This is a genomic window from Rheinheimera lutimaris, assembly GCF_013283795.1.
In the GTDB taxonomy this organism is placed as follows: domain Bacteria; phylum Pseudomonadota; class Gammaproteobacteria; order Enterobacterales; family Alteromonadaceae; genus Alishewanella; species Alishewanella lutimaris.
This window is the reverse complement of the sequence record NZ_JABSOD010000003.1, coordinates 57,672-173,014: the sequence shown is the minus strand read 5'-3', so window position 1 is coordinate 173,014 and position 115,343 is coordinate 57,672. Positions and strand designations below refer to the sequence as shown.

General features: G+C 50.6%; 100 protein-coding genes, 1 tRNA gene and 1 pseudogene (1 of these 102 only partly in view). 55 read left to right on the top strand and 47 right to left on the bottom strand.

All coding sequences use genetic code 11. The annotated features are described in order from the left end of the window. The first annotated feature begins 188 nt into the window (after positions 1–188). From HRH59_RS03970 to HRH59_RS03955, 4 genes and pseudogenes are all read left to right on the top strand, one after another. A complete protein-coding gene (locus HRH59_RS03970; RefSeq protein WP_218573454.1) occupies positions 189–3,017 on the top strand; it encodes a TonB-dependent receptor in 2,829 nt (942 codons plus the stop codon). Positions 3,018–3,079: 62 nt separating this feature from the next. Continuing rightward, positions 3,080–4,582 (top strand): tryptophan halogenase family protein, encoded by a 1,503-nt coding sequence (locus HRH59_RS03965; protein WP_173499976.1) that lies wholly within the window; start codon positions 3,080–3,082, stop codon positions 4,580–4,582. Then, positions 4,554–6,056 (top strand): tryptophan halogenase family protein, encoded by a 1,503-nt coding sequence (locus tag HRH59_RS03960; RefSeq protein ID WP_173499975.1) that lies wholly within the window; start codon positions 4,554–4,556, stop codon positions 6,054–6,056. The genes HRH59_RS03965 and HRH59_RS03960 overlap by 29 nt, the downstream gene beginning before the upstream one ends. Before the next feature lie 91 nt (positions 6,057–6,147). Then, positions 6,148–6,414: pseudogene (locus HRH59_RS03955) on the top strand (tryptophan 7-halogenase); the annotation flags it as partial. A gap of 19 nt (positions 6,415–6,433) precedes the next feature. Here the strand turns inward: HRH59_RS03955 and HRH59_RS03950 are convergent. Further along, positions 6,434–7,753 (bottom strand): hypothetical protein, encoded by a 1,320-nt coding sequence (locus HRH59_RS03950; protein ID WP_173499973.1) that lies wholly within the window; start codon positions 7,751–7,753, stop codon positions 6,434–6,436. Positions 7,754–8,056: 303 nt separating this feature from the next. Here HRH59_RS03950 and HRH59_RS03945 point away from each other — a divergent pair, with 303 nt between their 5' ends. The 6 genes from HRH59_RS03945 (at position 8,057) to HRH59_RS03920 (ending at position 20,559) form a co-directional block, all read left to right on the top strand. Then, positions 8,057–10,945: a TonB-dependent receptor gene (locus HRH59_RS03945; protein ID WP_173499972.1), complete on the top strand. Its 2,889-nt coding sequence runs from the start codon at positions 8,057–8,059 to the stop codon at positions 10,943–10,945. Between the two features lie 23 nt (positions 10,946–10,968). Next, positions 10,969–14,949, top strand: a complete 3,981-nt coding sequence (locus HRH59_RS03940; RefSeq protein ID WP_173499971.1) for an alpha-1,6-glucosidase domain-containing protein — start codon at positions 10,969–10,971, stop codon at positions 14,947–14,949. Between the two features lie 177 nt (positions 14,950–15,126). After that, on the top strand, positions 15,127–16,386 hold the full coding sequence (locus tag HRH59_RS03935) for a DEAD/DEAH box helicase (protein ID WP_173499970.1): 1,260 nt from the start codon (positions 15,127–15,129) through the stop codon (positions 16,384–16,386). Between the two features lie 159 nt (positions 16,387–16,545). Further along, positions 16,546–16,950: a substrate-binding domain-containing protein gene (locus tag HRH59_RS03930; protein ID WP_173499969.1), complete on the top strand. Its 405-nt coding sequence runs from the start codon at positions 16,546–16,548 to the stop codon at positions 16,948–16,950. Continuing rightward, positions 16,943–18,124 (top strand): hypothetical protein, encoded by a 1,182-nt coding sequence (locus HRH59_RS03925; protein WP_173499968.1) that lies wholly within the window; start codon positions 16,943–16,945, stop codon positions 18,122–18,124. The genes HRH59_RS03930 and HRH59_RS03925 overlap by 8 nt, the downstream gene beginning before the upstream one ends. Before the next feature lie 2 nt (positions 18,125–18,126). Continuing rightward, positions 18,127–20,559 (top strand): putative bifunctional diguanylate cyclase/phosphodiesterase, encoded by a 2,433-nt coding sequence (locus HRH59_RS03920; RefSeq protein WP_173499967.1) that lies wholly within the window; start codon positions 18,127–18,129, stop codon positions 20,557–20,559. Between the two features lie 18 nt (positions 20,560–20,577). On the opposite strand, the gene HRH59_RS03915 is transcribed toward HRH59_RS03920, so the two are convergent. After that, a complete protein-coding gene (locus HRH59_RS03915; RefSeq protein ID WP_173499966.1) occupies positions 20,578–22,587 on the bottom strand; it encodes a PhoX family protein in 2,010 nt (669 codons plus the stop codon). A 193-nt stretch (positions 22,588–22,780) separates the two neighbouring features. Between HRH59_RS03915 and HRH59_RS03910 the strand changes: the two genes are divergently transcribed. Further along, a complete protein-coding gene (locus HRH59_RS03910; RefSeq protein ID WP_173499965.1) occupies positions 22,781–23,236 on the top strand; it encodes a GNAT family N-acetyltransferase in 456 nt (151 codons plus the stop codon). Between the two features lie 48 nt (positions 23,237–23,284). Here HRH59_RS03910 and HRH59_RS03905 read toward each other — a convergent pair whose 3' ends face one another. Further along, positions 23,285–25,705, bottom strand: a complete 2,421-nt coding sequence (locus HRH59_RS03905; RefSeq protein ID WP_173499964.1) for a TonB-dependent receptor domain-containing protein — start codon at positions 25,703–25,705, stop codon at positions 23,285–23,287. Between the two features lie 308 nt (positions 25,706–26,013). Here HRH59_RS03905 and HRH59_RS03900 point away from each other — a divergent pair, with 308 nt between their 5' ends. After that, positions 26,014–28,134 carry a TonB-dependent receptor family protein gene (locus HRH59_RS03900; RefSeq protein ID WP_173499963.1) on the top strand — a complete coding sequence of 707 codons (2,121 nt, stop codon included), beginning with the start codon at positions 26,014–26,016 and terminating at the stop codon, positions 28,132–28,134. 39 nt (positions 28,135–28,173) lie between these two features. On the opposite strand, the gene HRH59_RS03895 is transcribed toward HRH59_RS03900, so the two are convergent. Next, positions 28,174–28,878 (bottom strand): 2OG-Fe(II) oxygenase, encoded by a 705-nt coding sequence (locus HRH59_RS03895; RefSeq protein WP_173499962.1) that lies wholly within the window; start codon positions 28,876–28,878, stop codon positions 28,174–28,176. Positions 28,879–28,892: 14 nt separating this feature from the next. On the opposite strand from HRH59_RS03895, the gene HRH59_RS03890 reads away from it, so the two are divergent. Then, on the top strand, positions 28,893–29,288 hold the full coding sequence (locus tag HRH59_RS03890) for an acyl-CoA thioesterase (RefSeq protein WP_173499961.1): 396 nt from the start codon (positions 28,893–28,895) through the stop codon (positions 29,286–29,288). Between the two features lie 92 nt (positions 29,289–29,380). Further along, complete coding sequence (gene ggt, locus HRH59_RS03885; RefSeq protein WP_173499960.1) at positions 29,381–31,105, top strand: gamma-glutamyltransferase; 1,725 nt, start codon at positions 29,381–29,383, stop codon at positions 31,103–31,105. On the opposite strand, the gene HRH59_RS03880 is transcribed toward ggt, so the two are convergent. The 8 genes from HRH59_RS03880 to HRH59_RS03845 form a co-directional block, all read right to left on the bottom strand. After that, entirely contained in the window at positions 31,102–31,653 is a 552-nt protein-coding gene (locus HRH59_RS03880; RefSeq protein ID WP_173499959.1) for an acyl-CoA thioesterase, read from the bottom strand. The two genes, ggt and HRH59_RS03880, sit on opposite strands and share 4 nt — an antisense overlap. A gap of 49 nt (positions 31,654–31,702) precedes the next feature. Continuing rightward, the gene (locus tag HRH59_RS03875) at positions 31,703–32,059 is read right to left on the bottom strand and encodes a DUF2288 domain-containing protein (protein ID WP_173499958.1); all 357 of its coding nucleotides are present in this window, start codon (positions 32,057–32,059) and stop codon (positions 31,703–31,705) included. Between the two features lie 6 nt (positions 32,060–32,065). Then, the gene (locus HRH59_RS03870; RefSeq protein WP_173499957.1) at positions 32,066–33,415 is read right to left on the bottom strand and encodes a sigma 54-interacting transcriptional regulator; all 1,350 of its coding nucleotides are present in this window, start codon (positions 33,413–33,415) and stop codon (positions 32,066–32,068) included. Beyond that, entirely contained in the window at positions 33,402–34,016 is a 615-nt protein-coding gene (locus HRH59_RS03865) for a hypothetical protein (RefSeq protein ID WP_173499956.1), read from the bottom strand. Before HRH59_RS03865 ends, HRH59_RS03870 begins: the two co-directional genes overlap by 14 nt. After that, complete coding sequence (locus HRH59_RS03860; RefSeq protein WP_173499955.1) at positions 34,013–35,431, bottom strand: sensor histidine kinase; 1,419 nt, start codon at positions 35,429–35,431, stop codon at positions 34,013–34,015. The genes HRH59_RS03865 and HRH59_RS03860 overlap by 4 nt, the downstream gene beginning before the upstream one ends. 133 nt (positions 35,432–35,564) lie before the next feature. Beyond that, the gene (locus HRH59_RS03855) at positions 35,565–35,765 is read right to left on the bottom strand and encodes a hypothetical protein (protein WP_173499954.1); all 201 of its coding nucleotides are present in this window, start codon (positions 35,763–35,765) and stop codon (positions 35,565–35,567) included. A gap of 344 nt (positions 35,766–36,109) precedes the next feature. Continuing rightward, entirely contained in the window at positions 36,110–37,336 is a 1,227-nt protein-coding gene (locus HRH59_RS03850) for an adenosine deaminase family protein (RefSeq protein WP_173499953.1), read from the bottom strand. Positions 37,337–37,404: 68 nt separating this feature from the next. Beyond that, a complete protein-coding gene (locus HRH59_RS03845) occupies positions 37,405–38,367 on the bottom strand; it encodes a LysR family transcriptional regulator (protein ID WP_218573453.1) in 963 nt (320 codons plus the stop codon). Between the two features lie 80 nt (positions 38,368–38,447). Here HRH59_RS03845 and HRH59_RS03840 point away from each other — a divergent pair, with 80 nt between their 5' ends. Together HRH59_RS03840 and HRH59_RS03835 are read left to right on the top strand one after the other, a co-directional pair. Beyond that, positions 38,448–39,290, top strand: a complete 843-nt coding sequence (locus HRH59_RS03840) for a type 1 glutamine amidotransferase domain-containing protein (RefSeq protein WP_173499952.1) — start codon at positions 38,448–38,450, stop codon at positions 39,288–39,290. A 27-nt stretch (positions 39,291–39,317) separates the two neighbouring features. After that, complete coding sequence (locus HRH59_RS03835; protein WP_173499951.1) at positions 39,318–40,472, top strand: iron-containing alcohol dehydrogenase; 1,155 nt, start codon at positions 39,318–39,320, stop codon at positions 40,470–40,472. 92 nt (positions 40,473–40,564) lie between these two features. On the opposite strand, the gene HRH59_RS03830 is transcribed toward HRH59_RS03835, so the two are convergent. Both HRH59_RS03830 and HRH59_RS03825 read right to left on the bottom strand, forming a co-directional pair. After that, the gene (locus HRH59_RS03830) at positions 40,565–41,296 is read right to left on the bottom strand and encodes an SDR family oxidoreductase (RefSeq protein ID WP_173499950.1); all 732 of its coding nucleotides are present in this window, start codon (positions 41,294–41,296) and stop codon (positions 40,565–40,567) included. Positions 41,297–41,549: 253 nt separating this feature from the next. Further along, a tRNA-Leu gene (locus HRH59_RS03825) sits at positions 41,550–41,636 on the bottom strand. A 377-nt stretch (positions 41,637–42,013) separates the two neighbouring features. Here HRH59_RS03825 and leuA point away from each other — a divergent pair. The 4 genes from leuA to leuD are packed head-to-tail and all read left to right on the top strand — an operon-like array spanning position 42,014 to position 46,717. Continuing rightward, positions 42,014–43,591 (top strand): 2-isopropylmalate synthase, encoded by a 1,578-nt coding sequence (gene leuA / locus HRH59_RS03820; protein ID WP_173499949.1) that lies wholly within the window; start codon positions 42,014–42,016, stop codon positions 43,589–43,591. A gap of 2 nt (positions 43,592–43,593) precedes the next feature. Next, positions 43,594–44,682, top strand: coding sequence for a 3-isopropylmalate dehydrogenase (leuB, locus tag HRH59_RS03815; protein ID WP_173499948.1), 1,089 nt, complete (start codon positions 43,594–43,596; stop codon positions 44,680–44,682). Beyond that, positions 44,682–46,118 carry a 3-isopropylmalate dehydratase large subunit gene (leuC, locus tag HRH59_RS03810; protein ID WP_173499947.1) on the top strand — a complete coding sequence of 479 codons (1,437 nt, stop codon included), beginning with the start codon at positions 44,682–44,684 and terminating at the stop codon, positions 46,116–46,118. The genes leuB and leuC overlap by 1 nt, the downstream gene beginning before the upstream one ends. Next, positions 46,115–46,717 carry a 3-isopropylmalate dehydratase small subunit gene (leuD, locus tag HRH59_RS03805; protein ID WP_173499946.1) on the top strand — a complete coding sequence of 201 codons (603 nt, stop codon included), beginning with the start codon at positions 46,115–46,117 and terminating at the stop codon, positions 46,715–46,717. The genes leuC and leuD overlap by 4 nt, the downstream gene beginning before the upstream one ends. 62 nt (positions 46,718–46,779) lie before the next feature. Here leuD and HRH59_RS03800 read toward each other — a convergent pair whose 3' ends face one another. Both HRH59_RS03800 and HRH59_RS03795 read right to left on the bottom strand, forming a co-directional pair. After that, on the bottom strand, positions 46,780–47,058 hold the full coding sequence (locus HRH59_RS03800; RefSeq protein WP_173499945.1) for a type II toxin-antitoxin system RelE/ParE family toxin: 279 nt from the start codon (positions 47,056–47,058) through the stop codon (positions 46,780–46,782). Further along, positions 47,055–47,339: a type II toxin-antitoxin system RelB/DinJ family antitoxin gene (locus tag HRH59_RS03795; RefSeq protein ID WP_173499944.1), complete on the bottom strand. Its 285-nt coding sequence runs from the start codon at positions 47,337–47,339 to the stop codon at positions 47,055–47,057. Before HRH59_RS03795 ends, HRH59_RS03800 begins: the two co-directional genes overlap by 4 nt. A 329-nt stretch (positions 47,340–47,668) precedes the next feature. Between HRH59_RS03795 and HRH59_RS03790 the strand changes: the two genes are divergently transcribed. From HRH59_RS03790 to HRH59_RS03750, 9 genes are all read left to right on the top strand, one after another. After that, positions 47,669–47,959, top strand: a complete 291-nt coding sequence (locus HRH59_RS03790; protein ID WP_173499943.1) for a hypothetical protein — start codon at positions 47,669–47,671, stop codon at positions 47,957–47,959. 96 nt (positions 47,960–48,055) lie between these two features. Beyond that, a complete protein-coding gene (locus HRH59_RS03785; protein ID WP_173499942.1) occupies positions 48,056–48,430 on the top strand; it encodes a transposase in 375 nt (124 codons plus the stop codon). Beyond that, positions 48,382–49,269, top strand: a complete 888-nt coding sequence (locus HRH59_RS03780) for an IS3 family transposase (protein ID WP_173499941.1) — start codon at positions 48,382–48,384, stop codon at positions 49,267–49,269. The genes HRH59_RS03785 and HRH59_RS03780 overlap by 49 nt, the downstream gene beginning before the upstream one ends. Positions 49,270–49,372: 103 nt before the next feature. Next, positions 49,373–49,696 (top strand): hypothetical protein, encoded by a 324-nt coding sequence (locus HRH59_RS03775; protein WP_173499940.1) that lies wholly within the window; start codon positions 49,373–49,375, stop codon positions 49,694–49,696. A 91-nt stretch (positions 49,697–49,787) separates the two neighbouring features. Next, entirely contained in the window at positions 49,788–50,258 is a 471-nt protein-coding gene (locus tag HRH59_RS03770; protein ID WP_173499939.1) for a hypothetical protein, read from the top strand. Between the two features lie 122 nt (positions 50,259–50,380). Then, the gene (locus tag HRH59_RS03765; RefSeq protein WP_173499938.1) at positions 50,381–50,968 is read left to right on the top strand and encodes a hypothetical protein; all 588 of its coding nucleotides are present in this window, start codon (positions 50,381–50,383) and stop codon (positions 50,966–50,968) included. Between the two features lie 107 nt (positions 50,969–51,075). Beyond that, entirely contained in the window at positions 51,076–51,477 is a 402-nt protein-coding gene (locus tag HRH59_RS03760; protein WP_173499937.1) for a GFA family protein, read from the top strand. A gap of 143 nt (positions 51,478–51,620) precedes the next feature. Next, positions 51,621–52,760: an alpha/beta hydrolase gene (locus HRH59_RS03755; protein ID WP_173499936.1), complete on the top strand. Its 1,140-nt coding sequence runs from the start codon at positions 51,621–51,623 to the stop codon at positions 52,758–52,760. Positions 52,761–52,796: 36 nt separating this feature from the next. Further along, positions 52,797–53,132, top strand: a complete 336-nt coding sequence (locus HRH59_RS03750) for a gamma-glutamylcyclotransferase family protein (protein ID WP_173499935.1) — start codon at positions 52,797–52,799, stop codon at positions 53,130–53,132. 59 nt (positions 53,133–53,191) lie between these two features. Here the strand turns inward: HRH59_RS03750 and HRH59_RS03745 are convergent, their stop codons facing one another. Next, positions 53,192–54,142: a hypothetical protein gene (locus HRH59_RS03745; RefSeq protein WP_173499934.1), complete on the bottom strand. Its 951-nt coding sequence runs from the start codon at positions 54,140–54,142 to the stop codon at positions 53,192–53,194. Positions 54,143–54,304: 162 nt separating this feature from the next. Between HRH59_RS03745 and HRH59_RS03740 the strand changes: the two genes are divergently transcribed. From HRH59_RS03740 to HRH59_RS03720, 5 genes are all read left to right on the top strand, one after another. After that, positions 54,305–54,937, top strand: coding sequence for a trimeric intracellular cation channel family protein (locus tag HRH59_RS03740; RefSeq protein WP_173499933.1), 633 nt, complete (start codon positions 54,305–54,307; stop codon positions 54,935–54,937). Between the two features lie 149 nt (positions 54,938–55,086). Further along, positions 55,087–58,752, top strand: a complete 3,666-nt coding sequence (locus tag HRH59_RS03735; protein ID WP_173499932.1) for an ATP-binding protein — start codon at positions 55,087–55,089, stop codon at positions 58,750–58,752. Then, positions 58,752–59,372 (top strand): condensin complex protein MksE, encoded by a 621-nt coding sequence (locus HRH59_RS03730; protein ID WP_173499931.1) that lies wholly within the window; start codon positions 58,752–58,754, stop codon positions 59,370–59,372. Before HRH59_RS03735 ends, HRH59_RS03730 begins: the two co-directional genes overlap by 1 nt. Further along, the gene (locus tag HRH59_RS03725; protein WP_173499930.1) at positions 59,372–60,613 is read left to right on the top strand and encodes a hypothetical protein; all 1,242 of its coding nucleotides are present in this window, start codon (positions 59,372–59,374) and stop codon (positions 60,611–60,613) included. Before HRH59_RS03730 ends, HRH59_RS03725 begins: the two co-directional genes overlap by 1 nt. After that, positions 60,613–61,476 carry a DUF7281 domain-containing protein gene (locus HRH59_RS03720; RefSeq protein ID WP_173499929.1) on the top strand — a complete coding sequence of 288 codons (864 nt, stop codon included), beginning with the start codon at positions 60,613–60,615 and terminating at the stop codon, positions 61,474–61,476. Before HRH59_RS03725 ends, HRH59_RS03720 begins: the two co-directional genes overlap by 1 nt. Here the strand turns inward: HRH59_RS03720 and HRH59_RS03715 are convergent. The 4 genes from HRH59_RS03715 to HRH59_RS03700 form a co-directional block, all read right to left on the bottom strand. Further along, complete coding sequence (locus HRH59_RS03715; protein WP_173499928.1) at positions 61,471–61,809, bottom strand: nucleotidyltransferase family protein; 339 nt, start codon at positions 61,807–61,809, stop codon at positions 61,471–61,473. The two genes, HRH59_RS03720 and HRH59_RS03715, sit on opposite strands and share 6 nt — an antisense overlap. Further along, positions 61,802–62,212 carry a nucleotidyltransferase substrate binding protein gene (locus tag HRH59_RS03710; protein WP_173499927.1) on the bottom strand — a complete coding sequence of 137 codons (411 nt, stop codon included), beginning with the start codon at positions 62,210–62,212 and terminating at the stop codon, positions 61,802–61,804. Before HRH59_RS03710 ends, HRH59_RS03715 begins: the two co-directional genes overlap by 8 nt. 92 nt (positions 62,213–62,304) lie before the next feature. After that, positions 62,305–62,856 carry a histidine phosphatase family protein gene (locus tag HRH59_RS03705; RefSeq protein ID WP_173499926.1) on the bottom strand — a complete coding sequence of 184 codons (552 nt, stop codon included), beginning with the start codon at positions 62,854–62,856 and terminating at the stop codon, positions 62,305–62,307. 68 nt (positions 62,857–62,924) lie between these two features. After that, a complete protein-coding gene (locus HRH59_RS03700) occupies positions 62,925–64,142 on the bottom strand; it encodes an acyltransferase family protein (RefSeq protein ID WP_173499925.1) in 1,218 nt (405 codons plus the stop codon). A 117-nt stretch (positions 64,143–64,259) separates the two neighbouring features. Between HRH59_RS03700 and HRH59_RS03695 the strand changes: the two genes are divergently transcribed. Next, positions 64,260–65,141 carry a LytR/AlgR family response regulator transcription factor gene (locus HRH59_RS03695; protein WP_331460148.1) on the top strand — a complete coding sequence of 294 codons (882 nt, stop codon included), beginning with the start codon at positions 64,260–64,262 and terminating at the stop codon, positions 65,139–65,141. Between the two features lie 23 nt (positions 65,142–65,164). On the opposite strand, the gene HRH59_RS03690 is transcribed toward HRH59_RS03695, so the two are convergent. Further along, positions 65,165–68,380: a M1 family aminopeptidase gene (locus HRH59_RS03690; protein ID WP_173499923.1), complete on the bottom strand. Its 3,216-nt coding sequence runs from the start codon at positions 68,378–68,380 to the stop codon at positions 65,165–65,167. Next, positions 68,367–69,236: an ABC transporter ATP-binding protein gene (locus HRH59_RS03685; RefSeq protein WP_173499922.1), complete on the bottom strand. Its 870-nt coding sequence runs from the start codon at positions 69,234–69,236 to the stop codon at positions 68,367–68,369. The genes HRH59_RS03690 and HRH59_RS03685 overlap by 14 nt, the downstream gene beginning before the upstream one ends. A 219-nt stretch (positions 69,237–69,455) precedes the next feature. Between HRH59_RS03685 and HRH59_RS03680 the strand changes: the two genes are divergently transcribed. The 5 genes from HRH59_RS03680 to HRH59_RS03660 all read left to right on the top strand — a co-directional run bounded on the left by HRH59_RS03680 (position 69,456) and on the right by HRH59_RS03660 (position 72,648). Then, entirely contained in the window at positions 69,456–70,967 is a 1,512-nt protein-coding gene (locus HRH59_RS03680) for a sensor histidine kinase (protein WP_173499921.1), read from the top strand. Next, positions 70,961–71,656 carry a LytR/AlgR family response regulator transcription factor gene (locus tag HRH59_RS03675; RefSeq protein ID WP_173499920.1) on the top strand — a complete coding sequence of 232 codons (696 nt, stop codon included), beginning with the start codon at positions 70,961–70,963 and terminating at the stop codon, positions 71,654–71,656. Before HRH59_RS03680 ends, HRH59_RS03675 begins: the two co-directional genes overlap by 7 nt. A 153-nt stretch (positions 71,657–71,809) precedes the next feature. Further along, entirely contained in the window at positions 71,810–72,028 is a 219-nt protein-coding gene (locus HRH59_RS03670; RefSeq protein ID WP_173499919.1) for a DUF4177 domain-containing protein, read from the top strand. Position 72,029: 1 nt separating this feature from the next. Then, positions 72,030–72,284: a membrane protein insertion efficiency factor YidD gene (gene yidD / locus HRH59_RS03665; RefSeq protein ID WP_173499918.1), complete on the top strand. Its 255-nt coding sequence runs from the start codon at positions 72,030–72,032 to the stop codon at positions 72,282–72,284. Further along, a complete protein-coding gene (locus HRH59_RS03660) occupies positions 72,262–72,648 on the top strand; it encodes a TM2 domain-containing protein (RefSeq protein ID WP_173499917.1) in 387 nt (128 codons plus the stop codon). The genes yidD and HRH59_RS03660 overlap by 23 nt, the downstream gene beginning before the upstream one ends. 21 nt (positions 72,649–72,669) lie before the next feature. Here the strand turns inward: HRH59_RS03660 and HRH59_RS03655 are convergent, their stop codons facing one another. From HRH59_RS03655 to HRH59_RS03640, 4 genes are all read right to left on the bottom strand, one after another. Further along, positions 72,670–73,338, bottom strand: coding sequence for a DUF4097 family beta strand repeat-containing protein (locus HRH59_RS03655; RefSeq protein WP_173499916.1), 669 nt, complete (start codon positions 73,336–73,338; stop codon positions 72,670–72,672). Positions 73,339–73,476: 138 nt separating this feature from the next. Continuing rightward, positions 73,477–74,283 carry a hypothetical protein gene (locus HRH59_RS03650; protein ID WP_173499915.1) on the bottom strand — a complete coding sequence of 269 codons (807 nt, stop codon included), beginning with the start codon at positions 74,281–74,283 and terminating at the stop codon, positions 73,477–73,479. A gap of 91 nt (positions 74,284–74,374) precedes the next feature. Then, positions 74,375–75,226: a PA4780 family RIO1-like protein kinase gene (locus tag HRH59_RS03645; protein ID WP_173499914.1), complete on the bottom strand. Its 852-nt coding sequence runs from the start codon at positions 75,224–75,226 to the stop codon at positions 74,375–74,377. 74 nt (positions 75,227–75,300) lie between these two features. Then, positions 75,301–75,699 carry an MAPEG family protein gene (locus HRH59_RS03640; RefSeq protein WP_173499913.1) on the bottom strand — a complete coding sequence of 133 codons (399 nt, stop codon included), beginning with the start codon at positions 75,697–75,699 and terminating at the stop codon, positions 75,301–75,303. A gap of 180 nt (positions 75,700–75,879) precedes the next feature. On the opposite strand from HRH59_RS03640, the gene HRH59_RS03635 reads away from it, so the two are divergent. After that, positions 75,880–76,680, top strand: coding sequence for a polysaccharide deacetylase family protein (locus tag HRH59_RS03635; protein ID WP_173499912.1), 801 nt, complete (start codon positions 75,880–75,882; stop codon positions 76,678–76,680). 139 nt (positions 76,681–76,819) lie between these two features. Beyond that, complete coding sequence (locus HRH59_RS03630) at positions 76,820–78,712, top strand: methyl-accepting chemotaxis protein (protein ID WP_173499911.1); 1,893 nt, start codon at positions 76,820–76,822, stop codon at positions 78,710–78,712. A gap of 102 nt (positions 78,713–78,814) precedes the next feature. Here the strand turns inward: HRH59_RS03630 and HRH59_RS03625 are convergent, their stop codons facing one another. Continuing rightward, positions 78,815–79,267 (bottom strand): GNAT family N-acetyltransferase, encoded by a 453-nt coding sequence (locus HRH59_RS03625; RefSeq protein WP_178089467.1) that lies wholly within the window; start codon positions 79,265–79,267, stop codon positions 78,815–78,817. Between the two features lie 3 nt (positions 79,268–79,270). Next, the gene (locus HRH59_RS03620) at positions 79,271–79,507 is read right to left on the bottom strand and encodes a hypothetical protein (protein ID WP_173499910.1); all 237 of its coding nucleotides are present in this window, start codon (positions 79,505–79,507) and stop codon (positions 79,271–79,273) included. A gap of 165 nt (positions 79,508–79,672) precedes the next feature. Between HRH59_RS03620 and HRH59_RS03615 the strand changes: the two genes are divergently transcribed. Then, the gene (locus HRH59_RS03615) at positions 79,673–80,191 is read left to right on the top strand and encodes a hypothetical protein (RefSeq protein WP_173499909.1); all 519 of its coding nucleotides are present in this window, start codon (positions 79,673–79,675) and stop codon (positions 80,189–80,191) included. 58 nt (positions 80,192–80,249) lie between these two features. On the opposite strand, the gene HRH59_RS03610 is transcribed toward HRH59_RS03615, so the two are convergent. From HRH59_RS03610 to HRH59_RS03590, 5 genes are all read right to left on the bottom strand, one after another. After that, positions 80,250–80,819 carry a DUF3885 domain-containing protein gene (locus HRH59_RS03610; protein ID WP_173499908.1) on the bottom strand — a complete coding sequence of 190 codons (570 nt, stop codon included), beginning with the start codon at positions 80,817–80,819 and terminating at the stop codon, positions 80,250–80,252. An 88-nt stretch (positions 80,820–80,907) separates the two neighbouring features. Continuing rightward, complete coding sequence (locus HRH59_RS03605) at positions 80,908–82,497, bottom strand: LA2681 family HEPN domain-containing protein (RefSeq protein WP_173499907.1); 1,590 nt, start codon at positions 82,495–82,497, stop codon at positions 80,908–80,910. Between the two features lie 84 nt (positions 82,498–82,581). Then, on the bottom strand, positions 82,582–83,283 hold the full coding sequence (locus HRH59_RS03600; RefSeq protein ID WP_173499906.1) for a hypothetical protein: 702 nt from the start codon (positions 83,281–83,283) through the stop codon (positions 82,582–82,584). 245 nt (positions 83,284–83,528) lie between these two features. Then, a complete protein-coding gene (locus tag HRH59_RS03595; RefSeq protein WP_173499905.1) occupies positions 83,529–84,269 on the bottom strand; it encodes an endonuclease in 741 nt (246 codons plus the stop codon). Positions 84,270–84,364: 95 nt separating this feature from the next. Continuing rightward, the gene (locus tag HRH59_RS03590) at positions 84,365–84,865 is read right to left on the bottom strand and encodes an Mpo1 family 2-hydroxy fatty acid dioxygenase (protein WP_173499904.1); all 501 of its coding nucleotides are present in this window, start codon (positions 84,863–84,865) and stop codon (positions 84,365–84,367) included. Between the two features lie 265 nt (positions 84,866–85,130). Between HRH59_RS03590 and HRH59_RS03585 the strand changes: the two genes are divergently transcribed. Then, complete coding sequence (locus HRH59_RS03585; RefSeq protein ID WP_173499903.1) at positions 85,131–86,555, top strand: alpha-amylase family glycosyl hydrolase; 1,425 nt, start codon at positions 85,131–85,133, stop codon at positions 86,553–86,555. Between the two features lie 23 nt (positions 86,556–86,578). On the opposite strand, the gene HRH59_RS03580 is transcribed toward HRH59_RS03585, so the two are convergent. Both HRH59_RS03580 and HRH59_RS03575 read right to left on the bottom strand, forming a co-directional pair. Continuing rightward, complete coding sequence (locus HRH59_RS03580) at positions 86,579–89,782, bottom strand: DEAD/DEAH box helicase (RefSeq protein ID WP_173499902.1); 3,204 nt, start codon at positions 89,780–89,782, stop codon at positions 86,579–86,581. Between the two features lie 100 nt (positions 89,783–89,882). Beyond that, positions 89,883–90,635, bottom strand: coding sequence for a DUF4097 family beta strand repeat-containing protein (locus tag HRH59_RS03575; RefSeq protein ID WP_173499901.1), 753 nt, complete (start codon positions 90,633–90,635; stop codon positions 89,883–89,885). Between the two features lie 347 nt (positions 90,636–90,982). On the opposite strand from HRH59_RS03575, the gene HRH59_RS03570 reads away from it, so the two are divergent. After that, positions 90,983–91,525 (top strand): SRPBCC family protein, encoded by a 543-nt coding sequence (locus HRH59_RS03570; RefSeq protein ID WP_173499900.1) that lies wholly within the window; start codon positions 90,983–90,985, stop codon positions 91,523–91,525. A 26-nt stretch (positions 91,526–91,551) separates the two neighbouring features. On the opposite strand, the gene HRH59_RS03565 is transcribed toward HRH59_RS03570, so the two are convergent. The 3 genes from HRH59_RS03565 to HRH59_RS03555 are packed head-to-tail and all read right to left on the bottom strand — an operon-like array spanning position 91,552 to position 95,844. Then, entirely contained in the window at positions 91,552–92,772 is a 1,221-nt protein-coding gene (locus tag HRH59_RS03565) for a hypothetical protein (protein WP_173499899.1), read from the bottom strand. Then, positions 92,769–93,557 (bottom strand): outer membrane lipoprotein-sorting protein, encoded by a 789-nt coding sequence (locus tag HRH59_RS03560; RefSeq protein ID WP_173499898.1) that lies wholly within the window; start codon positions 93,555–93,557, stop codon positions 92,769–92,771. Before HRH59_RS03560 ends, HRH59_RS03565 begins: the two co-directional genes overlap by 4 nt. Then, positions 93,550–95,844, bottom strand: coding sequence for an efflux RND transporter permease subunit (locus HRH59_RS03555; RefSeq protein WP_173499897.1), 2,295 nt, complete (start codon positions 95,842–95,844; stop codon positions 93,550–93,552). Before HRH59_RS03555 ends, HRH59_RS03560 begins: the two co-directional genes overlap by 8 nt. A gap of 209 nt (positions 95,845–96,053) precedes the next feature. Between HRH59_RS03555 and HRH59_RS03550 the strand changes: the two genes are divergently transcribed. Together HRH59_RS03550 and HRH59_RS03545 are read left to right on the top strand one after the other, a co-directional pair. Beyond that, the gene (locus HRH59_RS03550) at positions 96,054–97,556 is read left to right on the top strand and encodes a YifB family Mg chelatase-like AAA ATPase (protein ID WP_173499896.1); all 1,503 of its coding nucleotides are present in this window, start codon (positions 96,054–96,056) and stop codon (positions 97,554–97,556) included. A gap of 142 nt (positions 97,557–97,698) precedes the next feature. Continuing rightward, entirely contained in the window at positions 97,699–97,893 is a 195-nt protein-coding gene (locus HRH59_RS03545) for a hypothetical protein (RefSeq protein ID WP_173499895.1), read from the top strand. A gap of 23 nt (positions 97,894–97,916) precedes the next feature. Here the strand turns inward: HRH59_RS03545 and pyrC are convergent, their stop codons facing one another. Beyond that, positions 97,917–98,948 (bottom strand): dihydroorotase, encoded by a 1,032-nt coding sequence (gene pyrC / locus HRH59_RS03540; RefSeq protein WP_173499894.1) that lies wholly within the window; start codon positions 98,946–98,948, stop codon positions 97,917–97,919. Between the two features lie 199 nt (positions 98,949–99,147). On the opposite strand from pyrC, the gene HRH59_RS03535 reads away from it, so the two are divergent. Further along, entirely contained in the window at positions 99,148–99,300 is a 153-nt protein-coding gene (locus HRH59_RS03535) for a hypothetical protein (RefSeq protein WP_173499893.1), read from the top strand. On the opposite strand, the gene HRH59_RS03530 is transcribed toward HRH59_RS03535, so the two are convergent. Then, complete coding sequence (locus tag HRH59_RS03530; RefSeq protein WP_173499892.1) at positions 99,297–100,487, bottom strand: Bcr/CflA family efflux MFS transporter; 1,191 nt, start codon at positions 100,485–100,487, stop codon at positions 99,297–99,299. The two genes, HRH59_RS03535 and HRH59_RS03530, sit on opposite strands and share 4 nt — an antisense overlap. A 194-nt stretch (positions 100,488–100,681) precedes the next feature. Between HRH59_RS03530 and HRH59_RS03525 the strand changes: the two genes are divergently transcribed. After that, positions 100,682–101,395 carry a substrate-binding periplasmic protein gene (locus HRH59_RS03525; protein WP_173499891.1) on the top strand — a complete coding sequence of 238 codons (714 nt, stop codon included), beginning with the start codon at positions 100,682–100,684 and terminating at the stop codon, positions 101,393–101,395. Positions 101,396–101,451: 56 nt separating this feature from the next. Continuing rightward, entirely contained in the window at positions 101,452–102,126 is a 675-nt protein-coding gene (locus HRH59_RS03520; protein WP_173499890.1) for a DUF3334 family protein, read from the top strand. On the opposite strand, the gene HRH59_RS03515 is transcribed toward HRH59_RS03520, so the two are convergent. Genes HRH59_RS03515 through HRH59_RS03500 form a run of 4 tightly spaced genes read right to left on the bottom strand, consistent with a single transcriptional unit; the run spans position 102,121 to position 105,290 of the window. Further along, positions 102,121–103,350: an ATP-binding protein gene (locus HRH59_RS03515; protein WP_173499889.1), complete on the bottom strand. Its 1,230-nt coding sequence runs from the start codon at positions 103,348–103,350 to the stop codon at positions 102,121–102,123. The genes HRH59_RS03520 and HRH59_RS03515 overlap by 6 nt on opposite strands. A gap of 19 nt (positions 103,351–103,369) precedes the next feature. Further along, on the bottom strand, positions 103,370–104,062 hold the full coding sequence (locus HRH59_RS03510; protein ID WP_173499888.1) for a response regulator transcription factor: 693 nt from the start codon (positions 104,060–104,062) through the stop codon (positions 103,370–103,372). Beyond that, entirely contained in the window at positions 104,062–104,439 is a 378-nt protein-coding gene (locus tag HRH59_RS03505) for a DUF3019 domain-containing protein (protein WP_173499887.1), read from the bottom strand. The genes HRH59_RS03510 and HRH59_RS03505 overlap by 1 nt, the downstream gene beginning before the upstream one ends. Further along, complete coding sequence (locus tag HRH59_RS03500; protein WP_173499886.1) at positions 104,439–105,290, bottom strand: MipA/OmpV family protein; 852 nt, start codon at positions 105,288–105,290, stop codon at positions 104,439–104,441. Before HRH59_RS03500 ends, HRH59_RS03505 begins: the two co-directional genes overlap by 1 nt. A gap of 157 nt (positions 105,291–105,447) precedes the next feature. Between HRH59_RS03500 and HRH59_RS03495 the strand changes: the two genes are divergently transcribed. The 5 genes from HRH59_RS03495 (at position 105,448) to HRH59_RS03475 (ending at position 113,037) form a co-directional block, all read left to right on the top strand. Beyond that, the gene (locus HRH59_RS03495; RefSeq protein ID WP_173499885.1) at positions 105,448–105,906 is read left to right on the top strand and encodes a hypothetical protein; all 459 of its coding nucleotides are present in this window, start codon (positions 105,448–105,450) and stop codon (positions 105,904–105,906) included. Positions 105,907–106,090: 184 nt separating this feature from the next. Further along, positions 106,091–107,122, top strand: coding sequence for a LacI family DNA-binding transcriptional regulator (locus HRH59_RS03490; protein ID WP_173499884.1), 1,032 nt, complete (start codon positions 106,091–106,093; stop codon positions 107,120–107,122). 114 nt (positions 107,123–107,236) lie between these two features. Next, positions 107,237–109,540, top strand: a complete 2,304-nt coding sequence (locus tag HRH59_RS03485) for a toxin-antitoxin system YwqK family antitoxin (RefSeq protein WP_173499883.1) — start codon at positions 107,237–107,239, stop codon at positions 109,538–109,540. Positions 109,541–109,673: 133 nt separating this feature from the next. Further along, positions 109,674–111,818, top strand: a complete 2,145-nt coding sequence (locus HRH59_RS03480) for a TonB-dependent siderophore receptor (RefSeq protein WP_173499882.1) — start codon at positions 109,674–109,676, stop codon at positions 111,816–111,818. A gap of 1 nt (position 111,819) precedes the next feature. Then, on the top strand, positions 111,820–113,037 hold the full coding sequence (locus HRH59_RS03475; RefSeq protein ID WP_173499881.1) for a PepSY-associated TM helix domain-containing protein: 1,218 nt from the start codon (positions 111,820–111,822) through the stop codon (positions 113,035–113,037). Here the strand turns inward: HRH59_RS03475 and dauA are convergent. Next, positions 113,025–114,773 carry a C4-dicarboxylic acid transporter DauA gene (gene dauA / locus HRH59_RS03470; protein WP_173499880.1) on the bottom strand — a complete coding sequence of 583 codons (1,749 nt, stop codon included), beginning with the start codon at positions 114,771–114,773 and terminating at the stop codon, positions 113,025–113,027. The genes HRH59_RS03475 and dauA overlap by 13 nt on opposite strands. A 140-nt stretch (positions 114,774–114,913) precedes the next feature. After that, positions 114,914–115,343, bottom strand: partial view of an alpha-amylase family glycosyl hydrolase gene (locus tag HRH59_RS03465; protein WP_173499879.1) — the 3' portion only. 1,277 nt of this gene lie beyond the right edge of the window; the window shows 430 of its 1,707 coding nt (coding positions 1,278–1,707); the start codon falls outside the window, past its right edge; its stop codon occupies positions 114,914–114,916.

The following is a 115,343-nucleotide window of genomic DNA, read 5'->3' as shown; positions in this document are numbered from 1 at the left end:
CTGCGTTAGTGCATTAAATTGAAACAATGCGCTGCTTTTGTGCGATTTAGCAATTATGAATACGTATTCATATTGAGCTGTTGACCTAATAAGTTTAATAAATAGCCTTAGACAAAAGTCTGGTTGTACTGCAACAGTTGCGCTTACAGCTGGCAGACGACACAAATAACACACCGGGGATGAAGGACATGACTAAATTTAAACTCAGTATGCTGACGGTTGCTTTAGCAACGGTCGGGTTGAGCAGCTACAGCATTGCGGCCCAAGAAACATCGGCTGACACAGAACAACGCGAGTCGCCAGCAGAAGCCAGAGAGAAAGCAAAGGCTGCCGCAAGCGTAGAAGTTATTGAAATAAAAGGCTTTAGGCGCTCTGTAGCCGAGTCAATTAACACCAAGCAATACTCTAACAGCATTGTAGATTCTGTTTCTGCTGAAGATATTGGCAAGCTGCCCGATTCCAGTATTGCTGAATCTATAGCACGCTTACCGGGCTTGTCAGCACAGCGTTTGGATGGCCGTGCCAGCCTGGTTTCAGTTCGTGGTATGGGCGGTGATTTTAATACCACTACATTTAACGGCCGCGAGCAGGTTTCTATCGGTGATAACCGTGGGGTTGAATTTGATTTGTACCCATCAGAGGTTATCAGTGAAGTTGTGGTATACAAAACGCCGGATGCATCACTTATCACTCAGGGGATTGGCGGTACTGTTGATTTACGCTCAGTACGTCCGTTAGACAAAAGCGAACGCATCATTAATGCGAACGTGCGTTTTGAGAAAAATGGTTTAGAAGCGGTTAATCCAGATATGGATGATCAGGGTAAACGTGGCTCTATCGGTTATATCGACCAGTTTAATGACGGCAAAGTGGGTGTGGCGTTGGCCTACGCACATATGCAGTCACCCAACCAGGAAGAGCGCTGGCACGCCTGGAACTACGATCGCAACGAAGATGGTATTCGCAGGCTGGGCGGTGCTAAGCCATATGTTCGCTCTTCTGAACTGACCCGGGATTCGGTGCTTGGTGTACTGGAATTTGCGCCAAATAAAGATTTACATCTGACATTTGATGCCATGTACGTGGATTTTGAAGACAAACAAATCTTACGTGGTGTTGAGTTACCAATTGGTTATGGTCGTGACGATGGTTCGTCCACTATTGAAGTGCTGGAAGAGCGTAATGGTGTGGCAACACGTTTCCGTGCTAACGATGTTAAAGGCATAGTACGTAACGACGTAAACTTCCGTCAGGCAGAACTGACGTCTTTCGGTGCAAATGTTGAATATCAGTTGGCTGACTGGACTCTTGAAGCCGATTTAAGCTATTCAAAAGCCGACCGTAAGCTGTGGGTTATGGAAAGTTATGCCACAACCGGTCGTGGTGGCAATGCAGGCCAGGGCGTGGGTGACGATATTATCGTTGAAATGAACGACAGCCTTACCGGTGCAACTTTTACCCCTTCTCTGGATTACTCAGACCGTGCATTATTTGAGTTAGGTGCAGCAAGAAACTGGGGTGTAGGTGAAGTGGGCGTTGATGGTCAGGACGGTAACTTACTGACGCCTGAAACTAAAGACGAAATGACCACCTTCAAGCTTGCGGCAAACCGGTTGCTGGAAAATGACTTCTTCAGTTCTGTAGAGGTAGGTGTTAACTACAGCAAACGTGAAAAGTCGAAAGTAGACTACGGTGAATACTTACGCGTACCTAATTATGTGGCCGGCGACGTAAATTCGACCTTACCTATTGACGACAAATATTACCTGGGCAATGTGTCACTGGGATACCTCGGTATGGGTAATATGATTGCCTATGACTCACTGGCAATGTATCGCGATGGTGTATATGACTCTGTAGTGCAGGGCGACACAGTGCCTGATAAATGGCGTGGTACCTGGACAGTATTTGAAGATATTTATACTACTTACGTAAAAGCAGATATCAGCAGCTATGTGTTTGATCTACCGTTATACGGTAACATCGGCGTACAATATGTATACACAGACCAAAGCTCGGATGGTTTTCAGGTCAGTTCACGCCCTGAAGGTGGGTTAAATATTGATCCAACAACGCAGGGTGACAGCTACAGCAATGTATTACCAAGTTTAAACCTGGTATTAAAAGTAACTGATGAGCAGCAATTGCGTTTTGGCGCAGCACGCACTGTGGCACGCCCACGTATGGATCAAATGAACTCAAGCTTTAGCTATGGTTTTGATCGCGGACGCAACAACCCTGGCGTGTTTAACCCTGACGATCTAACCACGTCACCATGGAGTTCTGGTAGCGGCAATCCGTCACTAAAACCTATCGTTGCCGATCAGTTTGATCTGTCTTACGAATACTACTATACCAGTGAAGGCTATGTGGCTGCGGCTGTGTTCCATAAAGACATAAAAGACTGGGTTGCCAATAACGATACGATTTTTGACTTCTCAGACTTTAACACGCCTAACCCGGAAGATGTGCCAATTACCAACCTGGGTGTTAATACCATACCGGACAACGTTGGTGATGCCAAAGTGAGTGGTGCTGAGTTAACAGCAGTGGTGCCATTTAATGTTCTGACTGAAGCATTGGATGGTTTTGGTGCGGTGTTAAGTGCTACTTTCCTGGATTCAGAAGTAGATGTAAAAGGTATGCAGCAGGAGATCCCTGGCTTATCTGACAAAGTATACAATTTCACTGTGTACTATGAAAAAGCAGGTTTTCAATTCCGTACCAGCATGAACTACCGTTCAGAGTACCAGGGCGCAGTGCGTAATCAGACTGCTAATTTGGATACCAGAACAGCAGCGTCTGAAACCTTGTGGGACGCACAGCTGGGCTATGATTTTTCAGAATCGTCTATCGATGCTCTGAAAGGACTGAGCGTGACATTCCAGGTACAGAATATTACCGACGAACCTTTTGTTACCAACTTTGTTGATGGTGAAACCGGCCAAGTTATTGGCGCGCAAGACTATCAAAGATATGGCCGTAACTTTATGCTTGGCTTTGGTTATAAGTTCTAACCTTAATATTGTCTGACATTACAAAGCCCCTGTTGTCAGGGGCTTTTTTATAGGGACAAAATATGCACCAGAATGGTATTCGTCATATAGTAATCGCAGGCGGCGGCAGTGCTGGCTGGATGGTGGCATCAGCTCTTGCCAAAGTGTTTAAAGACAAGATCAGGTTAACTCTGGTTGAGTCTACTGATATTGGCACTGTCGGTGTAGGCGAAGCCACTATTCCGCCCATTCAGAGTTTTAACCAGTTGCTGGGTATAGATGAGCGGTATTTTATTCAGCAGACGGATGCCACGATTAAGCTGGGTATTGAGTTTGCAGGCTGGGGGCAGACGTCCAGCCAGTATATGCATGCTTTTGGTGATGTTGGCAGTAATGTAGGCTTAACCCATTTTATTAATTATTGGCTCAGGCAATCACCGCAAAACGCCTCAGACTATTGGCGCTATTCGTTAAATTTTCTGGCGGCAAAAGCGAATAAGTTTTCGCCTGCTAAAACATTGCCCGGAACCACTATTCCGGGACTAAGTTATGCCTATCACTTTGACGCCTCTGCTTATGCCCGCTTACTGCGTGATTACGCGGTCAAGTTAGGCGTACACAGCATTGATGCGAAAATTTCACGGGTTAATATCTGCCCGTCAAGCGGCAACATCCGCGATCTGATACTTGATGATAATCAGGTTGTGGCAGCCGACTTTTTTATTGATTGTAGCGGCTTTCGCGGCTTATTGATTGAAGAGGCGCTTAATACAGGATACGAGAGCTGGCAGCACTGGCTACCGGCTGACAGTGCCATTGCAATACAAACCAGACAGGGTAATACCACACAACCTTACACGCGCTCGATAGCGCATGCTACGGGCTGGCAGTGGCATATACCGCTGCAAAGCCGCACAGGCAATGGCATGGTGTACAGTAGCGCCTTTATGCAGCAGGAGCAGGCACTTGACACCTTGCTGCAACATTTGCCTGAAGGCGAAAGGTCTGACCCCAAATTTTTGCGGTTTACCACAGGCCGACGTAAAAAACAGTGGCATAAAAACTGTCTGGCGTTGGGGTTGGCCAGCGGGTTTTTAGAGCCGCTGGAGTCTACCAGTTTACATTTGATCCAATCGGGTATAGGGCGTTTTCTTAAATTATTTCCTCAAAACCCGGCAGATAGCTGCCTGGCTGATGAATTTAACCGCCAGGCCGATTTAGAAATAGAAGCTATCCGCGACTTTATTATTCTGCACTATCATCTTAACCAGCGCAGCGAGCCATTCTGGAAAAGGTGTCGGGAGATGGCAGTGCCGGACTCACTGACCGAACGGATTGCGCTTTTTGCTGACTCCGGCCGGGTTTTTCGCCGCAGTGATGAGCTGTTCTCAGAAATGGGCTGGTATCAGGTGTTATTGGGGCAGGGTATTATGCCGCACAGTTACAGCCCGTTAGCCAATACGTTGCCTGAAGCAGAATGCAGTGATTTTATGAGTAATATCAGTGCTGTATTCTCAGGTTATGTTAGTCAATTACCGACACAGGAAAGTTATCTGCATGGTATCAGCGCCAAAAAAAATCAATAAAGTCGTGATTGTAGGCGGCGGCTCAGCCGGTTGGATAACGGCTTGTTTGTTAAGAAAGCACCTGGCAGCTGATATCACCATAGAGCTTGTCGGCGCACCTGAAATAGCTACTATTGGTGTGGGTGAGGGCTCAACGCCACAACTGCGTGGGTTATTTGATACCTTAGGTATCCCTGAAGCTGAGTGGATGAGTGCCTGCAATGCCACTTACAAACTGGGTATTGAGTTTAATGGCTGGACAGACGTACCGGGATACAGCCGTTATTTTCATCCCTTTGTCGCCCAGACAGATTTACACACCCAGGATGTGTTTATTCATAGTTGTTATTACCGTCGTCTGGGGCTGGATGTCAATGCAAACCCAGATCACTATTTCCTTAATGCTGCCCTGGCACAGCAAGGCCGCCAGCCTTTAGCTGATGAGTCTTTCCCGTTTAGTGTGGAGTATGGCTACCATTTCGACTCCACGTTATTAGGCCGGTTTCTAGCAACTTATGCTAAAAGCCTGGGGGTAACTTACCGCGAGTTCAGTGTCAGTGACGTTGTTATAGCTGAAGATGGCAGTATCAGTGCCCTGGTGTCGGCGCAACATGGTGTGCTTGAAGCAGACTTTTTTGTTGACTGTACAGGCTTTTCTGCCCGCTTAATCAGCCAGGCACTGGGGGTTAAGTTTATCAGTTACAGCGCAAACTTGTTTAATGATGCTGCCGTGGTTATGCAAACGCCTTGTCTGCCTGATGAAAAACTGATGACGCAATCCACCGCTCTGAGTAATGGCTGGGCATGGCGTATTCCACTGACCAGCCGTGTGGGTAATGGCTATGTATACAGCTCGAAATACTGTAGTGCTGAACAGGCAGAACAGGAGCTCAGAGCTCACCTTGGCGTTGATGACAGTGTTGTGGCAAGACATCTGAAAATGAAAGTTGGCAGGCTGGAGCAGCACTGGTACAAAAACTGCCTTGCTGTGGGGTTGTCGCAGGGCTTTATTGAGCCGCTGGAGGCAACGGCTTTGCATCTGGTACAAACCACCGTAGAGATGTTTGCGGATTGTTTGGTCAAAGGCAATTACAGTGACGCCCTGCAGCCAGAGTTTAATCAGCGCATTAACACCCGCTTTGAGGGCATACGCGATTATATTGTCGGGCATTATCGTTTAAATAACAGAACTGATAGCCAATACTGGCGTGATAATGCTGCCAATGAAGACTTACCGCTGCACCTAAAAGGCTTAACCCAGGCCTGGCTAAGCAGAGAGGATATTGGCCCTTACCTGACAGCCAATAAGCTGGACAGTTACTACAGTATCAACTCATGGCACTGTTTATTTTCTGGCTACGGTATTTATCCGTCTCAATTAGTGCCGGCAGATAGCACGAAACCGGAGGTTCAGTCCTTTTTACGCCGTATTGATGACGTTGGCCACTTTAACCGCATGTGCAGCCAGCATTATCCGTTAAATAAACCGCGCTAAAACAGATAGCTGTGTTAGCAAAAGTACCAACAGCCGCTACCTTGCCGGTTATGCCCTACACCCGTGCTATTGCCCATAGTGGCAGCATTGCCGCACCATGGCGTTGCCGGACTCACTGGCACAACGCATTGAATTGTTTCGCCAGTCAGGGGCGGTATTTCGTCAGCAAGATGAGCTGTTTACTGAAGTGGCCTGGCAGCAGGTTATGTTGGGGCAGCATTTACGACCACAACATTATCACCCTCTGGCCGATAGCTTAACTGACAGCCAGCTAAACGGTTTTCTGGCTGATTTAAAAGCGATAATAAGCAGCACAGCGGCTCAGTTGCCGTTATATCAGCAGTTTTTGCAACGGTAATATGTAACGTAAAGTACGTTCAATTCTGCCGCTGTGGTGCGTTATTCCACAGGTTTTGGTGTTCACTCTGGCTGAAAAATTGCTCCGGGTGCCAGCAGCGCGGAATAAAACGCCGCAGTTGGCCGGGCTCAAAATCGGCGCTCAACCCGGCCAGAATCTCCTGTAAACGTTGTGGAGGCATAATGGCCAAGCGGTCACGCGCCGGCTTAAAATACAGATTATTTGCTACGCTGATACAGCTGTTATGGCCACCGCGGCGGTACTGCAAATTACGGCTGACTACCCGGCATAACGGCTCTTCTGCTTTAGCCGGATATAACTGATTTACAATAGCTAATTCGTATTTTTCCTGTACGCTCAGATCAGTTTGCGCCGGGATAAATGCCACGCCAAAACCTTGCGGAAACACGCCGGTAATTTTCAGCAAATGGCCGGTATACAGTGCATTTAACTCGCCGCGTTTTACCGCGTCTTTTAGCAACAAAGTGGCTTTGGGTAGGGCTTCATAGGCGAAGCGCTGGCGGCCAGGCAACACAATTGAGCTGTATACCTGTGGTACTTTTAACAGGCTGCCCACCGCACTGTTAGGATCTCCAGCTGCCGCCAGCAGGCGTTCGGTAAAGTCTAACCGTTGTTGCTGCTGCGCCATATCCAGTTGTTGTTCCTGCTTATTGTTACTGCGAAAACGTACTACGGCCAGCGCCAGTGAGAAAAAGTGCTGCCGCGCCGTGGTGCTCAGTTGCAGTAACTGGTGTCGCTCTTCTGATTGCAGTGCGCGCTGCGGGTCCAGGGTGCCGTTATTGCCGGCTAACACGGCAAGCGCTTTGGGGTGCAGCATTCCCACATCCAGCAATAACACCGCCATTACCAGAGGTAACTGCACATTTAACCGAAACGGGCACTGCGGGTCTTTTGCATCGCGCTGTGCATAGTGTTGCTCTATCCAGGGATCGTTCAGCAATTGCTGCGTCAGCATATGCTGCAACAAACGCAGCGACAGCGCAGCGCGATACAGGGCTTTGTAGCCGAATTGTACCTCGCGCCAGCGCCGCTTGGACTTGGGCACGGTTAATTGCAAAATGCCGAGTAACCGCGCCGAGCGGGTCAGGGTTTCGGCGTTATTTTGCCCTTCGGTTAACTGCAATATCTTTTCTGCCAGAAAGCTCAGTTCAGCCATGGCTGTCGGCGGGGTTACGCTACTGTGTGTGGCGCGGAAAAAGTCGGCGGCGATACTTACCAGTGATAACGCCGATGCCGGCGTGCTCAGGCTGTTAAGGACACGTTTTAATTCGCGCATAAATACGCTGTCGGCGGGGCTGTTACTGGCCTGGTTACGCAATGCTGATCCCTTCGTGCAAATATGGCGCTGAGTGTTGGATGTTAGTTGTGGTTTAAAGTGCGCCGCTGTTGCCGCTTACAATAGCGTAATGCGTTAGCCGGATAAAGCGCGTTAGTTGTATTGCACTGTTATGGTGCCGCTTTGTCAGCTTTGCGCCGCTTTGGCGCAGCTGAATACGTATTCATATTGCACCCCGTTCCATTTAGGTTAATAAATGAACTGCTTAAAAAGCAGGCTGCAACTCTCATGCTGCTGCATGGAATGCGCAACCACTAAAATAAAAACATACGGGGAAACAGGGGCATGAATAAGTTTAAGCTTAGTCTGCTTACGCTTGCTATGGCAGGCGTAAGTAGTCTGGTATGCTCTGCTGTTGCACAAACAGCAGAGCAAACGCCACAACCAGCAAATCAACAAATCTCAACCGACAGCACAGTAGCTGATGCGGCACTGGACAGTGTCGAGGTTATTCAGGTGCGCGGCTTTGCCAGCAGCCTGTTCCGTTCACTGGATGCCAAGCGCTTTGGTGATACGGTATCAGAAACCATCTCAGCCGATGATTTAGGCGCGCTGCCGGATGTATCAATGGCCGATGCATTAACCCGCTTGCCGGGTATTTCAGCAGTACGTACCGGTGGTCAGGCGGCGGAGATTAACATCCGCGGTATGTCCGGCGGTTTTGTATTTTCTACGCTTAACGGCCGTGAGCAGGTGTCCACCAGCGGCAAGCGTAATATTGAATTTGACCAGTATCCATCTGAGTTAATTAATTCTGCGGCAGTATATAAATCGCCCAAGGCGTCGCTGATTGAAGGCGGTGTAGCCGGTACGGTAGAGCTGCAAACCGCCAGCCCGCTGCGCAACGAAAAACAACATACTTTTACCGTTAATGCCCGTCGCATGTATAACGACCGTGCTGACGAAGTGCCGGATGGTACCAGTGCCGGTCATCGTTTCAGCTTGTCATATCAGGGCAAGTTTCTTAACGATACCCTCGGCTTTGCTGCCGGCTACGCCCGCTTATTTCAGCCCAGTGTTGCCACCCAGTTTGTCGGTTTGGCTTACAACGGCGAAAAAGACACTAACGATGACGGTATCAATGAATACATCAGTGAAGGTTTTGAACTGCAGCATAAAGGCGGTGAAGAGACCCGTGACGGCTATATGGCCGCGCTGGAATGGACACCACACGATGCGTTTACTTTAAAAGCCGATGCCTTTTTGTCTAAATTTGACAAAGAAGCCTTTGCCCGCGGTTATCGGGTTAAATTTGGTGGCCCCACTGCGGCACTGGGTAACCCGGTATTAAACGGCAGTTCGGTAATTGGCGGCACCTTTAACCGCACCACGACCAGCTTTACCCGGGTAGAGATTGTTAACGATGACAACCGCGACTACGACGAAGTGCGCAGTTACGGCATTAATGCCGATTGGGATGTCAGCGACACGGTAAATTTATCCTTTGATGTATCGCATTCCAGCGCCAAAAGTAATTTCCGTAACGGCCTGCTGTGGGCATTGGTCGCGCAAGACGCCACGGCAGAAACACCGCTGCTGGATACCAATGTGTCCATAACCTATCAGCTGAATAATCTGAACCTGCCCGGCGTTGGTTTTAACCAGGCGGCCGCATTTTCAGATGTCGACAAGGTGATGGTCAGTAAGTATGGCATTTACCCCTATGTTAACGAGGACGAAGTAAACGCTGTGCGTTTCGATGCCAATTGGCTGCTGGATATGCCGGTAGTGGCCTCACTTGAAGCAGGTGTGCGCTACTCTGAGCGCACTTATAAAAATGATCGCTCTGTTTTTGAATACGGCAGCGACGGTGCTTTTCTTACCACCCAGCCACCACTGCGTCTTACCGCTGATATGACAGAGGTTGTCGATTTTAAAGGCGATTTTGCTGCCTATCCGTCGTATTTGTCGGTTGACCTGGATAAAGCCCTGGCTGCCTGGTTTCCGCAAGGTATACCACAACCGGTGCAAACCTGGGGCGCCGGTAACCCTGATTTAGTGGAAGAGCAGTTGGCTGACAGCGGCCCCAACACCAGCTGGACCCTACTGGAAAGCGGCGAAGTGTATGAAGATGTGCTGGCCGGTTATGTAATGGCTAACCTGGATGCGGAGTTATTTGGCATAGCCTTAACCGGTAATATTGGTGTACGCGTAGTGCAAACCGACCAAAGTGCCACCAACCTTGCCGATGTCAACAGCGACCCGCTGCGCGGTGCGCAAAATATTACCGATGACGCCGGCCTGGTAAACACCCGCTATGCACCCGGTGTTTTGGGGGAAAAATACACCGACGTACTGCCACAGCTGAACCTTAATTTTGGCCTGACCGATAACACACAAATCCGCTTTGCTGCTGCCAAGGTGATGTCGCGGCCACCCATTAACCGGCTGGCATCTAATACGTCAATTACCATCAGTGATGACGGCGAAATCAGCGGTAACAGCTCAAACAGCCCGTTTTTACGGCCGTTTGAGGCGGTACAGTATGATTTATCCTACGAGTATTATCTGCCCTCCGGCGCCATAGCCTTTGCGTTGTTTTATAAAGATATTAAGTCTTTTGTAAACGATTTTACCATTCAACAGTTTGATTTTGCCGCCGCCGGCTACGATGTACCGCTTGAAGTAATAGATGAAGACGGCATTCCGCGCGCCACCTTTAACGGTGCCTTCTCTACTGCGGTAAATAACGGCGAGGGCGGTTATATCCGTGGCGCTGAGCTGGCCTTTACCAAAGTATTCGATACCTTGCCTGAGATCTGGTCCGGGCTTGGCGTGCAGGGCAGTTATTCCTATACCGAAAGTGAAGTGAGCCTGGTTAACAACCTCGGCGGTGCCAGCATTGAAACCAGTTTTGAAGGGTTGTCGCAAGACGTATTTACCGGCACGGTATTTTGGAACTATCGCGGCTTTGACACCCGGGTCAGCGCGCGCTACCGCTCACCGTTTGTGTCGTCGCAGGTAGGTATTGATGAGCAAATCACTAATTTCGACAGCGAAACCGTGGTGGATATGCAAGCCTCGTATGACCTGAACGACCATTTCAAGCTGCTGTTTCAGGTGAATAACCTGACAGATGAACCCACTAAGAGTTACTTCGGTGACAAGGCGCAAACCGGCACCATACAGTTCTTTGGCCGCCAGCTCTACCTTGGCGCGGTGTATACCTTTTAACCGGATTTTGGAGCAAAAAAGCAATGTCTACTACTAAAAAAATGCTGCAGCTCGGTTCGTTATTGCTGGCCGCCCAGCTGCTGAGTGCCTGTGGTGGTGCTGACAGCACTGCACCTGGCGAAGTACTGTTAAGCTGTGATGTGCCGCTGATCCCCGATGCAGCCGGTATCGAATGTATCGATCCGCCGCCGATATTCTGCCCGGCGCCGCAGGTGCCTACCGCTAACAATGAAAGCTGTGAAATAGGTGAAAATCCGAAAGCGCCGGCGCCGGTGGTGATGGCTGGCGCTAACGAAGCAGTGCTGTTTTATAAACGGCCGCAGGATGGGGTGTATGACGGTTACCGCTTACATACCTGGAACAATGAAACCTGTGATGCGTATGCCCCGTCATCAGTTGCGCCGGGCTGGGAAACCGGTTTGGTGCATAACGGTATTGACCCAAACTACGGTGCTTACTGGATTTTACAGTTAAAACCGGGTTATGCCGGAACGCCGGGCGCCTGCGGCAACTTTATTGTGCACATTGGTACTGATGATGCCGGTAAAGATCCCGGCACTGATATGCAAATGCCGCTATCACAGGATCATCCAAAATTTGCGCGGATGAACTGGATTTTTTCCGGTGTTACCGGCGTGTTTGAATTTCCTATCGAGTCACTGGGAGTAAGTATTCAGGGCGCTGCCGCGCATTGGCTTGACCAGAATACCTTTGTCTGGAACAGTGGCATTGCTGCTACCAGCCCGGTAAAACTGTACTTTGATGCAGATGCCGGATTAGCAATTGGCCGCGATGGCAACCTCAGCGGCGACAGCATGGAGCTGGCGCCGGTTGAGCTGACAGAGCAGCAAAAAGCGTTAGTACCGCATTTGGCCGATGCCCCGGCGTTCAGCGCCAACTTCAGCGCAGATGAAGCCAAAGCCATGGTTAAAAACCAACTGGCGTTAGCAGCGTTTGATGCCGACAACAAACTACTTAGCGCTACCTGGGTACAAGCGGCCAAAGTGCTGGATGATTTGTACACCAAGGGTGATGCAGACGCCGACGAAGCGATCTTAGGCATTCAGTATCAGGATGGTGGCATTACGGCTAATGTTTGGGCACCAACCGCGCGTGATGTGCAGTTAAAAGTGTACGACAGCGGCCGTAACCTTACCGCTACCCATGCGATGATCCTTGACCCGGCAACCGGCATTTGGCAATACAGCGGCAGTGATGCGCTTGACCGCCAGTTCTATCGATATGAAGTCACCGTATATCACCCTCTGACGCGTAAAGTTGAAACTATTGAAGCGACAGATCCCTATTCGGTAAGCGTGGCTATTAACGGCCGATACAGTCAGTTTGTTAACTTAAATGACGATGATTTAAAACCCGCCGGTTGGGACGAACGCACTGTGCCTGCGGTAGCTAAGCCGGAAGATATCGTGATTTACGAAGGTCATGTGCGTGACTTCAGCATCCGCGACCAAAGCGTTAGTGCAGCTAACCGCGGTAAGTATCTGGCGTTTACCGAGACAGAGTCATTACCGGTTAAACACCTGATATCACTGGCACAGCACGGTTTAACGCATTTTCACTTATTGCCGCTTAACGATCAGGCCAATATCAAAGAAAACGCCGCCAGCCGGATTGATCTTAGCGACACGGTTGGCAAATTATGTGGTTTAAAAGCTGATGCCCCGGTATGCGGCAATACCGATGCTAATGCCACCTTACTGTCGGTGCTGAAAGGCTATTCCGCTTTTGGCGAAAAAGCACAGGAGTTGGTAGAGGCGCTGCGCAGCATTGATGGTTTTAACTGGGGTTACGACCCGCAGCACTTTATTGCCCCTGAAGGCAGCTATGCGTCCAACCCGGACGGCGTGGCACGCATTACCGAAGTGCGGGCGATGAACAAAGCGCTGAACGATCTTGGCCTGCGTACCGTGCTGGACGTGGTATATAACCATACCAGTGCATCCGGACTTAGCACCACCTCAGTGTTCGATAAAATTGTGCCCGGCTACTACCACCGTTATAACGAAACTACCGGTGCCATTGAGCGCTCCACTTGCTGTGAAAACACCGCTACTGAGCATCGCATGTTCGAAAAATTTATGCAGGATTCGATGGTGATTCTGGCGCGTGATTTTGGCTTTAACGACTTCCGCTTCGATGTGATGGGCCACCATCCGAAAGACAGTATTTTGGCTACCCGTGATGTAGTGCGCAGTGTAGCTCCTGATGTTTACTTTTATGGTGAAGGCTGGAACTTTGAAGAAGTAGCCGACAACCGCTTATTTGTACAAGCTAAACAACAGGACATGGCAGGCACGGGTGTCGGCACCTTTAATGACAGACTGCGTGATGAAGTGCGGGGAGCTACGCTGTTTAGCGGTAAAGCAACAGAAGATAACCTGCATAAACAGGATATTATCCGCATTGGCCTTGCCGGTACTTTAAAAGATTATGTGCTGGAAAGTTATCAGGGTATTGCCGGCCCGGCATCCAGTTATACCTGGAACGGTCAGGCGGCAGGTTATGCCGAAAAACCAGCTGATATTATTAACTATGTATCCAAGCACGATAACGAAACGCTGTGGGATAAACTGCAATACGGTTTAGCAACCAGCCTGACCGCTGCTGAGCGGGTGCGGGCACAAAATATTGCCATTGCTATTCCACTGATGAGCCAGGGTATACCATTTTTACAAATGGGTGGCGATTTCCTGCGCTCTAAATCAATGGACCGCGACAGCTACGACGCTGGTGACTGGTTTAACTTTGTTGATTTCACGATGCAAAGTAATAACTTCGGTGTTGGTTTGCCTTTGGCAGAGAAGAATAAAGACAGTTGGGAGGGCATAGCGAAAATTTTGCTGGACCCCAATGCCAAACCGGAGCCGCAGCAGATTAGTTTTGCCAGTGAGGTGTTTAAAGAGTTTTTAAGCATCCGTGCCGGCAGCCCGTTGTTCCGTTTAGCCACGGCGCAAGAGGTTATCGACCGCGTTGGTTTTCATAATACCGGTAAAAACCAAACGCAGGGTTTAATCGTAATGAGCATTGACGACGGAACGGGTTTAACTGATCTTGACCCGTCGTTTGACGCCTTAGTGGTGGTGATTAACGGCAGTGCGCAGGAGCATACCCATACTATTCCTACCGCAGCCGGTTTCGATTTACACCCGATTCAACAGGCGTCGGTAGATAGCAATGTCAGTACCGCGGCTTTTGTTGCCGGTGTTGATGAGGGCAGCTTTACCGTGCCGGCGTACAGCATGGCTGTGTTTGTTAAAGTCCAGGGTGCCACGCAGGGAGCGGGCCTGGCAGCAGACGCCACCAGCGGCGCTCCGGATATCCCACCTTATGAAGCCAGCACTATTTATGTAAAAGGCGACATGAATGGCTGGGGGGCGGTAGATGCTATGACCTATGACGGCGAAGGCGTGTACTCACTGGCACTGGATTTAGCTGCCGGCAGTTATAACTTTAAAGTAGCCGACGCCGACTGGAATCCGTTGGTATTTGGCGCAGGTGGTGACGGCAACAGCGTGGCCCTTGGTGCGGCGAAAACGCTGACTAATCCCGGCGACAACCTTAATGTCGTGATCCCGAACACCGCCACCTATGTGTTTACGCTCGATGCCAATAATAAAGCGGCACCGGTGCTCACCGTGCAGGAATTACCGCCTTACGGCGTTGGCGTTACGGTATATCTGAAAGGTGATATGAACGCTAATCCCTGGTCAAATGACGACCCTATGACCTACATCGGCGGTAATGTGTATCAAATAGATACATTGCTGGACGAAGTGAAACAGTATGGCTTTAAGTTCGCTGATGCCAACTGGGGCACTGTTAACTATGGCGCAGAAGTCGGTGCTATGACATTGGATACGCCAAAAGCCCTGGAAGATGAAGGGGGTAACTTATCGTTTAATGTCACCGAAGTGGCCACTTACCGCTTTAGTGTAGATGCTACAGTTCCTGCAGCACCGGTGATGACAATCACTAAACTGTAAGCTGTTCTACCTCCGGCTGCGGCCGGAGCTTCCTGGTGTTTAGCCGCAGCTTGCTGCGGCTTTTTTCATCTTTATTGGTGCTAAGACCGGTTTTGCTGTAACATGCGCGCCCCTCTGTTTGAGAGGCCACTGCAGCTGCGGCAGTTTTGTTTCGCAGCATTACCTGCGGGATATCGCATGCAATTTACTGATTTAAACCTGTCGGCAGCGCTGCTTAAAGCTATTGCCGACAAAGGCTACACCACTCCTTCTCCTATCCAGTTACAGGCTATTCCTGCGGTGCTGGGCGGCCGTGATTTAATGGCTGCAGCCCAAACCGGTACCGGCAAAACCGCCGGCTTTACCTTGCCGTTGCTGCAGTTATTGACTGACGGCGCTAAAGTACAGCCAAACCAGGTGCGGGCGCTGATATTAACGCCGACGCGCGAGCTGGCGGCTCAGGTAGCTGAGAGCGTAGCGGTGTACGGTAAGTACCTGCCGCTGAAAAGTGCGGTGGTATTTGGTGGCGTAAAAATTAACCCGCAGATGATGGCGCTGCGTCGTGGTGTGGATATTTTAGTAGCGACGCCGGGCCGTCTGCTGGATTTATACCAGCAAAACGCGGTGCGTTTTACCCAGCTTGAAGTGCTGGTGCTGGATGAAGCCGACCGTATGCTGGATATGGGTTTTATCAACGACATTAAAAAAGTACTGGCGTTGTTGCCGAAAAAACGCCAGAACCTGTTGTTTTCTGCAACCTTCTCTGACGATATCCGTAAACTTGCCAAAGGCCTGGTAAATGATCCACTGGAAGTGTCGGTCAGCCCGGCAAACACCACCGCCGAGCGGGTAGAACAGGTGATATATCCGGTTGATAAAAACCGCAAAGCCGCGCTGGTAACCAAGCTGATTAACGACAATAAATGGCAGCAGGTGCTTATTTTTACCAAAACCAAACATATGGCGAATAAGCTTAGTCTGCATTTGGAAAATGCCGGCATAAAAGCAGCGCCTATTCACGGCAATAAAAGCCAGAATGCCCGCACTAAAGCCCTTGCTGATTTTAAAGCCGGCGCTGTGCGTGCGTTAGTGGCAACAGACATTGCTGCCCGTGGCCTGGACATTGATCAGCTGCCGCAGGTAGTCAATTTTGAGTTACCAAACGTTGCAGAAGATTATGTACACCGTATCGGCCGTACCGGTCGTGCCGGTGCTGCCGGCCATGCAGTATCGCTGGTATGCGCAGATGAAACTAAAGAGTTGGCCGGCATTGAGCGCTTAATTAAACAAACGCTTACGCGTCAGGTGCTGGCAGGCTTTGAGCCGGTAAATGTGTTACCGGAGTCTAAATTAAATACCAAGCCTTATAAACCAAAGAAACCTAAAATGGCGCGGCCGGAACATCGTGATGGCCAGCGCCCGTCGCAGCAGCGTTCAGCGGCTAAACCCAGCCGCTAAGTTGCTGCCGCTGTAGGTAACAAGGCAGGATCTAAGTAGCTCTGCTAGAATGATATTTCCAAATGACGCCGGCTGTTTTGCCGGCGTTAAGCCGGAGATAAACAGAACAGTGAACAAAATACAAATAATGCCTGTAATTGCATCCGGTGTTTGCCTGTGATGAAAGCTCTGCTTTGGCTTGGCCTGCTGTTGCTGTTTCCGCTTAATGCGGCGACAGTGGTAGTGCATGGCTCAGTGCCGCTGGAGACACTGAGTCAAAGCCAGCTGCGTAATATTTTTACCCTACGCCAGACGCAGTGGCCTGACGGCACGCCGGTTAAAGTTATCGTATTGGCAGACAGCTCCCCGTTACATCAGCGCTTTTGTCGCGAACAACTCAGACTCTTTCCTTATCAGTTAACCGGCATTTGGGATAAACGCAGTTTTTCCGGAACCGGCCGGCGGCCACAACAGGTAGACAGTATGGCAGCGATGTTGGAACTGGTGCGCACAGAAGCCGGTGCTATCGGTTATGTTGAGGCACACTATGTCGGCTCTGCGGTAAAGGAGGTGCGCATTGAATAAAGCATTGCTTCGCACTGTGTTGTTAACTGTGTTTATGTTATTCAGCAGCGTTACAGTAGCTGAAGATTTTTCCTGGCAAGGCTTTGTTGCTCAAGGGTTGATCCGCGCTGATGACAGCAATTATATTAATAACAGCGGTAAAACATCAGCGGCATTAACAGAGCTTGGCGTAAACGGCCGCTACAGTCTGGCGGCAGATTGGCACCTGGCCGGTCAGGTAGTTTATCTCGACGGTGGCAATCGTTATCCGCAGGGTACACGGCTGGATTATTTATTTTTGGATTGGGCGTTTTACAATACCGAGGCGTGGCAGGCCAATATGTATTTTGGCCGCTTTAAAAATCAGCATTGGTTATACTCCGGTACCCGTGACGTGCCCTTTACCCGGCCATCTATTATTTTACCGCAGTCAGTATACTTTGACGGTTTTCGCGATATTGCTGTTGGCACGGATGGTTTAGCGTTGCAGGCGCGTAATTCCGGTGACTACGGCGACCTGACGCTGAACTGGAGTTTCGGTACCATTCCTATATCACAACAGCAAAGCCGCCAGCTGTTGGGTTACGACACTCAGGGTAAGACCTCACTGCAGCGGGATCACAAGCTCAGTGTCTACTGGCAGCCTGCTTTCAGCCGTTTTAGTTATGGCGCCATCTTGCTCGACTCTGCGTTTAAATACCGGCCCGGAGAGGGCGAACTTATCAGTGCAGCAGATTTTACTGTACAGCGGGTAATGCTGAATTTGCGTTATCAGGCCGAGAACTGGGAGTTTGCCACTGAGTTGCTGCAGGAGCGGATTAAAACCAACGGTTTTTTTGCGCCGCAGTTTGAACGTCAGCAATTAGGCCAGGGTGGCTATATGTTGGCACAGTACCACTATTCACCCCAGTTGCGCTTTTACACCATGCTGGACTATATGGTGTTGGATAAAGATGACCGCCAGGGCCGTATGCTGGAGCGCCAAACCGGTGGTGTGGTGCCGCGCTGGTTTGGCTATCAACATGCTGTTGCTGTCGGTGTCAGTGTTGATATTAGCCGGCAATGGCGGCTGCATGGCGAAACGCACTGGAATAAAGGCACCGGCCGGCTGGCGCCGGTATTGCAACCGGATGTGCTGACCAATAAAAGCCAATACTGGCAGGTGTTGGCAGTACAACTGATGTACCGGTTCTGACAATGCCGCGCTATTTGAGTTTGTCGTGGAAAATTCTGCTGCTGATGCTCAGTATGCTGTTGATCCTGTTGCTGTGGTTTACCGGTTTATCCTTATTGCATATGAACGAACAATTCAGCCGGCAGCAAGCTCAGCGCAAAGCTCAGGGCCAGCAGTATTTTCAGTTTTACAGTCAGTCTTCAGCACAGCAATTACTTACCTGGTTACAAACCCAGGCCGAATTACAACAGTTGCATTTGGCAGATAACTTCGACCAGTTCGCTGCCGGTTTAGCTTTTCAACTGGAACCCCTGCAGCAGAACTTTGCTGTGCGCCAACTGAGTTTATTTGGCCCGCAGCAGCAATTGTTGTATCGCAGCAGTGCTGCGGTGCCGTCTGTCAGCAATGAATTGGTGGCGCGCACCCTGGCGGAACAAAGCCCGCAAGCTTTGGTCAGCTGCGATGTACACTGCGACAAAATACTTACGCTGCCGCTGCTAAACCGTCATGGCGAAGTGGCGGTGCTGCTGGTTAGTACTGATCTGACTGAAGTGCTGTATAACCTGCATCAGGCATTGGGCGTTGAAGTTGCCATATTGCACGATAGTACCGACAATAGCGGCAGTCAGCGTTTTACCCTGTTGCAGGCATCGGACCATCAGCTGTTGCAGCAACTGTATCAGGTATTGCCGGCGCAGTTTGACATGGCGCAGGCGCGTCGCGATGGCCTGGTGCTTACGCTGCAGCAACACAGTTACTATTTGCACTTTATTGCGCTGGACCCAACCGGAACAGATGCACATTTATTGCTGATGCTGGAAGATGTCAGCGCCGCAGTAACCGAGAATAAACACTACAGGCAGCGTATTATCGCCGTGGCGGTGGGCTGCTTTGTGGCCTTGTTGCTGCTTATTATGTTAGTTACCAGGCGCATCAGCCGGCGTATTCTGCAGTTGGCCAATGCCTTACCTTTACTGGCCAAACGGCGTTATGCTGATTTTCGGCAACAGAGCACATTGCCAGCCGGTTTATTACAGGATGAACTGACAACCTTCACCACGTCTGTAATGACGCTAAGCCACGAATTGGAAAATCTCGACCGGCAATTGGCCGAAAACACGGCCAGTTTGCAAAATATGGCCATGTTTGACCAGCTAACCGGACTGGCCAACCGCAATATGTTGCAATATCAATTGAGTTTGGCGCTGGCGGCGTTGCAACAGCAGCCGGGCTATGTCGGTTTATTGTTTCTGGATGTAGACAACTTTAAAAATATTAACAATAGCCGTAGCCATGCTGTCGGCGATAAGTTGTTAATTGAAACTGCCAAACGCCTGCAAAGCCTGGTGCGGCCTGCGGATATCGTGTGCCGCTTTGGCGGCGACGAGTTTGCTATCGTACTTCCCCATATAACGGCACCGGAGCACGCAGAGCAACTGGCAGCAAAGGCATTAGCGGTATTTGATGAGCAGTTTGCGCTTGAGCAGGGCGCTGTGTCACTGAGCGTCAGTATTGGCGTGGCTTGTAGTGCCGATGCCGGCTTTGCTGCAGAGGAGTTGATTCGCCGTGCTGATTTAGCTATGTATCAGGCTAAGAGTAACGGCCGCAACTGCAGCTTTGTTTTCGCGGAGCAGATGTCGTCTGATCTGGCAAATCGTATGCAGTTAGAGGCGGAGTTACGTCAGGCCATAGAGCAACAGCAGTTCAGTTTAAGCCTGCAGCCACAGGTTGATTTAATCAGCGGCCGGCTTTGTGGTTTTGAAGCTTTATTGCGCTGGCAGCATCCGCAGCGCGGTATGGTACCGCCGGATGAATTTATCAGTGTGCTGGAACAGGCACAGTTAATGACCGGTGTTGGTTACTGGGTATTTGAACGCAGTTGTCAGCACTGTGTAACCCTGATACAGCAAGGGCTGTCGCAGGTCGTGATTGCAGTTAACTTATCAGCGGACCAATTTCTCGACCGTAACCTGCCGGAAAACTTTGCCGCTATACTGCAAAAGTATGCGCTCAATGCTGCACATTTTGAGCTGGAGCTGACCGAAAGTACTCTGGTGAGTAATATCAATGAAACCCTGGATGTCATGCATCGCTTAAAAGCACTGGGGTTTGCCTTTGCTATTGATGATTTTGGTACCGGCTATTCGTCGCTGAACTATCTGAAACGCATGCCGGTAAGTACCATCAAGATAGACCGTAGTTTTGTTATGGGTATGCTGGATAATCCGGCAGATGAGCAGATAGTGGCTTCTACTATTGCTATGGTGCATAAACTGGGGCTAAAGGTGGTGGCCGAAGGCGTGGAATCGCTGGCGCATTTGCAGCTATTGCAGCGCTACAACTGTGACTTTGCGCAGGGCTATTATTTGTCGCGACCGTTACCTGAAACACAATTGGTTGATTTTGTTACCAACCAGGTATTGCAGCAAAAGTGGCCGGCGTCGCTGTTGCCATAACGCCGGCCTCATTAATCGTTAGCTACCGATAATACCGCCATCATCTTTGGTAATAACCACCGTTGCCGAGCGTGGCCGGTTGCTGCCGCCATCCGGCCAGTGGCTGGTAAAGTCGCCAGGGGCAGAGCGGTCGCCAGGGTGCTGAATATTCACAAACAATGTTTTCATATCCGGTGTGGCGCTGATACCGGTAACTTCGCAATCTGTCGGGCCAACCAAAAAGCGTTTTATTTGCCGTGTTACCGGGTCGGCTACCAGCATCTGGTTGTTACCAAAAGGCCCTTCACCTTGTTGTGAGCCACTCATATCGGTTTGGATCCACAGCAGACCATTTTTATCAAACCAAAGCCCGTCCGGGCTGGCTAAATGGTTGTCTTCAGTTAAGGTCAGCTCAGTATCCGGCGTTGCGGTGCCGACATCACCGGCCAGCAGAAAAATGTCCCAATCAAAGGCCATGGCAGCCTGAGTTTCACGTTCATGCCAGCGGATAATATGTCCGGTAACATTCGCTGCACGCGGGTTGGCGGCATCTGTCTGCTCGTCGGTGCGGCGGCTGTTATTAGTTAGGGTGAAGTAGACCTCGCCGGTATCCGGGTGTACTGCACCCCATTCCGGCCGGTCCATTTTGGTCGCGCCTGCCACATCGGCAGCTAAACGGGTATTGAGTAGTACATCGGCCTGATCGCTGAAAGTGACATTGGCAGCCGCAGCTTTCGCGGCAAAATCAGTGTTGTTAATGTCCAGCGCCAACCAATCACCGCTGCCGTCGTCATTAAAGCGGGCTACGTATAGGGTGCCGTCATTTAACAAATGACCGCCGGCGGTATTTTTATAGTAGGGCGCGGCAGAGACAAACTTGTAGATATATTCAAAGGTCGAATCATCACCGGAATACAGCACGACCGGCTTGCCTTCTTCCAATTTGCCAAAAATAATGCCTTCATGGCCGAAGCGACCCAGAGCCGTGCGCTTTTGCGGCACGCTGTCGGGATTAAACGGGTCAATTTCTACTATCCAGCCAAAAGTATTCGGTTCATTGCGGTAATCTTCTGTAGCGTCGGCGGCGACACTGCCGGCGTTAAAGCGCTGATACACATCAGCTGTTGGCGTGGCGGTTTCCCAGAAATAACGGCCGTTGGACGACGGCACGCCATAACGGCTGTGCTCGCGAGGCTGCTCTGCGTCGGCATTAACAAAGTAACCGGCCCAATTTTCTTCACAGGTTAAATAAGTGCCCCAAGGCGTAAAACCATTACCGCAGTTATTTAATGTACCGCGGGTGCGGCTACCGTCAGGGCTGTATTTGGTGATCACTTTGCTGCTGCCGCGCACCGGGCCACTGAGTTCCATCGGGGTAGCGCCGGTAATGCGGCGGTTAAACGGGCTGTTATTCACCAATTGCCAGTTGCCGTCGCTGTTTTGCTGGATATGCGCCACAGTAACGCCATGGGCAGCGATTTCTTTGCGCACCTGCTCGGCAGGGCGTGGCATGCTATCGATACCATTAGGATGGATCAGGTTGTGGTCGATATACTCGTGGTTAAACACCAACAAACCTTCAGTGGAGCTGGTACCGGCATTACGCGTATCAATAGGGAAGAAATGCATACCGTCATGGTGCATGCCAACTTGCTGCTCCTGCTCGGCCCCGGTGTTTGTCGCATCGGCTAAAAATGGCGGATAAGTGCCGGATAAAGGGGTACCCCAGGGTAAAAAAGCGCTGGCACTGTAACCTTGCGGTACTACTATAGCGTCGGCTCTGCCGGCTGCCACGGCAGTAAAGCCCAACAGCGGTGTGGTTGCTACCGGCGGTACGACCGGAGTTGGCTCGCCATCGTCACTGCTGCTGCACGCGGCCAGCGAGCCACCGAGCATTGCAGCGACAGCCGCGCCGACACTGCCTTTAAGGAAATTGCGCCGCGCCATCCGGCTGTCGACAATGGCGGCAAACGTAGGGTTTAGTGAAAAATTGGTTTGCGGGTCAACACCCGAGTTGTCGATACTGAGATTAGTTTTACTGTCTGACATTATTATTGCTCCGGGCGAAAACGGATTATTAGGCCGCTATATTTAACCGGTACTAAATGTCAAATTGGTTACAGAAAAATAGCAATTTTATGATGCTGTTACGCGCCCTACGTATTGCAGTGTTATTTCACGGGAGCGCGGGGCTTTTTCCTCTGGTATAGTAAGTGTTTTGTGCAGCGAGGGAACCGAATAAATGCAGTGGCAGGTACTAACTTTCGATGAATTAGACACTTATACGCTGTATAGCTTGTTGCAGCTGCGGGTGGACGTATTTGTGGTAGAACAAAATTGCCCTTATCCGGAGCTGGATGACAAAGACTTACATGCACAAACCCGTCACGTTATTCTGAAAAAGGGCGACAAGGTTATTGCGTACTCGCGTGTTTTGGCGCCGGGAGTCAGCTTTGACGGCTTTCCGGGGATAGGCCGCGTGTGCGTGTCACAAACGGCGAGGCGTTTGGGTCTTGGTCAGGTGCTGGTAGAAAAAACCCTTAGTGTTGCCGCAGAATTATGGCCGGATACCGATATTCATATTTCAGCGCAGTGTTATCTACAGCAGTTTTACCAGGATTTAGGCTTTAAGCCCGCCAGTGAGCCGTATCTGGAGGATGATATTCCGCATCTGAAAATGATTAAGCCGGTACACTGAACAATAAAAAGCCGCAACGGATGCGGCTTTTTCAATTACTGCAGCAGATTAGAAGCGTACGTTTACACCCACCCAGAAGTTACGCGCTTTATCTTTGTTATTGTAGTCATCAACAAAGCTTGCACTGTAACCATTTTCACCGTTGCTATCGTACACGCAGCTCGAAGCTGTCTCGTCACATTCGGTAAAGGCGATACTGTAAGTTGTGAAGTCACGATCCAGCAGGTTGTTAATCCGCGCATTAAAGGTTACTGACTCACTGGCCTGGTAAGAAGCACCCAGATGGAACACGTTATAGGCCTTGTAATGTAAGGCTTTATCGTTGTCGACATCCCATGAGCGGAAACGTTTGGTGCGGTACTCTGAGGTCAGAAATACATTCAGCTCGTCAGTCGCATCCCAGCTTAGCGTCAGGTTAGCCATATGCTTGGCGCTGTTGCCCAGCGGTTGGCCTTTGTTGGCGCCGCTTTTCTGCTCACTGTCGGTATAGGTGTAGTTAGCACGCAATGCTACGCTGTCGGTGGCTTGCCAACGGCCGGCCAGCTCAGCGCCCTGAATGGTAACTTTATCAATGTTGACGGTTTTGCTGCTGGTGGCATAGCCAAGATCGGCATATTCACCGGTTGGTGCACATTCAATATTGGTACCGGTACCGCATGGTTGTGAAGCGATTTTATCGTCAAAATCGTTCTTAAAGATGGTGGCGTTAAAGTTATGGCCGTTATGGTGTTGCCAGTAAGCTGCAATCTCGGTTGATACGCTGGTTTCTGCTTCCAGATCCGGGTTGCCGAATTGTGGTGAGGTGCCCTGACCACCAAAACCAATTACGCCATTGTACAGTTGGGTAGTTTTTGGTGTTTTGTAGCCGGTGCTGACACCACCTTTAATGGTCCAGCTTTCATTTAGCGTGTATACACCATATAAACGCGGACTCAACTGGCTGCCGAATACTTCATGGTCGTCACGGCGCAAGCCGGCAGTAATCGAGAAGGCTTGGGTTGCATCCCAGGTATCTTCAGCAAATACCGACCACATATTGTGTTCTTGCACAGCACCGGGTGTGCCGCTTTCCATACCAAATACGCCGTCTTCCAGCTCACCGCGGATCACCTGAGCACCTACTACTGCAATATGCTGGCCGGCTAGATCAAACGGCATATCCAGTTTGGCATCCAGCGTGTACTGATTGCTGGCCATAACCCGTTTTGCCCGCGGCAGGAAGGTAGCTTCAGCCAGGTCTTTGCGATCGTCTTCGCTGATACCGGCATAAATGCCTGTGCCGTCAAACATAGCAAGCAGCAGTTCACGCTCGCTGGTGGTAAACGGCAGGGTGCGGCCATGGTTTTGCGTATCAACATAAGATAACGACACAAAGCTGTTACCAAAATCCCATTTACCTTCGTGCGTTATTGACCAGGTATCTCGACTGAATTCCTGAGTCGGGCTATAACCGATACGTGGGTTGGCACGACGTGCCCATACACCGCCGCTGGCTTCACAAGCAGCCTGACGACTACCGCTACCGCCACGGCAAAAATTACCCGCAGCCCAAACACTGTCAATATTATCCACAGTGCCTACCGGATACTCTCTGGAGCCGTCATCGTTAATCAACGGTGTGTTGTCGTATTGTTGCTTAGATGTTTCAATATCAAGCCAAATGCTTTGGTTGCTGGCCGGAGTCCAGCTTAAGCGGCCGCCGAACACTTCGTTATCATTGTCGACCGTTTTACCGCCGCTACCGAAACCCAGCGAGCGGTTACGCACTTCGCCGTTAGGGTAAGCAACCGGGGCATATTGCGGTGTGGATGCCATGCGGTTGTAAAAACTGCCGCGCAGTGACATACCCAGTACACCCGGGATCAGCGGGCCCATTACGTTAAAGTCGGTGGTGATATCTTCGCCAAAGGCGTCATCAGTTTGCACGGTGCGGCTGTGGCTAACCGAGCCTACCCATTTATCGGTAACTTTTTTGGTAATAATATTGATAACGCCGCCCAAAGCATCTGCGCCGTATAAAGTAGATGCCGGGCCACGGATAACTTCAATGCGATCTACCGCATCCAGTGGCGGGATATGACCGAACTGGTTGCCGCCAAAGTTATTCGGATAAATGTCGCCGTGGTTATTCTGCCGTTTACCGTCAACCAGTATCAGGGTGTAGTCTGACCCCATGCCGCGCATGCTGATACTACCCTGGCCGGTTTTATCGCGGGTTTCGCCGATATCTACCCCTTCTAAATCGCGTACCGCATCCAGCAGAGTGGTATAAGGCCGTTTAGCCAATTCTTCCTGAGTGATCACGGAAATACTGGCCGGCGCGTCTACCAGTTTTTGCTCGAAGCCCGAGGCGGTAACCACGATAACTTCCATATTGTAATCCGGTGCGGCGGCAAGCTCTGCCTGAGCTGACGGTAGCGCAAAAACAGCGGCCATGGCGCACGCCAGAGTGGTAGGGCGAAACAACATTTTTAACTCCTTTAACAGTGTTCTTCAGGCAGGGATGCCGGGCTGGAACGTAAAGTTTCGTAAATAGTTTAACGAATGATAATTATTATCATTGCTAAGATCAATCAATATAATTTTACCTCTAGCCAGACTGGTTGATGGAAATGTATTCTTATGCATTTAATTATCAAAAAATTAACATGGATATTTGTAGTGGGAACGGCTCGTTTCTCACAATAGAAACAAGGCTATGAATGCGATTGATTCGCATTTTTTACTGTGTTCTAATTGCGTGCATTAAAGCCGAATTGTTAATAAACGGAGTTTTTATGGGTAAATTATCTTTGAGCCTGCTTTCTGTGGCGCTGATGTCTGCGTATGCGACAGCTGCAGAGACTGAGCTGAACGCTATTGAGCGGGTGAGTATTATCGGCTCGTCACAGGCAGTTAACGATATTCCCGGCTCTGCCGGTTACATTTCACAGCAAGATTTAGATACATTCAGTTATACCGATATATCCCGGGTGCTGGCCACTACACCCGGCGTTTATGTGCAGGAAGAAGATGGTTATGGTTTGCGGCCAAATATCGGTATGCGAGGCACCGGTACCGGGCGCAACGACAAAATTACGGTAATGGAGGACGGAGTATTAATTGCACCGGCGCCTTATGTTGCACCTGCCGCGTATTACTTTCCAACTACCGGCCGGCTGGAAGCGGTAGAGATTATTAAAGGCTCGTCGTCGGTGAAGTATGGCCCGCGTACGACCGGAGGTGTGTTGAATCTGGTATCACGCAGTATTCCGCAAGCCGCACTGGCCGGCCGCCTTGACGCCGCGCTGGGGCAAGATGGCTTTCGTAAGCTGCATGGCTTTGTTGGTGGCGAGCGCGATAACTTAGGTGCGGTAATAGAAGGTTATCACTATGGTGCCGATGGCTTTAAAGACTTACCCGACGGCGCTGGCACCGGCTTTGAAAAAACCGACTTGCTGGCTAAGTTTGCCGGCCGCTTTGGCCGCAATGACGCGCACAAACTGCAGTTAAAGTTAAGCTACGCTGATGAAACTTCAGACGAAACCTACGCCGGTTTAACCGATGCCGACTATCAGGCAACGCCTTATCGCCGTTATGCCGCGTCGCAAAACGATGTAATGAATACCGAGCATAAAGGTTACCAGCTAAATTATCAGTACGACCTGGCAAACGGTGCGCAATTCAGCACTACTGCTTATTTAAATGATTTCAGCCGTAACTGGTATAAAGCGAATCAGGTTGGCCTGGCTAATTTACAGGCATACTCTGCATTTGAAGCGGCTCCTACGGTTGAAGGTATTAATGTCAGCATTCGTGCCAACAATCGTGGTTACGAGTCAAAAGGTATCCAGTCAGAATTCACCCTGCCATTGGCAGCGCACCAACTGACTTTTGGTGGCCGTTTACACCAGGACGAAGAAGATCGCTTTCAGTGGGATGATATTTACCTGCTGGGGCAGGATCTGGGCATGACGCTGACCAGTGCCGGTGTGCCGGGCACTCAGGATAATCGCACTGCATCTGCCGATGCGTTAGCCTTATATGTGCATGATGAATGGACCATTGATAATCTGGTAGTCAGTGGTGGTCTGCGCTATGAAGATATCGACACTGAAACACAAAATTGGAACCGTGCGCCAGACCGCAGCGGTGTCTCTACCGTGCGTAAGGCAGGTAGTTCAATTGTGCTGCCGTCAATTGGCGCTACTTATCGCCTGAACGACCAGATCGTATTATTGGCCGGCGTGCAAAAAGGTTTCGCCCCGGCAGCACCGGCGAATGCTGAACAAAAAGAAGAAGAGAGCATCAATGCCGAACTGGGGCTGCGCTATCAGCGTGGCGAGCGTCAGGCAGAGGTGCTGCTGTTTAGCTCGAAATACGACAATATGCATGGCAACTGTACAGCCAGCGTAGGTTGTAATCCGGATAATATCGGTGATCAGTTTAACTTTGGTGAAGTGGTGGTTAATGGGGTGGAATTCAGCAGCCGGCATGAATATCAGCACCAACATTACCGCATCCCGGTAAAGTTGAGCTACACCTTTACCCACAGTGAATTTCAATCTGATTTTGACAGCGGCATTTTCGGTACTGTTAAAAACGGTGATGAAATGCCTTACGTGCCGCAGCATCAGGCCAGCCTGGAATCCGGCATAGAGGCAGAACGTTATACAGTGTTGGCACGGTTGCGTTATGTGTCTTCGGCACACGCCAGTCTGGATGAGGCTGGTTTAGATGCCATTAACAGCCGTACTGTACTGGATTTGTCGGCTAAATATAATGTAACGCCCAACCAGCAGTTGTACTTTAACGTAGACAACCTGCTGGATAGAACCTACATTGCTAACCGTGCTAATGGTGGTATCCAGCCGGGTAAGCCCCGTACCTTATCAGTAGGTTACCGGCTGGATTTCTAGCCGGGTTTCATTAAAAAGCCCGCAAGGGCTTTTTAATACTCAGCGCTGTGGCGGGCCGTAAATTTGCTCGGCGGTATTAAACAGGATCCAACTGGTTAAAATGTATTTATCGTTTGATACCGGCACACAACCGCGATGGGTGTGGGTAAAGTAGGCCGGTGCTATCACCATGCTACCGGCCTTGGGTTTAATACTTTTGTTTTGGTAATAGAACTCGGTTTGGCCGCCTTCAGCTACATCATTTAAGTAAAACATAAACAGCAAGGTGCGGTGTAATGGCTCTGTGCTGCCTTGTTGCGGGTACACTTCGCTGTGCCAGTAGCCGTAGTTGCCTTTTCCTGCTTCGTACTTCTGCGCCTGGATATTGCCCAGGCGAAACAAGGCACGGATAAAGTCCATGGTTTTCGGCTCGCCCAGCTCAGCAAAGTTGTCGTGAGTAATGGCGGTAGGCTGGCCGGTTTGCGGGTGGGCGATAGTTAAGCCCAGGGGGCCAATGAGCGCGAAGTGGTACTTTTTAAAATACTCGCAGGCATAGCGCGTGGTTGCTTCCCAAATCACCTTCATAAATGGCTGGTACTCCGCGTGCTGGTATAAGTACAAGTCGGTACTGATTTTTTTACTGGTATCGACGCCTGAACCAGTGCGGCCGGCAGTTGTGTGCGGGCTGGCATCAAAGGCGTTAATCAGCTGTTGGCAAAATTCGCTGCTTAACGCATTATCGTACACCTCAATAAAATCAGTCATCAGGTAACCTTGTTATGTGGCAAGACAATTTCTCTCCGCGTTTCTCTGACACGGATGCACTCGGACATATCAACAATACCGTGTTTGCGGTGTGGTTTGAAGGTGCCAGACAAGGCGTTTTTGAAATTTTTACTCCACAGCTTAATTTGAAGCAATGGCCGCTGATTGTGGCCAGCGTAAAACTGGAGTACCACGCCCAAACACATTACGGCAAAGCGGTAGAAATACGCACTTATATCAGCCGTATCGGTGGCAGCTCGTTCGATGTGTATCAGGAAGCCTGGCAGGCAGGGGTAAAGACGGTGTCGGGAACTGCGGTAATGGTGCAATTCGATTATGCCGGCAACAAAGCAGTCGCTATTACGCCGCAGCAAAAACAACAGCTTAATTTACACCTGCACAGCGCGTAAACATCGCAGGCAGCGTTTCACTGGTCGTAAAGCTCTGGTATGGTAAGCCGTGGCTGAGTAAGGTCAAGATAACAAAAATAACGGAGTCTGCTATGAAAAGCCTGTTTACCGGTGTTGTTACCGGCTTAAGTTTAGTACTGGCCACCGCGGCACACGGCTATGACCGTATTACCGGCGCCGAATTTGCCAGTCGCTCTGAAGTTATTGCCCCCAATGTTATGGCCGCAACCAGTCAGCCTTTAGCCACTCAAATTGCACTGGATATTATGCGCCGTGGCGGTAATGCCATTGACGCCGCCATTGCCGCGAATGCAGCCCTGGGGTTGATGGAGCCTACCGGTAATGGTATCGGTGGCGATCTGTACGCCATAGTCTGGGATGCCAAGACACAAAAATTGCACGGTTTAAATGCCTCGGGCCGCTCTCCACTGAGTTTAAGTTACGATATGTTGGCGCATGAGCTGCAAAAGCTTGGCCGCACCGATTTGCCGCCACACGGCATGTTGCCTATCAGTGTACCAGGCGCAGTAGACGGCTGGTTTGAGCTGCACCAAAAGTTTGGCAGTATGCCGATGGCAGATGTTCTGCAACCGGCCATTGGCTATGCTGAACAGGGTTTTCCGGTCAGTGAATTAATTGCGTATTACTGGGATCGCAGTGTGCCGGTGTTAAGCCCGCAACCGGGCGATTTTGTCGGTACCTTTACTATCAACGGTAAAGCGCCGGTGAAGGGCGAAATGTTTAAAAACCCGGCATTGGCCAATACGCTGAAGCAGCTTGCTGTTAAAGGCCGCGATGCCTTTTATAAAGGCGATATCGCAGTAGAAATTGACCGCTTTATGCGTGCCAACGGCGGCTATTTGCGCTTTGCTGATTTTGCTAACCACCGCTCAAGTTGGGTAGAGCCGGTAGGAGTAGACTACAAAGGCTACACCCTGTGGGAGTTGCCACCGAATGGTCAGGGCATAGCCGCGCTGCAAATGCTGCAAATTCTGAAGAACTTTGATTTAAAAGCCAGTGGTTTTAACACGCCGCAAAGCCTGCATCTGCTGGTTGAAGCAAAAAAACTGGCGTTTGAAGACCGCGCCAAATTTTATGCCGACCAGGACTTTAACCAGGCGCCGGTAGCAGGGTTGATTTCGGCAGAATACGGCCGCGAGCGGGCGAAGTTAATTGGTGATAAAGCGGCAAAACGGGTTGATGCCGGTAATCCGAATTTGTATCAGGGCGACACTATTTATATGACCACCGCCGATAAACACGGCAATATGGTGTCGTTAATTCAAAGCAATTACCGTGGTATGGGCTCTGGCGTGGTAGTGCCCGGCCTTGGCTTTGTGTTTCAGGACCGCGGCCAGCTGTTTTCTATGGATAAGCAACACGCCAATGTGTATGAGCCGGGTAAACGACCGTTTAATACTATTATTCCGGCTTTTATTACTAAAGACGACAAACCGTTGGTGAGTTTTGGCGTAATGGGTGGTGCGATGCAGCCACAGGGCCATGTGCAAATTCTGATTAATATGGCCGATTACGGCATGAACCTGCAGGAAGCCGGCGATGCCGCACGCTGGCAGCATTTGGGTAGCACCGAGCCAACCGACAGCAGTGAGATGTACCTGCAAAACGGTGGCTATATTGAAGTAGAGCGTGGCATACCTTATGAAACCGTACGCGAGCTGATGAAAAAAGGCCACGATGTACGCTATGGCTTAGGTGGCTATGGCGGTTACCAGGCCATTATGCGCGATCATGCTAATGGCGTATGGATTGGCGCGTCAGAATCACGCAAAGACGGCCAGGCGGCAGGCTACTAACCCAACTGCACCTGTACCTGATAATTGGCGGTGATCTGCGTTATAGCCTGTTGCATATCACCGTCAAAGTCGGCGCACAGTTCAGCATAGCTGTGGCGTAGCTTTAACCGCTGTGTGGTTTTAACAAAGCGCAGCACTTCTTCTTTGCTGGTTAAAATCAGCCGCGGCACCCGCACGTTATTACCCTGTTCATCTTTGGCAATCATGCTGAAATAAGATGAATTACAGTGCTTTATTTTGCCGGTTTGGATGTTTTGCGCTTCCACGCGAATACCCACCACCATAGAGCTGTTGCCAACGAAAATCACCGAGGCTTTTAACGTTACCAGCTCGCCGACTTCAATCGGGTTTAAAAAGTCTACCCGGTCGACCGAGGCGGTGACGCAGTATTTACCACTGAACTTAGAACCACAGGCAAAGGCAATTTGATCCATCAAGGACAACAAATAGCCACCATGAATTTTACCGCTGAAATTAGAGTGTGATGGCAGCATCAGCTGCGACAATGTAACGCGGGAGCTGCTGCTTTTTTTATACAGATCAGTCATTGTCTGTTTGCCTTTAAGTACAATAGGTTAGCTTCAGTGTAGCAGAGCTTTAGTTCAGCTCGTTAGCCAGCGGTTTATGTTGCACCAACACCCAGGGGGAAATCACCACTGCCCACAATTCGGTTTTATTATTAAACCATAGCTGCGCCTGCTGCTCTGTAGTGCGGCCCAGCAGACCACCGGCCAGCCAATCAGCCACCAGTGCCTTATCATCGCAGCTAAAGGCAAAAGCAGCTTCAACCAGATCCAGTGTAGGCTCTACGCTGATCACTGAACCTGCGGCATAGAACTTTTGTAGCTCCAGCCAGTTAATTCGTGCGGTTTCGCTGATAATTTTGGCTTTTATCAGTTCAGGGTTATGTTCATCATCAATAAGATGCGCATCTGGTGGTGTGATTGCAGTCATAAAAGTTTACTCGATTTCATCGCCTTGTTCAGCTACCTGCGCGGCGCTGAGTTCGTGCTTTTTCAATAATTTATAAAAGTCGGTGCGGTTGCGCCCGGCCAGCTCGGCGGCCCGCGTAACGTTACCTTCAGTCATTTGCAGCACCCGGATTAGGTATTGTCGCTCAAACTGATCGCGTGCTTCGGTCAGGCTGGGCCAGTAGCTGCTGTCTTGTGACAATGCTTGCTCTACCTGGGCCGCACCGATTACCGGGCTGTGGGTTAAGGCAACACATTGTTCTACTACGTTAACCAGTTGGCGCACATTACCCGGCCATTTGGCGGTCGCCAGCAACTGCATGGCATCATCAGAAAAACGGGTGACATCTACCTGATGACGTTCAACGCTGAGTTGCAACACATGGCGGGCCAACAGCGGGATATCTTCCGGCCGTTGTTCCAGGGTGGGCAATTGCAGGTTAACTACGTTCAGCCGGTAGTATAAATCTTCACGAAAGCTGCCATCGGCCATCGCCTGCTGTAAGTCGCGGTGTGTGGCCGACAGCACCCGCACATTAATGGGGATAGTTTTAGCGCTGCCCACCGGGCGGATCTGCCGTTCCTGTAAAGCCCGTAACAATTTAACCTGCAGCGACACCGGCATATCACCAATTTCATCTAAAAACAGCGTGCCACCATCGGCCTCACGAAACAAACCGCCGTGCTCTGTTACTGCCCCGGTAAAAGCCCCTTTGGTATGGCCAAACAGTTCAGATTCCAGCAAATGTTCCGGCAGGGCACCACAGTTTATTGCTACAAAGGGTTTGCCGGCGCGCGGGCTGGCGTTGTGAATGGCTTTAGCCAACAGTTCTTTACCGGTGCCGCTGGCGCCGGTGATCAACACACTGACATCGCGCTGCGCCACACGGTAGCTTTGCTCCAGCACATCTTCCATTAACTTGCTGCGGGTAATAATGTCGGCGCGCCAGCCGGCTTGTTCCGGCACCGATTGGTGCACCGCATTTTGCAGAATATCGCGCAGCTCATTGGTGTTAAGTGGCTTGGTTAAAAAGCCGAACACACCACGCTGAGTGGCGGCAACGGCCTCCGGAATAGAACCGTGTGCGGTCATAAGTACCACCGGCAAACCGGGATAGCGTTTAGCTATTTCGTCAAACAGGCTCATGCCATCCAGTCCCGGCATACGCAGATCGCTTAGCACAACATCAACGCTGTTTTTGCCCAGTAACGGTAAGGCGGCCTCGGCTGAGTCGGCACTGATCACCTGATAACCTTCACCTTCGAGGCGCAGCGTGAGCAGGCGCAGTAAGCTGGGGTCGTCGTCTACCAGCAGCAAGCGTGGTTTAGGGCTGGCCATTATTGTCCTCCGGTTGGGGAACCTGTACCGGCTGATTTAGCTGCGCTTCTATTTGCGTCAGCGCATCTATCTTCTTTTGTAACTCTTTGTTGGTCTTTTGCAGTCGTTCCAGGTTGTCATGCTGCTGGGCATTAAGCCTTGTTAATGCGCTTACCGCCGACTCGGCTTCCAGCAGCTTTTGATTAAATGCCAGATCCCAGCTGAGCAAGGCGGCTAACGGCGCCGGCAGCTGCGCTAATTGCTCAGCCGACTGCATTTGCACCCGCAACCGGGTTAAATAGGGTGTGTCCGGGTGAAGTTGTAAAATAGTGCGTTTCAGCGCCCATATTTCATCCTGGCTGGTGTCTGCCAGCAGGTTATCGCGCTCTTCATTCATCCGGCCTAACATCGCTGCGCGGTAGTTTACCCAGGCTTGCAGTGTAGCGGCATCATCGGCTATGGCCAGTGGTGTTGCCACCGGCTCCGGTTCCGGCAAGGTGGGCGTTGACGGTTCCGGTTGTACCACCGGCTCTGCCGGTGTGGTATCCGGTGGCGGTGGTGGTACAAGCAACTGGCAGCCGTTTAATAACAGCAGCAGGCTAATAATAAATCCGCTTTTCATGCGTTTTTTTCCTCTAACAAGGGGAGCCGCACCCGAATACAGACGTCGGCATAAATTACATCAACAATGTCGGCGTGGCCACCTAACAGGCGCGCACAATCTGCCACTATCGACAAGCCTAAACCGGAGCCTTGCACTGCGTCAAAACGCGCAGTAGTGCCACGCTGAAACGGCTCAAACAGTTTCTCCCGCAATGCGGTGGGTATCGGGTTGCCGTTATTGGCAACATCTAACACCAGTTGGTGCTCTTGTTGGTACAGTTTTACCCATACCGGGCTGTCCTGGCCGCCATAGGCCTGAGCATTATTAATCAGGTTGTCCAGTATACGCCGGAACAGGGTGGCGTCGGTATAAATTGCACTTAACTGACAGCTTAGCTCGATACTTTGGCCGCGTTGTTGTAATGACAAGGCATGGTCGTTAAAGCAGTCGGTAAACAATTGCTGCGGCGAATGCCAGTCTGGCTCTGGTTTAGCCTGTTGCAATAAGCGGTTGTAGTCCAGTAATTGCTCGGTTAATACACTCAGCCGGTCGGCGCTGCCATTAAGCAAGCCTACCACTTCCAGTTGCTGTTTATTTAATGGCCCTACCAACTGTTCGCTTAACAAGGCGCAGCCTTCGCGAATACTGGACAGCGGTGTTTTTAGCTCATGCGAGGCATGGCGCAGTAAAATCAGCCGCAGTGCCTCTAATTGTTGTAAACGTGAGCTGAGCCAGCGCAGCTGTTCACCTAATTCGGTCAGCTCACGCGGGCCGGTAAGTTTTTCATCCGGGAACTGATGTTGCTGACCGATAGCGCGGATCATCTTATCCAGCTTGCGCACCGGCGCGGTAATACGCCCCGACGCCCATAGCACCAGCAGCAGTGTTAATAACACCAGTGCTACCGTTTGCCAGGCCAGCTGTTGTTGGCTTTCTACTACAAAGCGTTGCTGTTGCTGCAGATTTTGCTCCAGCAGCAGCCAAATTTGTTGCGTGAGTTGCTGCTGTTGTTGGCGAAACTGTTGTACCACCGGTTCCAGCTGCGGCCCGGTCAGGCTGGCAAAGTTATCCAGCAACAGTGTCAGTTGATACTGTTGTTGCCGGCACAGTTGTGGTTGGCCAATATTGTCACACACTTGCTGTAACAGGGTACCGTAGCTGTCGAGGTGGCTGCGGGCAACCCGGGCCAGTGCATCGGTTTTTACCACCGCATGCTGGCGCACCGCCCGCTCAATATCCACCACCAGGTTTTGCATGTTTTCAGCACGGCGCACACTGGCGACAGAGGATTCTGCTTCCGTTACCGCATTGCGGCTTACACCACTTAAGGCTTTGTGGCTTTGCCACATCAATACTGCCACCGGAATTAAGGCGAGAAAGAAACTCAGCAATACCAGTTGGCGTAACGAAGCCGTTTGAATTGAAAAGCGCATAATGTTCTGTCTTAGCCGCAAGGGCGCTAAGCATACCCTATTTTAGCGGCAAAAAAAAAAGGCCGGTGGGGTTCCGGCCTTGCAAAAATTCAGCGAAAGCCGCTGAACTCATGGGATCGTCAGCTAAAACGGCTTAAGCCGCTTTAGCCATATACTCCGGTTGATACTGTATAACCGGGCGTGGTTGAGCAAATACCGGTTGGGTTGCCGTTGTTTGCGCCTGTTCCCAAGCCAGTACACTGTCATTGTTCAGATTAACGCGGCGCAGCATAGTGACTACTATCGCTACATTCGCCAGTAAAAATAACACTGTACCCAGTAAGAAAAAGTCCATAACAACCTCCGTAAGGTGCAGCCTTTACTTCGTTTGGCTGCGTTAAGACGGTTAAAAGGAGAATGTGGCAAAGGCAGTTTCTGCTGTATCTGATTGCGCTTGCGACATTCTCCTGTAGCGTCGCTTACAATAGGTAATGCAGGGGCTGTGCCAACTTTGAATTATGATTAATTGTCATTATTAATCAGGTGTTTAGAATTGTTTTGTGCGGTGTTGGTGCGCGGCGGGAAAATTAACTGTCGCTGTTTGGCAACAGTTAATTTGCCTAAAAAATAAAGTTGTTATTTATCAATTGGTTACACTGTATGTTTTTGGCGACACAACTCTTATATTATTGATTTTATTCAGATAAATCCATAACGTTTCGCTACGCGGTCAAAATATTCCAGGCAGTGCTTGGCATATTCACGTTTTTCCACATAGGTCCCCGGAAAAAAGCTCTTTTTAAAACCGTAAGCCACCATGTCTTTTAAGCGCTTAAGCGGAATATCAAAGTTATCCAGTGCCAGTTGGTATTCTTTGCTCACTGTGGTGTTAGACACCAGCCGGTTGTCGGTGCAAATAACGGTAGCAATGCGGTTATCCAGCATATCTTTAAATTTATGCTGCTTAATATCGCTGATAGCGGGGTTAGTTTGCAGGTTACTGGTTAAGCACACTTCTATCGCGATGCGCTTATCGGCAATATAAGAGGCCAGGTTGCGGATATAAGCGGCTTTATCACTGATGTCGGGGTGCGAAATCATTTCCGGGATAAACATTGAATAACCATGGCCGATACGGTCGGCATAGCATTCGGTAATGGCTTCAAATACGCTTTCAGCGCCATAGGCTTCACCGGCGTGCAGGGTTTTCAGTAAAAAGTGCTGATGGGCGTATTCATACACTTCTTTAAACTTACCGGCCGGATAGCCACTTTCCTGGCCGGCTAAATCCAGCCCGACGATAGGAACACCCGCTTCGTCGCGCAGCCGCACACTGGCGCGCACCAGCTCCATTGCTGCCAGTTTTATTACGTCCATCGGCGCAAAATCGCGCATCAGTTGAAACAGATTGGTGTAGTACGGCGAGAAGCCTTTGTCGCCAAACATCCGCATGGCGCAGTTAATAATGCCGTAAGCAAAAGGCGGTTTTTGGCCGCTCAGCACCACCTCAGTGGCATTGTATTCCTGCATAGCGCGCTTTAAACCGTCATTCACAGCATGCATAACACGGTCAAAGTCGATGCCGTTGGGCAGATCTATTAACAACTGTGGCGCAAAGCGCACTTCAATATAGTTTACGCCTTCCAGTTGGTTGTCTATTGCCAGTTCATAAGCGGCACGTTCTAAGTTCTGCATATCGCGCAGCACAGCACAGGTGTACTGAAAACAGTGCAGGTATTCACCCAGGTTGTTGTATTTTTCTTTAAACACCAGCTGTTTTAAGCCTTCCACGGTGTCTGCAGGCAGCTTGGTGCCGGTGCGCTTGGCCATCTCAATTAAGCTGCTAAGGCGCAGGCTGCCATCCAGATGCAGGTGTAAATCAGACTTGGGCATCTCTTTAATAAATTCAGCAGAATAACGTGGCATAGCGGCTCCTTAACAAATACTTGCAGCTAAGTGTATCGCAATTCCCGCGGTTTTCGTTGGCAAAGCGGTTAGCTGGCGGCATATTTATTTAAATTGGCAAACGCCATCAGGATATCTTTGGCGTAGCTAACGCGCGGGTGCTTAAGGGCACCTTTGCGCCATACCAGATAAATAAAGTTCTCTGGCCCGGGCTGACCTAATTGCACTAACCCGGCATTTTTTATCGCCTCGCGGCATAAGTAATCCGGCAGTACGCTGTAGCCAATGCCGGCTTTTACAATACCGGCAATGGCGCGGATATCGGGACAAATAGCCGCAATTGGCGATTGGCAGTTATCGTTAAACACCGCATTAAAGTAATGGCGGATCAGCGGCAGGGTGGGGTCGTAGCTGACCACCGGGTATAACCGCAGCTGCTCTGCGCTAAGTGCCTGTTGTGACAGCTGTGCGCCGGTAAAACGGTTGGCTACCAGCATCAGCCGCTCGCTATCAATAATCTGGTAGTCATATACCGCCGGATCCGGCGTTGAGGCGGTAATGGCCAGCTCAGCCGTGCCGTCGGCCAGCAACTGGTAAATACGGTCTTTATTACCAATATGCACCACCAGGTTTACCTCACCGGCTTGCAGTAAGTTTGCAAACTGTGCGCCGGCAATATGGCTGATATATTCCGCCGGGCCTGCAATGTTCAGTGTGCCGTATACCGCATTACTGCGATTACGCACCGAAGCCAGTTTTTGCTCTACTGCATCTAAATGCGTGGACACCTGCAGTGCTAAATCGTGCGCGGCGGCGGTGGGTTCTACCCCGCGGGCTTTGCGCTCAAATAAGGCAAAACCCACCAATGACTCAATGCTTTGAATATGCGCGGTAGCGGCCGGCTGTGACAAGCCCAGGTTAGCGGCGGCTTTGGTAATAGTGCCGCAGCGATACACTTCGACAAAGGTACGTAATTGCACAAAGTACGACATAAAACCCCAGCCATCAGAAATATGATGGCTGATGGTAAAAGAGCTGAGTTCTAACTGCAAGCGTAACGGCTTAAGCTGACATCACTGAATAACGCGTCGGGAATATCCTCAGCGCGTTTTGCCTAAAAGGAAACGATTATATGCTTAAGCGCACTCTGTTATCAGTGGCCATGGTAAGCCTGTTTAGCCAGGCGGCGTTTGCCGGCGACAGCAAAGGTCAAATTCTGGTGTTGTTATCCAGCGAAAGCCAGATGCAACTGCAAGACGGCAAAACACTGAGCACCGGTTACTATCTCAACGAGTTTGGTGTACCGGCCGATGCCTTTATTACTGCCGGTTACGAGCTGATATTGGCCACGCCAAAAGGCAATGCGCCGGCGGTGGATGAAAAGTCGGTAACGGTGCAATACTTCGGCGGTAGCGAGGCTGAAATGCAGCGTATCAGCAAGGTGGTTGCGGCTATTCCCGGTATTGACGATACGCTGTCATTAAAAGAAGTGATTGCCAACGGCCTTGCGCAATACGAAGCGGTATTTATTCCGGGTGGCCACGCACCGTTAATCGATTTAGCCAACAACCCTGAAGTAGGCACCATTCTTAAGCATTTTAATGCTGAGGCTAAACCTACTGCGGCCATTTGCCATGGCCCGATAGCGCTGTTATCCGCCCAGCAAAACCCGCAGGCGTTTCAACAGGCGCTGGTGCAACAAAGCCCGGCTACAGCGACTAACTGGATTTATGCCGGTTACAAGATGACAATTTTCTCTGATGCAGAAGAAACCGTATTTGAAGGCTCATTAAACGGCGACAAACTGCAATATTATCCTGGTAAAGCCATGCAACAAGCCGGCGGTGCTATGCAATACAGCGCAGCCTGGACGCCGAATGTGGTGGTAGATCGTGAGCTTATTACCGGGCAAAACCCGTTTTCAGACAAAGCCCTGGCTGACGCCGTACTGGCGCAGCTGGAACAACAGCGTTAAGCGCTGATAACACATACCGGAGTTGTAATGCTGAATTTTAATTTTAAAAATCAAACTGAAATCTTATTTGGTAAAGGCCAGATTAAAGAAGCGAAAAGCCGCTTACCCAAAGACGCCAAAGTTCTGTTGTTATACGGTGGTGGCTCTATTAAACGGAACGGCGTGTACGATGATGTCGTAAAGCTGCTGGACGGCGTAAGCTTTGAGGAATTTGCCGGGGTAGAGCCTAACCCAACGCTGCAAACCCTGATGCAGGCAGTAGAGTTGGTGCGCGCCAAACAGCTGAATTTTATTCTGGCAGTGGGCGGCGGCAGTGTAATTGACGGCGCTAAGTTTGTTGCGGCAGCGGCCCACTTTGACGGCGAGCCGTGGGATATTCTGGCCAAAGGCGCGGCCTTTAGCTCGGCGCTGCCAATCGGCGCGGTATTAACCCTGCCGGCTACCGGTTCAGAAAGCAACGGTAACTCGGTGGTCACCAATAAAGACACAGCACAAAAGCGCGCTTTTGGCTCAGATATAGTGCAACCGGTATTTGCCGTGCTTGACCCGGTATACACCTTCTCATTGCCATTAAAGCAAGTGGGTAACGGTGTGGTCGATGCCTTTGTGCATGTAATAGAGCAGTACCTGACTTACCCGGTTAACGCGCCGTTGCAGGACCGTTTTGCTGAAGGCATTTTACAAACGTTGATCAGCGAAGGGCCAAAAGCCCTGACCACGCCGCAAGATTACGACGTGCGTGCCAATGTGATGTGGTCGGCTACTATGGCGTTAAATGGTTTAATTGGCAAAGGCGTACCACAAGACTGGGCTACGCATATGATAGGCCACGAGCTTACCGCCTTGTTTGGCTTGGATCATGCGCAAACCCTGGCGATCGTGTTACCCACCTTAATGTATGTGCAGCGCGGGCAAAAGCGGCAAAAGCTGCTGCAGTTTGGTCAGCGGGTATTTAATATCAGCAGCGGCACTGAAGATGAAATTATTGATAAAACCATTAAAGCTACCCAGGACTTTTTCGAGCATATGGGCGTAAAAACCCGCTTGTCAGATTACAACCTGGCCGCGGCAGATATTGATAAGTTAGTGGCTAACCTGGAGCGTAACGGCATGACCGCGCTGGGTGAGCACAGCGACATTGATTTAACCAAAGCGCGGCAAATTTTGACGCTGGCGCTGTAACGTTAACCGTAAAGGTTACACCGTAGCGCGGCTGTATGAATAAAAAGCCCCGGCGCATAATGCTGCCGGGGCTTTTGTTAGCTTAACGGGTTTTAGTAGCTTGACTGAGTGGGCTGTACTATCAGTTCATCGACATTAACATCGTCCGGTTGCTCAATGGCATAAGCAATGGCGTTGGCTATGGCTTGCGGTTTTAACGCCACTTTACGAAAATCTTCCAGCCAGGCTTTGGTGGCAGTATCTGTGGTGGTGTGTGCCAGCTCACTTTCTACTACGCCGGGCGAAACCGTGGTAACCCGCACCTTTTGGGTTTCCATACGCAGGCCATTTGAAATGGCGCGTACAGCAAACTTAGTGGCGCAATACACCGCCGCGGTGGGAAACACATTATGCGCAGCGATAGAGGCCACATTGATAATATGGCCGCCACGTTGTTCCATTGCGGTTAAAACAGACTCAATACCGTTTAACACACCTTTAATGTTAACGTCGATCATCTGGTTCCACTCATCGGCTTTAAGCGCTGCCATTGGTGATAACGGCATCAAGCCGGCGTTGTTAATCAGCACATCAATCGGCCCAAACTCCTCTGTAGCGGCAGCAACTACCGCTTTGAAATTATCACGCGATGTCACATCCAGTGCGTAGGCTTTGGCCGTGCCGCCATCTTGCTTAATTGTCTGAGCAAGGGCTTCAAGACGATCGGTGCGGCGGGCGGCAATCACCACCGTATGCCCCGCGTTTGCTAACACTCTTGCTGTGGTTTCGCCGATGCCGCTGCTGGCGCCGGTGATCAGAATTACTTTGGCTTTATTAGTTGTCATAACAAGACTCCTTTGCAGTAAGAAAGGTGAAAACGGGTTACCCCGATGTTTGTTATGTTAGCTACTTAGCCGCTTATGCCGGATACACAAAAGTGTGGGATCATTGCCTGATTATCCAACTTATAAGCTAAAGCTGACGGCAGCAAGCCTGCAAGCAAGGTATCGAATTATTATTGCTGATGGATAGCCGGCAGAATCTGCAAAAGCTGTTGTTTGAGTTGATGTTGTTGAATTGGTGATATACGAGAAGAAATGGTGCCCGGGGCCGGACTTGAACCGGCACGCCCTTTCGAGCGAGGGATTTTAAATCCCTTGTGTCTACCGATTTCACCACCCGGGCAGAGTCGTTTGCGGCAAAGCTCTTGGTAAGACGGCGCGCATCTTATGTAACCTTGCGGTAATATGCAAGCAGTTTTGTTTTCAGATAAAAGTTTTTGCCATTTGGCCATCTATACTGTTGCAGTTAAAAAATAACCATGCTATTACTATTGGCGTTTTGCTAACCAATGTAATCAACAGAGCAATCAATGAATTTTAACCGTCGCGTTTCTACAATTAGCCTCCTCGTGCTCCTCACCGGCGCGCGGGGTGCTGCTTATTGGTAAAAACGTAACGAACCGATAACGCTAAAACCCCGTGCCACTGGCCGGGGTTTTTTGCATTTTAGCCCCGCCACAAGTTGCCACCGATACCGACTAACGGAACAGGAAACACAAGATGAGCGGCGATAATAAAATTTGGATCTTCGACACCACCTTACGCGACGGCGAGCAGGCGCTGCGTGCCAGCTTAAGCCAGAAGCAAAAAATTCAGCTGGCGCATGCTATAGCGCGGTTAAATGTTGATGTAATGGAGGTGGGTTTTCCGGTATCCAGCCCGGGTGATTTTGACTCGGTGCAGCGTATCGCACGCGAAGTTAAAGGCCCGATTATTTGCGGCCTGGCGCGCGCCGTTAGTGCCGATATCGAAGCCTGCGGTGAAGCATTAAAAGACGCAGAGCGCCGGCGTATTCATACCTTTATCGCCACCTCACCGCTGCATTTGCAGTACAAATTGCGCAAAACCTTAGCCCAGGCCAGCGAGCAGGCCGTTGCCGCGATTAAGCTGGCCAGCCGTTATACCGACGATATTGAGTTCTCCTGTGAAGACGCCGGCCGTACGCCAATTGACGATTTATGCTGGATAGTCGAGCGCGCCATCGCCGCCGGTGCCACCACCATTAATATTCCCGATACCGTCGGTTACACCATACCAAACGAGTTTGCCGCCATTATCAGCACCTTACGCAACAAGGTGCCGAATATCGACAAAGCCCGCTTAAGCGTGCACTGCCACAATGATTTAGGCTTGGCCGTGGCGAACAGCATCAGTGCCATTCAGGCCGGCGCACGGCAAATTGAGTGCACGGTAAACGGCATTGGCGAGCGTGCCGGTAACTGCTCGCTGGAAGAAGTGGCGATGATTATCAATACCCGTAAAGATGTATTGGCGCCGCTGTATACCGATATTAAAACTACTGAGATTTACCGCAGCAGCCACCTGGTTAGCCAAATTTGTAATATGCCCATTCAGCCGAATAAAGCCATTGTCGGCGAAAACGCTTTTGCCCACAGCTCCGGCATCCACCAGGACGGTGTATTAAAAGCACAAAACACCTATGAGATTATGGCGCCGGAACAAGTCGGTATTCGCCAGAACGAGCTGAACTTAACCTCGCGCTCGGGCCGGCATGTTATTCAGCACCGCTTAGCCGAATTAGGCTACACCGGCGGCGATTATGATTTAGAAGCGGTGTACAAAGCTTTTGTCGCCCTGGCCGACCAAAAAGGCCGGGTATTTGATTACGATTTAGAAGCCCTGGTGTTTTTTGAAAACATGCAAGAGCAAAACGATTATTACGCGCTGGAGTTTTTAAGCTCGTCTACCCATACCGGCCATGTGGCCAGCGCCACTGTTGGCCTGCGCTGCGGCGATAAAGTGTTTACTGAAGCTGCAACCGGCAATGGCCCGGTTGAGGCGGCCTTCAGTGCAATTGCCCGTATCAGCAAACTGCAAATTAAAATGGTCGATTTTAACTTACAGGCCAAAGGTAGCGGCGAAGATGCGCTGGGCCAGGTGGATATTATTGCCGAGCACGAAGGCCGCCGTTTTCATGGTGCCGGCTTGGCTACCGACATAGTGCGCAGCTCGGTGCTGGCCTATGTGCATGTGCTGAATATGATCCAGCGCGCGCAAACCATCGATGCCCATAAGCACGCCCGTCAGAACACTAACAAGATTGCCGCAGGGGAATAGTCATGAGTACACAGCACAACAAGCACTACAAGGTCGCGGTATTAGCCGGTGATGGTATCGGGCCGGAGGTCATGGCCGAGGCGGAAAAAGTGTTACAGGTGGTAGCGGATAAATTTCAGTTTGGCTTAACGTTAACGCCGGCCTTAGTCGGCGGTGCCGCCATCGACGCCAGCGGCGAGCCTTTACCGGCGCAAACTTTGTCGGTGTGTCAGCAAAGCGATGCCATTTTATTTGGTTCGGTCGGCGGGCCGAAATGGACCGGCTTAGCGCCGGATAAACAGCCCGAGCGTGGCTCGTTATTGCCACTTAGAAAAACTTTCGATTTATTCTGTAATTTGCGCCCCGGCCAAATTTATCCGGCCTTTGCTGATTTATCGCCGCTGCACCCGCGCGTCAGCAGCCTGGGCATGGACGTATTGTGCGTACGCGAGCTGACCGGCGGCATTTACTTTGGCGAAAAAGGCCGCAGTGATACTGATGCCTTTGATACCCAGCGCTACAGCGTGGCCGAGATTGAACGTATTGCCAAAGTAGCCTTTGAGGCCGCACAAAAGCGCAGCAATAAAGTCACCTCAATCGATAAAGCCAATGTGCTGCAAACCAGTATTTTATGGCGTGAAACCGTTGAGCGGGTAGCAAAAGACTACCCGGACGTAACGCTGGAGCATATGTATATCGACAACGCCGCCATGCAGCTGATCCGCAGCCCGCAGCAGTTTGATGTGTTGCTGTGTGACAACCTGTTCGGCGATATTTTATCTGATGAAATCGCCGCTATTGCCGGTTCATTAGGCCTGTTGCCGTCGGCCAGTTTAAACGGCAGCGGCTTTGGTTTGTACGAGCCGGCCGGTGGCAGTGCACCGGATATTGCAGGCCAGGGCATTGCCAACCCGATAGCACAAATTTTAAGTGCTGCTTTAATGCTGCGCTACAGCTTTGGTGAAGAAGACGCGGCGCGCGCTATTGAGCAGGCAGTGCAGCACTGTTTAGAGCAGCATATTGTTACGCGCGATATCAATCCAAAATCGACTTACGGCACGGCAGCGGTTGGCGCAGCTATTGTTGCCACCTTGCGTCAGGAGAACCAGTAATGAGCCAGGCTACTTCTAAAGCTCAAACCTTGTATCACAAAATCTATGCCAGCCATGTGGTGGGCAAATTGAACCCCGGCACCGATTTATTGTATGTCGACCGGCATTTAATTCATGAAGTCACCTCACCGCAAGCGTTCTCCGGTTTAAAATTGGCCAATCGCAAAGTGCGCCGGCCTGATTTAACCTTCGCCACTATGGATCATAACGTGTCGACCCAGCGCCGCAGTATCGACGCGGCTGGTGAAACTTCACGCAAACAATTAGAAGCCTTAGCCGCCAACTGCGGGGAAAACCGCATTCCGCTGTTGGACTTAACCCACCCCGATCAGGGCATAGTGCATGTTATTGGCCCGGAGCAGGGCTTAACCCAGCCGGGCATGATTATCGTTTGTGGTGACTCGCACACCTCTACCCACGGTGCTTTCGGCGCCCTGGCTTTTGGTATTGGTACTTCAGAGGTCGAGCACGTACTGGCGACGCAAACCCTGCCGCAACAGCCGGCTAAAACGTTAAAAGTAGAGATAAGTGGCGAGTTAAGCGTCCATGTTACGCCAAAAGACGTGATTATGGCGGTAATAGGTAAGTTAGGCACGGCCGGCGGCAACGGCTGCGTCGCCGAGTTCAGCGGCAGTGCTATCCGCGCTATGAGCATGGAAGGACGGATGACCCTGTGCAATATGAGCATTGAAATGGGCGCCAAGGCCGGGCTGATTGCACCGGATCAAATCACCTTTGACTATATTAAAGGCAAAGCACATGCCCCTGAGGCGCAGCACTGGGACGCTGCAGTACAGTATTGGCAAAGCCTGTATTCTGATGCTGATGCGGTGTTTGACCAAGTGGTGGAAATTGATGCGGCGACTATTACGCCACAAATTACCTGGGGTACTAACCCGGAGCAGGTAATAGCGGTAGACCAAAGCGTACCGGCACCGGACAGCTTTAGCGATGCCACTAAGCGTGAAGCCGCGATACGGGCGCTGGCCTATATGGGCTTAGAGCCAGGCCAAAAGCTGACCGACTGCAAAGTCGATGTAGTGTTTATCGGCAGTTGCACCAACAGCCGGATTGAAGACTTACGCGCCGCGGCCTCTGTGGTGCAGGGCCAAAAAGTCGCAGCCGGCGTACGCGCTTTAGTGGTGCCGGGCTCTGGCGTGGTAAAGCGCCAGGCTGAAGCCGAAGGCTTAGCCGGCATCTTTAAAGATGCCGGTTTCGAGTGGCGTGAACCGGGCTGCAGTATGTGTTTAGGCATGAATGATGACAGAGTCGAGGCCGGCCAGCGCTGTGCTTCAACGTCAAACCGTAACTTTGAAGGCCGCCAGGGCCGCGGCGCCCGTACCCATTTGGTTAGCCCTGCCATGGCCGCGGCGGCAGCCATTGCCGGTAAGTTTGTCAATATTGCAGCAGTGAATGAACAAGGAGACCGGGCATGAGCCAGATATTTGCACAGGGCTTAGTTTGCCCGCTGGACAAAAACAACGTTGATACCGACCAAATCATCCCGAAGCAGTTTTTAACCAGCGTCAGCCGCGATGGTTTTGCCGAAGCGATGTTTTACGACTGGCGCTATTTGGCCGATGGCAGCCCGAATCCGGAGTTTGTGATTAACAAGCCGGAATATCAGGGCGCCGGTATCCTGCTGACCCGCGCCAATTTTGGCTGTGGCTCCAGCCGCGAACATGCGCCCTGGGCCATTCAGCAATACGGTTTTAATGTGATCATTGCCGAAAGCTTTGCCGATATTTTCTTTAATAACAGCGTTAACAACGCCATGTTGTTAATTCAGTTAAGTAAAACCAATATTGACTTACTGTTTAACCGCTGCCAACAAGGGCCGCAGCATTGGCAAATTGATTTAGCCAGCCAGGAGATCATGTTCGGTAATAACGCCGCCATGGGCTTTAATATCGACGCCGATATTAAGCAGCGATTGTTATCCGGCTTAGATTTTATCGGCAGCAGTGAGCAGTTAAACCCGCAAATAGCGGATTACGAGCAAAGCCGCAAAGCCAGCCAGCCCTGGTTGGGCTAAGCCTGGCAAGCTGTTTACTGCAAGGGCGCATGAAGCGCCCTTTAAGCTCGAACGGGTCAAGGTTATCCGATTGGAAACTGTTGCTTCTGGTGCAGTACCCGCATAATGCGAATGTTGTCGGCATCAAGGGTGTACGACACAATCATAGAGATTTCCGGGATAATCAGCAGCCTGCCGCGAATGCCGTCCCGCTGCACACCCATTAATGGATGTTGTAATAAATTCTCTACTCTGGCTTCAATAATCGCGTCGGTTTTTTCAGCTGCAGCAGGGTTGAAGCCATACAGAAATTCAAAGATCTGTTGCCGATCAATCAGCGACGCTTGTTCCCAGAAGATCATTGCTGCTGGCGTTTGCGAATATTGGCTTTATGTTCAGCCATTTTGGCTTTGGCAGTTGCATGGTCAATAAAAACCGCCTGTCCGGCGTCAAGCTTTTCAAATGCCATGTTCACCTGCTGAGTTAACCAGGCATCATGTGATACGGCTTTACGTTGCTGCTCGGCCAATTGCTCTGTCAGTTCGCGGCAGGCATCACTTAGTGTGCGGCCCTGGCTTTCAGCCATCTGCTGCGCCAAACGTTTTGTTTCTTCATCAACACGAAACTGTATACGGGTATCCATGCTCAGCTCCTGACTTTATGTGTGCACAAATGTTAGCACTGGGTGGGGTTGCTGGCAAGGCGCGGTAGCTTCGTCCACAGCGGTGTTTTTTATATTGTTGCCGGTGTTAGCCGGATGCTATAAGTTAGGTACTTAATGTTGGGGCGCGCAGAAATATAACGCATAGCCTCCGAAAGAGAACGCATGCTCGTTTTTCCAGGCAGTGAAAATAAAATATGAAGATTTATGATTATTTTCCAATGAGTTATCAATCAATATTTCCTCTATCGGAACTGAGAAAACGAGCATGCTCAATAATAAAATGTTATGTGTTTTAAGGAGTAGACAGATTGGCTGAAATATTAGGGGTCTTATTTCCTTCTTTGGTCGCGCTTTATCTGATTGTGAATACACAACTTGATTCTTACCGGAAAAGAATTCGCTTTCTGGAAGTCAAAGTTGATGCGCTTATCAAGCATACTGGCATTGAATTTGACGACAGCACCCTTGTTCCCGTTGAGGTTCATAAGGCGGTAAAAGCCGGTCAAAGGTTAAAGGCTATCCGGCTTTATCGCAAAATTACGGGTGCAGGTTTAAAAGAAGCATCAGATGTAATAGATGGCTTGGTTAAAAACACATAACAAGGCACATCACGCGCCGCCTTCGGCTGCTGGGACGTCAACGGAAACCTCCCCCAATAAAGTAGACGCCTATCATTACGATGAGGTAGGCAAAAAATGGCAAGAATACTTTGTGACCAGCGGGTTGTGGAATATAGCGTTGAGTTTAAGCTAAAGGTTATCGATTTAACCGAGAAACTCAGTGTTACTTCGGTTCAGATAGCGGAAGCTTTAGGGCTACATCCGATAATGGTTTATCGCTGGCGGCAAGAGTACAGGGAGGGTAAATTTGTTGCTCAGCCAACGAGAAGAATCAGTATGACGAAAGAGCCTGGTGAAAAGCCTGTAATCAGTAAAGAAGCTAGCGAGAAAGAAAAGTCGGAACTTAAACGCTTACGCAAAGAGTTGGCTGAGCTGAAGAAGGAAAACGACTTTCTAAAAAAGTGGGACAGGTATCTGAAGGAACAAAAACAGCCAGATTCGGATTCATAGCCGAGCATGGTGATGTATTTGGGATCAGATACCTGTGTGCGCGATTAGATGTTTCGGTAGCAGGATTTTACCGCTGGCAAAATCGTGAATATGCAGAACGAACCTTGCAAAATCGTAGGTTGGCAGAGCGGATCCTAGAGTTGTTTTGTGAGCACAACGGTAATTACGGTAGCCCGAGGATCCATGCTGCGTTGCGACGAGAAGGTGAAGTGATCAATCGCAAACGGGTTGAGAGATTAATGCGTGATATGAGCCTGGTAGGAAAAGTCAGCAGGCTATATAGACGCACGCCCTTGCCAGCAAACCCTTGCATTACTGTGGGTAACCAGAAGCGCCAGGAAGCTGCTCCGGTAGCGGCAAATGAGCAATGGGCCGGAGATGTCACTTATTTAAAGGTGAATGGCCAATGGTCTTATCTAGCGGTGATTATTGATTTGTACTCTCGAAGTATTGTGGGTTGGGAGCTTAGCCAAACCCGAACAGCCGATTTAACGGTGTCAGCCTTGAAAAAGGCGCTGATGCATCGTGAGGTAAAGCCAGGCTTGTTATTTCACAGTGACAGGGGTTCAGAATATGGTGCTTATCTGTTTCAAGATGAGCTGGCCAGAGCTGGAATTAGGCCCAGTATGAACAGACCGAAACATATGACGGATAATGCACACGTGGAATCGTTCTTTAAGACCATGAAAACAGAGACATTCCATGGTTTGGTGTTTGAGTCGGCAACTCAGTTGAGAATGACGCTGGCCTGGTATATTGATAGTTATTACAATACTAGTCGGCTCCATTCATCATTGGGCTTTAATACCCCAAAAGAATATGAAAGTAAGGCAGCATGAAATTGCAATTTAAAAGCGTCTACTTTTTAGGGGGAAGTTTCACGCTAACGCGTTTTTCCGCCAGTGTGCTTTGCGTTATGTGTCATCAGTGGGCAATTGATTTATGAAGCTCGTTTTAAATTCCGAACAATGCCTGGAGCAGCAGGAAATTCTTATTGGTGAAATCATAGGCAATATTGCTGATGAACTGGAACGTGTTGGGTTATCTGGTGAATCATTAAAAGGCGCAACGGGAGCAATTGCTTTCAAAATTGCAGCCATGCTAGATGGAGCTTCAGAAGTAAGTTTCGATGGTTGTGAAGCATTACCTTACATCTGCTTTATTAACAAGGAACAACAAGATCAGCTGATGCATTTAGGTGGCAATACTTACATGCACGAGCTGGTTTACGGCATTCTGGAGGCAATATTCGACAATGCCACATAACAAGGTGCTGTTGTCGCCACTGTCGTGGCTGGGACGGCTTACGCTATGCTCCAGCCGCCCCAAAGCTGCGGTAAGGATTTGAGAGTTTTTCATGAAATCTAAGAAGCTAGAAACTCTTGTTAATGTATACAAGGAATTAGCCGAAGAGCTTGGTAAACTAAATAGCCCAGAATTAGAGCCGCTGTTAAATAGCTGGTCTGTATCTTTGGGCCAAGTCAACGAAATAATCAGTAACCCTGATAACGCAATTAAGCCTTCTCAGCTCGCATCTGGTTTTGAGCAAGGGCTGCGTGACATGCATCTGATGCTAAGCGATTTAAATGTCCAATATAGGTCGCCGGCAATTGGAGTGTTTTATAAAATTGTCGGCTTGCATTTGCCTGGCTTCTTTCAAAAAAGCAAAGCTCAATTGCAGCGTATCGTGGCAAAAGGGCAAATCAAAAACGAAAACGAGTGGTACTTAGTTCGTCACCGGGTAGATGAAATCGAGTGTCAACTAAACAACGAAGCGGAGTTGGCAGTTCTAAATGAACTACTTGGTAATTTCGAAGCAAGCGTATAACCAGTGCATCTTGCGGACAGTCATTACTGGCGGCCTTTTGTGCGTGGCTGCGCCATTTCCGCACAAAATTCCGCCATCCGTTCCTGCGCGCAAATGCGGGCGTTATAAAAGGAAATTATCAAATGCGAAGTCAATATTTAGTCTTTTTATCTTGTATGCTGTTTAGTCTCTGCTGCACTGCGATGGGAGCTGCTCTAACTCTGCAGCCAACGCTGGCCGACTATAAAGATGGTGAAAAATGGGTGTGGAAATATAAAGGGGTAACCAAGGCCGGGGAAGTACGCGCTGATGGAAAAGATACCAAAAAGATAATAAGTAAAAACGGCGAGTTATTCATGGTTACTGCACCTCGCACATTTCCGCTGAGCGATATAGTCAAACCTGTTGATAGCAAGACCTCCCGGTATAATTGGCCTTTACAGGTTGGCAAGAAATGGACTTTCGAAGATCACTGGGAAAGTGAAGACGGCACAAAGGGCTCAACAATTCAGGATGCTGAGGTTCTCTCTTTTAAAGCTGAGACTGTGGATGCCGGAACCTTTATGGCCTACACCATTCAATACAAAGGAAAAATTATAAATACCAGAGGATACAGTGCAAACACTGAAGATATTCACGTCTATGCGCCTGAATTAAAAACATTTATCAAGCTGACTCAGATACAAGATGATTATCTGTATATAGAAGAACTGATTGAATATTCGAAATAATCAAAAGCTAACAAGGCGGTTTTGCTGCAGCTATCGTGGCCGGGACGGCTTACGCTGCGCACCGGCCGTCCCAAAGCTTTCATCCACAAGCCATAGGAGGGATTTTTATGACTAATCACTTTGGTTCTTGTTTGTGTGGCACCGTAAACTTTGAGGTAAAAGGGGAGTTTGACAGCTTTTACCTGTGCCACTGCCGGCACTGCCAAAAAGATACCGGTTCGGCGCATGCGGCAAATTTGTTTTCACATTCTGCTAAATTGGTCTGGCAGTCGGGTGCGGATGTGGTGACGTCATTTACACTGCCGGGTACTCAGCATAACAAGAGCTTTTGTAAGTTATGTGGTTCAGCATTACCAAGCGATCAGATTGCAGGTTTGCTTGTTGTTCCTGCAGGGTGTTTGGACACTGAAATTACCCGGTTGCCAACTGCGCAGATCTTTTTATCCAGCAAAGCGGCTTGGGATCGGCAGTCAGAGATGTTGCCCAAGTTCGACGGACTGCCAGATTGAGTTACTATCAAATACCCGTGGCTGTTGGCGGTCGCACTTAAGTCGCGCTCCGGTGCGGCAGCAACCTATACGTTCGCGCCAACATCGTTTCACTTTCTGATGGCGACTGATATTTTTAGTCTTTTTTAATAAACGGAATAATAATGAAAAAAATAGTTTATGGATTACTGCTGCTTATATTCGGAAGCGCATGGAGCGCTTTGGCTGCGCAGAACTACCCCGAAATTCAACAACTGGTGATTGACAGCACAGTGCTGGGAGAAAAGCGTAACCTGGTGGTGTATCTGCCGGCGGGTTATCAAAACAATAAAGACCATTTTCCGGTTTTATATATCACTGATGGCGATATACAGGGGCCGCATACGGCCGGTAGTTTAGATTACCTGGCAAAGTTCGATCAAACACCAGCAATGATAGTGGTGGGCATAGTAAACCCGCCGCAGACTCGTGTCAGAGATCTGACTGTTACCGGTGCCGATAAGCAAAACACACAGCAGTTAGCTAATGCAGATCGGTTTTTAGCCTTTGTTGAGCAGGAAGTTATCCCTTTAGTTAAACAGCGTTACCGGACTCTGGATTATCAAGCGCTGTCCGGCACCTCACATGGTGGTCAGTTTGCGATTAATGCGCTGGTAAAGCGACCTGGCTTGTTTGATGGTGTTATCGCTATCAGCCCGTCTTTATATTGGAATAAACATCAATTGCTTGAGCTAACAGAGCTGGCAATGAAGAGCAATCAGCTACAGGGGCGTTTATATGTGTCTATTGCCAATGAAGAAGCGGCAATGACAGAGCCATTTCAGAAATTTGTTGAATTGACGCAGCGCTACCAAAGCGAAAAGCTGAAAGTGGCGAGCCAGATTTTTAGCCAGGAAACGCATAACACAACGGTGTTGCAAGGCCAGTACTATGGCTTAAAACACTTATTCTCAGGTTGGGCCATCCCTGAATCGCCGCAAACCTTAGCCGATTTGCAAACTATCTTCGAGAATCGTTCGAAGCTACTAAATACTCCGATGGCTATTCCTGAAGACAGAGCCGCTGGATATGGCCAGTGGTTACAATACCTGAACCGGCAAGATGATGCGCTGGCATTATTGCAGTGGAATCGAAAAACCTATGCTCAATCTTTAAATGCGCATGCAGCCTTAATTAAAGCCTGCTTACATTTCAACATGGCTGATGCTGCCAAAGCTGCATTGCAACAGGCATTTGAATCCATTGATGGATTAAGCGCAGAGCAAAAAGCACAGCTTGAAGGTTTATTTACTCAAGGCGGATAAAAAGCGCTAAACCGCTGCACAATTGGGGGAGAGATTATGCCGAAATTATTTTCTTACGGTACTTTGCAGCAAAAGAATGTGCAGCTGGCTAACTTTGGCCGCGAGCTAAACGGCCATAAGGACATACTGCAAGGTTATATTATCGGCGAAGTGGAAATTACTGACGAGCGCGTACTGCGCGAAAGCGGTAAAGCCTTTCACCCGATTTTACGCCTTAGCGGCAATAATGCCGATGAGGTGCCCGGCACCGTATTTGAGCTGACCGATGCCGAACTGGCACAGGCCGATGACTACGAAGTGGATGCCTATATGCGGCTAAAGGCAGTATTGAAATCCGGCACTGAATGCTGGATTTATGCAGCGGCAGATTGAAGAAAACAGCTGATAAAAAACCCGCTAAGTAGCGGGTTTTATTGGGCTAACGTTTTGGTTTAATTGGCTTGTAGCTTGACGTTGGCGTACTCGATAATGGCTTCCGGCGTTTCCAGGCCTTCAATCGGCTCACCGGTATACAGCTTTTCAAACTGTAACGGCTCGGCAAAGTTAAAGCTCAGCTCCAGCTTGCCCGGGTTATTTACAAAGGCTGTCAGGCTGTCTTTCATCGTTTGTGGCAACGGCTCCAGCATGGCGATATTCATCAGTGCCAACCCTTTAATGGTGTCCAGATCCGGCGCCTGGCCTTGCTCTGCTGCCATGGCCACGGTGCGTTCAATAAAGCCATTGTTTTCAATGGTAACAGTGCCGTTGCTTAGCGCACCGGTAACCAGTTTGGCCAACATTTGCTCCATATAGGCTTCGTCGCCTACCAGCTCTTGTTGTTGCTCCGGCGGTAATTCGCTCATCTCGCGGGCAAATTGCCAAAACTGCTGCATTTGTGCCAGAGTAAAGTTGTAGCCAAGGCTGAATTCGTCGTTAATACGGGTTTGCTGGCTGAATAACAGTTGGCCATCGGCCTGGTATTCGTAGCTGTAGTCGCCATGCAGCGCTACGCTTTGTAAAAAGGCGCTGGCGTGGGGGGGTAACATCTGCAGTACAGCAGGGGCGGCCTTGGCGCCAAGCATTTGCATACTGCCTTTGTCGGCTAAACCCCGTGGTTTAAGGCCTTTGGCAGTGATCAGTTCAATAGTAGCGACGCTGCCCATTTCACCGAAGGAGACATCCAAGCCGCTGATGCTGTAGCTGGAGGTTAGTACATTAGCCGACACATCTTTATAGCTTAATGCGATCTGTGGCATCAGCCCGCTGTCGGCCACGTCGCGGTAGCTTTGGTTGGCTTGCTCAATTTGCTGCTTAATGGCGTTTTCTGCCTGGCTATTGGCATAATACAGAGCGCCGCCGGCAGCTGCCGCTACTACAACCAACGCTATCACTGACTTGTTCATACTCTTCCTTTAGGTGTGTTTGTTAATAAAACGAGAAAATGTTAACACATGCAGCGCTGGCCGAATAGTAAACGCCGCCGGTTTTTTATAGTAACGCGACCTATTTACGCTGTTTCTAAAGCCTGCTAATTTGGCGGCTTATGCGTAGCAACGGCGGCAGATATGGAACACTATTTTCATTGGTTTGATTTACTCGGTATCGCCGTATTTGCAGTGTCGGGTACTCTGGCGGCCTGGCGTAATCAGATGGATGGCTTCGGCGTTATCGTATTGGCCAGTGTTACTGCGATTGGTGGTGGGACTTTGCGCGACCTTATCCTCGATGTGCCGGTAATTTGGATAAACGACAACAGCTACTTTTACGCTATTTTTATCGCGGTGGTGGCTACCATTCTACTGGTGCGCAACCGCTTAACCATACCGCATAATACCCTGCAGTTGTTCGATGCATTGGGTTTGGCATTCTTCGTTATTATGGGCACGCAAAAAGCGTTGGATCACGGTACCTCTACCATGGTGGCGATATTGCTGGGCACCATGAGTGGCGTTTGCGGCGGCATGATCCGCGACGTGTTGTGCCGCGAGGTGCCGATGGTGTTTCGCGGCGAGCTATACGCGGTAACCTGCATTTTCGGTGGCGTGGTATATACCGGTCTGTTGGCGCTGGGTATCGCGCAATTACCGGCTATGTTAAGTGGCATGACGGCGCTGTTGCTGCTGCGGCTGGCGGCGATGAAGTGGCAACTCACTATACCGGTATTCAGTAAACACCATAACGAACTGAACGAGCCTTAGGCGGTTATTGTCCAAGATTGTTGTTACTGCGCCATCTGAACCACAGCCAGCGTTTTTCAAACTGGCATTTAAGCGCATTCCATGGATAATAAGCCGCTATAAAATCACGATAGCGGCGTAAGTTTGCAGTGCCGCTGACAGGATGCGCTATGTCTCAATTACTCCGTATTGTGCTTATTCATACCCATTTGCCGGGTGTGGTAGAACTGCAGTTAGATCAGCACACTAATATTTGCGGCACCAATGCCTCGGGTAAAACCACACTGCAACGGCTGGTGCCGGTGTTTTTTGGCGAGCAGCCCAACCGCGTGGTACCAAAAACCCGTAAGAAATTTGACGAATTTTACCTGCCGTTTTCCAACAGCTATCTGATTTATGAATACCAGCGCGAAGGCGGGGCCGTATGTCAGGTGGTGCTGACGCGCAAAAGCGACGGCGGTGTGGAATACCGCTTTGTTGGTGCGCCATACCAGAGCGATTTTTACCTGACGCAAAGCGAAGATGGCGTAAAAGCCATGAGCTACAGCGACTGGGCGGCGGCGATGCGCGCCCGGCCCGACGTGCAGGTATCGGCCAAAATCAGTGCTACCAGTGAATACCGCAGTATTATTCAAAACGACGCTGCGGCATTACGCGGTAACAGCGCCGACAGCGTGAAACTGCGGCGCCTGGCGGCGGGTTTCAGCCTGGTTGGCAGTGGTCATAAGTTGCGCCATATTGAAAAGCTGGTGAGTGCCGTGCATGCCAAAGAAGGCAAAATGGACACGCTAAAAGCGATGTTGGCGGCCATTTTTGAAGAAGACGGCGTAACCCTGCCTACCACTAAAGTAAAGAATACCAAGGCACGCGAGTGGATCCAGCAGATGCGCCAGTCGATGCGGCTGGACAAACTGCAACAGGACTTTGAGCGTTTAAACCAGCTGGCACAACAGTTAGATGGCAGCGAAGCACAATTGGCGGCACTGTTGCCGTTATTACAGCAAGATGAAAACAGCGAAAAACTGCGCAAGGCTGATGCCGAGCAGCAGTTGAATGCGCTGCGTGGCCAGCTGCAAAGTTTAAAAGAGCAATTCAGCCAGCAGCAACTGGAGCTGAACAGCAATTTGGCCCAGGCTGAGGCTAACCTGCATGAAACCGGCGCCCGGCTGGATCAGTTGCAACAACGCTATGATGAGTTTGATGGCAAAGATATGCCGAAACTGCAGCGCGACAGTGATGCCTTACCGCTGTGGCGTGAGCAGTTGGCAGAAACCCTTGAGCAATACCAGCTGATGGTAGAGCAACACGGCGATTTAGAGCGCCAGTTAGAGCAGCGTAAAATTAAGCTGGCTGAAGCCTTTAACCGTTTAAGCGAGCAGCACCGCACCAAAGCCCGCCAGTTACAACAGCAAAAAGACGCCACCCGCGAGCAACAAGACACTAAGCTGGCGGCATTAGAGCAGGCGTTTCAAAGCCGGCTGCAACAGGCGCAGCAGCAGTTTGCTGATCAGCTGACCGGTATCAGCAGCAGTATTGCGGTATTGCAAAGCCAGCTGACAGCGTCGCAGCTGACAGAAGAAGAATTAGAGCAACAGCGCAGCGCCGAACTGCGTTTAGAGCAGGCACAGCAACAGGCGCAGCAGCAAGCGCGCCAACTGCAGCAATTACAACTGCAGCACCAGCAGGCCCGCTCTGCACGTGATGAGGCCGATCAACAGTTGCAACACAGCCGCAAAGCGCTGCACAGCGCTGAGCAACAACTGCAGCAACTGCATCGCCAGTTAACACCCGAGCAGGGTAGCTTGCGCCATTTTCTGCGCCTGCATTACAACGGCTGGGAGCAAAAGCTGGGCAAGGTGTTGGATGAGCGCTTATTAGAGCGGCAGGATTTACAACCGCACTTTACTGAGCTTAGCGACAGCCTGTATGGCCTGCAGCTGGAATTAACGGCGATAGATACGCCGGATTATGCGCAGGATGAAGCCGCCATTCGCCAGCGGATTAACGCGGCTGAGCAACAGTTGCAACACGCCACGACAGACAAAGCGCAGGCCGAAAAAACGCTGCAACAGCTGCATGAACAAGCCGAGCTCAGCCGCAGCCAGGCAGAGCAGGCACAGTGGCAACTGACGCAATATGAGCAAAATATCGATTACGCCCGTGATGCCCGCAACCGGCTGCAGGTGCAGCAGCGCGAGCTGGCGGCCAGGCGTCAGGCCGATGTCAAAGCCGAACTGGCGGCACAGCAACAGCAACTGGATAAACTGAAACAGCAGCAACAGGCGGATTTACAGGCACTGAAAGCTGACCATAACAGCCAGAAGCTGGAGCATAAAGCCGACTGGCAGGCTGAACTGCAGGTATTTGACGAGCAAATTGACGAGCTGGAGCGCCAGCTGGAACATAAACGCGACGATAACAAAAACCAAATCAAAGAGTTGCAGCAGGCGTTTAATGAAGAGTTATCGGCTAAGGGTATTGATCCGCGCCGCTTAACCGAGTTAAAACAAAAACAAGAACAGCTGAAAACCGATATAAAAGCAGTAGAAGCACGCCAGGATGAACTGACCGCCTGGCAGAACTTTATCAGCCTGGACTGGCAGCAGCTGCGGCCACAGCTGCTGGGCAAAGAAACTGAATTAAAACAGCAGCAGCGCAGCATAAAGCAGGCACTGGAACAGCAAAAAGCCGATTACAGCAGCAGCCAGAAAAAGCTTGAAGAGCAAAAACGCCAACAGCAGGACATCATGCAGCGGGCCGGCCTGTTACTGGAGCAGTTAAAGCCGGTATTCAGCAAATTTGGCGAACTGCATCTGGCCGGTGTTAGTCCTGCCGTACTTACGGTGTCTGCCGATATGATTGAGCGGTTGGCGCGGGCCAATGAAGCACTGGAGCAGCGCAGTAAACAGGATAATGCCTTAAAAGCTGCGCTGGAGCAGTTTGAAACCGTGCTGAGTAAAGATGCCGGGCCGGAGTTTTTAGACCGGCTGCAACACGAAAAACGTCAACTGCCGGACTATGCCGGTAAACGCCGGCAACTGCCGATATTACACAGCCTGCTGCAAATTTTAAAAGATGCGCAGCAGCAACTGCTGGAAATGGGCGAAAACATTGGCGGCGATCTGAAAAAGTTCTTCACGGTGTTCAGCGACATTAATAAGCGTATTGCGCAGCAAAGCCGGCGGTTAAGTGCTGCGGTCGCGGATGATTTGGTACTCGATGGCATCAGCCGCTCTGAGGTGCGCATTTTATCCACTATTGACGAGTTGGGCTTCTGGCAGCCGTTAAAGCACTTCGCCAAGCTGTACGACGACTGGGGCGAGTCGGGTAAAGTGTTGCCGTCCGAGCAATACCTGAATGCGCTGGCCGATGTGGTAGAGCTGCTGCGCGCCGACGAGCAATACAGCATTGAGTCTTTGCTGCGCCTCGAGCTGCATTTAAGCGAAGGCGGCTCTGAGCTGGTGATTAAAAATGATCGTCAGTTGCTGGAGTCGTCCAGCCACGGTATGGCGTACTTAATTTTATGTAAGTATTTACTCGCCTTTACCCGCTTACTGCGCGGTGACGCTAAGGTTGCTATTCACTGGCCGATAGATGAAATCGGCACCCTGGCGTATCACAACGTGGAAAAATTGTTTGCCGCCTGTAGCGCTAACAACATTATTATCGTCGGCGCCTTTCCTAACCCGGAGTCCGACGTATTAATGTTGTTTCAACACCGTTATTTAATTGAGCCCAGCCAGCAAGACCCGGGCAAACGCCAGTTAAAACGCATTCAACCTAAAGTCAGCCGCTTAGCCGAACGGCTGGCCGGTAAACAGCAGGAGGCCAGCTGATGTTACAACACGGACCTTTACTCGAGCGCCTGCTGGCCGGTGATTTTATTTGCCGCGTAACCGACGAAGATGCCTTCCGGCATTTAAGCGATGAACAAACCCAACAGGATATTAATCACTACCTGCGGCCGCTGAACCGCCGTTTGGTGGCCAGCGACGATAGCAGCGTGTTTTTTCTCGGTTATCAGGAACTGACAAAACAGGCGCGCGAACAGCTAAGCAGCCAGTTTGCTTTAACGGTGCAATCCTTGCTGCCGTTGTTGGAATGGCTGCAACTGGTGCAGGAAACGCTGGGGCGTGACAGTGCGCTAACCGCCGGCGACACCATTAAACTGCAGGAATTTGTACTGCGCACCGAAGATAACCAAAGCCTGCGTCAGCGTTTAAATCAACTGGCCGGCGATCGGTTTTTTAACAGCCAGAGCGAGCAGCTGGATAACCAGGTAAAACTGATTTTCCGCCGCTTAAAAGAACACGGCTACCTGCTGCAGCCGCACCACGACCGCCAGTACTATATCGTCACCGGCAAAATTGACTATTTAATTGAGGTTATTCGCTTTATCCGTGATGAAGAACACCTGCCGGTAGATGACACGCCCAATCAGGAGGCCTTGCTCTGATGGTTGCTGCAGAACCGGCTGTTGCCTCTAACCTGTTTACTATCGGCGCCGAGCGTTTAGCCTTATTGGGCAAGCATCACAAAGCGTTGATGCAGGGTTATCTGGACGGCTTTGTGGATGAAACGGTATTTAGCGAAGCCGCGCTGAAAAAACTTATTGCGGCGCGCATTTTATGGCGGCCGGACGAGCAGCAACCCTTGGCATTGCGGCCTTTGGTTAGCGAGCTGATTGCCAGTATGGTGGCCGATGAAAACCGCCGCCAGATCAATGCCGACGTAGCAGAAAAGCTGGAACAAATCCGCAACCGCGTGCAGGCCTATCGCGATGCGCAGTTCAAAGGTGACTACAGCGTGGCCGAGCTGCAACTGCAGCGTTTAACCGAACACGTGCACGACTTAAGCGGCCAGTTTGAAGAAGCGATAGACAGCCTGTGGCACCGGCTTAACAGCGACTTTGGTTTTGTCGCCAGCCTGGACGATAAAATCCGTGAAAACGAACGGGCGCAAAAGCAACTACGCCGCTTGCTGGATGGCCTGGCGCTGCTGGACTTCAACGAGTTAATAGAACTGGCCGAAGGCAACAACCACTTACGTAAGCTGTTGGTCAGTCAGCTGCAAAGCCAGCTTAGCTCGCATCACAGCAGCTTGCTGGAAGTACAAAAGCGGTTGGTCGAATTACTGGCAAAATTCCGTCAGCAGCAGGCGCGTTCGTTACTTATTGCCAATATGGCGGCGTTTTTACGCCAGCACCCGAAATATCAGCCGGCCGATTACGCCAACCGCAGCGAGCTACCTGCGTTGTTTAACCAGGCTGCTGCCATAGTGCCCAAGGCAGCGATAGCACTGGATAACGCCAGCGAGCGGCAAGTGTTAGCCGGCTTAGTGCGGGCCTTGCCACGGCAACAGAGCCTGACCTTACCCGATACGCCCGGCGCCAGCTTTGCTGTGCAGTGGCAGGATGAAACTATAGCTGCGCGCCAGCAGGCGCTGAAAACCGACGTGGAAAACTTCTACCTGCGCGTTATCGACCACGGCGGCAAGTTAAGTGCGCTGGAGTATCTGGCGCAGCAGCAACTGCAGTGGGACAGCGAAATCTGGTTGTATCAAATTATCGCCGAATATCAGGCACTGCCGGTGGATGAAAAACGCATGTTTGCCATAGTGCGTGACGAAGCGCCCGCCAGCAGCATGAATCAGTTGCTGCTGATCCGTGATATCAGCCTGCAGTTACAGGCGGCCTAGTGCAGCCTGTTCTCAGCCCCGCCGCCTGCCTTTTTCTGCGCCAATTAGCGCCAAAGGTAGCCGCGCAGGGCCGGGTTAAAAAGGCCACCAGTCAAAAAGCGGTGCAAGAAGTGTTAAGCTGGTGCCTGACCCAGCAGCTAAGCAGCGTCTCTGCCAGTTGCCTGCAGCGACCGGAATTCTACTTTGAATCAGGTTTACTGAAGCAAATCGCCGGTGTGCAACAAGCACTGGGCCAGCCAGATTTTCGTATCGACATCAGTACCCTAAGCCGCACCGACGCGGCCAATATCAGCACCATTGAGCAAAAAAGTATTGGTATCAAGCCGCGCCAACAGCGGGTGTTAGTGAGTCTGGCTCAGCCACAGCTTGTTGCCGGAATAGCAGCGCAAGTGTTGGATATAGACTGGCAACAATTACCGCTGGCGCAGTTTGATGCGCTGTTGGTGGTAGAAAACCTCGACTGTTTTTACCAGCTGCACGCCTTTACGCTGGTACTAACTTACACACAGCCACTGATAATCTATCGTGGAGATACGCTATACAGCAAAGGCTGCAAAGCGCTGAAAACCGCCTGGCTGAAGCAAAACAAACCGGCGTTGTACTTTGGTGATTTCGACGCCAAAGGCGTTAGCATCGCCCTCAACGAAGGCTACAGCGCCATGCTGTTGCCGGAGTTTGCCACACTGCAACAACACGCCAGCACCACTATGCTGCCGGATAAACAGCTTAGCTTTATCGCTGGAATCAAAGCTAAAACGTTCGCCGCTGAATTGCAGCCGTATATGCAGTTACTGTGCGAACAGCTTGAAGGACTCAGACAGCAGAATATGCAGGGTATGAGAATAGCAGAGATAAATCTATAGGCCTGACTCTGGCCCTTGATCTGTAGCGTTAAGCACGAGTTTCTGCTCTGCAATCACCTGTCGAAACCGCTCTGAAGTGGTAGCCCAATCTACTAAATCGACTTTCCACGGCAGGTCTGACTCGCTAAAGGCTTCTGCTACCTCGGCCAACAATGCCAGCGGTAAAGGTGTATCAGTGATAATGGCCAGATCTAAATCCGAGTAGGGTTTGGCATTGCCTTTTACCCTAGAGCCAAAAGCCCATACTTCATATTGCGACAGGTAGCGCTGCAAAATGGCGCTGACTTGTTGCCATTCACTATCGCTGAGCTGTAACCCTGCAGGTTTAGCCACGAGCCAGGCGCTCTGTTAACTGTGTTGCCAGAAACTGTGCCTCAGCAAGAAAAGCCGGTATGCCGGCTACAACCTGCAACGCAATATCTTCATCATAGGTGTGGCTGGTTTTACTGCGCATATCGCGGTAACCACGCCAGGCCGGCCAGTCGCCTTGCAGTAAACCTTGTTCATTGGCAGTGCGGATCAGATCTGCAAACGGCATGACATCAAACTGATCTGGCGAGGCTGAACTTTGTTCAAGATAGCGCTTTAGCATTTTGTGACTGATTTCATAAGTAAATTCAAACCGTTGCACCAAACCATCCCGAATTTGAATATCGCTGATGTCCTGCCGATAACGCTGTAAGCCTTCACTTAGCCTGGCAATTGCATTCATTAATGGGCTGATATCTAAAGACATGTTAATCCAGTTTGGTTCTGTAGTATTGCTGTCTAGCTTAACCCGGCACTGCAACCCTTGCCAGCTTCACTGCGCCCAACAAGAACAGTGCTTTACGGTGCTGTTATCCTCGCCAGTACCGTGGCCGGTTGTGTTAGTGGCAGGGCGATAATCGCCGCTTCGCCGGAGCGGGGGAAAATACCGGTCAGGGCGGTGAAGTTCACCTGATGCGTAACCAACACCGTCGGCTGGTCAATTTGAGCGGAAGAGTATTGTTGTACCAGTGCTGCTGTTTGTTTATCGCCATCACCGCGCCCGGCAAAGAAGGAATTAAGCAGCGGCAGCGGTTGTGGCGCAGCCAGTGCCATTAGCCTGGCGGTGTCGAGGCAGCGGCACCACTGGCTGCTATACACGGTTATGGCGCCGCTGTGCTGCGCCCGCAACAAATCACCCCAGCGCCCGGCCTGCTGCCGGCCTTCGTTGTTAAGGTTGCGCTGTGTGCTGCAGTTCTCCAACACAAAACCGGCCGGATCGCCGGTGCCGGGCGCTAAGGCATGGCGCATCAGCAGCAAGGCCTTGCCTTCACGCCAGGCTTGCCAGGCCGGGTCGTCAGCTAAACCGGTAGTGGGTAGCAGTAGTAATAACAGCAAGAAAAAGGCTTTCATTATCCGGTTTATCCGCGTCATTTACTGCTTATACGCGGATTTCCCTTAGCAGGATTACTGTGCCGTTATCATTGTTGCGCTGCAGTGGTCTGATAGCCGCGACCGGCCGCAAGCTTTACCTTTAAACCAAACAGCCAGCGGCTGAGCCGGAAGCGTTTTACCAGCTCGAAACCGGCCCAACAACCAAGACAGGTCAGAATAATTAACAACACGGCTTCGATGCCCATCGGCAGTGCCAGCGGTTTTAACCATACGGCAAACACGATAATCAAGGTTTGATGCAGCATATACCAGGGTAAGATAGCGTTATTGGCATATCGTAACAGGCTGCCGTCTTTATCCAGCTTGGTTGCCGGTTTGTTCAGGTAACGACCGGCGTAGCCGATTAAGGCTAAGATCCAGCCCCAGTGGTTTAGGGCCAGTACCACGCCAACAATCAACCTGCCGCTAACTGACTCGCCAAAGCTGGCGGGGATACTGTCAAACAGACCGTTGCGATCGGCAATAATCAGGCTGTAGCAAAGCATGGCTGCCAGCATAAACCAACGCCGATGCGCTATTACTTTTAGCCACCAATTGCCTTGCAGTGCAAACAGATAACCGGCAATAAACACCACAAAATATTTGCCGTGGTTATACCAATCATCAACTAAAGCGTGGCTGGAGGGGTAAGCCTGTTTTAGTAACCACCAGGCAGCTATCAGCGCCGCCATCACCAGCAGCAGGGCGATACTGCCTGGCAAGGGTTTAAGCAGCCTGGCCAGTGTATTTAACAGCGGCGCGCCCAGCAGCACCAGCACGCTGTAGCACCATAAATACGGCAAAAACCACAGGTGGTTCCAGGTTAACAGGCCAATAGGGCTGTGGTGCTCCGGCAATAGGGCGGTGTTTGGGTTGATATATTGCCACCAAAATTTGATAAAACCCGGCTCAATTAACTGCTGTGACAAGGCTTCAAAGTACACCTGTGGCACCACCACAATAAACATACCGCACAACAGTGGTATTAGCAGGCGGTTTGAACGCAGGCCAAACAGGCTTAACCGGCTGCTGCGTTGCTGTGCCAGCGCTAAAGCCATGGCGCTGATAAAAAACAGCAGTGACATACGCCAGGGGTTGGTCAGGATCATCAGGTTTTGCAGTACATCACTGGTAGTATCACTTTTAATATGCCAGCCCCAGTCGGCGACATAATACATACCAATGTGATACAAAATCAGCAAGCCAAAGGCCAGGGTACGTAGCCAGTCGAGGTCGTAGCGACGATTATCCGCAGTCAGTGTCATAGTAAAACTCCGTCGTTGCAGTTGCGTTTTCATTTGTGTAATAGTGCGCTGCTGACCTGGCATGAGATAGCGCAGAATGGCCGGATGGCAGCAAACAGGGATAACAGGTGGATGGGTGTGACGAGCGATAATATAACCAGGCTATTGCTACGGTTTGACCGGCAGCCCGTGCTGTACAGCTATTTGCTGTTGGCGCTGTATTTTTTTATTAATGCTGCGATTAACGCCAGCTCGGTGTGGATGGAGCATAGCCGTGACGGCAGCAGCAACCTGCAGTTGTGGGAGCCGATAGTTTGGGAATACAGCAGCGCCATCAGCACGCTATTACTTTTCCCGCTGCTGTTTTGGTGGTTTAACCGCTATCCGTTGCAGTTGTGCACTATCCGCCGTCAGCTGTTGGCGCATTTATTGGGCAGTCTGTTGTTTTCTGTATTGCATGTCGGCCTGATGGTAGCGCTACGCGAACTGATTTATCACTGGCAGGGCGGCAACTATAACTTTGGCCCGCTGGTGCGTGAATTCTTTTACGAATATCGCAAAGATGCCTGGGGTTATGTGTCATTTCTTATCGGTTATCAGCTGGTGTTGTTTGTTTACAGCCGGATTAAGGGAGAAGCGCATCAACTCGACAGCGCCGAAGATAGTGGTACTATGCCGCTGGCCAAGGCGCCGGAGCACTTTTTGGTAAAAAAGCTGGATAAAGAGTTTTTGATCCGCACTGACGATATTGAATGGCTGGAAGCCAGCGGTAATTACGTTAACCTGCACAGCAAAGGCCGCATTTACCCGCTGCGCGCTACCTTAAGTAATACCCTACTGCAATTAAGCAGTAAAGGCTTTAGCCGCATTCACCGCAGCCTGGCGGTAAACCATAATGCCATCGACAGCATCAGCTATGACAGCAGCGGTGATGGCGATATTTTACTAAAAAACGGCCGCCAGCTGGCGCTGTCACGCCGCTATAAAGACGCGTTCAGATCTGCATTGCAGCCAGACTAACAGTTGTCGTCTGGCGGCTGGTTTTACGGTTCGCTACTGCCATCCAGTAGCGGGCTTAGCTCTGTGCTCAAGAATAAGTCTGTCACCAGTTGCTGCTGATGCGGGCTAATCTGTGCTTGCAGTGCGCGGACAAAATCCATTGAGGTTGCCGGAGTTTTCGGATAGCCGTGTTGTTGCCACAGTTGGCGCAGTGCCTGGCTGATTACGGCATCACCTAACTGCTGGCGCAAGATGGCAAACACCAGTGTCGCGCGAGAGTAGAGATCATGGTTTGCGGTGGCATCGACCAGCGCCGGCGTTTGCTCGGTGCTGCGCCGCACGGCCAGCGCAAATCGCTCGCGTTCATAGTTTACCAGTGCTTGCATTGCTGTGCTGCCATAGCGCTGCTCTATCAGCACCAGCTCAATATATTTTGCCAGCGCCTCAATTAAAAAGGCGCTGTCGGCCAATACGCCGTTGCCAATATCATGGCCAAACCATTGATGCGCGGTTTCATGCACGGCGCGGCGGTAGCGCTGATCAAAACCGGCATCTGCTGCGGGGTTGGCGCGAAAGCCGACCCGGTGATTGATCATAATCAGCTGTGGCAGGGCATAGCCGGTTGCGCCGATATCCGGCATCGCCAGCAAGCTGAGCTGTTTGCCGCGATAAGGTGCTATATGTTGCGTCATCCAGTCCAGTGTGTCCTGCATTGCCTGCATATTCAGCTCAGCGGCGGCGTTAATTAGCGGGATATACAGCGTAAGGCGGGTAGCGCCGTGTTGCCGCGATAACGTCTGACCGGATAAGGAATACCAGGCCAGAGCGTTACGAATGGGGCCACGGCTTTGGTACTCAGCATATTGCCGGCCATGCTGTTGCCACTGCCTTAACAGCTCGCCTTGTGCCAGCGGGGTTTGGCCGCTGTCGGTTGATACCACTGAGTGCAGGCTAACCCAGTCATACTCTGCTATTGCTGCCGGGTGCACAGGCGCAGTGCTCTGTGCTGTAGTAAATAGTTGAGAAGGCTTAGCCAGCGCCAGTGCTGCCAGGCCATGTTGCTGGCGTAGCTCGGTGTTACGTAACTGGTACTCAGTTTGAAAGCCGAGGGTTGGCAGCAGCGGTATGCTCCGCAGATAGCTAAATGACGGTTTAACCAGCTGTGGTAACTGTGCTGGCCAGTAGCCGGGTTGTTTAAACCTTAGTTTACTCTGCATTTGCACTGTGCCGCCGGGTGCCAGTGGCTGTGTTAACGTCAGGACGTATTGGCCAAGTTGTTTATCTGCTTCAATACTATGCGGCACAGACAGCTGAAGCCCGGTAATAGCGGTAGCTGAGTAATTGCCGACCAGCAATTTGCTAACGGGCTCAGCAGTACGATTTTGCAACGTGTAGTCCAGTGCAAAAACTGCCTCGCCCTGCTGCGGATAGATATCCACCTGCGCATCAATATGGCTGATTGTGGGTTGGACCAGTGTTGCCCAGCTGGCATAGCGTTGTTCATAATCTGCCCGCCACTTTGCCCGCAAGTAGGCGCTGCTCAGTGGCCGCTCGGCGCTGATATTCAGGTGTAAATGCACGCCGCTAAATATTGCCAGTGCCAACAGCGCACTGCTGCTCAGATCCAATGTCCAGCGTTTGGCGTTACTAAAGCTGCCACTGCGGTGCGACCAACGCGCCGCCAGCCATAGCAAGCTAATGGTCAGTAGTAGCCAAGAGGTCATAAAGGGCCAGAATACCGACTGGCTTTGTTCAAAGCCCCAGAACGCATCGGCCGCTTGCAGCGGTGAGCCGGCAATATTCCACAGCGGATGGCTTAAGCCTAATTTGCTGCTAAGCGGGGTAAATTTCAGCAGCAAGATGGAAATACAACCGGCCGTAGCCGTTAGTGGCGCACGGCAGATGGCATGCAACACGCTAAACAGTGCGCCCAGCAAGGCTAATGACAGCGCGACCTGGCCGAGCAGCTCAGGGTACAGGCTGAGGTTAATTTCGCTGTTGGCCTGCCATTCAGCTGCCAGGCAAGCCAGGGCGCTTAGCAGCATGAGCAACAGGATCAGCGCGGTTAAGGCCAGCATATTGCCCGCCAGCAGGACGCCAGAGCGCACCGGTGCAGCGGCAATTAATTCGGCCATGCCGCTATAGCGGTTACGCCAGCTAAGCTGGTAGCTCCAGAGCAAAGTTAGCAGGCTGCCAACAAACGGCACTACGTCCCAGGCGATGCGGTTAAGTGCATCCAGACTGGTGGCATTTAGCACCGCCAGCGGTTCGGCATAGTTAATACCAGACAGTACTTCACTGCCCAGCAGTAAGGTCCAACCCAGCAGGATCAATTGGTTCAGTCGCTGTTTTAGCAAGGTGATAACAGCGGTACGCGTTAGCTGCCACAATTGGCGTACGTTGGAGTGCAGCGGCGTTACGGCCTGATAAGACAGTGTTGCCGCCAGCTTGTGGCCATTGTCGTCTAATAGCGGTTTGACACTATGCTGATAGGGTTTTAGCCGTAAGCTGAGATAAAACAGTCCGCCTGCCAGCAAGCAGTAACACAGCCGGTTCAGATAAAAAATGCTGTCGCCATACAGCTGTGCTGGAGTCAGCTGATACAGCGCAATCAGGCTGGTATTGCCGAAGGGGTCGAGCAGACGCATAGCATTAAACAGCCAGTCGTAGCGGATAGTACTGCTGGCCAACATAGGTGCGCCGTTTAGACTGGCTAAAACCAGATACACCAGCCACAGACTGGCAAATACGGCGTATAGCACCACATTGCCGGAAAAACGCTGCGCCAGGCAGGTCGCCAGCGTGGCATAAAAGGCGCAAGCCGGCAGGGCCATTAAGGCAAAGTCCCACAGCCCCAGCAGCAACAACGAGGACTGAAAACCAAACTGCAGGCTCAACTGGCAATAGATGACAATAAAGCCTGTCAGCATTAAACCGGCACAGAGCAAAAACAAGCTACCCGCTCTGGCCAGCAAGCGCTGAGCCAGCGGAACAGGTGTGCTGTGGATAAGCTCGGTCATGTTGTGGTTGTGATCGCGCAGCAACACCACAGGTGCCAGCGCGCCGCACAGTAAAGGCAAGTAGAACATCAGCAATGTCATATGTAGCGCTTGCAGCCGTTTATCTGCAATGGTGTCGATGCCGGCAATGCCGCTGGCAAAAATATACGCCGCTAATGGCAACAGTATTAACGCCAGCCATAGCAGCGGTTGGCGCTGCAGATAGCGCCATTCATTGTGCAGCAGTTTAAGCAGCAACATCGGTAACCGCCTTATTTTGCAGTTCAAAAAAATAGCGGTCTTGCAAAGTGGCCGCTACCGGCACCGCCGCAGCGCAGGGTTGTTGCTGGCTTAACAGCCGGTATGTAGGTATGCCAAAGCGGTAGCTTTCACTAAGCAGGATACTGCTGTCGTCCGGGCGCAGCGGGCTTTGCCAGATCCGGCCTTGTAACGGCGTCAGCAGGCTGGGCACCGGGCCGCTTTGGACAATCTGCCCTTGATTGATTAACGCGACAAAAGGGCACAGATTTTCAATGTCCTCCACAATGTGGGTCGATAGCAGGATCAGTTTGTGTTGGCTGATAGTGACCAGTAAGGCGTGTAACCGCTCGCGCTCGGCCGGATCCAGCCCGGCGGTGGGTTCATCCATAATCAATAACCGTGGATTACCCAGCAGGGCCTGGGCAATACCAAAGCGCTGGCGCATACCGCCGGAAAAGCTGGCGACCTGTTTCTTCGCCACGGCGCTAAGGTTGGTTAGTTGCAGTAGAGTGTCAATCTGTTGTTGTTGCTCGGCTTTATTATGAATGCCCTTTAATACCGCCATATGTTGCAATAAAGCAATGCAGCTCATATGCGGATAGACGCCGAAATACTGTGGCAGGTAACCCAGTTGTTGACGCAAACTATCTGGTTGTTGTAATACATCCAGATCGGCAAATTGTATCTGGCCGCTATCGGGTTTTTGTAGCGTAGCCAGGGTGCGCATTAGTGTTGATTTGCCGGCGCCATTGGGGCCCAATAGGCCTACCATACCGGCGGGTAACTGCAGGTTAATCTCCTGTAAGGCCCGGGTGCCATCCGCGTAGGTAACAGAGAGTTGGTTAATTGTCAGCATAAGTGTGTCCTGTAATAAATTAAGCTCAGCCTAGGCACTGCAGCAGTAGGCAACAAGTCAGCGATGACGAAGTAGCGGATTAACATGACAAAACTGACTAAGGGCGGAATGTGGCAGGCAAATTTACTTTCGTCAGTAAAAACGCTAACTTCGTCATCCATTAGCTGACGGCTGGGGCGGGTTGCGCCACGCTAAGCAAAACAGTTGCAGGACATCAGCATGTTAAAGCGGGCTTGCGCCAAACTGAACTCAGGCTTGAACGCCGTAGCGGAAAATCAACTGGCCTTGATGGCGGCACTATTGCTGGAAGCGTCGATTAGACACTTTTCTCTGCCAAGCCAGAGCGGTGTGGGCTATGTGCTAATTTGGCTACAATTGCTTGCTGAAAGCACGCCTTTGCTGCTGGCGCATTATGTTAGTTGCCGTTTTGCTGGCCGGCGGAACCTTTTCGCCGCAGCGATTTGGTGTAGCGGCTTTATGCTTTATCCAATACTGTTGTTCACGTTGGCTGAAGTGTTGCCTGCTTACGCAAGCTGGAGCCTGTTTTCCGTGCAGTGTTGGCTATTGTTACTGCTGGCCAGCAGTGGTTATGGCCTGAGTCGCTGGTTGGCGCAGCGCAGTGCCAGTGCACGTTTTCAACTGATCTCCCGTTTGTTTTCGCTAAATTCCGTGTTGATTTTGCTGATGACAGCATGGGCAGTTGTTTGGGCGGGTATCTTCGCCTCTACCGATGACCCGGTACGCAATCAACCGCTGCAAGCGGTTATCGACAGCGAAACCATAATCGTCAACTTCGGCATGTTTTTAATGTACCTGTGGCAGTTCCTGCTTATTGGTAGCTCAGTGTTATTACTGTGTTGGGTTAACCGCTACTGGCTTATCCGCAAATTATTAGCCCAAAGAGGTGTGTTTGCTTATGTCGCGGGCTGTCTGGTGACTATTTTGCTGCTGACCCCTCTGCTGGGGGCGCTTGTGCTGACCCTGCCAATGAATATTACCGAGTTCACCTTTTTGCCGTCGCAGGATCACAATATTTTTGCGCCGGACAATTATCGCTTTTGCTTTTTTGTGTTGCTGTTAAGTGCGCCGGTGATCCTGGCGTTTGAGCGTCAACAGCAGGAAACCGCGCTGGCAGAAGTGGCGCAGCGGCAAAGCCAAACTGAGTTGCAGCTATTACAGCAGCAGGTGAATCCGCACTTTTTATTTAATACCCTGAATAACTTATATGCGCTAACGTTGGCTAACTCTGCGCAGGCGCCCAATATGGTTATGCAGCTGGCGAATTTGCTGCGTTATACCGTTTATGATGGCCAATCGCAGCGCGTCACACTCGCGCAGGAAGTACAGTATTTGCAGGACTTTCTGGCACTGCAACGCATTCGCAGCGCAGATAAATGCCAGTTGTATGTCAGTTGGCCTGAGCATGCAGACCGTTGGTACATTGCGCCCTTGTTGCTGATTATCGTGCTGGAAAATGCCTTTAAACATGGTGTTGAGCCAAGCCAGTCAGGCTGCCATGTCGAATTGAGCTTAACGATAGAAAATGGCTGGCTGCAAATGCGCTGCGCTAACTCCGTACCAGACACCGTACGTAAAGCCGCTGTGGGGGTCGGGTTGGATAATTTACGTCGCCGCCTGAATTTGTTGTACGCCGGCAAGCATAGCTTTAGCGCAACGCAGCAAGCAGGTGTGTGGTGCACCGAGCTAACTCTGGAGCTGCAGCCGTGTTAAAGACACTGATCATTGATGACGAGCCGCTGGCGCATCAGGTTATTAAACATCACTTACACGCTTGTGACGATATTGCCGTGCTTGCCAGTTGCTACAACGCTACTGAAGCGTTACGTTATCTGGCGCAGCAGCCGGTTGATCTGCTATTGCTGGATATTAATATGCCGGCGCTAAGTGGCATTGAGTTGCTCAGAGTGCTGCATAACCCGCCACAAGTGATTATTATCAGCGCACATAAAGAGTACGCGCTTGACGGGTTTGAACTTGATGTGGCGGATTATCTGGTAAAACCGGTTAGTGCTGAGCGGTTATTGGCAGCACTTAACAAAGTGCGTCGTCGTATCGCATCAGCTGAACCGCCGGCAATAAGTTATATCGTGCTGAAAGTTGACCGCGAACGGCGTAAGTTCCGGCTGCATGACATCAGCGTATTGGAAGCCTACGGTAACTACGTCAAAGTATGGCAGGGTGCAGAGATGACACTGGTCAGCAGTACCTTAAAACAGCTACTGCAACAGCTACCTCAGCCACAGTTTGTGCAAGTACATAAATCTTTTGTTGTGAATAAAAATAATATTTTAGCCGTAGATAATGCCCAAATCCGCCTGACGGGCAATCAGTTGGTTAAAGTAGGCAAATTATATAGGCGTGGCCTCGCCGGCTTGTTGAAATTGCCCGGCTGGTTGTAGTTTTGCCTCAGCGGCTATTGTTTGGCCAGTAGTCATTGATACAAATCAACATTGGAAATATTGATATTACTCTTGCCTCCCCGGCTGAAAAAAAGTAGCTTTATCAGTAACATTTGCAAACGTTTTGCTGATGTCTTATTAGGGATTTTTAACATGGCTACCGCTTATAAAGAATACAAAGTAATGCACATTGCCGAAGGCGGCTGTGGCACCATTTTTCTTGGTGCGTCGGGTTTACCGCTAAAGAAAGTCGAGGCCGAGCTGAATGCGCAGGCCGCACAAGGTTGGCAAGTGGTGTTTCAGGTAATAGAGCAAAAGCGTTTCTGGTTGTTCTGGAGCCGTGAAGCGATGATTGTTACCTTAGGCCGTTAACGTGATCAAACGCCTGTTGTTGTGGCTGATTGGCCGCTATCGCGCAACCGGCGGTGGTATGCACTGGTTTGGCATTGACTGCAATTTCGAACCCAGTTGCTCTGCTTATACTTATACCGCCATTGCGCGTTTTGGGGCACGGCGAGGAGTAGCGATGGGCTGGCAGCGCATCAAGCGCTGTGCGCATCGCGACAGTTTTTGTAAATGTATTGAACCCGTACCGGAGGCCGAAGATGTTGGATCAGCAAGCCGTTGATGCCGAAGAAGAACGGTTACGTGAGTTGGCTACAGCCTTACCGGATCTGCAGCGACAGCAGTATTTTCAACAGCTAAAGCGCGAACTGCGCGACCCCGATACTTATGCCGCATTAAACTGGTGTTTTCTTGCCGGCTTGCATCATTTTTACCTTGGCCAGTGGCAGCGTGGCTTGTTCAACCTGTTGGTGTTTATGGCCGGGCTGGCGCTGCTATTCAGTCCATGGCCCTGGTGGGGGCTGCTGTTTATTGTGTTGATCAGTGTGGCAGAGTTGTGGGCTTTATTTCGCTCACAAATTATTATTCAGCATTGGAATAACCAAATAATGCGCCGTTTGCTGCAGGAATACAGCAGCGCTGAGTAAAACCGCGCTGCTGTGCAATGATTAACGGCCGTCGTTAATCCGTGTAATCACTTTGGCCTGCATGGCAGGGTTTTCAATCTGCAGTTCCACTTCCTGCTGAAGAATAATGTTGCCTTCAACTACCGCATCGGCAGCGATATACAGCGTTGGTTTGCTGTTGTTGCTCCAGCCAAAGAAAGATTTTTTCTTGCCGCGCGGTTTATACACCAGGTCGCCTTTTACTACAGTGTTGCCGGTCAGTTTAATATCGCCGTTTACCGTACTGACATCGCGGCCCACTTCACTGTTATGCAGCACAATGTCACCGTTTACGCTTGCAACATTGCCGCCGATTACCGCGTTAGCGCCTGGCAGAATTTTGCCGTTCACTGTGCTCAGTTCAGTAGTGACCTGTAAACCGCTGCCGCTTTCAATACTGCCGTTTACTGTACTGGCGCTGTGTAGCTTTACATTGTCACGCAGGTCAATACTGCCGTTAACCACCGACACTGTTTTGGCACTGCTGTTGCCGGCCATTTGAATACTGCCGTTTACCAGTGATATATCGCCGTAGTGCTGGTTACTGCCTACTACTGCAGAGCCCATTACTTTGTCGATATTGCCATGGCTGTCTTGTGCAAAGACGCTGGCGGTAAAACAGCCGGCGGCGATAACCAAACCAACAGTGGCAGCAAATTGAGATAGTTTCATGGTGATGTCCTTTTTTATAGTTAGCTTGGTAAAGGTTTTGCAAAAGCTTTGCCAAAATTAACCTATTGAAATATATCAGTTTATATTGTGTTGGCTTGTCGGGCAGCAAGAGTTTTCGCCACTTAGTAGCGAAAATGACTAATTGCTTATGCCATAACGGCGAAAGGCAATATATTTGCTCATGGCAATATGCAGGGTAAATTTGCCGTGCGCCGATTTGCCGGCATGGCCCAGCAGAATAACGTCTGCGCCGCAAAGGGCATCAAGATCGGTAAGGTTAAAACGTTTAACCAGGCTGCGGCGTAAGTCGGCGTCGATGAAAATGCCCGGTTCTTTGCGGTAGTCGCCGATATTCAGCCAGAGTTCGTCTTCATCCGGGTTGTCAAATTCGCGCTCGTTTACGTTATTGATCCGGCCCCAAAAAATATACAACGCCTCTAAATGCTTATCGCCGATATCATCAATATGCACCACATAGTCGGCCAGCTTGCCGGCTATCAGCTCGCGGCCGGAAGCGGCCAGCAACTGCAGTTTTTGGCCCTGAGCAGCAAAAGCGGCGTTGCGGCACAAGTGGCTGAGTAACTGGCGCAGGGCGCTGTTTACCTCAAAACCGTCTGCGCCACCCAGTTGCGGTGCCTTGATACTTTGCCATAAGCCTGCCGGCGCATAGCGCGCCGCCGGTTCGCGCAGGCTGTTGTTGTTATCTGTAGCCGGGGTTGTCTCGTCAGCTGTGCTAAGCCGTATGGTAGCCGCTTCGCAACCTTGCTGATGATGCGCGCCAAAGCAAGCGGCACGGTTCAGACTGTCGTTGTTAACTGCTTTGATAAACCAGGCTTTCTCACCACACAGCGGGCAGAGTAATAAACCGCGGTAATGTTCTGCGGCGTTCAGGTAATCTGCGGTGGATATTAACCGTTGGTCGGTAAGCAAGCGGGCCTGCTGCACAAGATAGTCCTGCGGCGAAAAAGGTTAGTTAAGCTAAACATAAATACCCCGGCAGGCAACTGCTTTATTGCCGAGTTAACTGTGGCGGCTACTAATCGTCTTGTTCCTGTGCCCGCGCTTTACGCTCTTCCGCCTCGGCAAAAGCCGCTTTTATTTGTTCTAATACCGCATCAACATCAGTTTCGCTGGTGTCGGCGATAAATTCACCGCTTAGTTCCACTTCCGGGTGCAGGTCGCCGGCTTCATACAGCGCCCAAATTTCTTCGGCGTAGTTAGTGCTGAGCAATTCCGGGGCATACTGGCCATAATAGTCGCGCATATTGTTTACATCGCGCACAAACATCCATTTGGCGTTGTTATTGGCTGCGGCATCAACCGCTTGCGGCAGGTCTATCACTACCGGGCCATGGTCATCTACCAATACGTTAAATTCTGACAAATCGCCGTGCACCAGGCCTTCGCACAACATGATGACAATGTAGTGCAGCATGGTAGCGTGGTCACTGATGGCTAAGTCGGCATCCATGGCGACATCGGCTAAGCGCGGTGCTACCAGGCCTTCGTCGTCACACACCAATTCCATCAGTAATACGCCGTCATAGCAGCCATAAGGCTCAGGCACACGCACGCCGGCCTTGGCCAGCTTAAACAGGGCATCTACTTCGGCATTTTGCCAGCTTTCTTCCTGTTGCTTGCGGCCGAACTTCGAGCCTTTTTCCATCGCCCGGGTGCGGCGCGAGCTGCGTACTTTACGGCCTTCCTGATACAGCACGGCTTGTTTAAAGCTGCGCTTGTCGGCGTCTTTATACACTTTGGCGCAGCGGATATCCTCGCCGCAACGGACGATATACACAGAGGCTTCTTTGCCGCTCATCAGCGGGCGGATCACTTCATCCACCAGGCCTTCGTCGACCAGCGGCTGAATACGTTTCGGTATTTTCATTGCGCCGTTATACCTTAGTTAACGGCGCATAGAAATAGCTGCAGGGGGGCCGGGCCGGAAAATAATTGTGGCGCTTAGCCGGCAAAAAAGTGGCGCATAAAATACAGCACTATAATGGCCAGTGCCGACAGCAATATAACGCCGAATGTCAGTAACATACCGCAGACGCGAAACTTCAGCGGTTCTTTGAGCTGGCGCACGCCCCAGGCATGGCTTAACCGGCCCAGCACCAGCACAATACCCAAACTATGCAGGTACACCGGCGCCAGGCCGCTGTATTCCGCCATAAACATTAACAGCAGGGCAAACGGCACGTATTCAGCAAAATTACCATGCACCCGCACAGCCCGTTCCAGTGCCATTTCGCCATTACAGCCAATGCCAACCTGAAACTGCCGGCGTTTCGCTATAACTTTAAAGCTCAGCGCAATATAAAACAGCCCGAGCAGGGCGGCGTATAAAGCAGTTGTCATATTAAATCCTTACAGAACAAGCCCGTTATTATTAACGGGCTTTAGCATAGCGTTGTTTAAAGGAATTTACAGTAACTTACTGCGGGCAGATAGTGGTTAGCGGCTGGTGAGAATGCTGCGCACCTGGCACTGCAGCGGCCAATACGTTAAGGTTGCCTTTGGCGGCGAATGAGGTTGAATATGCAAAAAATGTATTGTCTGGTGTTGTGTTTATGGCTGGCAGCGGCGAACGCTGTGGCGGCTAAGCCTTTTCACTGGCCAAATGGCGCTAAAGCGGCGGTCAGCTTGGCCTATGACGATACGCTGGCATCGCAGCTGGATGTGGCAATCCCGGCGCTCAATGCGCACGGCTTTAAAGCCAGTTTTTACCTGCAGTTATCCACGCCGTTGTTGACCGCGCGCTTAAGCGACTGGCGCGCGGCTGCGGCGCAAGGCCACGAGCTGGGTAACCACACCTTGTTTCATCAGTGCTCAGCCTCTAAACCCGGCCGCGACTGGGTTAGCGCAGAAAATAATTTGGATAACATCAGCGCAGTACAACTGGTACAACAAATCCGGCTGGCCAACAGTATGTTATTTGCCATCGATGGCCAAACCGAACGTACTTTTACCGCGCCCTGCGGCGACGAGTTAGCGGGTGGTCAGCCTTATTTACCGCTGATATACGGCGATTTTGTGGCGATAAAGGCCAAAACGGGGCCGATCATTACTGATATGGCAAAGCTGAATGTGCATGCAGTTGAGGTAATAGCACCGGTTGGCAGCAGCGGCGCTGAGCTTATTGCGCTGGTAAAAAAAGCCGCGCAGCACGGTACTATGGTGAATTTTACCTTTCATGGTATCGGCGGTGATCACTTAACGGTGTCGGCACAGGCGCACGCAGAGCTGCTGGCCTATCTGGCCGCTAACCGCGACATTTACTGGACAGATACCTTTTTAAATATTATGCGCCATGTGAAAACACAGCCGGCCGGTGATTAATGCAGTTCTTCCGGAAGTTTTTGAAGGTGCTATGGTTTAAGTATTTTTAGCGCTTCGCTTGGCTTTTGCTTAATAGTTATATACTTTTAGTATCAATACTATCCGATATGGGCCAAGCCTGTAGCACAAGGAAATCGCGATGCACTCAACGTTAAAAATGCGTCTGTTGTTTAGCAGCCTGGGTGCTGTTCTGATCACCGTCATAACTTTGGTAAGCCTTACCAGCTATTTTATTCGTCATCACGCATTGATCGATACGCAAGAGAAAATAGACCAGTTGGCAATCACTTTTGCTGGCGGCGTGGGTCAATGGATGGAAGACAAAAAACGCAATATTACCAGCCTGAAGTCGGTCATTGAGGCAGATCCGCAAGTGGATGTCAGGCTTCACTTGCTGCAAACTCAGAACGCAGCCGGGTTTGGCTCTACGTTTTTTGGCAGCGAAGCCGGGGTGATGATGTACCAAGATGCTGCACTGGATAACGCTAAGCTTGATCCCCGCACCCGCCCCTGGTATTTGGACGCAAAAGCAGCTGGCACTATTGCTATCACGGCACCTTATATTAGTTCATCGTTAAAAAAACAAGTTGTTACCATAGCGGAACCGGTTACGATTGCAGGCCAACTTTATGGCGTGGTCGCTGCTAACTTAACTATTGAACAATTAACTGATGCCGTTTTAAAACTGAGAGTACCGGGCAATGGTTATGGCATCATGGTGCAAAAAAGTGGCTTGATTATCAGCCACCCTGACAAAGCACTGAATGAAAAGCAGATTACCGATATAGACAGTAGCTTTACGTTGTCTTGGTTAGCACAAACTATAGGCACTGCTGCTCTGACAGAGCACACGTTGAACGGCACCACCAAATTGGTTTACACCACTGCCATTCCAAACACCGATTGGGCATTAATTTTCGTTATGGGCAAGCAGGAAATTATGGCGCAATCCACAGGCTTAGCGTGGATCATGTCTGCAGCCGGTGCTGGCCTGATCATCTTATTCGGCATTATTCTTATTGCCATTTTTAAACTGCAATTCAGGGATTTGGAGCGCGTTGCTCAGGCACTGAATAACATTGCAGAAGGGGAAGGTGACCTGACAGTCAGCATTAAAACAGCCAGTCAGTATGATGAAATTGGCATGTTGGCTTCCGGTTTTAATCGCTTCGTTTCGCGTTTACACGGCATGATCTCACGCATGCGTGATATAGCCGGTCAGTTGGAACGTCAGGCAAAAAGCAGTAGCGATTCAGCCATGCAAACCAGCCAAAGTATTGAAGTGCAACAAGATGAAGTTACTATGGTGGCTACTGCTGTTACTGAAATGGCTGCAGCTACCGGGGAAATTGCCGGTAATGCCGATCATACAGCCCAAACAGCACAAGATGCTGTCGCTTTATCTGAGCATGGTAAACATCAAGTGTCAAAAAGCCAGACATCAATCCGCGAGCTGGCTCAAGAGGTAGAAACAGCCAGTAACATTATTGGCGAACTAAATGCTCACTCGCAGCAAATTAACAGTATTTTATCCACTATAAGTGGTATTGCTGAGCAAACTAATTTATTAGCGTTAAACGCAGCAATTGAAGCTGCGCGTGCTGGTGAACAAGGACGGGGTTTTGCCGTGGTTGCTGATGAAGTGCGTGTGTTGTCGCAGCGCACTCATTCATCAACGCAGGAAATTCAAGGCATGATTGAAGCCTTGCAACAAACCGCAGCTAAAGCTGTCAAGTCTATGACACAAAGCCATCAGATGGCAGAAACCAGTGTTAGCGATGCCCATTCTGCCAGTGAGAGTTTGGTCAAAATCAGTCAGGCAATCCAGGAAATTTCGGGTATGGCCATTCAAATAGCTACCGCTGCTGAAGAACAGACATCGGTTACCAGTGAAATTAACCGTAACACTGAGTCTATTCGCATGGTATCAGAAAATCTCTCTACAGAAGCTCAAACATCCAAAGCACAGGCTCAGGCACTGGCAAGCCTTGCCGCGTCACTCCAGCAGGAAGTAGGACGTTTTAAACTGTAAGGCCTGCCAGTTCTTTAAGAATATGGTGTCAGGATAGATAAATGAACCCTTCGTTATTCTTCTCAAGGAGTAAAAAGGGCGGGATGCTTTATGTCTCTGGTGTTATGCGCGTACAAAGCGGCACATGCCTTTACCAAGTTCTGTGCCGTCCCGCTCTGCAAAGCCGTAGCGGCGGTAAAACGTCTCTTTGCCTTTGGCTGCCAGCAGGCCAACGGTAGCACCGGCTGTGCAAGCGCCGGCTAAGTACGTCTCTACTCTGGCCATCAGCATATGGCCGATACCAAGGCCCTGATAGGCAGGGTCTACAATGACGTCCTGAATATAAAAATACATAAAGCCATCACCAACAACGCGCGCCATGCCTATTAGTTTGCCATCAAGCCGCACTGTTGTGTTAAACAACGAATGGTTCAGGCTGTCTTGTGCAACTTTATGCGCAACGTTGTCCCAGCCAATTTTACTGCGCAGGGCAATATACTCATCTGCAGTTGGCGGCTGCTCGCTAATAAGGTAATCAGCTATCGGCTGTTCAGGCGAGGGGGCAGAATGTACCAAAGGTTACTGCTTATGCAAGGTAAACAATGTCAGCCCCGATACGCCAGACGGCTTGGCTGACAATATCTTGTAGTAACCCATGGCAATGCCGTCTTTGGCAAAGGCATAGCTTAGTGTGTTGGCCTTTTTCGGAAATACCGTGCTTTCCTCAGCATGCGGTAATGCAATGTCTATCAGCTCTTCGTATATCCGCAGCGACGCCGGTGTTACCGCTACATTATCAATATAAATACTGTCCATTGTCATTTTCCCTGTACGCATTGTTATCTGTTCACAACTCTGCATGCTTTTGGTAGGTATTTCAATACCGGATCCGCATTTGCTGCAGGCCCAAATGGTTATTTATTGCGGACTAATAGTTAATAAATGGTTATCATCGCTATCCTTTGCAGCAGAGAATTGTGTATGAAAAAACTATCCGCGTTTATGCTGTCAGGCACCTTAATAGCTTGTACCACGCAGGCTGATACAACATTGTCTTTTAGTGCTGATTTTAAAATTGCTCTGCCACCGCAGGTATTTGCCGGTGCTACGGTGTTTGCAGCTGATGAACTGTCTGTTAAGACAGCGTCCGGTCAGTTGTTTTCCGGCAAAGTGCTGTCGGCTGAGTCTGAGCAGCTACCGGCCGACTTTGATATGCAGCTGTATCCGCAATATGTGCTGAAAATCAAAACGGTGAGCGGATTAAGCGCACAAAACGCGCAGCTGTTTAGCAATACAGCAGACGAGATTAACTACAGCTTCGATTTGTCAGATGTCAGCACCGAACAGCTGCAGGGCGCAACACTGTATAGCTTATGCAAAGCACAGCGTTGTCTGGCGTATGTAGTAAAACACCATACAACCGAATACATTTTGACAGTTTACGCCAATGGTATGAGCAAAGCGGAGTTTATCGGTTTAGTAAAAGCAGGGTTGCAGTAACTGATGCCATATAACTAATTGCCGCTATTTGATTTTTTGGCCCTAATAATTTCTTAAATTAATAGCCCCTAGGATGCTTTGAAAGCCAAGCTTTATACTTGTTTTTCAATTCCTCTTTAGCTTCTTCTGAAGAAGCAATTATATCTGCACCACCATCGTATGGATGAAATACACTCCGAACCTCTGGTAGAACAACTAATATATTTCTAACTTCATCATTTGCTACCAAGCGAAATAATGCATTTAGTTTTTCATTAGGAATCTGAATTTCAGTTACATGTAAATGCCAATAGACACCACACTCTTCCAATTTATCTATAGTGCGCCAATATTCTGAATGAGGAAATAAACTACGAAGCCCGTCAGCGGGATGCAGAGCAGTATTGTTTTCTGAATATTCAGGTAACACTACAAACATCCTGCTACTCGTCCCGCCGAGCTCCAGCAGCACAGTGTCATAGCGACTAAATATTTCTTTATACTCGAGTTCGCTTTCTGGATATCGCTTTGACTCTGGAAGTGAGTGAAATCGCACCCATCTATCCTTAAATGCGAGTTTTAATTCATGGGCGAGGGGCTCGAAGTCATGTAAGTATTCTTTCCAAAATTTATCAATTTCTTCAATCATGATTTATTCTAACGCCGCGCTGTGCAGAGAGTTTGTAGTTCTGAGGCGCCTCTTTTTGACTGCAGCGAGCTGCTATAAATTTCTAACATCATTTATAGTCCTTTCGGAAAATGTTGTTTGGAAGGTAGATGCTGTTATCTTTCTTTTCATTTAACGCTTTATCGCGTACAGCAAAGACGAATGAAAATATTGCAGACCTAGTTAACTGCAAAATACGTTCAAGATGCTCAAGGAAGTCATCCTCTTTGATGAAAACAATGTTTTTGATGAAATCATATGATCTGTATATATCGCTAGGGTTTTCTGTTTTGTGAACCACAACAAACTCATGCTCCAAGTCATTTCTCAGTTGCTTGAGAAATGACCATTCGCCACCTTTTTTATCATTCAAGTCTGTTGCTATGCTATACAAAGCTAGGAGTCCAGGGCTTTTAAGGTTATTAAATTTTTCTCTACGATTTTCTTTGTCGAGTTGCCAAAAGCTTTGAAAGTAGATTTTTCCGTTAGGGGGATACAGATCTAGCAGTTCGCATATAGCAATACCTATTTTATCTAATATGCCAAAGCATGATCGAAAGGCCGTTCTGAGCTTTTCAACATCTATCCCAAGTAACTCGTCATTAAACAACTCAGAAAAACATGAATCGTGGAGTAGTTCATGGTCTTGTTCAGTGGTCAGATAGTCGAAATATAAATGCCGTGCAAATGAAAACTCGGACTTTAAACGGTTAAGTACCATTTCCATTGGAATAACAAAATCGCCGACTACACCACCTAATGTTGGTATGGTTAAGTTGTCTCTTGAGCTGCCTGCGCAAGCGCAGTACAAACCATGTTCTGACAAGCTGAGGTTGTTGTCCAAACAAAATTTTCTGTATTCACTTAACTCATTATATTCAGATTTGGTTTTCTCAGAGTCATGTAGGTCAATCTCGATATTAGCCTCTTCGCGCACTTCTCGTATTTTATTCTGATGAAGCGCAGCTTTTTGCCTATAATATTCAAGCCAAGAAGCAGGAATCTCCTTAGAAGATAATACATTCTCGTACCCATCTTTAATCTGTTCCAACATCTGAATCGAATATGTATTAGAAACCTGATTAAGTATCATCAGGGTTTCTGATCGATTTATCCAAGACTGAGGGATGTCAATATTAAGTGAGTTAACTCTATCGTAGCAATCCAAAGCTTCAGCTATACGAAATTGCTGCTTTAGTGAGTTGCCTAGATTAACAATATAAGCTGGATGGACTTCGCTGCTTAATGAATCACCGCTAAATTTAATCGATTTCCAAAAATCAGTTTTTACTTCAACGAGTTGCTCTATTGTTGAAAAGTTGTGCTTAAATGGGTTTTTTTCACATACCAAGTTTGATTTAGCGTTCCCCAAATTGTAAAAATAAGAGTCACTTCCAATTTGTTCGATTATTTCATCTTTGTGATCATTAAGAATACTCAAACCAGTCTGTGTTGATTTAATGCACGGCTTCATGTGGCCAATATCTATAAATATGCTCGCAATATTGGAAAGTATCCTGAAATACACGGCCTTTCTTTCATCACTTTCGTTAACCTTTTTATAGACTGCCTCAACGTCTGCTAAAGCTCGATCAAAACTTCCAAGGTTTACCAGTTTGGACAGCCTTTGAAGTTCTTTTGCTATTCTTTCTACTTCCATAGACTCTCCGGTTTAGATTTATAACGCTGTAAACCGCGGCGAGCGTTAGCTGCGAATTGATTTATTTTGTTAGGGCTCCCAGATTTATTTCTTGGTAACTTTGACACGTTTTATGCCCTGTTTTGACTCTCGCCATATTTCGATTCTAAATTGCTGCGAAACTGGAACCGGTTGTGGATCTCTTTTTCTTGGCAGTTTTTCAGTAGATGGCTCGATATCTGCTTCACACCCATCATTATCGCCTTCGATTAAACTAAGTTGTTCTGGATGTTTTGGCGCTTTTTCGAATTCCCTCCTCAAATCTTCAACCAAGCCAGGGATATTCCCAGCTTTCTCTCCGAATATTTCCATAGCAAGCTGCGTTGCTTCAGCTGCTGTTAAAGTGCCATTTTGTACCTTATGAAACAGGGACTGTAGTCGTGACAGCGCCCCACCTCTATTTCTGAGAGTTACGTTCTTTCTACTACAGTTGAATGGTTGTTTAGCAGTTTCAACTAAGATGTTATTCACATAGGAGATCTGACTACGTATTATTTGCAAGCCTGATATGAATCCACCGTAGTTAGCCACCCCCATATATATCGCGCCGGCTACCGCCGCAATTTTGGCCCTTCCGCTAATCGAACCTTCTTCGATTTCGAGAGAAATGGCATAGTCTGTTAGAGAAAGGTATTTTTCAAGGCTCGCTTCCCATTGATCAAATAGCTTTGAAGAATACAATTCAAATTCGTCCTCGGGGAGACTCGGTACTTTCAGTAAAAAGTCTGTCGATCCTATCTCTATCATTTGTTATTCCGTACTCGGTATCATTTACCCTAACAGCTTATTCACAGGCTCTAAATCTGTAAGTTGTGCATCTAAGCCCGTAAGTTCCAAAATTAAATCCAGTTAAGCCTGTAACTGATGTTAAATCAAGCAGTTTAATATTGTGACGAATGGTTCTGAGACCTTGGAGATCGGGTGCCTGCAAGGTGTGGGGAGAGAGTGAAGCGTTGTCTAGATAGCTTTATACCGCGGTTTTACCAGCCGCTTTACTGGTTGGCTTGTAAACCATAGCCTGTTGGCTTATCGCCTAAATTCCACTCGCGCTTGCCGCTGACAAAGGGGTTGTCGTGGCCCATATGTTGTTGGATGCGTTGGTTCAACTGGCGCTCTTGTGCGGTTACCGGGTCTTGCCTGTGCCAGGCGATAAACAGCTGTTGTTGGGCACGGGACAGGTTTAGTTTGTATTTGTCGGCCATATAAAAGTAGATACGTGCTATATCGCCGCGCACCGGTGGTGCGGGCTCGAATACCTGTTGTTTAAAATCGACCTTAACCGGGCAGGCGCCGTGTTTGGCCGGGGTGGAGGGTAATACACCAAAACGGTAATTACTGCGATCGCCGTTTACCTCGCCTATGGCTGGTACCAGATTGTATAAATCGGCTTCCATGGCGCGAAATACGCTGTCGGTTTTTACGCAGTTCTTGCGGCCGCCATCTTGCCAGCACTGGCGCTGGTGGCCAAAGTGATGCGCCGGCATAACATGTTCCCACTCTATCCGGTTGGCGCGCTGGCCGTTTTTACGTACCTGATAACCGCAGCCGGCTAAATCGGGGATGCCTTTTTTGCCTTGCCAGCGAATATTGCAGTCGCAATAAAAGCTTTTCGCTTCGGGGGCGTGAATACGCTGAGCTAAGCGTTTGGCTTGGTCAAAATTGGTTGGGGCGGCTACGGCAAATACAGAACACAGCAGCAAAAAGCTGCAGCTAACCAGGGACAATAATCTCATTCACTACCACTTACTTCAGTGAGAACCGACTTCTTTATTCAAACGGCGGTTTAAATACGAACAAGCTTACTCAGCGGCGCTGAACAGCAACTGACTTAATGCGTTTTACCGGCAATCTGCTCGATATCCTGCTGCAACGGTTTGCGCAGGCCGAGTTTAAAACCCAGTTCGGCCATAATAAACAGCGGGCCAACCAGTAAGCCAATTAAATCATCAACAAAGGCCGGCTTTTTACCTTCATAGTAATGGCCGATAAACTGCAGTACCCAACCGACGACAAATAAGGCGATTGCGCTGCCAAGCCAAAGCCCGAAGGGCAACGCCGCCAGTTGCGCTGCCAGTAGCAAACTTATGCCGCTGAAGATAAACATCACCAGACCAAAGCGCAGATCAAGCCGCAGGTAAAACACCATACTGCCGATAAACAGCAATAATGCCGGGGTAATAACCATGCCTGCCAGGCTAAATAACGGCCAGTACAGCAGGGCAAATACCGCCACAACGATCAGCGGTATGCCGGCGTAGTGGGTCAGGATATTACGCTCGTCGCGGTGATACAGCGCATATTGGCTTAAATGTTCGGTCAGGTTTTTCATTGTGGTTTTACCTGTGATGCTACCGGCGGTTATCAGAGCTTAAGCCTAAATGGCCTGTGCTACAGGGTCAATGAGACACTTTGTTCCTGTTGTAGCTAAGTTGTAAATTTGGCGTATATGAGCAATAAATCGTGCTTTTAAAGGCGTAGGCTCGGGGTGTGTTAACGGAGCCGGTAGTCAATAACACTTAGTGGCGCACACGTTTCTGCGCTGCTGCTCACTCACGGATGACTTGCATAAACCAATGAAAATAAAGGATAGACTCATGCAAGTAATCAGTACCTTGTTACAGCGCCGACTGGTCTGGTTGGCGCTGCTGGTTAGCTCAACGCTATTTACCTCTGCCGTCAGGGCCGATGCAATTTTGCATGCTTTCGACTGGCATTATGATGAAGTTGCCGCCAAAGCCAATGAAATAAAAGACTTAGGCTATAAAGCGGTGTTAGTGGCGCCGCCGCTGAAGTCGAACGCCGCTAACTGTGCCTGGTGGCAGCGTTATCAGCCGCAGGATATTCGCGTAATTGACCACTGCAAAGGCAACAAGCAGTCGTTTGTAAATATGATTAATGCGCTGAACGACGCCAATCCGGCGCGTAAAGTGGATGTATACGCTGATATCGTGCTGAACCATATGGCAAATGAGCGCAATGGCGCTACGGACTTCCCTGGCCAAAGCACGGTGAATGACTATGGCAATAACAGCAGCTACTGGAACAACCAACGTCTGTTTGGCAACTTAAGCCAGGGCTTGTTTGGTAGCGGCGATTTTAATCCGGCCAATTGCATCAGCAATTATAACGACGTGTGGCAGGTACAAAACTGGCGCCTATGCGGCGGCGGTGGCGATACCGGTTTACCGGATCTCAACCCCAACAGCTGGGTGGTGCAACAGCAGCGCAGCTACTTAACCGCACTGAAAAACCTCGGTGTAAAAGGCTTTCGGGTGGATGCGGCCAAGCATATGACCATTTGGCATATCAATGAAATTTTCACCGGCAGCATAAAAAGCGGCATGTATTTGTTTGGTGAAATTATTACCAGCGGCGGTGCCGGCAATAACGAATACGACAGCTTTTTAGCACCGTATTTGGCTTACACCGACCATAAAGCTTATGATTTTCCGTTATTTAATACCATTCGCAGCGCTTTTGCTTTTAACGGCAGTTTAAGCCAGTTGGTCAACCCGTTAAGTGTGGGTCAGGCGCTGCAAAACAGCCGTGCTGTGACCTTTACCGTAACGCATGATATTCCGACCAATGACGGTTTTCGTTATCTGATCATGGACCCGACCGACGAATATCTGGCCTATGCCTATGTCATGGGACGCGACGGCGGTAAGCCGCTTATTTTCAGCGACAGCACCGGTACCGATAACGGCCGCTGGGTTAATGCCTATAACGCCGGCCATATCGCTAAGATGCTGAACTTTCATAACCGCATGCAGGGCCAGGCTATGGAAATGCTGGCGTGGAATGACTGCGCGATATTATTCCGCCGTGGTCAGGAGGGTGTAGTCGGGATCAATAAATGTGGCAGCACACAAAGCTTTAACGTTAACACCAATGGCCGCTTTTACTGGTACCGCAATTACCGCGACGTATTAAGCGGCGCTAACCTGGTGTATATCAACGGCGGCAGTTACAACTTCAGCCTGCCGGCGCGCCAGGCCAGAATGTGGTACGCCGACTAACCGCGGCCAACAGTGCCGGCTGTTTAGTCGGCACTGAACAGCGACATTAAATCGTCGGCGCTGCCTTGCCAGGGTTGGCCTTTGCCGCCGGCGAACAACTGATCGGCCAACTGGCGCTTATGTTGTTGTAGCTGTTGGACTTTTTGCTCTACCGTATTGCCGGCAATCAGCTTATAAACAAAAACGGCTTTTTTCTGGCCGATACGGTGGGCGCGGTCGGTAGCTTGAGCTTCAGCGGCCGGGTTCCACCATGGGTCGTAGTGAATTACGGTGTCGGCAGCGGTGAGGTTGAGCCCGGTGCCGCCGGCCTTTAAGCTGATTAAAAACACCCGGGTTTCACCGTTTTGAAAGGCATCAATTTGCTGCTGGCGGTGTTTAGTCTGGCCGGTAAGCTTGCTGTAGCTGATCCCCAGCGCGTGTAGCTCGTCTTCTATCAGTGTCAGCATGCTGGCAAACTGGCTGAAAAGTAAAATATTACGGCCCTCTTCCAGCATTTCCGGCAGCGTATCGCGCAGCCATTGTAACTTGGCATTGCTTTGCACTGAGCGGGCATGTTCTACCGGCACCAGCCTGGCGTCGCAGCAGGCCTGGCGCAGTTTTAACAATGCATCTAAAAACTGAATTTGGCTGGCTGCCACGCCTTTTTGCACAAACAGCTCGCGCACCTTGGTTTCCATTACCAGCCGGATACTCTCGTACAGGTTACGCTGGTCGCTTTCCAGCTCCAGCAGCTGAATAATCTCGGTTTTATCCGGCAGCTCTGCGGCTACCTGGGCTTTGGTGCGGCGCAGCATAAAAGGCGCGATGCGGCTCTTTAACGCATGGGCGCGCTCGGTATCGCCGTGTTTTTCAATCGGCTTGCGGTACACCTGGTTAAAGTGCGCATCATTGCCTAATAACCCCGGCAATACAAAATCGAAAATCGATTTTAACTCGCCCAAATGGTTTTCCAGCGGCGTGCCCGATAACGCCAGTTTAAAGTCGGCTTTTAACAGCCGTACGGCTTTGGCCGCCAGGCTGCCGGCATTTTTAATATGCTGGGCTTCGTCCAGGATTACCGCGCTGAGCGGCTGGCTTTGATAGTATTTATGGTCGCGCACTACCAGCGGGTAGCTGGTAACCAGCAAGTCGTAATCGGCCAGTTCGTTAAACAGCGGCTGGCGTTTATTGCCGTGAATTTGCAGCACCCGCAGTTGCGGCGTAAAGCGGCCAGCTTCGGCCAGCCAGTTGCCTAATACACTGGTAGGGCAGATAATCAGCGCCGGGTGTTGCAGCTCACCACGCTGTTTTTGCAGCAGTAGCAAGCTTAGGGTTTGCAGTGTTTTACCCAGCCCCATATCGTCGGCCAAAATACCACCCAAGCCATATTCGCGCAGAAAATTCAGCCAGCTTAAGCCCTGCAACTGATAATCACGCAGCGATGCCTGCAAGCCTTCGGGCACCTGACATGGCGTAATGCCGGCAAAATTGTGCAGCAAATTGCTTAAGCGCTGCACCCGTTGTGCATTTAAAAACTGAATGTCTTTGGTGGTTTCCGGCGGTAACAGCGCGGCTTTAAAGGCCGGTAAATCCAGGCTGAACTGTGGCTTGTGGGGGTTTAACAGTTCAATAATGGTATCGATAAACGGCTGGATCAGCGCCAGCGGCAGTGCCAGCTTACCCTGAGGTAAGGATAACCAAATCGGCTTATCGGCGTCCGGCAAGCCGTGCTGGCGCAGCCATTGGCTGATCAGCGGCAGCAGCGGTACCTGGGTGCCGTCGATATCGACCTGGATGGCCAAAGCGAAACCACCGACAGCATTGTCCTGCACCTGTAAGTACGGGTTGCCGCTTAAAATATCCAGATTAAAGTTTTCGTCACGGGCAATATGCCAGCCGTGTTGCTCCAGCGTTGGCAAGGCGTCCAGCAGCGGTTGCCATAACAACGGGTTATCCGGGCCGTCGCCGACAGCAAAGGCACTTTGTTCGGCATAAGGTGGCGGCAATGGCGGTAGCTGCAGCAGTTCCAGTTGCAGCAGTTGCTCCAGCGCTGTTGTTTCTGTGGCGCGGTGGCGCTTAATAAAAATGGTACTGTTATCCAGCTGCAGTTCGGTTTGCGCACGGCTTAAATCCAGCGGCAGCAGATAATCGGCGTACTGAAACTGCAATACGGCCGTGGGTTCGCTGCGGCCTTTGGCTTTATGCGGCAGCATTTTCAACTGTAATACCGGCTTGGGCGGCGTGTTTACTTGCTTTAAGCCGGCGGCTTTGGGCAATGGCAGGCTGGTTTGGCTGAAAAGCTGCTGTAACCGGCTGATGCCGCTGGCCAGGGCTTGCTGTGGAATCGCCGGAATTTTATTCAGCAACTTTAGCTGTTGGCTGCTAAGTGTGGTGTCCAGCTCGCCCAGTTGGTAGTAGCTGGTGTCGAGGTAACAAGGCGGATCGGTATACACCAGCTCAAAATCGCGCTCATCGTCATCTAGTTGCCAACCCAGTTGCTGGCCGCCGGCCGTGTCTTGCCAGTTAAAACTCAGCTGCCGCTTCGGCCCGCGTTCTACCGCATAGCGGGCTTCAGAGAAAAAGCAGCGGCCGCTTTGCAGCAACTGTTGCAGCAACTGATAACCCCAGTCGCCTTCCAGCAGGGGCAAATCGCGCAGGCTTTGGGCACGGAAATAACTCAGCAGGCGGTAATCCTGCTCTTCTATCCAATAGGGAATAGTGGGGCTGACCAGGTCGTACTTACCAATGGCCACGCCCTTGGTATAGCCGCCTTTTTTACTTTCCCGCACGCGGCGCGGGCTTAGCTGTAACCCAGCCTGACCGTAAGACAATAAGTACAGCACCACATCTTTATCTTGCGGCGCCGGTGCCAGCGACTGCTCTACCTGTTCAAACCACTGGTTGAGAGCCCGCAGCGGTTGTTGTTCTAATTGCAGCTTGTGTTGCTGGTAGTCGCGCTTTAAGCGCAATAATACCGCCAGTACATGTTTGCAGTTGGCACCAACCGGGCAGGTACAGCGATTTTGTAATTGCCAGCCATCGCTGTGTTGTTTCAGGCTGATATATTGCCGGTACGGCGTAAACGCTGCGCCCCATACCTGAGCGCTGATATCGGATAAGTCGCCGTTATATTCCAGCTTCACCACTTTACCGGCCTGCAGGTACGCCTGAGCACGGTGAAAGGTCACCGCATCAAACCAAAGTTCCAACTGTTGCTGGCTAAGGGGAAACACTGTATCTGTTGTCATAACGCCTGAATGTTAAGCACAAAGGCGTAATGCTACCGCAGTTTTGCCCGAAGCCAAATGCGGTAGCGTGAAATAAACAAAATTTGTGTAGTTAGCCGGTTTAATCGTTAATCTTTACCGGGCCGTTAATGGCATTCAGTTTTAAGCCACCCGAGCCGCTGTCAAGAATGGTCAGGCCGCCGGCGCCGTCTACGTTAATATCGCCCGAGCCATCATCAATAGTAACAATACCGCCCACAGCGCTGACTATAATATCGCCGGAGCCATCTTCAATGCTGACATCGCCGCTTACTGTGCGGATCTCCAGCTGGCCGGAGCCATCATCAACGCTCAGCTTGCCGTTCACCTGCGTAATAAAGAGATTACCCGAGCCGTCTTCTACCGTTACATTGGCGCCGCCATTGATACGCAGATCGCCGGAGCCGTCTTCCACCTGCAAGTCGCCGGTTAAACCACGGATATCAGTATCGCCGGAGCCATCATCCAGTGTTAAGCCAAAGTGCTGTGGTACTTTTACTAATACGTCGATATAAGGGCTGTTGCCGTTATAAAAGTTTTTATCAAAGCCGGCTTCTAACACGGCGCTGCTGCCACTGCGGACAAGGCTAAGGCGAATATCGTCGGCGTTGTAATAGTAAATATTGGCCACCATTTCCACTTCGCTGCGGCCGGATTCGCCGATAATCTCTAATTTGCCGGCACCGGTATCTGCCTGCAGTTGCTTTAAGTCGCTGCCATTTAATGTCAGTTTGCGTTCTTCATGTTGCAAGTCACCGGCGTGACCATTGCCAACATAAATAACACAGCCGCTAAGCAGGCTGGCGGCGAATAATGTAATAACGGTGCTTTTCATAAAATGTCCTTGTTGGTGTTTATGTATTCAAAGTTAAAGTGGCCTATGCGGGCTGCCACAATATTGCAAAATAAATGACTGCAAAATAAATGCCTTAATTTAACTTCTTGTTATTTAAAGATTTGTATTGTTAGTGCCATAGTGGCGGTGGCGGTTATGACCACAATATAGCCGGATCGGCGATAAGCTTAGCGGTTTCGCAGACAATATTCGCTACTGCTGGAGTGTTAACAAAAAGCGGACTATGGTTAAGCAGGCCGTGTTTAAACGAATTGTGTGTCAACACAGTAACCTTTGTACAAAGCATTACAGCAGAATAATGTGGTTAATAATAAGGACAAACGCTGATGTTAAAGAAAGTGTTGGTGGGTGTGGCGACGTTGCTGGCGATACCGCTGGTGGCAGCATTATTTGTAAAGCAGGATTATCAGGTTGAAGCCAAAGCAGAGATTAATCAGCCGTCGATGCTGGTATTTGACTATGTGCGTTTTGTTGGCAACCAGCAAAACTTCAGTGTCTGGGCTACGATAGATCCGCAAATGCAAACCGCGTCGCGCGGGGTTGATGGCACTGTAGGGTTTGTAGCGTCCTGGCACAGTGAAAATCCGGATGTGGGTACCGGCGAACAGGAGATTGTCGGCATTACCGAAGGTGAGCGCATAGATTTGCAGTTACGTTTTTACGAGCCGTATAACGCGGTATCACCGGCCTATATGCAAACCGAAGCGCTGAGTGATAACCGTACATTGATCCGCTGGGGCTTTAGCGGCCATATGCCATACCCGATGAATTTAATGCTGCTGTTTATTGATGTAGAAAGCATGATAGCGAACGATTTACAGCAAGGGCTGGATAACCTGAAACTGATTTTGGAAAGCCCCGCACCTTAGCCTGGCCTGACAGGCTAAGACGGGCGCTAAAAGTAGTAATCTAAACTCAGCTGCAGAAAGTCGTCGCGGCGGATTAAATACAGCGGATCTGTGTTGAAGTCGCTGCGGAAAAACCACGCATCCAGTCTTAAACGGCTGCTGTTGCCCAGTCGGGTAGACGCTTCCAGCTTACCGCTTTGGCTGCCGCTGTTGTCCAGGTCTTGTGCTATGCCCAGCAGTATTTCTGTACCGCCGATATCGTTTACTACAAAGCGGCCACCGACAAAAATATCGTTCTGGCCGGGTACCGGCGCCTGTTGGTCACGGCTGTCGTATTGATACTCGGCTATCCAGCCCAGATCCCAATTGCTGCCAAACAAGCCAACATGGGTATACTCAAAACCGGCCGTGGCGGCGACAAAGTCTTGCTGCCGGGTTTTGCGGTAAATGCTTTCCAGTTTCCAAATCCAGCTGCCGCTAAGCCATAAGCTGTCTAACCCCAACTGCTGCATTTGCAGGTACTGTGGTTGCAGGCGCTGGGGTTGCAGCGTGTTTTGCGCTGTAGGTTGCAATAGCGCTTCGCGGTTATTGCCTTCAAAATAACTCAGCCCCAGCTCCAACGCCGCAAAACGCCGGCTCCAGCGCAGGGCAAAGTCAAGGTTGCGTTCAGCCTGCGCCGACTCATACTGTGGCTGGCTCTGGTCGACAACAAACGGAGGTCGCAAGCGGCCATCCGGCCCGGCGAAGCTGCGTTCGCGAAAATACGGCAGTAAGTATAATTCCAGGCTACCGGCACTGCCATGCAGGTTCCAGTTCAGCATGGGCTGCCCCAGTTTAGTTTCGCCATCAACACTGGCTACAGCGTCGGTTTGATTGATGACATCGACCAGGTGCTGTGATTCGGTTACCCCCCAAAACACGATATCGACGCCGGCTTTTATATCGAAACCGTCGCCAACGTATTGCCAGTAAGCCTGGCGTAAATCCAGCAAGTTCCGCTCGTTGTCGCGCTGGTCCCAACGCAGGTAAGGTTGCAATGCCAACTGATGCCGCCGGTCAGCGCTTTGCCAATACCAGTCGGCGCTGAAGGCGGCACTGCTGTAGTGCTGTGCCTGCCCCGGCTCGCCTTGTTGCGGATAATAACGCTGCTGCCATTGCAGGCTGTAGTCGGCATTAATGTTCTGATACCAGGAGGTCGGGTTATCTTGCGCCGCAAGGTTAAACGCTGATACCAGCGCCGTAAGCACGGTAAGCGGCCGGTTAATCACCGTGCCCGCTCCAGGGCGTTAACGTCAAAGTCGGCTTCGGTGCGGCCGGTACCAAAGCGGATACTTTGCAGCAATAAATCGGTGCTCTTGCCGGTTTGGTGATTATGCATGGTCATTTTGTGCGGCCGCCAGTACTTATCCAGGTACTGCTGGTAGTCGTGCATGGTCAGGGTTTTCAGCAGGCTGTTTTTCCGGTCGTAATAATCTACCTTTTGCACCCGGTAGTGCTGCTGGTCAAGCCAAACATGGGTGGTGCTGTAACCGGAGAAACTGTCGGTGGGCGTTTGCTCCAATACAAAACACAGCTGGTCATTGCAGTTTTCATCGCGCAGGTAGCGAAAGGCAAATTTTTCCAGTTCGAATGAGGTCATATCTTCATAGGCAAATTCGCTGGCCATAAAAGGACCGGATTTATTACGTGTGGCAATACGCCGCGTTCGGCGCAGACTGGGCAAATACAGCCATTGGTCATCTTCTGCGGTAGGGTGCGAGTGGGTAAGAAAAGCCGAGCCACGCACGTCGCGCGGTTCATCAAAAATGGTCAGGGCTTTATCGCCGTCGTCCGGCATTTCAAATGCCAGGGTACGCATGCGGCGCTCGGTTTGCTGGCCGGCGGCATTACGCAGTACCATAATCAGCTCGCTTTCGCTGTCGCCCCAACCTGTGTCGCGGGCTTTTTGCTCTTGTGCTATCTGCAGGCCTTTGGCGACATCGTCGGCCGGCGCGGCTGCAGCCAGCAGCAGGCCACATAATAAAACAGTGGTGCGGCAAAGTGGCTTATACATGGTGTTTCTCCCGGGGGTTGTCAAAGCGCAGCAGGCAGGCCGGCAGCAACAGAAAATCAATCAATAGCGCAATAAAGATAATAAGTGCGGTTAGCATACCCATATCTGAGTTTAGCCGGAAACCGGAAAACATCAGCACGCCAAAACCGGCTACCAGCACCAGGGTGGTGATCCATAGCGCGCGGCCGACACTGTGAAAAGCATAGCGTACGGCGGCCTCGGCATCGCGGCCTTCTTGCCGCGCGTGTTGATATTTGCTGAGAAAATGCACTGTGTCATCAACGATAATGCCCAAACTCATACCGGCGACTACCGACAGCGCCAGATTAATTTCACCGCTGATCAGCCCCCACAGGCCAAAGCCCACCAATGCCGGCGCTATGTTGGGCACCATACTGAGTAAGCCCAGCCGCCACGATTGCAAGCTGAAGATCAGCAGCAGTGAAATTAACACCAGTGCCAGTGGCAGGGTTTTTAACATCGACGCCATATTGCGCTCGCCGATATGGGCAAACATCAATGCTGCACTGGCGGCAGTTACCTTGTAGTGTGGATATTGCTCTGCCATGTACTGCAGTGCCCGTGCTTCGAGCCCGGTAAGCTCTTTACTGCCCAAGTTACGCAGTGTGGCGCTGATGCGGGTAGCACTTTTATCAATATTAAGCTGGTTGTTGAGATCCAGACCAAACGGCAGTGACATTTCATACATTAATAAAAACTGCGCGGCTTGCTCGCTGCTGTCCGGCAGGCGGTAAAAGGCCTGATTGTCGCCGTGCATATTTTTGTTCAGCCGTTTTATCACATCAGTAACAGTGTTGACATGAGTAACTTCCGGCTGCGCCAGTAACCACTGGCTGAAATCGTCGACCGCTGCCAAAAATTCCGGTTGGTTTACCGCATTGCTTTGCCCGGCGTTGACGGAGAAGTCCATTAGCGTAAAGCCGCTGAGATTTTGCTCCAAAAAGTCATTTGATTGGCGAAACTCCGTCGATTCGGCAAAGTATTTAATGGCTTCATCATTCACTTTGTTCAGGCTGATCAGGGCAGTGCAAAGTAAAATAAAGATACTTAAGCCAGGCAGTAACAGCCGCTGATAACGAATAACCGTGTCGGCCAGCCAGTCCATGGCGCCGTGGGTATCGGCAGTGGCTTTGCCGGCTTTCAGCGGTAACAACAGCAACAACACCGGTAGCAGTACCAGACTGTACAGGCAGGCCAGCATAACGCCTGCCGCCGTCATATTGCCCAGGTCGCGCAGAATCGGCACTTCAGAGAAGTTCAGTGTTAAAAAGCCGATTGCTGTAGTAATGCTGGTGATCAACACCGGTTTAAGGTTGCGCGAAATGCTGTAGTGCAGCGCGTTCAGCTTAGTGTCACCGCGGCGCAGGGCAAACTGCGCCGAGGCGATAATATGCACCGAGTCGGCTACCGCCAGTGTCATTAAAATGGTCGGCACATTAATGGTGGCAGTACTTAGGAAAATGCCGGCCCAGCCCGCCAGACCCAGCGCGGAGGTTACGCTAACGATAATGATGACCAGAGTAGCAAAGGAGGCGGTAACCGAGCGTAGCAACCAGGCCAGCATGACTAAGATGCCGAGCAACATCAGCGGTACCAGGTTTTTTGCGTCGTTTTCTGCCTCTGAAGCAAAAGCATGGTTCATGGCGATAACCCCGGTCAGGTGAAACTCCACCCCCGGGTAGCGCGTGGCAAAGTCGTCTGTTTGCTGGCGCATATACTGCCACACATCCTGCACTTCTTTATTTTGGTCTTTCTCCGGCAACTGCACGGTAATATTAATGGCGGCCACGGCACCGCTGGCTGACACCAGCCGGTTTACCAGTGCCGGCTCCTGCAGTGCTATCTGTTTAATCCGCGCTATGCTGTCAGGCGTTAAGCTGGCCGGGTCGTAAAGTAAATCGGCCACCAGTAAATCATCGTTGTCCGCTTCGGTGTGCTGATAGTTAGTAACAGAATCGACGCGGATTGCATAAGGTGTAAGCCAGGCGGCTTCTGTCAGTTGCTGCAGCAGGGTCAGGGTGTCAGCAGTGAAAACGTTGCCATCTTGCGGCACCACGGCAATCAGCAAGTTATCGCTTTTATTAAAGTCATATTGCATCTGCTCAAACGCCAGCAGTTGCGGATTTTGTGGTGAGAAAAAAATGCGGTAGTCGCCGCGAAAATACAGCTTGCCCATGCCGATACTGCACAGCGCAATCAGCAGTAATGAGAAAAACAGCGCCCACCAAGGGTGGCGCAAGCAGCGGTGTAAGCCTGGAGATGTCATCCGGCCTCCGTATTATGGCTGTTGGGGGTACGGCTAAAATGGCTGCCGCAGATATGCTGCAACAAGCTTAGCATAACCGTTTATATCCGCTCTGTTATGCTTGCTGCGGTTATTTTCCGCGTTAATAAGCTAATTAATAGCCGCTTTACTTGCATATATTTAACATTTGAATAAATATTAATTATCTTTTCGTTGTTAGCGGAGACAGGATGTCACTGGCCGTTGTATACAGCCGCGCCCGCCATGGCCTGGATGCCCCCCTGGTTACAGTAGAGGTGCATATCAGTAATGGCTTGCCGGCTTTTCAGTTAGTCGGTTTGCCGGAAACCTCGGTGAAAGAATCACGCGACCGTGTGCGCAGCGCCATGGTAAACAGTGGTTTTGCCTTCCCCGACCGCAAAATTACTGTCAATTTAGCCCCGGCCGATTTACCCAAAGAAGGCGGTCGCTTCGATTTACCCATAGCGCTGGGCATTATTGTAGCCTCAGGCCAGCTGGCGGAAAAAAGCCTGCAAGGCTATGAGTTTTGCGGTGAGCTGGCGCTGTCCGGTGAGATCCGCACTATCGTTGGGGAAATTCCGGTAGCGATAGCCTGCCGTGATGCCGGCCGCGAAGTAGTGCTGCCAATGTTAAATGCGCAGCAAGCGCAGCAAGTGCCCAAGGTTGCCGTACACGGTGCTGAACATTTGCTGCAGGTGCACAGTTTTTTACTGGCGCAGCAGCCGCTGCCGGCAATACCGTCGTTACCGCTGCGTGAACAACAACATATGCCGGATCTTGCCGATGTAAAAGGCCAGGCGCATGCCAAACGGGTGTTAGAAATTGCCGCGGCCGGCGAGCATAACCTGTTAATGCTGGGGCCGGCCGGCACCGGTAAATCGATGCTGGCGCAGCGCCTGCCCGGCATAATGCCGCCGCTAACCGAACAGGAAGCGTTGGCCACCGCTGCTATTTACTCTATTGCCGGTTTAAAGCGTAATTTAACCGACTGGCAGCAGCGGCCGTTTCGCAGCCCGCACCACACCAGTTCGGCTGTGGCTCTGGTGGGTGGGGGCTCTGTGCCCAGGCCCGGAGAAATATCTTTGTCGCACCACGGCATTTTGTTCCTCGATGAGCTGCCGGAATTCCCGCGTAAGGTGCTGGATGTGTTACGCGAACCGCTGGAAACCGGGGTGGTGCACATCAGCCGTGCCGCGCGCCAGGCCGAGTTTCCGGCGCAGTTCCAGCTGGTGGCGGCATTAAACCCCAGTCCGACCGGCCATCATCAGGATGGCCGCGCCACGCCTGAGCAAGTTATGCGTTATTTAAACCGTTTATCCGGGCCTTTTATTGACCGCATAGAGCTGCAAATTGAGGTGCCGTTGCTGCCAAAAGGCATGTTAAGCCAGCATACGCAGGAAGAAAGCAGTGCCAGTGTGCGCGAACGGGTATTGGCTGCCAGGCAGTTACAACTGGCACGCCAGGGTAAAGCTAACGCCCGTTTAAGCGGCAGTGAGATTGCCGATTTTTGCCCGTTACAGCAAGCCGATGCACGCTTTTTGGAAGACACCATTCATCGCTTTAAACTGTCGGCCCGCACTTACCATAAGATTATTAAAGTGGCGCGCAGCATTGCTGATTTACAGCAGCAGGCACAAATAAGCCGCGCCCACTTAATGGAAGCATTAAGTTATCGCGCGCTGGAGCGATTGCTGAGTTATCTTAAAAGTTAATTTAATGTGTTTAAGTGATTTGTATTGTTTACATTGTGACGTTTCCGGGTAAAATAATCTGGCTTTAGCATTAGGCACGCCGGCAGCAAAACAATATTGACGGCGGTTATTAAAGAATAGTGTGTTATCTAAGGACAGATAAATGTGGATCAGACTGAACGGATTATTGTGTCACACAGAAACCAAGCGGGTTGTTTCCCCGGCAGATGTTGGCCAACCGATATACTTTGAAAATTTAGGCGAATTGTATTTTTCTACGGCAGATGAAGTAATAAAGATGTCTGTCAGCGAATTTGATCAGTTTTGTCTGGAGTATGAAAAGGCGCTGCAGCATTAAACTGATGCTGCAGCGCCTCATGATTATAGTAATTTCCAGTTTAATGTTTCACCGGCATAGAATGGCACTATCGGGTTGCCGTTAGGCAGGATAATCTCACCCGGTACCTGCCATTGCTGTTTTTGCAGCGTAACCGTACCGGTATTGCGTGGCAGGCCATAGAAGTCGGCGCCATAGTGGCTGGCAAAGCCTTCCAGTTTATCCAGCACACCTAAGTCATCAAACACCTGGGCGTATAGCTCTATTGCGCTATGGGCGCTGTAACAGCCGGCGCAACCACAGGCGGATTCTTTGCGGTGCTTTTCATGCGGCGCAGAGTCTGTACCTAAGAAAAACTTTGTTGAACCCGAGGCTACCGCAGCGCGCAGTGCGTCCTGATGCGTGCGGCGTTTTAACACCGGCAGGCAGTAGTTGTGCGGCCGTACGCCACCAACTAATAAATCGTTACGGTTTAACAGTAAATGCTGCGGTGTAATAGTCGCGGCAACATTGTTTGATGCCTGGGCCACAAAGGCGGCTGCATCGGCAGTGGTAATATGTTCAAACACCACTTTTAATGTCGGCAGCCGCGCGACGATATGCTGCAGATAGCGGTCGATAAACACTTTTTCCCGGTCAAAAATATCAATATCGTGATCAGTTACTTCGCCATGCACCAACAGCAACATGCCTTGCTCTGCCATGGCTTCAAACACCGGATACAGGCTGTCCAGAGCACTTACTGCATCGCTGGAATTAGTGGTGGCGCCGGCCGGATACAATTTGGCCGCGACTACTCCGGCAGCCTTGGCGGCGCTGATGTCGGCAGTTGAGGTTTTATCGGTTAAAAATAAGGTTACCAAAGGCTGAAAGTTACTGCCGGCCGGGCGTGCGGCTAAAATACGCTCGCGGTAGGCTACTGCCATGGCTGCGGTAGTAACCGGCGGCACTAAATTGGGCATAACAATAGCGCGGGCAAATTGACGTGCTGTGGCCGGTACGGTTTCGCGCAGCATATCGCCGTCACGAAAGTGTAAATGCCAATCATCCGGAGTTTGTAGAGTAAGAGTGGTCATGTGGTGCTCCTGCAACTGCTGCGGCGAAAAAAAGTGGCGCTATGATACCAAGTAACGGCTGCCAAGTAATCAGTCTCGTGTCGCTAACCGCGCTGGCAAACCGCTGATAATAAGCCGGCGGGCGGCTTTAGTCTGCCGCCGGCCTTTGCTACACTAAGGACGTTTAATAAAGGGCGTGTTTCACGCAGGAGAAATGACTATGTCTGAGCTGGATTTTGATTTAGACCATCTGGACTTTGCTGCTGCTGAGCAAAATGTTGAACGTCAGCAGCAAGAAGAGTTGAACCGTGCTGACGAACCACAATATGGCGACGAAGATGATGAATGTAGCGGCGGTGCCTGTAAAATTTAATCCGTGCCGGCCTTAACCGGCTGTTCGGCAGGTTTGTGCCACAACTGACTTACCGCAATACACAGCACGCCCACTAACATCAGCAATGAGAATGGCAGTGGTGTGCCGTTATAAAACAGTGCCAGTAAAGGTCCCGCCAAAGCACCGATACCAAAGCGTAGTGTGCCGATTACCGCTGTGGCCGTACCGCTGTTATCCGGAAACTTCATCAGGATCATCGCATCCGCATTAGTGGCAATCAGGCTTAAGCTGGCCATTAGCGGTGCGATACTCAGTACGGTGTACACCAGGTCCAACTGCCAAAAGTTAAACAGCGTTAACGCGCTGGCACTGATGATTGCCAGCACCAGGCCGGCGCGTAACATGCGCTGTGGCCCAAGGCGGGTAACCAGCCGGCTGTTGATAAAGTTGGCCAGCATTAACATCGCCACGTTAAAACCAAACAACAAGCTGAACAGCTGCTCGTCTACGCCAAAGAACTTGATATAAACAAACGGCACTGCGGTTAAAAAACAAAAGAATGAAAACGAGGCAAACATCGAGGTAGCAATATCCGGCCGCGCTGAAGCGCAGGAAAACACCACTTTATAGCCGGCAAAAAAGGCTACCTTTTGCGGCGAGCCGGCCGGTTTTATTTCCGGCAGATAACGCCAGCTTAGCAGTAAAATAATCACGCCATAGCCGGCCAGGGTGACAAAGATCATCTGCCAGTTCGCCAACCACAGCACACCACTGCCGATGGCCGGTGCCAGCAGCGGCGCCAGCATCATAATCATCGACACATAAGACATGCCTTTAGCCGTATGCTCCTGATAAATATGCCGCACTATGCCGGGTACTACTACCGTTGCTGCCGCGCCGCACAGCGCCTGCAATGCCCGCCAGAATAAAAACCACTCTATGGTACTGACTAAACTTAAGGCAATGCTGGCCAGCACAAAACCGGTTAAACCGAAAATAGCCAGCGGCCGGCGGCCAAAGCTGTCGGCCAGCGGGCCGCAGATCAGCATGCTGATACCAAAGAAAGCCAGGAAAATACTCAGTGATTGCTGCACCATACCAATAGAAGTATTCAGCTGCTGCGCCATAATGGGCATAGCAGGCAGGTACATATCAATCGCCAGTGGTGTGGTAGCGACAACAGCGGCCAGCAATATAATGATCCAACCGGCAGGTTTGCGAGACATGGGTTCTAAGCTCTTAATTCAGCGGGGCTATATAATACGCGGTTTTGCCGCCGGCACCTAACAACGCCGTGTAAAAATGGGTTACTAAATATGTCGGCCACGCTAAGCGCAATTTGCATTTAGCGGCGCAAAGCAGTGTAATGCAGTTACATTAGATAAAGCTGTTGGTTGTTATGTCGCGTTGGCGCTACCTTATGCTCTTATTTATGCTGCTGCAGGCTATGCTAATACAGGCGCAGCCGCTGCGTGTTGGCTTGCATTTATCTGCCCCCTGGTCCTTTTACAACGGAGAAGGCGAGCCGGAGGGTACAGAATACCGGCTGGTATCGCGTATCTTCGCCAATGCCGGCTATGAAGTGCAATATGAACTGTACAGCTACAGTCGTTTATTAAAGCAATTCAGCGATAAAAAGCTCGATTGCGCCTCGCCGGTTGCGATAGCGGTAGACGGCGCAAGCTATACCCAAGCTTATCTGCCGTTTCAGGATGTTGCTATCAGCCTGCAAGACGCAGGCTTGAAGGTGGAGACATTGCAGGATCTGGCAGACAAGCGTATTGCAGCTTACCAACAGGCAAAACAGATACTGGGCAGCGATTTTGCGCAAGCTGTCAGCACGGCCGGTTATCTGGAACTGGCTGAGCGTAAACTGCAACTGGAGTTGCTGTTCAGTGAGAGAGTGCAATTGGTAATTGGCGAGCGGCGCGTATTGCTTCATCTGGCAACAGAGCTGGCACCGCATATCAAGCTCACGGTGCATCCGCTGTTTGCTGCGCAATCTTATCCGGCGGCATGCTGGCAACCGGAGCACGCAGAGGCATTTAACCGCGGCCTGGCACAATTAGCGCAAAGCGGTGAGCTGGCCGCAATGTTGCGTGATAAAACGCAAGCCGGCGACGGAACAAAATAGCCTAACAGCATGGATTGCGCTTATACTGAAGTAATTCAGCAGGTCAGGATATAACAATGAAAAAAACCAAGATTATTACTACAGATGAAATTTTACTGACGCTGTGTCAGTCGGTAACTAAGGTGCTGTCCGGCGCCGGTAACCACAACGTTGCTTACTCGCCCATGGTACAAAAAATTCAAAAAACCTGTTTACGGCCCGACTTGGGCTGCTTTGTGTTGTTTGACGGTGGGTTCTCCGGGCTGGTGATAATTAATTTTACCGCCCAGGCTGCAATGGAAATTTATAAAAAGTACCTGATGAGCATGGGTATGCCGGAAGAAGAGCTGGCGCAATTTCATACCTCAGACGAAGTAGGTAATGTGATGGGCGAACTGATGAACCAGATCGTCGGTGCTTTTACCAACACCGTGCGCTACGACTTGCAAACATCGATTAATCAAAGCCAACCTAAAATGATGGCGATTAACAAGCAAGTACAAATTCTGATTAATACCCAGCTGGACCAGCCGCAAGCGCGCCGTGTTACCTTCAGTACACCGGAGCACAATATTTTTTATCTGGAGCTGGCCATGGATAAAACCGAGTTTATTCAATTGCATGACTTTGACAAAGTGGCGCAGGAGCACCCGGATGACATTCTGGCCAATGCGCAGCAATACACGCCGGAAAATACAGTTAACGTTGAGGTGGATATGGACGACGACTTTTTGAAAAACCTCGGTTTATAACTTAGCTGCATGCCGCTGTGGCAGGGCAAGCACAAAGCGTGCGCCGCCCTGCGCAGAGTCGGTTACGGTAACGCTACCCTGATGCCACTGCATAACCCGTTGTACTATTGCCAGGCCTAAACCAAAGCCGCCGGCTTGTTTATTGCGGCTGGCTTCAATGCGGAAAAACGGTTGCAGAATTTGGTGTCGCAGCTCCGGCGGTACACCGGGGCCGTCGTCGTCTACGCTGATTTGCCAATGCTGTTTATACTCTGTCAGCGTTAGCTGAATGTGCTGCTGCGCATACTTTTTGGCGTTAACCAGCACGTTTTGCAGTGCGCGCTCGAGGTAATGGCCGTCGGCGTACAGCAAAGCGCTGGCAGGCAGTTGCAAACGGATATCGGCACCGGGCAGCGGCGCCAGTTTTTCCTGCACATTATTAATTAACTCGATTAAATTAATCTGCTGTAATTGCAGCGGCAACTGGCCGGTTTCCAGCCGTGCATAATCCAGGATTTCATCTACCAGTTGTTGCAGCTCCCGCACGTCCTGCAGCATTAATTGCCGCTCTTGCGCCGGCAGTTGTTGTGCCATTTCCAGCGCAAAGCTCAGCCTTGCGATAGGGGTGCGCAGTTCGTGTGATACGGCATGGGTCATTTCGCGTTGCAGGTTCAGTAAGTCGCGGATACGGTCACTCATATCGGCAAAACTTTGCGCAATCGGGGCAATAAACGAGCGTGCCGGCAAGGTTAGCGCAATATCTCTGTTGTCGGCAAAACGTTGCAGGCTATGTTGTAAGCGGCGTATATCACGGGCTACCGGCCATAACCAAAGTGCCACGGCAATGGCCAGTAACAGAAAAAACAATAAGGTAAACCAGGTAGCGCCATCGTTTTGTGTCAGCGGCAGCGGGCCAAAGCGCCACAGCTGTTGCTGTTGCAGGTAATAAAAGTACACCTGATTATCTTCAAACAGCGCCAATACCTCACCGCGTTGCAGTTGCTGCTGTTCTTGCGCCAGCCAGCCGATGCTGTTGCCGGGCAGAGCGCTGAAGGGCAGTTTAATGCTGTGCGGCCAGCTGCTTTGTGGTTGCTGTACCTGTTGTTGCAGTAAACTGGTGTAGCTCTCCAGCCAGGGCGGTGCCGTAGCCGGTTGCCACTGCTGCCACAGTTGCTCTACGGCCCAGCCGATACCCAGCAGTACCAGAAACAAAAATAAGTAAAAATGCCAGAACAGGCGTTGCATGCTAAGGATACGGGCCGTTTTATTGCCAGGCATCAGCGACAAACAGATAGCCTTTGCCCCACACGGTTTTTATGCGAAACGGCGTCTCGGCATTGTCACCCAGTTTGCGGCGCAAATGCGAAATGCGCACATCAACTGTGCGGTCGAGGCCGTCATATTCACGGCCAATAATTTGTTGGTGGATCGCTTCGCGCTTTACTGTTTGTCCGGCGTGTTTCGCCAGCATCCAAAGTAAATCAAACTCGTAGCTGGTCAGCTCGACCCGCTCGTTGTCGTACCAGGCCTCGCGCGAGCGTTGCTTTAACCACAAGCGGTTAAACTGTAATTCCTGCTGTTCGGTTTTGGTGTTGGTTTGGCTGCGGCGCAGCAGGGCGTTAATGCGTGCTACCAGCACGCGTGGCTCTACCGGTTTTACAACGTAGTCGTCTGCGCCCAGCTCCAGCCCCAATACCTGGTCAATATCGCTTTGCTTAGCTGTTAGCATCAGCACCGGGCCTTTATACCAGGGGCGGATTTGCCGGCACACACCAAAACCATCCAGTCCGGGCAGCATCAGATCTAATACGATAAGATCGGGCTGGAACTGCCGGCAATGTTCGGCCACAGCATCGCCCTGGCTTTGCAATTGCACCACAAAGCCATGCTGGGTTAAGAAGCTTTGAACTAAAGACGCCAGGCGGATATCGTCTTCTACCAGCAGTATTTTTGCCATCAGAATATACTCCATGGGCTGCTTAGCCGGCGCCGCGCCGGTTTGCGGCTCAGCACTTTTAAATCGGTGTGCAGCAAAACCAGGTTGTCGGCAGTGCGCAGTGTTAGTGCGGCGTTTTCCCACGCCAGCAATTGCTGCCAGTGGCCGTTAGTTTCATTGTGCCAGCATTGCAATTCCTGCTGCGCTAAAAATAAGCAGGCAGTTAACGGTGTGCTGCTGTGCCAGCTCAATTGTAGTTGGGTTTGGCAGCGTTGGTCGCGTTGTTCAGTAACGCAAATTTGCGGGCTGACATCCCAGCATACCGCAGCAGCACAAGGTGGTGTCGGCACTTGCGGTGTTACGCCATTCAGTAGCAACAACAACCAAAGTCCGGGCATTAATAAAACCGGTAACTTATGCCAAAGAACCAGGTGGTTACATTGTCAGATTTCACCAGCGGGCTGTCAGTCATGGCATCGTCCAGAGATAAATAGCGCAAAAATGCTAACAGGCTGACGCGCTCTGACACCGGCCGTTGCCAGCTCAGGCGTAGCTCAGGTTGCCAACTGGCCTTGCCGTTATAGCGCGGCAGATAGAAAGGTTCATTATTATCAATGCCATAGTAAGTATCAATCAGTTTGGCGCTTTTCCAGTGTAATTTGGCACCCAGCTGCCAGTCGCCAAACCGGCTTTGCCAATTACGGCCGGCGCTAAGCGTGGCATGCTGGCCCTGGTAGGTGTTACTGATATCTTGCCACAGCGCGCCCTGCAACTGCCAGCCGGTGCTGAACCAGTCCAGTTGCAAGCCTAAATCAAAGGCCGTAGGGCGTTTGCGGATTTCCTGCACAGAGACCTGCAGCGGGCCATAACGTTCGTCGATGATATTGATGCCCGGTACGGTGCTGTTAAATTGAAAGGCGTTACCGCCAAACCATTTTTGGAAGTGACCTTTTTCCTGATTAAACTGGCCGATGAGGCTCAGCTGCAATTGCTCTGACAAGGCCCAACCGGTGCCCAGTTTGCCGTTGTCAAAAAACCAGTGTTCGGCGTAGTAGTACACATCGGGCAACAGCACCAACGGCAGAGCCTCGCCGCCATACAGCGGGTTACTGCGCTGACCATAACCCAGCGCGAAGCTTAAATGCAGCTCTTGCTCTGTCGCACACAGTGCGTCCTGATCGCAGTCTGCAGTCGCAACGGCATGCGCGTTTACACTCAGCAGACAAAGCAGCAATAACAAATATGGCAAGTTGCACCTTTTTTAAACGAATTTTCAGCCGTGCAAGTGTAGCAAGTTGTGCTGCTGCACATAAGCCGGCATAACAATGTTTCACAATTTGCTGTGATTAGTCACAGTAAGACCAACTGTGCCTGGCTACACTGGGGAAAAATCTTGAGGTGCCCGGATGAAAGCTATAGTGCTGATAATATTGCTGCCGTTATGTTGTTTGCTAAGTGGCTGCGTGCAGGATTTAACCGCAGATGACACCAGTGCCTTTCAGGTTATTGCCGGTGGCAACTCAGCGCAAAGTGATGATAAACGCTTACAGGTTATTGCCAGCCAGGCAGCCTACGATGACATATTTTTCCGCGTGCTGAATCGCAGTGGTACGCCGGAGACATTTGACTTTGAAACCTATCAGGTATTATTGGTAATGTCCGGAGCACAGCCGGCTGCTTTGACGCTGCAAGTTGCCGGATTCAGTGCGGTGGACCAGCAGGTTAATATTGCGCTGCAACCGCGCTATGCTGCCGCCGGTTGTCCGCCGCCAGCTACAGTACAGCAGCCCTGGCTGTTGGTGTTGTTTCCCAGAGTAAATAAGCCGCTGGCGATCACCGAACAGCCGCAAATGGTCAGTTGCTAGCAACACAGGTGATCGGGCCGGCCAGCGCTGTGGTATAACTGCAGGTGGCAAACACAGAACGAAATTGAATCCACCGTCAATTCCCTCTATGATAACGCCACAACAATTATAAGGCGCTTGTCGGATATGCTATCGGGCTGCGCTGTATTATGCAGTAATTTCGCTGTCACAGCAGAGCACGCAGATGAAAGACAAAGCCACTTCATTCGACATTGCTTACATGGCCGGTGTATCGCAGTCTACCGTGTCGCGCGCGCTGCGTAACAGCCCGCAGGTAAACAAGGAAACGCGCGAGAAAGTGCAGGCGATAGCGCGGCAGCTGAACTACAAGGTTGATAAAAACGCCAGCAATCTGCGCCAGCAACGCAGCAGCACCCTGGCGCTGCTGTTGTTTGAAGATCCCACTACTGACGAGTCTTTAATTAATCCGTTTTTTTTATCTATGCTGGGCAGCATTACCCGTGCCTGTGCTAAACGCGGCCAGGATTTATTGGTGTCGTTTCAGCAGTTAAGTGACGACTGGCACGCCGATTACGAAGACAGCAATAAAGCCGACGGCATTATTCTGCTTGGCTATGGTGACTACAAAGATTACGAGGAAAAACTGGCCAAGCTGCTGGCGCAGGAAACGCATTTTGTTTGCTGGGGTGCTGAGGTGCTGGGCCATCCGGAATTTACGCTGCGCAGTAACAACCGCGAAGGCGGCCGTTTAGCCGGTGAACACCTGCTGGCTACCGGGCATAAAAGCTTTGCCTTTATCGGCAATGCCTCTGAGGGCAGCCCGGAATTCAGTGCGCGTTACCTTGGGTTTATTGATGCGCTGAATATGGCCGGTATCAGTGAAGCGCAGGTGCCGCATTTTGATGCCATATCGACCGAAAGTGCCGGCGACAACGCTACTGAACAATTACTGGCCGCCGGCCATCAGGTTGATGCCATTTTCTGTGCCAGCGATTTAATTGCTATCGGTGTTATGCGTTGTCTGAAACGGCGCAATTTACGCGTACCGGAAGATATTGCTGTGATGGGCTTTGATGATATTCCGGTGGCCTCTTTTGCCACCCCGGCACTGAGCACTATTCAGCAAGATACCACCAAAGCCGGTGAATTGCTGGTGAATAACTTACTGCAACTGGTTAATAACCAACCAATTGTTGTAAGCCAGATCGAGCCCAAGTTAATTATCCGCCAGTCTTGCGGTTTTCATCGTAACTAAGCCGGTAGTTGCTGCCGGCTGTCCGCAATTTACCAAATACTAACTCTGCTTACCTTGTTGCTGCTTTGTGTTAATATCCTGCGCCGGAATATTCAGTAAATCAGGAACAAAACCATGCCTGTCCGTTTTTATGCTGTTGCAATACTGCTTAGTGTGTTTATTGCGCCTTCGGCGATAGCCAGCCAAACCTTGGCCAGCCGGATGCTCGACGTGCGCCAGGTTGAGGGCGTTGATGTGTATTACAACCTCAGCAACGGCCTGGCGCTGCAGGGCGAGTACCGGCTGGTACGGGACACTCAGGGCTACACCCTGGCGACCTTTGAACAGGGCCTGGTGCAGGGCGGTTGGCAGGTATTTGATCAGCGTAATCAGCCGGTGCTGAGCGGCCACTATCAGGCCGGGCGGCAGCATGGCCAGTGGCAGTACTTTGCTGTCGATGGCAGCATCGAACAAATTGAACACTATGAGGCCGGTATTGCCACCGGCCTGTGGCAGCGGTTTAACAACCAGCGCCAGGTGATCGAAACCAGCCAATTTGAGCGCGGTGAGAAAATTAATGTCAGCCGCTTTTATGACAACGGTAAATTACGCAGTGTTGAAACCTATCAGGACAATCTGCGCCACGGTGTGTGGCAAACGTTCCATCCTAACGGCGAAGTAGCAGAGCAGTGGACTTACGCCAACAACCAGCTAACCGGGTTATATCAAAGCAAAAACGAACAGGGCGCCGTTTTGCTGCAGGGCGAATATGATGCGCAGGGTCAGCAACACGGCCAATGGCTGCAGTTTTTTGCTGCGGATACTATTGAGGTTAAAGTGCAGTACCTCAACGGTAAACGCCACGGTTTAACTGAGCAGTACAATATCGATGGCAGTTTGGTTAGTCAGTGTAATTATCAGCAGGGCGGGAAGCACGGAGAATGCCGTGAGTTTCACAGCAATGGCCAGCTGATGAACTCATTACTGTTTAACCAGGGCAAGCAGCATGGTGAACAAAAATGGTTTGCTGACGACGGCCAACTGCTGCAAAAACAGCAGTATATTGATGGCATGTTCGCTGGTGAACAACTGTCTTACCACAGCAACGGCGAACTGTCTAAGCGCATTAGCTATCACACCACAGAACGCAGCGCCAATGGCCAGTTTCCGTTGCATGGCGCCAATGAAAGCTATCAGGATAATGGCCAGCCGATAGAGTTATCCGCTTTTGTTATGGGCGAGCGTGACGGTGTGCATAAACGTTTTCAGGCTGACAAGCTGGTTGAAGAAACACAGTATAAAGCCGGTAAACGCCACGGCCTGAGCAAAACGTTTTACTCGTCCGGTGAGCCGCGTGAACATAACAGCTACGTCGATGGCCAGTTAAGCGGGCCCTTTAAAAGCTGGCATATGAACGGCATTTTACGCGAAGAAGGCGAGCGTAAAGAGGGTCAGTTAACCGGGCGTTATCAGAGCTTCTATGACAGTGGCAAACCGCAAAAACTGGAGCATTATGCCGCGGAAAAACAGCCATCAGAGTATAAGTTTGCTTTGCACGGTAAATATCAGTATTGGGCCGGTAACGGCGATCTGACCGAAGAAGGCAACTACGTTAATAACAAGCGCCACGGCAACTGGATAAACTATTATCAGGGCGAAAAGTCGAAAGAACAGGAGTTTGTTGACGGTAAAACCGAAGGTCGCTTTGTTACTTACTATCAGGGCCGGCGCCGCAGCAGTGGCTATTACTACAATAATCAGAAAGCCGGCGAATGGATTGAATACTATTACCAGGCTGACGATCCAACCTACGGTTTTATTCCGGAAGGCACAATACGCTACAAAACCCAGTGGCAGGACAACAAACAACACGGTAAAGCGGAGTTTTATACCGCCAAAAATATTCTCTATAAAGTTGAGAGCTGGGATAAAGGCGTAAAAAGCGGCGACTATCAGGAGTTTTATGTCAGCAATGGCGAACCTAAGCTGGCTGGCAACATGCAAAAGGGCCAGTGGTTTGGTTTATGGCAAGCCTGGTATGAGGATGGCACCCTGGCTCAGGCGGTACATTACGATGACAGCCGTAAACATGGCTTAGCGCAGGAATACTATGACAATGGCCAACTGAAAAGCGAAATCGAATACGAGTACGACAAACCGCATGGCGGCTACAAACTGTACCATTTAAACGGCCGGCCGCAGCAACAGGAACACTATGTTAAAGGTTTAAAAGAAGGCAAAGCCGAATACTTTCATCCGAACGGTAAACCGCAGCAACAAGGCGATTACCTGCGTGATCGCAAAGAAGGTGAATGGCTGGAATACTGGCCCAATGGCCAGGTACGCAGCCAGGGCAGCTATATCAGCAACCGGCCGTCGGGTGACTGGCAGTACTTTGATCAACACGGCAAACTGATTAAAACCGAGCACAAAGGTTAATATCTGCGCTGCTGCCCAGCAAGGCAGCAGCGCTCCTGGGGCAGGTCTTCGAATAATATCGTTGAAATGTAAATCGTTATCATTTACACTTCGCGGCCTGTTTTAGTCCTCTTGCGCTACAGGTTGTACTCTGATGTTGAGCTTTTCTGTTGTAAATCTGCGTTTTTCTGCCGTCGCCATTGGCTGTGGTTTGGTGTTTTCTGCGGCTACTCAAGCTGATACCAGCAGCGTTGCTGCTACGCTGGAACATATTGAAGTGAAAGGCCGGGCGCAAACGCTGTACCGCGTTGACTCGTCCAGCTTGGCTACCCGCACCGACACACCGCTGGATGAAGTACCGCAAAATATTCAGGTATTACCCGAAGCCTTGATCCGCGATCAGGCGGCGCGGCAAATTACAGATCTTTACCGCAGCATGAGTGGCGTCAGCGCGTTTAGCTACTCGGGCGTAACCTTTCGTGGCTTTCGCCAGGACGAAATTTTATATGACGGTGTGCGCGGCGACCCGTTTAACGGCTTTGCGGTACCACAGCTGTTTAACGTAGCTGAAATTCAGGTGCTAAAAGGCGCGGCTGGTGCGCTTTACGGCAGTATGGCCCCCGGCGGCCTGATTAACTACAGCACAAAAAAACCAACAGCGGTGGCTGAGCGGCAGCTAAAAGTGGGCCTGGGTAATGACAGTTTTTACAGCGGTTCGCTGGAGCTAAGCGGCCCGTTAACCGATGATGCAGCCCAGCGTTACCGTGCCGGTATTTACAAAGACAGCGAAAAACCGTTCCGGCAAAATACCGATGTGGAAAACCAGATCCTCGATTTAGGTTACGCCATAGACCTGACACAAGACACCACGCTGACACTGCAATACACCGACGTAGAGCAAGATTACGGTGGCGCCCGCTTGCGTGGCGTAGTTACCGATGCAGCCGGTAACTTTCTGGCCGACCGCAGCTGGAACCATAACGAAAGCAGTGACTTTCAGCTGTTAACCGCCGAAGTGTATCAGGCGAGGTTAGAACATCAGGTTAGCAGCCGGTGGAGCACTGATATTACCGTGCGTGGCTACCAGAACCAGGAGCTGCAAAACTACCATGAACCGTTTTGCAGTTATGACACTGACGGTGATGGCGTTATTGATTACTGCCGCCGCCAGTTTCGTGATCAAAACCGCGAGAATGACTCGCTCAGCCTGACCTGGAACAATATTGTTGAGCTAAGCACCGCTGATATTGAGCATACGCTGTTAGTGGGTGCTGACTATTTACAACAGGATTCCTATTTCTCCGGCCGTAACGCCATACCGCGTGAAAACGGTGGTACTGTGCCAGGCCTGAGCCTGCGCGACCCGGTATATGGCCTGACCAGCCGGGCCGATTATAACCTTGACGCCTTAACACCCAACATTACCGATAATGAAACCGTGCGTAAGGGCCTTTACCTGCAAGACCAGGTAACACTGTCGGACAACTGGAACCTGCTGCTGGGCCTGCGCTGGGACAGCTTTGAAGACACCAATAAGCGTGACGGCAGCAAAGTATCGGGTAATGATACGTCGTGGCGGCTGGGTAGTACCTACCAGCTAACCGACTATGCCCGCGGTTATCTGGTTGTTGCTACCGGCTTTGTGCCACAGGATGCTGCCTCGCAGGCACAGAACGTGGGCGGGCCGTTTGAGCCGGAAACCTCGCGGTTATATGAAGCCGGTGTACGTTTTTCGCTGTTAAACGATAGCGTGCGGCTTAATACCGCCGTGTATGAAATTACCCGGAAAAATATTCTGCAGGCTGATCCGCGCGGTGATGTGGCTAACGATGGCCAGGATGATTTACTGGCGCTGGGCGAAGTGCGTAGCCGTGGCTTTGAGCTGGATGTATTAGGTGATTTAACCGACAACTGGGTAATGAACTTAAGCTACGCTTACAACGATACCCTGGTAGTACAAGACAACGACGGCATTACCAATGCGTTTAACGGCCGCTTTGCCAATGCGCCACAACATCAGGTGGGTGTCTGGAGCCGCTATGAACTGCCGGCACTGCATTCATCTTTTGCCGCCGGGGTTGACTACGTTGGCAAACAACAAAGTATTGGCGGCCAGGTGGTAAAAGCTTATACGGTGTTTGATATCAGCTGGCAAACCGAATGGCAAAACTGGCTGGTGCAATTGAATGTGAAAAACCTGTTTGATAAAACCTATGCTACCAGCGGCTTTATTGACCGTACCGGGCATTTTCCGGGCGAGCCACGCCGGGTTTATCTGACGACCACTTACCAGTTCTGATATGACTAACCGGCAATGGTTTGCCCTGCATTCCTGGGCAGGTTTTGCACTGGGAGCGCTGTTGCTGCTGGTATGCGTTACAGGTGTATTAGCCACGCTTAGCTACGAAATACAGTACCTGAGCGACAGCAAATACCGCGCACTTAGCAGCCGCAGCGGCCCGGTTAACTGGGCACAACTGGAGCAAAACCTGGCAGCCGCCTACCCGGATAGCCAACTGATCAGCGTACAGGTGCATCAGCAGGCTTACCTGGCAGGCGAAGCGTCACTGGCTACGCCAGAGGGGTTTCGCTTTGCTTATTTTGATCCGGCCAGCGGCAGCCTTACCGGCAGTGGTGACTGGGGCCGGTTGTCACGCTTTTTGCGCAATTTGCATATGTATTTGTCGGTTGAGGGGGCTGGCAAAGTTATTGTTACCTCGCTGAGCTTTCTACTACTGATCTCGGTAATTTCCAGTTTTTTTGTTTACCGGAAATGGTGGCGGCAATGGTTACATAACCCCGGTAAATGGCACTGGACCGTGCGCAGCAGTTGGGCATCGTGGCACAAACTTATTGGTTTATGGAGCTGGTGGTTTGTCTTACTGATGACGTTAACCGGCCTGTGGTATTTTACCGAGCACTGGCTGCTAAAAACACCGCTGCAATTTTACCCGCCGATACCCAGAGCAACTTTGAGCACTACACTGCCAGAGCAGCCATTATCGCTAACTCAGATCACCACAATAGCCCGGCAGCAACGACCAGAGTTGGATATCCGTGCTGTGTTGTATAACAGCAACGCCAAAGCGCCAATAGTAGTAACCGGCCAGGCAGGTGATTTACTGCTGCGCGACCGGGCTAACCGTATTTACCTGGATAGCGCTGGTGCTGTTATTGGCACTCAGTATACTGCCGATTTAGGCGCTCTGGCCTATCTGACTGATATGGCCGATCCGCTGCACTTTGGCAATTTTAGTGGCCTGGCAGTTAAACTGATTTATGCGCTGTTTGGCAGCGGCCTGTGTATTTTGGTCGCCGGGGGTATGCGTATGCACTGGCTGCGTACCAAGCATAAACAACCAAGTTTAGCCCGCTGGCTGGGCCGGTTCGGCTGGCTGGCACTGCTGGTGGCGCTAAGCGGTATTATCTGGACCAGCGCGACATTCTCGCAGCGTGAGCTAAGCAAGCCGCCGTTGTCACCGTTACTGGGTACCCTGGCGCAGGCTCAGCCGTCTTGATCCTCCGCTGCTGCAGCTTGCTGATACAGTGTTTCCAGCGCTTCGCGTAATGTCGGGTAAAAGCTCAGCAGGCCCGGCACGGGTTTTACTCCGGCTTTGGCCAGGGTTTTTAGTGGCTGAAACTGTAAATCAGCTATCACCAGCCGGGTTTTGCTTTTATGGCACTTGCTGATCAGCTTATTTAGCGCGGCCAGGCCACCGGCATCCAGCAAGGGTACGCCGTCCATATACAGCACCAGGCCGTGGCTGCGCTCACTTAAGCGGGCGATATCGGCAAAAATGCGCTCGGCGGCAGCAAAAAACAGCGGCCCGCTGATCTTCAGTACCTGCCAGCCGTCGGGTATCGGCTGCTCTACCTGCTTACGGTTGCTGCTAATGTCGGTTACCTTACTCATCTCGGCAATTTCTTTGACGAACAGCAAAGCCGCCAGCAGGATACCGGTGGTAATGGCGATAACCATATCAAACAGCACGGTAAGGCTAAAGCAGGTAAGAAACACCCAGATATCGCTGCGTGGCGCGGTTTTCAACAAATGCAACGCTTTGGGCGCTTCGCTCATATTCCACGCTACCATAATAAGTAAAGCCGCCAGCGCCGCCATGGGTACATAAGATAACAGCGCTGCCAACAGCACCAAACCGAGTAACAACACCAGCGCATGAACCATCGCCGCGATGGGCGATTGCGCCCCGGCTTTAAAGTTAGCCGATGAGCGCGCCAGTGCTGCTGTAGCGGTAATGCCGCCGAAAAACGGCGCAATAATATTGCCGATACCCTGGCCAAATAACTCGCTGTTGGCGCTGTGGCGCCGGCCTGACATACCATCCAGCACCACGGCACACAGCAAGGACTCAATTGCGCCCAGCATGGCCATGGCAAAGGCGGCAGCCAGCAGGTCTTTTGCCAGTTGCCAGCTAAAGGTAAGCATTTGACCGTCTGGCCCCGGCCGTAGCCAGGGCCAGTCAAAATAGGGTAAATAGGGTGGAATACCATTGCCGCTGCTGCCATCCGGCGCGGTGTAACTAAAACGCGAGCCGATAGTATCCAGCTCAAAACCAAACTGCAGCAGTAACGCCGCCAGCATAGTGCCGATAAACAGCGCCGGTAAATGTGCCGGCACGATAGTTTTTAGTTTTGGCCACCCTAGCATTACCGCCAGCGTAACGGCTGCCACACACACACTGGGCCAGGCTGCCTGTGGTAAGTGTTGCGCCAGCACAGTGATTTTTTCTACATAGTGCTCCGGCATATCGGTGATGTTAAGGCCAAAAAAGTCCTTAATCTGCAGGGTGGCAATAACGACAGCAATACCAGCGGTAAAGCCAAGGGTGACGGACTCAGGAATATATTCTATTAGCCGGCCAAGGCGCATAACAGCCATGATTAGCAGCAAAATGCCGGATAATACCGTGGCGACAAGCAAGCCGCTTAAACCGTATTTTAATGCCACCGGATACAGGATAACCACAAAGGCGGCAGTAGGGCCGCTGATGCTGTAACGCGAGCCGCCGGTAAGGGCAATGACAAAGCCGGCAATAATAGCGGTGTACAAGCCATATTGCGGTGCAACGCCGGAAGCAATGGCCAGCGCCATCGCCAGCGGAATCGCAATAATGCCGACAGTGATACCGGCCAGCAGATCTTTACCGAATTTATGCAGGCTATAGCCTTCAGCCAGCACATCGCGCAGCGCATGGCCTATACGCAGGGAAAACAGATGGGAACGGTCAGACACCACAACTCCGCTGAAGCAGAACAGGTAGTGTTAGTTTAGCAAAGGGCTAAACAGGCTGGTATACGCTATTAGTCTGAGCTAAAAAGAAAAAACCGCCGCTATACCAGCCGGCGGTGTTCGGTAGAACCTGTGGTGTCAGGTTATTTGGCGCTTTGCAATATCAGCAGACCGTGCGCAGCTAAGGTGTTGCCGTCGGCATCAAAGGCCCAGCTGCTGGTTAAAGCGTCGCGGTTAATGGCACTGATATCTGCCGGTTGGTCGGTTAAATTCAGCACAAACAGCGTTTTGCTGCCGTTTAGCTCGCGCGTAATTTGCACCACGCCGTTTTCCAGCTGCTGCACATTGTAGCTGCCATCTGTGCTTAGCTCCGGCCGTTGTTTTTTCTGTGCAATTAACAGCTTGTATAATTGCCAGATTGAGTCCGGCTGCGCCTGCTGCGCGGCTACGCTGCGGTTTTCGGCCTGCAGTTGCTTGGCAAGAAAATCCGGATACCAGTTCGGGAAGCCGTCGCCAAACAGTTCGAGTTGTTCTACCCAGCTGGTTGTGCTTTGGCTGAAGCCGGCTTGTGCA

What these genes read in the sequence shown, in the direction of transcription:
- HRH59_RS03970 (WP_218573454.1), top strand. Translation starts at nt 189, where the DNA reads ATGACTAAATTTAAACTCAGTATGCTGACGGTTGCTTTAGCAACGGTC.
- HRH59_RS03965 (WP_173499976.1), top strand. Translation starts at nt 3,080, where the DNA reads ATGCACCAGAATGGTATTCGTCATATAGTAATCGCAGGCGGCGGCAGT.
- HRH59_RS03960 (WP_173499975.1), top strand. Translation starts at nt 4,554, where the DNA reads ATGGTATCAGCGCCAAAAAAAATCAATAAAGTCGTGATTGTAGGCGGC.
- HRH59_RS03945 (WP_173499972.1), top strand. Translation starts at nt 8,057, where the DNA reads ATGAATAAGTTTAAGCTTAGTCTGCTTACGCTTGCTATGGCAGGCGTA.
- HRH59_RS03940 (WP_173499971.1), top strand. Translation starts at nt 10,969, where the DNA reads ATGTCTACTACTAAAAAAATGCTGCAGCTCGGTTCGTTATTGCTGGCC.
- HRH59_RS03935 (WP_173499970.1), top strand. Translation starts at nt 15,127, where the DNA reads ATGCAATTTACTGATTTAAACCTGTCGGCAGCGCTGCTTAAAGCTATT.
- HRH59_RS03930 (WP_173499969.1), top strand. Translation starts at nt 16,546, where the DNA reads ATGAAAGCTCTGCTTTGGCTTGGCCTGCTGTTGCTGTTTCCGCTTAAT.
- HRH59_RS03920 (WP_173499967.1), top strand. Translation starts at nt 18,127, where the DNA reads ATGCCGCGCTATTTGAGTTTGTCGTGGAAAATTCTGCTGCTGATGCTC.
- HRH59_RS03915 (WP_173499966.1), bottom strand. Translation starts at nt 22,587, where the DNA reads ATGTCAGACAGTAAAACTAATCTCAGTATCGACAACTCGGGTGTTGAC.
- HRH59_RS03910 (WP_173499965.1), top strand. Translation starts at nt 22,781, where the DNA reads ATGCAGTGGCAGGTACTAACTTTCGATGAATTAGACACTTATACGCTG.
- HRH59_RS03905 (WP_173499964.1), bottom strand. Translation starts at nt 25,705, where the DNA reads ATGTTGTTTCGCCCTACCACTCTGGCGTGCGCCATGGCCGCTGTTTTT.
- HRH59_RS03900 (WP_173499963.1), top strand. Translation starts at nt 26,014, where the DNA reads ATGGGTAAATTATCTTTGAGCCTGCTTTCTGTGGCGCTGATGTCTGCG.
- HRH59_RS03895 (WP_173499962.1), bottom strand. Translation starts at nt 28,878, where the DNA reads ATGACTGATTTTATTGAGGTGTACGATAATGCGTTAAGCAGCGAATTT.
- HRH59_RS03890 (WP_173499961.1), top strand. Translation starts at nt 28,893, where the DNA reads ATGTGGCAAGACAATTTCTCTCCGCGTTTCTCTGACACGGATGCACTC.
- ggt (WP_173499960.1), top strand. Translation starts at nt 29,381, where the DNA reads ATGAAAAGCCTGTTTACCGGTGTTGTTACCGGCTTAAGTTTAGTACTG.
- HRH59_RS03880 (WP_173499959.1), bottom strand. Translation starts at nt 31,653, where the DNA reads ATGACTGATCTGTATAAAAAAAGCAGCAGCTCCCGCGTTACATTGTCG.
- HRH59_RS03875 (WP_173499958.1), bottom strand. Translation starts at nt 32,059, where the DNA reads ATGACTGCAATCACACCACCAGATGCGCATCTTATTGATGATGAACAT.
- HRH59_RS03870 (WP_173499957.1), bottom strand. Translation starts at nt 33,415, where the DNA reads ATGGCCAGCCCTAAACCACGCTTGCTGCTGGTAGACGACGACCCCAGC.
- HRH59_RS03865 (WP_173499956.1), bottom strand. Translation starts at nt 34,016, where the DNA reads ATGAAAAGCGGATTTATTATTAGCCTGCTGCTGTTATTAAACGGCTGC.
- HRH59_RS03860 (WP_173499955.1), bottom strand. Translation starts at nt 35,431, where the DNA reads ATGCGCTTTTCAATTCAAACGGCTTCGTTACGCCAACTGGTATTGCTG.
- HRH59_RS03855 (WP_173499954.1), bottom strand. Translation starts at nt 35,765, where the DNA reads ATGGACTTTTTCTTACTGGGTACAGTGTTATTTTTACTGGCGAATGTA.
- HRH59_RS03850 (WP_173499953.1), bottom strand. Translation starts at nt 37,336, where the DNA reads ATGCCACGTTATTCTGCTGAATTTATTAAAGAGATGCCCAAGTCTGAT.
- HRH59_RS03840 (WP_173499952.1), top strand. Translation starts at nt 38,448, where the DNA reads ATGCTTAAGCGCACTCTGTTATCAGTGGCCATGGTAAGCCTGTTTAGC.
- HRH59_RS03835 (WP_173499951.1), top strand. Translation starts at nt 39,318, where the DNA reads ATGCTGAATTTTAATTTTAAAAATCAAACTGAAATCTTATTTGGTAAA.
- HRH59_RS03830 (WP_173499950.1), bottom strand. Translation starts at nt 41,296, where the DNA reads ATGACAACTAATAAAGCCAAAGTAATTCTGATCACCGGCGCCAGCAGC.
- leuA (WP_173499949.1), top strand. Translation starts at nt 42,014, where the DNA reads ATGAGCGGCGATAATAAAATTTGGATCTTCGACACCACCTTACGCGAC.
- leuB (WP_173499948.1), top strand. Translation starts at nt 43,594, where the DNA reads ATGAGTACACAGCACAACAAGCACTACAAGGTCGCGGTATTAGCCGGT.
- leuC (WP_173499947.1), top strand. Translation starts at nt 44,682, where the DNA reads ATGAGCCAGGCTACTTCTAAAGCTCAAACCTTGTATCACAAAATCTAT.
- leuD (WP_173499946.1), top strand. Translation starts at nt 46,115, where the DNA reads ATGAGCCAGATATTTGCACAGGGCTTAGTTTGCCCGCTGGACAAAAAC.
- HRH59_RS03800 (WP_173499945.1), bottom strand. Translation starts at nt 47,058, where the DNA reads ATGATCTTCTGGGAACAAGCGTCGCTGATTGATCGGCAACAGATCTTT.
- HRH59_RS03795 (WP_173499944.1), bottom strand. Translation starts at nt 47,339, where the DNA reads ATGGATACCCGTATACAGTTTCGTGTTGATGAAGAAACAAAACGTTTG.
- HRH59_RS03785 (WP_173499942.1), top strand. Translation starts at nt 48,056, where the DNA reads ATGGCAAGAATACTTTGTGACCAGCGGGTTGTGGAATATAGCGTTGAG.
- HRH59_RS03775 (WP_173499940.1), top strand. Translation starts at nt 49,373, where the DNA reads ATGAAGCTCGTTTTAAATTCCGAACAATGCCTGGAGCAGCAGGAAATT.
- HRH59_RS03770 (WP_173499939.1), top strand. Translation starts at nt 49,788, where the DNA reads ATGAAATCTAAGAAGCTAGAAACTCTTGTTAATGTATACAAGGAATTA.
- HRH59_RS03765 (WP_173499938.1), top strand. Translation starts at nt 50,381, where the DNA reads ATGCGAAGTCAATATTTAGTCTTTTTATCTTGTATGCTGTTTAGTCTC.
- HRH59_RS03760 (WP_173499937.1), top strand. Translation starts at nt 51,076, where the DNA reads ATGACTAATCACTTTGGTTCTTGTTTGTGTGGCACCGTAAACTTTGAG.
- HRH59_RS03755 (WP_173499936.1), top strand. Translation starts at nt 51,621, where the DNA reads ATGAAAAAAATAGTTTATGGATTACTGCTGCTTATATTCGGAAGCGCA.
- HRH59_RS03750 (WP_173499935.1), top strand. Translation starts at nt 52,797, where the DNA reads ATGCCGAAATTATTTTCTTACGGTACTTTGCAGCAAAAGAATGTGCAG.
- HRH59_RS03745 (WP_173499934.1), bottom strand. Translation starts at nt 54,142, where the DNA reads ATGAACAAGTCAGTGATAGCGTTGGTTGTAGTAGCGGCAGCTGCCGGC.
- HRH59_RS03740 (WP_173499933.1), top strand. Translation starts at nt 54,305, where the DNA reads ATGGAACACTATTTTCATTGGTTTGATTTACTCGGTATCGCCGTATTT.
- HRH59_RS03735 (WP_173499932.1), top strand. Translation starts at nt 55,087, where the DNA reads ATGTCTCAATTACTCCGTATTGTGCTTATTCATACCCATTTGCCGGGT.
- HRH59_RS03730 (WP_173499931.1), top strand. Translation starts at nt 58,752, where the DNA reads ATGTTACAACACGGACCTTTACTCGAGCGCCTGCTGGCCGGTGATTTT.
- HRH59_RS03725 (WP_173499930.1), top strand. Translation starts at nt 59,372, where the DNA reads ATGGTTGCTGCAGAACCGGCTGTTGCCTCTAACCTGTTTACTATCGGC.
- HRH59_RS03710 (WP_173499927.1), bottom strand. Translation starts at nt 62,212, where the DNA reads ATGTCTTTAGATATCAGCCCATTAATGAATGCAATTGCCAGGCTAAGT.
- HRH59_RS03705 (WP_173499926.1), bottom strand. Translation starts at nt 62,856, where the DNA reads ATGAAAGCCTTTTTCTTGCTGTTATTACTACTGCTACCCACTACCGGT.
- HRH59_RS03700 (WP_173499925.1), bottom strand. Translation starts at nt 64,142, where the DNA reads ATGACACTGACTGCGGATAATCGTCGCTACGACCTCGACTGGCTACGT.
- HRH59_RS03690 (WP_173499923.1), bottom strand. Translation starts at nt 68,380, where the DNA reads ATGTTGCTGCTTAAACTGCTGCACAATGAATGGCGCTATCTGCAGCGC.
- HRH59_RS03685 (WP_173499922.1), bottom strand. Translation starts at nt 69,236, where the DNA reads ATGCTGACAATTAACCAACTCTCTGTTACCTACGCGGATGGCACCCGG.
- HRH59_RS03680 (WP_173499921.1), top strand. Translation starts at nt 69,456, where the DNA reads ATGTTAAAGCGGGCTTGCGCCAAACTGAACTCAGGCTTGAACGCCGTA.
- HRH59_RS03670 (WP_173499919.1), top strand. Translation starts at nt 71,810, where the DNA reads ATGGCTACCGCTTATAAAGAATACAAAGTAATGCACATTGCCGAAGGC.
- HRH59_RS03660 (WP_173499917.1), top strand. Translation starts at nt 72,262, where the DNA reads ATGTTGGATCAGCAAGCCGTTGATGCCGAAGAAGAACGGTTACGTGAG.
- HRH59_RS03655 (WP_173499916.1), bottom strand. Translation starts at nt 73,338, where the DNA reads ATGAAACTATCTCAATTTGCTGCCACTGTTGGTTTGGTTATCGCCGCC.
- HRH59_RS03645 (WP_173499914.1), bottom strand. Translation starts at nt 75,226, where the DNA reads ATGAAAATACCGAAACGTATTCAGCCGCTGGTCGACGAAGGCCTGGTG.
- HRH59_RS03640 (WP_173499913.1), bottom strand. Translation starts at nt 75,699, where the DNA reads ATGACAACTGCTTTATACGCCGCCCTGCTCGGGCTGTTTTATATTGCG.
- HRH59_RS03635 (WP_173499912.1), top strand. Translation starts at nt 75,880, where the DNA reads ATGCAAAAAATGTATTGTCTGGTGTTGTGTTTATGGCTGGCAGCGGCG.
- HRH59_RS03630 (WP_173499911.1), top strand. Translation starts at nt 76,820, where the DNA reads ATGCACTCAACGTTAAAAATGCGTCTGTTGTTTAGCAGCCTGGGTGCT.
- HRH59_RS03620 (WP_173499910.1), bottom strand. Translation starts at nt 79,507, where the DNA reads ATGGACAGTATTTATATTGATAATGTAGCGGTAACACCGGCGTCGCTG.
- HRH59_RS03615 (WP_173499909.1), top strand. Translation starts at nt 79,673, where the DNA reads ATGAAAAAACTATCCGCGTTTATGCTGTCAGGCACCTTAATAGCTTGT.
- HRH59_RS03610 (WP_173499908.1), bottom strand. Translation starts at nt 80,819, where the DNA reads ATGATTGAAGAAATTGATAAATTTTGGAAAGAATACTTACATGACTTC.
- HRH59_RS03605 (WP_173499907.1), bottom strand. Translation starts at nt 82,497, where the DNA reads ATGGAAGTAGAAAGAATAGCAAAAGAACTTCAAAGGCTGTCCAAACTG.
- HRH59_RS03600 (WP_173499906.1), bottom strand. Translation starts at nt 83,283, where the DNA reads ATGATAGAGATAGGATCGACAGACTTTTTACTGAAAGTACCGAGTCTC.
- HRH59_RS03595 (WP_173499905.1), bottom strand. Translation starts at nt 84,269, where the DNA reads ATGAGATTATTGTCCCTGGTTAGCTGCAGCTTTTTGCTGCTGTGTTCT.
- HRH59_RS03590 (WP_173499904.1), bottom strand. Translation starts at nt 84,865, where the DNA reads ATGAAAAACCTGACCGAACATTTAAGCCAATATGCGCTGTATCACCGC.
- HRH59_RS03585 (WP_173499903.1), top strand. Translation starts at nt 85,131, where the DNA reads ATGCAAGTAATCAGTACCTTGTTACAGCGCCGACTGGTCTGGTTGGCG.
- HRH59_RS03580 (WP_173499902.1), bottom strand. Translation starts at nt 89,782, where the DNA reads ATGACAACAGATACAGTGTTTCCCCTTAGCCAGCAACAGTTGGAACTT.
- HRH59_RS03575 (WP_173499901.1), bottom strand. Translation starts at nt 90,635, where the DNA reads ATGAAAAGCACCGTTATTACATTATTCGCCGCCAGCCTGCTTAGCGGC.
- HRH59_RS03570 (WP_173499900.1), top strand. Translation starts at nt 90,983, where the DNA reads ATGTTAAAGAAAGTGTTGGTGGGTGTGGCGACGTTGCTGGCGATACCG.
- HRH59_RS03560 (WP_173499898.1), bottom strand. Translation starts at nt 93,557, where the DNA reads ATGTATAAGCCACTTTGCCGCACCACTGTTTTATTATGTGGCCTGCTG.
- HRH59_RS03555 (WP_173499897.1), bottom strand. Translation starts at nt 95,844, where the DNA reads ATGACATCTCCAGGCTTACACCGCTGCTTGCGCCACCCTTGGTGGGCG.
- HRH59_RS03550 (WP_173499896.1), top strand. Translation starts at nt 96,054, where the DNA reads ATGTCACTGGCCGTTGTATACAGCCGCGCCCGCCATGGCCTGGATGCC.
- HRH59_RS03545 (WP_173499895.1), top strand. Translation starts at nt 97,699, where the DNA reads ATGTGGATCAGACTGAACGGATTATTGTGTCACACAGAAACCAAGCGG.
- pyrC (WP_173499894.1), bottom strand. Translation starts at nt 98,948, where the DNA reads ATGACCACTCTTACTCTACAAACTCCGGATGATTGGCATTTACACTTT.
- HRH59_RS03535 (WP_173499893.1), top strand. Translation starts at nt 99,148, where the DNA reads ATGTCTGAGCTGGATTTTGATTTAGACCATCTGGACTTTGCTGCTGCT.
- HRH59_RS03530 (WP_173499892.1), bottom strand. Translation starts at nt 100,487, where the DNA reads ATGTCTCGCAAACCTGCCGGTTGGATCATTATATTGCTGGCCGCTGTT.
- HRH59_RS03525 (WP_173499891.1), top strand. Translation starts at nt 100,682, where the DNA reads ATGCTCTTATTTATGCTGCTGCAGGCTATGCTAATACAGGCGCAGCCG.
- HRH59_RS03520 (WP_173499890.1), top strand. Translation starts at nt 101,452, where the DNA reads ATGAAAAAAACCAAGATTATTACTACAGATGAAATTTTACTGACGCTG.
- HRH59_RS03515 (WP_173499889.1), bottom strand. Translation starts at nt 103,350, where the DNA reads ATGCAACGCCTGTTCTGGCATTTTTACTTATTTTTGTTTCTGGTACTG.
- HRH59_RS03510 (WP_173499888.1), bottom strand. Translation starts at nt 104,062, where the DNA reads ATGGCAAAAATACTGCTGGTAGAAGACGATATCCGCCTGGCGTCTTTA.
- HRH59_RS03505 (WP_173499887.1), bottom strand. Translation starts at nt 104,439, where the DNA reads ATGCCCGGACTTTGGTTGTTGTTGCTACTGAATGGCGTAACACCGCAA.
- HRH59_RS03495 (WP_173499885.1), top strand. Translation starts at nt 105,448, where the DNA reads ATGAAAGCTATAGTGCTGATAATATTGCTGCCGTTATGTTGTTTGCTA.
- HRH59_RS03490 (WP_173499884.1), top strand. Translation starts at nt 106,091, where the DNA reads ATGAAAGACAAAGCCACTTCATTCGACATTGCTTACATGGCCGGTGTA.
- HRH59_RS03485 (WP_173499883.1), top strand. Translation starts at nt 107,237, where the DNA reads ATGCCTGTCCGTTTTTATGCTGTTGCAATACTGCTTAGTGTGTTTATT.
- HRH59_RS03480 (WP_173499882.1), top strand. Translation starts at nt 109,674, where the DNA reads ATGTTGAGCTTTTCTGTTGTAAATCTGCGTTTTTCTGCCGTCGCCATT.
- HRH59_RS03475 (WP_173499881.1), top strand. Translation starts at nt 111,820, where the DNA reads ATGACTAACCGGCAATGGTTTGCCCTGCATTCCTGGGCAGGTTTTGCA.